This window comes from Pseudomonas sp. SbOxS1, from assembly GCF_013416725.1.
GTDB lineage: Bacteria > Pseudomonadota > Gammaproteobacteria > Pseudomonadales > Pseudomonadaceae > Aquipseudomonas.
Map to the genome: position 1 here is coordinate 1 of NZ_JAAVXC010000047.1, position 81717 is coordinate 81717.

Annotated in this window: 68 protein-coding genes; 29 read left to right on the plus strand and 39 right to left on the minus strand. The window is 60.1% G+C overall.

Annotation, left to right across the window (positions count from 1 at the left end):
- Positions 1-913 precede the first annotated feature (913 nt).
- Positions 914-2272 carry a glutathione-disulfide reductase gene (gorA, locus tag HFK74_RS29580; RefSeq protein ID WP_180206622.1) on the plus strand — a complete coding sequence of 453 codons (1359 nt, stop codon included), beginning with the start codon at positions 914-916 and terminating at the stop codon, positions 2270-2272.
- On the opposite strand, the gene HFK74_RS29585 is transcribed toward gorA, so the two are convergent.
- Positions 2269-3282, minus strand: a complete 1014-nt coding sequence (locus HFK74_RS29585) for a DNA-binding protein (RefSeq protein WP_180206623.1) — start codon at positions 3280-3282, stop codon at positions 2269-2271. The two genes, gorA and HFK74_RS29585, sit on opposite strands and share 4 nt — an antisense overlap.
- Before the next feature lie 205 nt (positions 3283-3487).
- On the opposite strand from HFK74_RS29585, the gene ahpC reads away from it, so the two are divergent.
- Together ahpC and ahpF are read left to right on the plus strand one after the other, a co-directional pair.
- On the plus strand, positions 3488-4051 hold the full coding sequence (gene ahpC / locus HFK74_RS29590; RefSeq protein ID WP_007975937.1) for an alkyl hydroperoxide reductase subunit C: 564 nt from the start codon (positions 3488-3490) through the stop codon (positions 4049-4051).
- 128 nt (positions 4052-4179) lie between these two features.
- A complete protein-coding gene (gene ahpF, locus HFK74_RS29595) occupies positions 4180-5742 on the plus strand; it encodes an alkyl hydroperoxide reductase subunit F (RefSeq protein ID WP_180206624.1) in 1563 nt (520 codons plus the stop codon).
- 186 nt (positions 5743-5928) lie between these two features.
- On the opposite strand, the gene gloA is transcribed toward ahpF, so the two are convergent.
- Positions 5929-6450 (minus strand): lactoylglutathione lyase, encoded by a 522-nt coding sequence (gloA, locus tag HFK74_RS29600; RefSeq protein WP_180206625.1) that lies wholly within the window; start codon positions 6448-6450, stop codon positions 5929-5931.
- A 138-nt stretch (positions 6451-6588) separates the two neighbouring features.
- On the opposite strand from gloA, the gene HFK74_RS29605 reads away from it, so the two are divergent.
- A complete protein-coding gene (locus HFK74_RS29605; protein WP_180206678.1) occupies positions 6589-7113 on the plus strand; it encodes a DUF4946 domain-containing protein in 525 nt (174 codons plus the stop codon).
- Between the two features lie 166 nt (positions 7114-7279).
- Here HFK74_RS29605 and HFK74_RS29610 read toward each other — a convergent pair whose 3' ends face one another.
- Positions 7280-7642: a histone-like nucleoid-structuring protein, MvaT/MvaU family gene (locus HFK74_RS29610; protein ID WP_008065377.1), complete on the minus strand. Its 363-nt coding sequence runs from the start codon at positions 7640-7642 to the stop codon at positions 7280-7282.
- Between the two features lie 238 nt (positions 7643-7880).
- On the minus strand, positions 7881-9413 hold the full coding sequence (locus HFK74_RS29615) for an EAL domain-containing protein (protein WP_180206626.1): 1533 nt from the start codon (positions 9411-9413) through the stop codon (positions 7881-7883).
- 441 nt (positions 9414-9854) lie between these two features.
- Here HFK74_RS29615 and hppD point away from each other — a divergent pair, with 441 nt between their 5' ends.
- Positions 9855-10931: a 4-hydroxyphenylpyruvate dioxygenase gene (hppD, locus tag HFK74_RS29620; RefSeq protein WP_180206627.1), complete on the plus strand. Its 1077-nt coding sequence runs from the start codon at positions 9855-9857 to the stop codon at positions 10929-10931.
- Positions 10932-11081: 150 nt separating this feature from the next.
- On the opposite strand, the gene rarD is transcribed toward hppD, so the two are convergent.
- Together rarD and HFK74_RS29630 are read right to left on the minus strand one after the other, a co-directional pair.
- The gene (gene rarD / locus HFK74_RS29625; RefSeq protein ID WP_180206628.1) at positions 11082-11969 is read right to left on the minus strand and encodes an EamA family transporter RarD; all 888 of its coding nucleotides are present in this window, start codon (positions 11967-11969) and stop codon (positions 11082-11084) included.
- A gap of 201 nt (positions 11970-12170) precedes the next feature.
- Entirely contained in the window at positions 12171-13181 is a 1011-nt protein-coding gene (locus HFK74_RS29630; RefSeq protein ID WP_180206629.1) for an aldo/keto reductase, read from the minus strand.
- A gap of 169 nt (positions 13182-13350) precedes the next feature.
- Between HFK74_RS29630 and HFK74_RS29635 the strand changes: the two genes are divergently transcribed.
- The 5 genes from HFK74_RS29635 to HFK74_RS29655 all read left to right on the plus strand — a co-directional run bounded on the left by HFK74_RS29635 (position 13351) and on the right by HFK74_RS29655 (position 20786).
- A complete protein-coding gene (locus HFK74_RS29635) occupies positions 13351-14472 on the plus strand; it encodes a sugar diacid recognition domain-containing protein (protein ID WP_180206630.1) in 1122 nt (373 codons plus the stop codon).
- A 113-nt stretch (positions 14473-14585) separates the two neighbouring features.
- A complete protein-coding gene (locus HFK74_RS29640; RefSeq protein ID WP_180206631.1) occupies positions 14586-15728 on the plus strand; it encodes a glycerate kinase in 1143 nt (380 codons plus the stop codon).
- Between the two features lie 356 nt (positions 15729-16084).
- On the plus strand, positions 16085-17641 hold the full coding sequence (locus HFK74_RS29645) for a hypothetical protein (protein WP_180206632.1): 1557 nt from the start codon (positions 16085-16087) through the stop codon (positions 17639-17641).
- The gene (locus HFK74_RS33505; RefSeq protein WP_180206633.1) at positions 17608-19935 is read left to right on the plus strand and encodes an RHS repeat domain-containing protein; all 2328 of its coding nucleotides are present in this window, start codon (positions 17608-17610) and stop codon (positions 19933-19935) included. Before HFK74_RS29645 ends, HFK74_RS33505 begins: the two co-directional genes overlap by 34 nt.
- The gene (locus HFK74_RS29655) at positions 19935-20786 is read left to right on the plus strand and encodes an RHS repeat-associated core domain-containing protein (RefSeq protein ID WP_180206634.1); all 852 of its coding nucleotides are present in this window, start codon (positions 19935-19937) and stop codon (positions 20784-20786) included. Before HFK74_RS33505 ends, HFK74_RS29655 begins: the two co-directional genes overlap by 1 nt.
- Positions 20787-20810: 24 nt before the next feature.
- Here the strand turns inward: HFK74_RS29655 and HFK74_RS29660 are convergent, their stop codons facing one another.
- Positions 20811-21554, minus strand: coding sequence for a response regulator transcription factor (locus HFK74_RS29660; protein ID WP_180206635.1), 744 nt, complete (start codon positions 21552-21554; stop codon positions 20811-20813).
- A gap of 51 nt (positions 21555-21605) precedes the next feature.
- Entirely contained in the window at positions 21606-21890 is a 285-nt protein-coding gene (locus HFK74_RS29665) for a LuxR family transcriptional regulator (protein WP_180206636.1), read from the minus strand.
- A 342-nt stretch (positions 21891-22232) separates the two neighbouring features.
- Between HFK74_RS29665 and HFK74_RS29670 the strand changes: the two genes are divergently transcribed.
- Positions 22233-23420 carry a pyridoxal phosphate-dependent aminotransferase gene (locus HFK74_RS29670; RefSeq protein WP_180206637.1) on the plus strand — a complete coding sequence of 396 codons (1188 nt, stop codon included), beginning with the start codon at positions 22233-22235 and terminating at the stop codon, positions 23418-23420.
- A gap of 140 nt (positions 23421-23560) precedes the next feature.
- On the opposite strand, the gene HFK74_RS29675 is transcribed toward HFK74_RS29670, so the two are convergent.
- The 5 genes from HFK74_RS29675 to HFK74_RS29695 form a co-directional block, all read right to left on the minus strand.
- Complete coding sequence (locus HFK74_RS29675; protein ID WP_180206638.1) at positions 23561-24538, minus strand: D-glycerate dehydrogenase; 978 nt, start codon at positions 24536-24538, stop codon at positions 23561-23563.
- Positions 24539-24552: 14 nt separating this feature from the next.
- Positions 24553-25848 (minus strand): MFS transporter, encoded by a 1296-nt coding sequence (locus HFK74_RS29680; RefSeq protein WP_008065395.1) that lies wholly within the window; start codon positions 25846-25848, stop codon positions 24553-24555.
- A gap of 78 nt (positions 25849-25926) precedes the next feature.
- A complete protein-coding gene (locus HFK74_RS29685; RefSeq protein ID WP_257230466.1) occupies positions 25927-26934 on the minus strand; it encodes a sugar kinase in 1008 nt (335 codons plus the stop codon).
- Complete coding sequence (locus HFK74_RS29690) at positions 26927-27709, minus strand: sugar phosphate isomerase/epimerase (protein ID WP_180206639.1); 783 nt, start codon at positions 27707-27709, stop codon at positions 26927-26929. Before HFK74_RS29690 ends, HFK74_RS29685 begins: the two co-directional genes overlap by 8 nt.
- A gap of 103 nt (positions 27710-27812) precedes the next feature.
- Positions 27813-28841 (minus strand): LacI family DNA-binding transcriptional regulator, encoded by a 1029-nt coding sequence (locus HFK74_RS29695; protein ID WP_180206640.1) that lies wholly within the window; start codon positions 28839-28841, stop codon positions 27813-27815.
- 240 nt (positions 28842-29081) lie between these two features.
- Between HFK74_RS29695 and HFK74_RS29700 the strand changes: the two genes are divergently transcribed.
- Positions 29082-31322, plus strand: coding sequence for a fibronectin type III domain-containing protein (locus HFK74_RS29700; RefSeq protein ID WP_180206641.1), 2241 nt, complete (start codon positions 29082-29084; stop codon positions 31320-31322).
- Positions 31323-31329: 7 nt separating this feature from the next.
- Here the strand turns inward: HFK74_RS29700 and HFK74_RS29705 are convergent, their stop codons facing one another.
- The 3 genes from HFK74_RS29705 to HFK74_RS29715 form a co-directional block, all read right to left on the minus strand.
- Entirely contained in the window at positions 31330-31971 is a 642-nt protein-coding gene (locus HFK74_RS29705) for a DUF1345 domain-containing protein (RefSeq protein WP_180206642.1), read from the minus strand.
- A 190-nt stretch (positions 31972-32161) separates the two neighbouring features.
- On the minus strand, positions 32162-35260 hold the full coding sequence (locus HFK74_RS29710; protein ID WP_180206643.1) for an efflux RND transporter permease subunit: 3099 nt from the start codon (positions 35258-35260) through the stop codon (positions 32162-32164).
- Between the two features lie 15 nt (positions 35261-35275).
- On the minus strand, positions 35276-36433 hold the full coding sequence (locus HFK74_RS29715; protein WP_180206644.1) for an efflux RND transporter periplasmic adaptor subunit: 1158 nt from the start codon (positions 36431-36433) through the stop codon (positions 35276-35278).
- Positions 36434-36714: 281 nt separating this feature from the next.
- Between HFK74_RS29715 and HFK74_RS29720 the strand changes: the two genes are divergently transcribed.
- The 3 genes from HFK74_RS29720 to HFK74_RS29730 all read left to right on the plus strand — a co-directional run bounded on the left by HFK74_RS29720 (position 36715) and on the right by HFK74_RS29730 (position 39084).
- Positions 36715-37416 (plus strand): response regulator transcription factor, encoded by a 702-nt coding sequence (locus tag HFK74_RS29720; RefSeq protein ID WP_180206645.1) that lies wholly within the window; start codon positions 36715-36717, stop codon positions 37414-37416.
- Between the two features lie 4 nt (positions 37417-37420).
- A complete protein-coding gene (locus HFK74_RS29725) occupies positions 37421-38719 on the plus strand; it encodes an ATP-binding protein (RefSeq protein ID WP_180206646.1) in 1299 nt (432 codons plus the stop codon).
- A 110-nt stretch (positions 38720-38829) separates the two neighbouring features.
- Positions 38830-39084, plus strand: a complete 255-nt coding sequence (locus HFK74_RS29730; protein WP_180206647.1) for a hypothetical protein — start codon at positions 38830-38832, stop codon at positions 39082-39084.
- 8 nt (positions 39085-39092) lie between these two features.
- Here HFK74_RS29730 and HFK74_RS29735 read toward each other — a convergent pair whose 3' ends face one another.
- The 7 genes from HFK74_RS29735 to HFK74_RS29765 form a co-directional block, all read right to left on the minus strand.
- Positions 39093-39854: an anti-sigma factor gene (locus HFK74_RS29735; RefSeq protein ID WP_180206648.1), complete on the minus strand. Its 762-nt coding sequence runs from the start codon at positions 39852-39854 to the stop codon at positions 39093-39095.
- Positions 39851-40348, minus strand: coding sequence for a sigma-70 family RNA polymerase sigma factor (locus tag HFK74_RS29740; protein WP_180206679.1), 498 nt, complete (start codon positions 40346-40348; stop codon positions 39851-39853). Before HFK74_RS29740 ends, HFK74_RS29735 begins: the two co-directional genes overlap by 4 nt.
- A 54-nt stretch (positions 40349-40402) precedes the next feature.
- Positions 40403-40936 (minus strand): tetratricopeptide repeat protein, encoded by a 534-nt coding sequence (locus tag HFK74_RS29745; protein WP_180206649.1) that lies wholly within the window; start codon positions 40934-40936, stop codon positions 40403-40405.
- A 140-nt stretch (positions 40937-41076) separates the two neighbouring features.
- On the minus strand, positions 41077-42030 hold the full coding sequence (locus HFK74_RS29750; RefSeq protein ID WP_180206650.1) for a D-2-hydroxyacid dehydrogenase family protein: 954 nt from the start codon (positions 42028-42030) through the stop codon (positions 41077-41079).
- A gap of 13 nt (positions 42031-42043) precedes the next feature.
- Positions 42044-43066 (minus strand): alpha/beta fold hydrolase, encoded by a 1023-nt coding sequence (locus tag HFK74_RS29755; RefSeq protein WP_180206651.1) that lies wholly within the window; start codon positions 43064-43066, stop codon positions 42044-42046.
- Positions 43067-43149: 83 nt separating this feature from the next.
- Positions 43150-43584, minus strand: a complete 435-nt coding sequence (locus HFK74_RS29760) for a YqaA family protein (protein ID WP_180206680.1) — start codon at positions 43582-43584, stop codon at positions 43150-43152.
- Positions 43584-44030, minus strand: coding sequence for a DUF411 domain-containing protein (locus HFK74_RS29765; RefSeq protein ID WP_008065431.1), 447 nt, complete (start codon positions 44028-44030; stop codon positions 43584-43586). The genes HFK74_RS29760 and HFK74_RS29765 overlap by 1 nt, the downstream gene beginning before the upstream one ends.
- Before the next feature lie 1246 nt (positions 44031-45276).
- Here HFK74_RS29765 and HFK74_RS29770 point away from each other — a divergent pair.
- Positions 45277-45465: a hypothetical protein gene (locus HFK74_RS29770; protein WP_008061425.1), complete on the plus strand. Its 189-nt coding sequence runs from the start codon at positions 45277-45279 to the stop codon at positions 45463-45465.
- Positions 45466-45489: 24 nt separating this feature from the next.
- Here the strand turns inward: HFK74_RS29770 and HFK74_RS29775 are convergent, their stop codons facing one another.
- Entirely contained in the window at positions 45490-45861 is a 372-nt protein-coding gene (locus tag HFK74_RS29775; RefSeq protein ID WP_180206652.1) for a fe2+ zn2+ uptake regulation protein, read from the minus strand.
- Between the two features lie 240 nt (positions 45862-46101).
- On the opposite strand from HFK74_RS29775, the gene HFK74_RS29780 reads away from it, so the two are divergent.
- The gene (locus tag HFK74_RS29780) at positions 46102-48438 is read left to right on the plus strand and encodes an acylase (protein WP_180206653.1); all 2337 of its coding nucleotides are present in this window, start codon (positions 46102-46104) and stop codon (positions 48436-48438) included.
- Between the two features lie 55 nt (positions 48439-48493).
- Here HFK74_RS29780 and HFK74_RS29785 read toward each other — a convergent pair whose 3' ends face one another.
- Together HFK74_RS29785 and HFK74_RS29790 are read right to left on the minus strand one after the other, a co-directional pair.
- Positions 48494-49495, minus strand: coding sequence for a FecR family protein (locus tag HFK74_RS29785; RefSeq protein ID WP_180206654.1), 1002 nt, complete (start codon positions 49493-49495; stop codon positions 48494-48496).
- Between the two features lie 97 nt (positions 49496-49592).
- A complete protein-coding gene (locus tag HFK74_RS29790) occupies positions 49593-54425 on the minus strand; it encodes a DUF6543 domain-containing protein (RefSeq protein WP_180206655.1) in 4833 nt (1610 codons plus the stop codon).
- 183 nt (positions 54426-54608) lie between these two features.
- Here HFK74_RS29790 and HFK74_RS29795 point away from each other — a divergent pair, with 183 nt between their 5' ends.
- Complete coding sequence (locus HFK74_RS29795) at positions 54609-55649, plus strand: Ldh family oxidoreductase (RefSeq protein WP_180206656.1); 1041 nt, start codon at positions 54609-54611, stop codon at positions 55647-55649.
- Between the two features lie 113 nt (positions 55650-55762).
- On the opposite strand, the gene HFK74_RS29800 is transcribed toward HFK74_RS29795, so the two are convergent.
- Positions 55763-56080: a YqjD family protein gene (locus HFK74_RS29800; RefSeq protein WP_180206657.1), complete on the minus strand. Its 318-nt coding sequence runs from the start codon at positions 56078-56080 to the stop codon at positions 55763-55765.
- A 164-nt stretch (positions 56081-56244) separates the two neighbouring features.
- Between HFK74_RS29800 and HFK74_RS29805 the strand changes: the two genes are divergently transcribed.
- On the plus strand, positions 56245-56496 hold the full coding sequence (locus HFK74_RS29805) for a hypothetical protein (protein WP_008061409.1): 252 nt from the start codon (positions 56245-56247) through the stop codon (positions 56494-56496).
- 111 nt (positions 56497-56607) lie between these two features.
- Here the strand turns inward: HFK74_RS29805 and HFK74_RS29810 are convergent, their stop codons facing one another.
- Positions 56608-57516: a LysR family transcriptional regulator gene (locus HFK74_RS29810; protein ID WP_180206658.1), complete on the minus strand. Its 909-nt coding sequence runs from the start codon at positions 57514-57516 to the stop codon at positions 56608-56610.
- Between the two features lie 84 nt (positions 57517-57600).
- Here HFK74_RS29810 and HFK74_RS29815 point away from each other — a divergent pair, with 84 nt between their 5' ends.
- Positions 57601-58524, plus strand: coding sequence for a carbon-nitrogen hydrolase family protein (locus HFK74_RS29815; protein WP_180206659.1), 924 nt, complete (start codon positions 57601-57603; stop codon positions 58522-58524).
- 151 nt (positions 58525-58675) lie between these two features.
- On the opposite strand, the gene HFK74_RS29820 is transcribed toward HFK74_RS29815, so the two are convergent.
- From HFK74_RS29820 to HFK74_RS29830, 3 genes are all read right to left on the minus strand, one after another.
- Positions 58676-59239, minus strand: coding sequence for a GNAT family N-acetyltransferase (locus HFK74_RS29820; protein ID WP_180206681.1), 564 nt, complete (start codon positions 59237-59239; stop codon positions 58676-58678).
- Positions 59240-59461: 222 nt separating this feature from the next.
- Complete coding sequence (locus tag HFK74_RS29825) at positions 59462-60928, minus strand: nucleobase:cation symporter-2 family protein (RefSeq protein WP_180206660.1); 1467 nt, start codon at positions 60926-60928, stop codon at positions 59462-59464.
- 88 nt (positions 60929-61016) lie between these two features.
- Positions 61017-61910 (minus strand): LysR family transcriptional regulator, encoded by an 894-nt coding sequence (locus HFK74_RS29830; protein WP_180206661.1) that lies wholly within the window; start codon positions 61908-61910, stop codon positions 61017-61019.
- A 101-nt stretch (positions 61911-62011) separates the two neighbouring features.
- Here HFK74_RS29830 and HFK74_RS29835 point away from each other — a divergent pair, with 101 nt between their 5' ends.
- Positions 62012-63103, plus strand: a complete 1092-nt coding sequence (locus HFK74_RS29835; RefSeq protein WP_180206662.1) for a polyamine ABC transporter substrate-binding protein — start codon at positions 62012-62014, stop codon at positions 63101-63103.
- Positions 63104-63116: 13 nt separating this feature from the next.
- On the plus strand, positions 63117-64076 hold the full coding sequence (gene speB / locus HFK74_RS29840) for an agmatinase (protein ID WP_180206663.1): 960 nt from the start codon (positions 63117-63119) through the stop codon (positions 64074-64076).
- A gap of 110 nt (positions 64077-64186) precedes the next feature.
- On the opposite strand, the gene HFK74_RS29845 is transcribed toward speB, so the two are convergent.
- Positions 64187-65239, minus strand: a complete 1053-nt coding sequence (locus tag HFK74_RS29845; RefSeq protein WP_180206664.1) for an aldo/keto reductase — start codon at positions 65237-65239, stop codon at positions 64187-64189.
- Between the two features lie 169 nt (positions 65240-65408).
- Here HFK74_RS29845 and zapE point away from each other — a divergent pair, with 169 nt between their 5' ends.
- The 3 genes from zapE to HFK74_RS29860 all read left to right on the plus strand — a co-directional run bounded on the left by zapE (position 65409) and on the right by HFK74_RS29860 (position 67702).
- A complete protein-coding gene (zapE, locus tag HFK74_RS29850) occupies positions 65409-66527 on the plus strand; it encodes a cell division protein ZapE (protein ID WP_180206665.1) in 1119 nt (372 codons plus the stop codon).
- Positions 66528-66545: 18 nt separating this feature from the next.
- Positions 66546-67127, plus strand: a complete 582-nt coding sequence (locus HFK74_RS29855; RefSeq protein WP_180206666.1) for a DinB family protein — start codon at positions 66546-66548, stop codon at positions 67125-67127.
- A gap of 83 nt (positions 67128-67210) precedes the next feature.
- A complete protein-coding gene (locus HFK74_RS29860) occupies positions 67211-67702 on the plus strand; it encodes a GNAT family N-acetyltransferase (RefSeq protein ID WP_008061384.1) in 492 nt (163 codons plus the stop codon).
- Positions 67703-67782: 80 nt separating this feature from the next.
- Here HFK74_RS29860 and HFK74_RS29865 read toward each other — a convergent pair whose 3' ends face one another.
- The 4 genes from HFK74_RS29865 to HFK74_RS29880 all read right to left on the minus strand — a co-directional run bounded on the left by HFK74_RS29865 (position 67783) and on the right by HFK74_RS29880 (position 72710).
- Complete coding sequence (locus HFK74_RS29865; protein WP_180206667.1) at positions 67783-67998, minus strand: hypothetical protein; 216 nt, start codon at positions 67996-67998, stop codon at positions 67783-67785.
- A gap of 107 nt (positions 67999-68105) precedes the next feature.
- On the minus strand, positions 68106-70352 hold the full coding sequence (locus HFK74_RS29870) for a TonB-dependent siderophore receptor (RefSeq protein WP_180206668.1): 2247 nt from the start codon (positions 70350-70352) through the stop codon (positions 68106-68108).
- A gap of 236 nt (positions 70353-70588) precedes the next feature.
- The gene (locus HFK74_RS29875; RefSeq protein WP_180206669.1) at positions 70589-72334 is read right to left on the minus strand and encodes a phosphoethanolamine transferase CptA; all 1746 of its coding nucleotides are present in this window, start codon (positions 72332-72334) and stop codon (positions 70589-70591) included.
- 199 nt (positions 72335-72533) lie between these two features.
- A complete protein-coding gene (locus HFK74_RS29880) occupies positions 72534-72710 on the minus strand; it encodes a DUF6026 family protein (protein ID WP_180206670.1) in 177 nt (58 codons plus the stop codon).
- Between the two features lie 273 nt (positions 72711-72983).
- Between HFK74_RS29880 and gnd the strand changes: the two genes are divergently transcribed.
- From gnd to HFK74_RS29895, 3 genes are read left to right on the plus strand one after another with little or no spacing between them, the layout of a single operon-like run.
- Positions 72984-73964 carry a phosphogluconate dehydrogenase (NAD(+)-dependent, decarboxylating) gene (gnd, locus tag HFK74_RS29885; protein WP_180206671.1) on the plus strand — a complete coding sequence of 327 codons (981 nt, stop codon included), beginning with the start codon at positions 72984-72986 and terminating at the stop codon, positions 73962-73964.
- A complete protein-coding gene (gene zwf / locus HFK74_RS29890; protein ID WP_180206672.1) occupies positions 73961-75484 on the plus strand; it encodes a glucose-6-phosphate dehydrogenase in 1524 nt (507 codons plus the stop codon). The genes gnd and zwf overlap by 4 nt, the downstream gene beginning before the upstream one ends.
- Positions 75481-76305: an HAD family hydrolase gene (locus HFK74_RS29895; protein WP_180206673.1), complete on the plus strand. Its 825-nt coding sequence runs from the start codon at positions 75481-75483 to the stop codon at positions 76303-76305. Before zwf ends, HFK74_RS29895 begins: the two co-directional genes overlap by 4 nt.
- A gap of 150 nt (positions 76306-76455) precedes the next feature.
- Here the strand turns inward: HFK74_RS29895 and nhaB are convergent, their stop codons facing one another.
- From nhaB to HFK74_RS29910, 3 genes are all read right to left on the minus strand, one after another.
- Positions 76456-77958, minus strand: coding sequence for a sodium/proton antiporter NhaB (gene nhaB, locus HFK74_RS29900; RefSeq protein WP_180206674.1), 1503 nt, complete (start codon positions 77956-77958; stop codon positions 76456-76458).
- 78 nt (positions 77959-78036) lie between these two features.
- The gene (locus HFK74_RS29905) at positions 78037-79326 is read right to left on the minus strand and encodes a hypothetical protein (protein ID WP_180206675.1); all 1290 of its coding nucleotides are present in this window, start codon (positions 79324-79326) and stop codon (positions 78037-78039) included.
- 285 nt (positions 79327-79611) lie between these two features.
- Positions 79612-79878, minus strand: coding sequence for a hypothetical protein (locus HFK74_RS29910; protein WP_180206676.1), 267 nt, complete (start codon positions 79876-79878; stop codon positions 79612-79614).
- A 343-nt stretch (positions 79879-80221) separates the two neighbouring features.
- On the opposite strand from HFK74_RS29910, the gene HFK74_RS29915 reads away from it, so the two are divergent.
- Positions 80222-81547, plus strand: a complete 1326-nt coding sequence (locus tag HFK74_RS29915) for a sigma-54 dependent transcriptional regulator (protein WP_180206677.1) — start codon at positions 80222-80224, stop codon at positions 81545-81547.
- Positions 81548-81717 lie beyond the last annotated feature (170 nt).

Sequence of the window (81717 nt, forward strand, 5' to 3'; positions counted from 1 at the left end):
CTCTCGATGGGGCAAGAAAATCAAAAACCAAAGCAAAGCGAGGCGGCCTTAAAGCCGACTTGATTCCAGGTCTGTCCGCGATGTGATCGTTCCCACGCTCTGCGTGGGAATGCCGCCAGGGACGCTCNNGTCACAGGATGCATTCCCACGCAGAGCGTGGGAACGATCAGGTTGGGGGTAACCGGAAAGGTCAGGTCGGCTATAAGGCCGCCTCGCTTTGGCTTTAGATTTGGGTGCCCCGTTAAACCACGCTGGCCGAACGCAGGCATTGCGCAGTGGGGAAACCGGCNNCAGGGATGGCCCATCGCGGCGACCCACGGAGCAATGCCGGAGTGAGGGCATGCCGAGCCACAGCGAGGCACCGAGTGGTGGGGCAAAGCCTTTTCCTTCCTTTTTGGCGTTTGAAAAAGGGAGTCGCTGTAAGAGCGAAACCATAAGTGGCCGTTACCGCAGCAACGGATATGTACTCAGACAACCATCTCCCAGAAGCTTTGACACGGTATGGACCAACGTTGGTAGAGGTCCCGATGGAGGTCGTCACAGGTTGACGGACAGGCTCAGGGCGTGAGGGGGCAAGAAAATCAAAAGCCAAAGCAACTGCAAAGCGAGGCGGCCTGGTAGCCGACCTGATCGGGAGCCGTACCTGTAGGAGCCAGCGGTGCGGCGATCCGACTTGCCGGCGAAGAATGATAACGCGGTACAACAGACACACCGCAGCGCCTGGTTCGCGGGCAAGCCACGCTCCTACAGAAGAAGGATTGCCGTTCTAATAGATACACCGCGGTGCATGGTTTCCAGAAGGACCCAGGCTTACGGAGATTGGGCCGCGCATCGCACAGCCCGGGCATTTCAGCACAACGCTTGCTCATCGGCCGCCCGCAGGTATGCTGGTCACCTGCCGAGGAGATTGAAAATGGCCTACGATTTTGACCTTTATGTGATTGGCGCCGGTTCTGGCGGTGTGCGGGCGGCCCGGTTTGCGGCCGGCTTTGGCGCGAAAGTGGCGGTGGCCGAGAGTCGTTACCTGGGCGGCACCTGTGTGAACGTTGGCTGTGTGCCGAAAAAACTGCTGGTCTATGGTGCGCATTTCGCCGAGGATTTCGAGCAGGCTTCGGGGTTCGGCTGGAGCCTGGACGAGGCGCAGTTCGACTGGGCGACGCTGATCGCCAACAAGGATCGCGAGATCAATCGCCTCAACGGCATTTACCGCAACCTGCTGGTCAACAGTGGTGTGACGCTGCACGAAGGCCACGCCAAGATCGTCGATCCGAATACCGTCGAGATCAATGGCGAGCGCCACACGGCTAAAAACATCCTGATCGCTACCGGCGGCTGGCCGCAGATTCCCGAGATTCCCGGGCACGAGCACGCGATCAGTTCCAACCAGGCGTTTTTCCTCAAGGAGCTGCCCAAGCGCGTGCTGGTAGTGGGCGGTGGTTACATCGCCGTCGAATTCGCCGGCATCTTCCACGGCTTGGGCGCCCAGACCACGTTGCTGTATCGCGGTGAGTTGTTCCTGCGTGGCTTCGACGGTTCGGTGCGCAAGCATTTGCAGGAAGAACTGACCAAGCGCGGCATGGACCTGCAATTCAATGCCGACATCGAACGTATCGACAAGCAAGCTGATGGCAGCCTGAAAGTGACCCTCAAGGATGGTCGCCAGCTGGAGGCCGATTGCGTGTTCTACGCCACCGGTCGACGTCCGATGCTGGACAATCTTGGGCTGGAAAACACTGGGGTGAAGCTCGACAAGAAAGGCTTCGTCGAGGTGGATGACCTGTACCAGACGGCCGAGCCGTCGATCCTGGCCTTGGGCGATGTGATCGGCCGGGTGCAGCTGACGCCGGTGGCGCTGGCTGAAGGCATGGCGGTAGCGCGACGCTTGTTCAAGCCTGAACAGTATCGCCCGGTGGATTACAAGATGATCCCGACCGCGGTGTTCAGCCTGCCCAATATCGGCACGGTCGGCCTGACTGAGGAAGAAGCACGCGAAGCCGGCCACGAGGTGCAACTCTTCGAAAGCCGCTTCCGGCCGATGAAGCTGACCCTGACCGAATGCCAGGAGCGCACGTTGATGAAGCTGGTGGTGGATGCCCAGACCGACAAGGTGCTGGGCTGCCACATGGTCGGCCCGGAGGCTGGTGAAATCGTCCAGGGCCTGGCCATCGCCTTGAAGGCCGGCGCCACCAAGCGCCACTTCGACGAAACCATCGGTGTGCATCCGACGGCCGCCGAAGAGTTCGTTACCCTGCGGACACCGGTCGGCGCTTAGTCGATTCTGGCGACGTCTGGCGCTGCTGTAATGGCAGCGGCCAGGCGCACGCTTTCTTCCAGTTCTGCCCGGGTTTTCTGCAGTTCGATGTCCAGTGACTTGTTGACCTGTGCTTGTTCCTCGACGCTCTGTTTGAGCGCCTGGCTTTCCAGCATGGCCACGCGCAGGCGTTCCTGGAGGAGGGTGCGGTCGCTGTCGACGCGATTGGCCTGGTCGAACAGTTGATCCTGGCGGGTGTTGCTTTGCTTGAGCTGTTCTTGCAACAGGCTCAGCTCGCGCTGTGTGCCGCGGTTCTCGGTCAGCAGGCGTTCGTTGTCGCGGTGCAGCTGGGTGATTTCGTCCTGGCGTACCAAGGCGCTTTGTTGTGCCTGGCGCACCTCCATCTGCAGTTGCTGCACCTGGCTTTCGTGGCGGTTTTGCTCTTGCTCGCGCTGCTCCTTGACCGCATTGCGGTGTTGCTCCAGGGCATCACGGCTGTGCAGGTGTTTCTCTTCGAGCGAGCGAATCTGCTCGTCCTTGTCTTGCAGGCGCAGGTCGAAATCGGCCAATGCCTGTGTCAGCCCGGCGTTGCGGGTTTGTTCACCCTGCAGCAGGGCAAGCGTGCTTTGCAGCGCCTCGGATTCCTGGGTCAGTGCCAGGCTCTGCAGTTCATAGTGTTGCTGCAATTGGGTATTGGCTTGCTCGGCTTGTTGCAGCTGCGTTTCCAGTGCCTTGCGTTGTTGCTCGTATTCCTCGCGGGCCTGGTCAATGGGTTCCTGTGCCTGTTCCTTGAGGCGCTGCGCCAGGCGCGTTACCAACGCCAACAGCTCTTCGTCGATCGGCTCGGGTGGCGCCTCGTCGGTGTCCGGGGTGCTATCATCGAGCTCCTTCATAATGCGATGGATCGTGGTTTTCGAGCCGGTATTGCCCATTTCAATCCGTACGGCATCGATGCTGGGGTTTTCGCCACGGGCAAGGATCGCCAATCGCGCCGCTTGCACCACCTGTTTGTTCACGCCGCCACGGGCCATGGAATCTCCTAGTATTTGCTGTGTGGTACGTACCACGAAAAAGCGCATTGTACCCGTTGTGGCCGTAATTCGGTTTTCTTCTATCAATACTATTGGTTAATAGCGAAAGCCAATCAGCGGCATGAGGTTTGCCAATGAGCCAACCGTCCGTCGAGTGGGTAAAGTTCTCTCCATCAACTTCTTAACCCCTGACGGAGAGTCAACGATGCCTATCATCAACAGCCAAGTTAAACCGTTCAAAGCTGACGCATTCAAAAATGGCGACTTCGTAAAAGTCTCGGACGCTGACCTCAAGGGCAAATGGTCCGTGGTGTTCTTCTATCCGGCCGACTTCACCTTCGTTTGCCCGACCGAGCTGGAAGACCTGGCTGACAACTACGACGCCTTCCAGAAGCTGGGCGTCGAGATCTACAGCGTTTCCACCGACACCCACTTTGCCCACGCTGCCTGGCACAACACTTCGCCAGCGATCGGCAAGATCCAGTACACCATGATCGGCGACCCGACCCACGCCATCTCCCGCAACTTCGACGTGCTGATCGAAGAAGCTGGCCTGGCTGACCGTGGCACCTTCGTGATCAACCCTGAAGGCCAGATCAAGATCGTTGAGCTGAACGACGGCGGTGTTGGTCGTGACGCTTCCGAGCTGCTGCGCAAGATCAAGGCTGCCCAGTACGTCGCTGCACACCCGGGCCAGGTTTGCCCAGCCAAGTGGAAAGAAGGCGAAGCCACTCTGGCGCCGTCCCTGGACCTGGTTGGCAAGATCTAAGTCTGTGACGCGCTTCATCAGGGCGGACTCCCGCACCTTCTAAGCAAGCTGCACCGCCCAATAAAAACGCCCGGGCGAGATTCGCTCGGGCGTTTTTTTTGTCTAAAAAATTCAAGGAAATCGCCCGTATGTTGGACACCAATCTTAAAACCCAGTTGAAGTCGTACCTGGAACGGGTCACCCAGCCGATCGAGATCGTTGCCTCCCTCGACGACGGTGCGAAATCCCGGGAAATGCTCGAACTGTTGAAAGACGTTGCCAGTCTTTCCACCCAGATTACCTTGCTCGACAACGGTGATGACGCACGCAAGCCATCGTTCTCGATCAACCGCCCCGGCGCCGATATCAGCCTGCGTTTCGCCGGTATCCCGATGGGCCACGAATTCACGTCCCTGGTGCTGGCCTTGCTGCAAGTCGGCGGCCACCCTTCCAAAGCCAGTGTTGAAGTGATCGAACAGATCCGCTCGCTCAAGGGCGAGTTCAACTTCGAGACGTACTTCTCGCTGTCCTGCCAGAACTGCCCGGACGTGGTCCAGGCGTTGAACCTGATGGCAGTGCTCAACCCCAATATCCGCCACGTCGCCATCGACGGCGCGCTGTTCCAGGCTGAAGTCGATGAGCGCCAGGTCATGGCGGTACCGAGCATCTACCTCAACGGCGTGAATTTCGGCCAGGGCCGCATGGGCCTGGAAGAAATCCTCGCGAAAATCGACACCAGCGGCATCGAACGCCAGGCCGAGAAGATCAGCGCCAAGGAGGCCTTTGACGTGCTGGTGGTGGGCGGTGGTCCAGCCGGTGCCTCGGCGGCGATCTATGCCGCGCGCAAAGGCATTCGCACGGGTGTCGCGGCTGAGCGTTTTGGCGGCCAGGTGCTGGACACCATGGCCATCGAAAACTTCATCTCCGTGCAGGAGACCGAAGGGCCGAAACTGGCGGTCGCCCTGGAAGAGCACGTCAAGCAATACGACGTGGACATCATGAACCTGCAGCGCGCCGACAAATTGCTGCCCGGCAAAGCGGGCGAGCTGCACGAAGTCCACTTCGCCAGCGGCGCGAAACTCAAGGCCAGGACGGTGATCCTGGCCACCGGTGCGCGGTGGCGTGAAATGAACGTGCCCGGTGAGCAGCAGTACCGCAACAAGGGCGTGGCGTACTGCCCGCACTGCGACGGCCCGTTGTTCAAGGGCAAGCGCGTGGCGGTGATTGGCGGCGGCAACTCCGGCGTCGAAGCGGCCATCGACCTGGCCGGTATCGTGTCCCATGTCACGCTGCTGGAGTTCGACGTACAGTTGCGTGCCGATGCGGTATTGCAGCGCAAGTTGCACAGCCTGCCGAACGTGACCGTGATCACCAGTGCGCAAACCACTGAGGTGACGGGCGACGGGCAGAAGGTCAACGGCCTGCGCTACAAGGATCGCCAGAGCGAAGAATTGCGTAGCGTGGAACTGGAAGGGATCTTCGTGCAGATCGGTCTGTTGCCCAATACCGATTGGCTTAAAGGCACCATCGAGCTGTCACCGCGTGGCGAGATCATCGTCGATGCCCGTGGCGAAACATCTGTGCCTGGCGTGTTCGCTGCCGGTGACGTGACCACCGTGCCGTACAAGCAGATCGTGATCGCAGTGGGCGAGGGCGCCAAGGCTTCCCTGAGCGCATTCGACCACTTGATCCGCACCTCGGCGCCGGCATAAATCGGACGCTGAAAACACGAAACCCCATGAGTGATCATGGGGTTTTTTGTGTCTGTCACATGATCGTTCCCACGCTCTGCGTGGTAACGCCTCCTGTGACGCTCTGCGTCACGCTTTTTGGGGCGCGAAGCGTCCCGGGCTGCATTCCCACGCAGAGCGTGGGAACGATCAGTGGCAGCCGGCTTTTTATAACGGGGCAGGCTGGATGATCTCGACCCAGTAGGCATCCGGGTCCTTGATAAACGCCAGGGTCTTCATGTGGCCGTCATTCAGGCGCTTCTGGAAGTCACAGCCCAGCGCTTCGAAGCGCTCACACGCAGCGACGATATCCGGCACGGAAATGCAGATGTGGCCGAACCCGCGTGGTTCGGTATTGCCGTTGTGATAAGCGAAGTCCGCATCGTTCTCGCTGCCGTGGTTATGGGTCAGTTCGAGTATGCCGGGGATCGATTTCATCCATTGCGTACGCTCAGCGGCATCGGCCGGAATCTGGCTCTTGTCGATCAGGGCGAGGAAGTACAAGCTGAACTTCGCTTCCGGAAAATCGCGTTTCTCTACCAGCGAGAAGCCGAGAATGCGCGTGTAGAAGTCCAGGGACTTGGTGATGTCCTTGACCCGCAGCATGGTGTGGTTGAAGACGAATTGCTGGGTGGCGGTGTCGGGCTGTGCGGTCACGCCGGGGAAGGTGTTCAGTTCTTGCAGGCTCATGGGCCCTCCGGAAAATAAATGGGGCTGGCGACAATGATACGCATGGGTGGCGACATCACCAAACCCAAAGCGACTGCTATTGCCTGGCCGCCGGCCGAAGATCAAACTTCAGGGCTAACTGGCTGGGTGTTCATGGCAATGGTTCGATTGTGCAAGGCGTTGATTATCTTGAGTGGCGTGCTTTCGGTGTTTGCCCGGGCCTACGCCGATGAGCCAGTGGTGGAGTGGCCGCCGGGCTGGGAGGTCGAAGCCATTGCCCAGGGCGAGGCCGGCTCCGGTGTGAGTCGCCAGCGTGCGATCAAGAATAATGCGCAAGGCGAACCCTTGATGGTGATGGAATTGACCATGAGCCGGGTGCAAAGCGGTCATCAGGTGAACCTGGAAGCGGTGTTGCTGGAGATGCGCAAGTCGGTGCAGAAAGACTTTTTCCAAGGTGGCTATCAAAGTGTCTGCAACCGGATTCACCCGACCACGTTGAGCCGCTTGCCGGCCCTTGAAACCACTTGCACCATCACGCAGAACGGGCGGCATGTGCTGTCTCAAACATTGGTCGCCGCCGTGGATGCCGATAAGGCCTACGTACTTTCCTACGCCGGGCAGGCCGACGCTTATAAGGCCAGTCAGAATGAAATAGAGGCAGCCCGTAACGGCTTGAAACTTTAGTTGAAGGCTTCAATGAGCGCCGATTTCATGCCTGTGCCGATAGTGTTAGATAGCCAAAAGGATTAAGCACAAAGTTGCCTGGAAAGTACCGGGCAGGCTTGTCTTTAGATGCCGTCAATGAAAAAAGCCCTGCAGGTGCAGGGCTTTGTTTTTTCAGTGCGAGGGTTTAGCCGCGCAGCCAGGAATCAACGGTGGCGGCACCGTATTGTTCCTTCCAGGCCTTCAGTCCACGGTGGTTGCCGCCCTTGGTTTCAATCAGCTCGCCGGTATGCGGGTTCTGATAAACCTTGACCACGCGGGCGCGGCGGGTTTTTGGGGCGGCCTGTTGCAGACCGGATTTTGCCGGGTTCGGGTCGAGGATGGCGATAATGTCGCGCAGGCTCTTGCCGTAGGTTTTCATCAGCCCCTGGAGCTTTTCTTCGAATTCGATTTCTTTCTTGAGCCCGGCATCGTTCTTCAGGGATTCCAGCTGCTTGAGCTGCTCTTGAAGGGCCTTTTCAGCTGCACGAAATTCAGCGAGTCTGGACAATATCTTTACTCCAATAGTGTGTGTGGCTGATACCAACCGCAAACAAAGCTATAAGCCAAGAGCCTTGAAGCGACTCGGTGATAAATGGCTCACCTGCCAATCTGGTGCAGGCATGAAAAATTGTAGTAGTTAATGGATCAAGAGTAAATCATGACTTTTTCTTCATGTAACAAGAGTTGTACCTTGATTCAAATGGAGGAGGGCGGCGTGTCGTTGAATCGCTGCTAAAGGCCACTAGTTAATCATCACTTAATGCATTAATGAAGTCTGCCGCAGGCATCGGTCGGCCAAACAGATAACCTTGCAGGTAGTTCACTTTGTGGGCCGTCAGGTAGTCACTTTGCTCCGGGGTTTCCACACCTTCTGCAACCATTGCCAGGTCGAGCTTGACCGCCAGCTCGATGATGCTGTCCAGAATGTGGCTGGACAGGGTATCGATGCCGATCATGGCGACGAAGCTCTGGTCGATTTTCAGGAAGTCCACATTGAACTGGCGCAGGTAGCCGAGGCTCGAGTGGCCGGTGCCGAAGTCGTCGATGGCGATCATCACGCCAAGCTCATGCAGTTGCTCGAACAGTTGAAGGGTGATGGCCGTGGGCTCGATCAGTTTGCGCTCGGTCAACTCCAGTACCAGGTGGATGGAGCCGGGGGCAAAGGCGTCGAGGAACTGGCGGCAATCCTCGACCAGTGCAAGGTCCTGGCAATGATTGGCGGTGATATTGATGCCGACATGAAACGGCTCGTCAAAGGACGCCGACCGCGGTGCCAGCAGCCTGGCGGTTTGTTGCATGATCGAGCGGGTCATCGGCACGATCAGTCCGCAGTGTTCGGCAAACGGAATGAACAGATCGGCGCGGACCAGGCCTTCCTTGGGATGGTTCCAGCGCATCAGCACCTCGACCCCCGTGCATTTCTTGCTCTGCGCCTGCACTACTGGCTGGAAGTACGGTACGAACTCTGCCGCGTCCAGTGCGCGCTGCATCTCCAGGGTTGGCGACGACGAACGCTTTTGCAAGACGTGCCCGATCAAAGCGGAAATCACCCCGAAGAACAGCAACAAGCTGAACAGTGGCGGGTATTCGCTGCGCATGTAGCGCCACACTTCGCCTTCGGGGAAACCGGCCGTTACGCTGAAGGGATAACGCGAGGATGCCAGCCTGTTTTCTGCGACGGGGAACCTGGGTGGTTCGCCCTCGTGAAAGCTGCCGTCGGCGGACAACCAGGCAGGCCCGACCTGCAGCAACAGCAAGGTCCGACGCCCGATCAGGCGCATGAGATTACTCAGGTGGTAACCGTCCAGTGTGCTCATGGCGCCCCGTTTGCCGTCGCCGAGTCGATAAACCAGCAACGCGGTGTCGGGCGTCACGAGGTTGCCCTTCATCAACAGCAACTGGCCGTTGGCATAATCTCCAGAGGCAATTTTTTCGTGATAGTCACCGAACAATGAGCTGCAATAGATGGTGTCGTCCCACAGCAGGGTGGTCGAGCGCACGAAGGGACGCCGTGTCACCTGCTCACGCAACGCCAGGTTGACGTCAATGCAGCTCTGGCCCGCCAACGGCAACAACTCGCGCGCCGCCTGGGCGGTGTTGTCGAGCATCAGTTCGAACTGGCGAGTCGCTTCTTCGGCGGTGTGTTGGGTGCTGAGCCTGAGTACACGTTCAGCCTGCATGTAAAGAATGGCAAAACCCAGCAGGACCGGCAGCAGTCCACACAGCAAGGTCACGGCGAGCCGCATGCTGCGCGGGCGGGTGTTGGTTTTCAGTGGCATTGGCGAAACCTGTATCGATGAAGTCGGGCTATCAACGGCTGGCAGGTAGTGATGCCTCCCATGAAGCGTTCAAGTACGAGGCAGGATAGTTGGCCCCTGGCACTTACGCCCCCAAGGGTATCCCAGGCGCGGCGATGAGCGGTCATCGGGGGTAAAACAAACCCTTGCGCGTCGGGGGAAAAAGGGGATTTGATACAAGAGGCGGACAAAACGATTTACGCTGTGTAGAATCAGGTTACGCATACAATAATAATCGTCTTCTGGCAGCAGAAGCCTCGCCCTCAGAGCCTTGGGTCGACAATGAAGATATTCGGGTTTCAATTGATCTACGGTGATTTCCTCGCCCGCAGCGTGCGGGGCATCTCCTGCGCGCCACCCGCCGGTCTCAGCATTGCTAGCAACTAACATTCGTTAATTGATAAAGATGATGAGGCGCCAACCATGGCAGATTTATACGAAAACCCAATGGGCCTGATGGGCTTTGAATTCATCGAGCTCGCATCGCCGACTCCCAATACCCTGGAGCCGATCTTCGAGATCATGGGCTTCACCAAGGTCGCGACCCATCGCTCCAAAGACGTGCACCTGTATCGCCAGGGCGCGATTAACCTGATCCTCAACAACGAACCCCACAGTGTCGCCTCGTACTTTGCCGCCGAGCATGGTCCGTCGGTGTGCGGCATGGCGTTCCGGGTCAAGGATTCGCAAAAGGCCTACAAGCGCGCCCTGGAACTCGGTGCCCAGCCGATCCACATCGAGACCGGCCCGATGGAGCTGAACCTGCCGGCGATCAAGGGCATTGGTGGTGCGCCGCTGTACCTGATCGACCGTTTCGGCGAAGGCAGCTCGATCTACGACATCGACTTCGTGTTCCTCGATGGCGTTGACCGTCACCCGGTCGGCGCTGGCCTGAAGATCATCGATCACCTGACCCACAACGTGTATCGCGGTCGCATGGCCTACTGGGCTAACTTCTACGAGAAGCTGTTCAACTTCCGCGAAATCCGCTACTTCGACATCAAGGGCGAATACACCGGCCTGACTTCCAAGGCCATGACCGCGCCGGACGGCATGATCCGCATCCCGCTGAACGAAGAATCGTCCAAGGGCGCCGGGCAGATCGAAGAGTTCCTGATGCAGTTCAACGGCGAGGGCATCCAGCACGTGGCGTTTCTCAGCGATGACCTGCTCAAGACCTGGGATCACCTGAAAAGCATCGGCATGCGCTTCATGACCGCGCCACCGGACACCTACTACGAAATGCTCGAAGGCCGTTTGCCCAACCACGGCGAGCCGGTGGGCGAGCTGCAGGCGCGTGGCATCCTGCTGGACGGTTCGTCCGAGGCGGGCGACAAGCGCCTGCTGCTGCAGATCTTCTCGGAAACCCTGATGGGGCCGGTGTTCTTCGAATTCATCCAGCGCAAAGGGGATGACGGATTCGGTGAAGGCAACTTCAAGGCGCTGTTCGAATCCATTGAGCGCGATCAGGTGCGTCGTGGTGTGTTGTCCACCGACTAAGCCGATTCAGATGTAAAGAAGCCCGATCTGCATCCATGCAGATCGGGCTTCTTCGTTTTTGCCCTTGTAGGAGCAAGGCTTGCCCGCGATGAACGATAACGCGGTTCAGCAGGTTTACCGCAGCGCGTCCATCGCGAGCAAGCTTTGCTCCTACATTGGTTTGCGGCGTTGTCGAACCAGATGCTTGAACCCTTCGAACACCAACACCACTACCGCCATCCAGATAGGAATATAGGTCAGCCATTCCCCGGGCTTGATGCTTTCCCCCAGCAACAACGCCACACCCAGCAACAGCACCGGCTCCACGTAGCTCAATAACCCGAACAGGCTGAACGGCAGCAAGCGACTGGCGATGATGTAGACCACCAGCGCCGAAGCGCTGATCAGGCCCAGCAGGGGGATCAGCCACGCCAATGCCGGGTGCTGGTCGAAGACGCCGAAGCCTTGTTCGCCGCTGCGCACGAACCAGTACGCGATCGGCAGCATCAGGGTCATGTCCACCCACAGCCCGCCGAGGTTGTCAGTCTTCAACCACTTGCGCACCACGAAATACAGCGGATAACCCACGACCACCACCAGTGTCGCCCAGGAGAAACCGCCTACCTGATACAGCTCATTGACCACACCCAGGCTTGCGAAGAACACCGCGACCTTTTGCAGGTACGACAGGCGTTCGCCGTAGGCGATGCGCCCGGTCAGCACCATGGCCAGCGGCAACAGGAAATAGCCCAGCGACACATCGAGGCTGTAGCCATTGAGCGGTGCCCACATGAACAGCCAGAGCTGAACGCCCAGCAACGCCGCCGAGACGAACAGGATGCCGATCAACTTTGGTTGGGCGCTGAACCGACGTAGCAGATCGACCACGCGCCGCCATTCCCCCGACACCACCATGAACAGGGTCATGCACGGCACGGTCAACAGCATGCGCCAGCCGAAAATCTCCACGCCGCTCAACGGCTTGAGCAGTGAGGTGTAGTAATACATGACGGCAAACAGCACAGAGGCCGAAACCGATAAAGCGATACCTTTTGACAAGCTGTCCTCGCGAGGTTGAACGTAAAACCGGGTGCGGAGGATACGTGGTTTTTGTGCTGAATATTGGCCGGATGATCAATATTTACAACATCCCTTGTAGGAGCGAGCCTGCTCGCGATAGCGGTCTTTCAGTCAACATCTCTGTTGAATGTAGTACCGCTATCGCGAGCAGGCTCACTCCTACAGTGGCTTGGTGTTACTTCAGCTGTACGGTGTGCGGCCAGGAACGAAATGGCTCACATCATTGAACCCCGGCGTCGACGCATGCCCCGGTGTCACCAGCGAATCGATGAAGGCTTCATCCTCAGCCGTAATCTGCACCGCCTGCGCCTTGGTGTAGGCATCCCACTGTTCTTCAGTACGCGGGCCGACAATGGCCGACGTCACAGCGCTGTTGTTCAGCACCCAGGCGATGGCGAACTCGACGATACCCACGCCGCGCTCCTGAGTGTATTGCGCAATTTTCTGCGCAATGCGCAAGGACTCGACGCGCCATTCGGTTTCCAGGATGCGTTTGTCGGCGCGTCCTGCACGGCTGTTGGCATCCGGCTTGGCGTCCGGCGCGTACTTGCCGCTGAGCACGCCGCGCGCCAACGGACTGTAGGGCACCACCCCGAGGCCGTAGTTTTGCGCGGCAGTGAGCTGTTCGGTTTCCGCCTGGCGGTTGACGATGTTGTACAGCGGCTGGCTGATCACCGGCCGGTCGACACCGAGCTTGTCGGCCACGCGAATCACCTCGGCGATGCGCCAGCCACGGTAATTCGACAGGCCCCAATAGCGGATCTTGCCCTGGCGAATCAGGTCGCCAATGGCCGACACCGTGACCTCCAGCGGCGTGTTGTGGTCTTCGCGGTGCAGGTAATAAATGTCCAGGTAGTCGGTACCCAGGCGCGTCAGGCTGGCCTCGATGCCGTTGAAGATGTGCTTGCGACTCAGGCCGCTGCGGTTCGGCACACCGTCCACCGGGCCGAAACCGACCTTGGTGGCCAACACCCATTCCTGGCGGCGACTGGCAATGGCCTCGCCGACGATCTCTTCGGACCGGCCGTTGGTGTAGACGTCGGCGGTGTCGATGAAATTGATGCCCTGGTCCCAGGCCTTGTCGATGATGCGCAGGGAATCTTCGGTATTGGTCTGCTCGCCAAACATCATGGTACCCAGGGTCAGGGTGGACACCTGCAGGCCCGAGTGGCCCAGCGTGCGATAGCTCATGGGGAAATCCTTTTGCCGGAGGGAAAGGCTCAATCAAATACCAGAATGGCACAGCGGGGCAAACGCTCTGTGACAGGCTGGCGTTCTTTATCATGATTTCTTGCGATGCACAGGGTAACGTTGATCGCCCAATGAGTTTCGACCACCCCACGTTTCAAGGAACCCCGCTATGTTCGAACTCGATCACGACCTGGCCCAGGACATCGTCGACCGGGCGATGGCCATCCTGCCGTACAACGTCAATGTCATGGACAGCCAGGGATTGATACTTGGCAGCGGCGAACCGGAACGCGTCAACACCCGGCATGAAGGCGCGCAACTGGTGTTGGCCAACGGCCGCGTGGTGGAGATCGACGCGCAGACCGCGATCCACCTCAAGGGTGTGCAGCCGGGTATCAACCTGCCGCTGATGCTCGACCAGCGCTTGATCGGCGTACTCGGCCTTACCGGCGAGCCCGAGCAATTGCGCACCTACGCCGCGCTGGTGCGCATGACCGCCGAGATGCTGGTGGGCCAACGCAACCAACAGGTCGAACAGCAATGGCGGCGCCAGCGTTGCGATGACCTGCTGGCGTTGCTGCTCAGCGACGGCGGCAGCTCGCCGCGACTGATCGACGAAGCGCAACAGCTCGGGCTCAAGCCGCACCTGACGCGGGTGCCTTGCCTGTTCGAGTTGGGCGTGGAGAAGGGGCCGGGGCACACCGTCGAAGCGCTCAGTGCCTGGCTGACAAGTCGTTACCCGGACAGCTGGTGCGTGAGCTCGGCCAAGACTTCGTTGTTGTGGTGCCGACCGGCGAACCAGGCCGTGGAGAACGAGCGACTGCTGGAAAAACTCGATGGCCTGGGCTGGAACATCCTGCGCATGGCCGTGGGCGGGCAGGCGGATGGGCTGCCGGGGTTGCGTCGAGGCTATCATCGGGTCGGCGACTTGCTGGCCTATGGGCGCGACGTGTTGCCCCAATCCCGCTTGCTATCGCTTAACCGCTATCGGCTGCCGGTGTTGCTGTGGCGCCATCGCAACGACGATGCACTGGACGAGCTGCTCAACCCATTGCGTAAAGTCATCGCCAGGGACAACAACGGCCAACTGCTGGCGACCCTGCGCAGTTGGTGTGAGCACGATGGCCAGAGCCAGGCCTGCGCCGATGCGCTGGGCATTCATCGCAACAGTTTGCGTTACCGGATGGAGCGGATTGCCGAGCTCAGTGGCGTTGATCCACTGAAGCTGGACGGGATGCTCGCCCTCTACCTTGGCGTGCAGTTGCTGCCCCAGGCAGACACCCCTGCGTGAGCCCCGGGTTTTGTGGAAATGAACAATAATCCCCAGTGCCGCTTGTGCAGCAGCCTGGCGTTATTGTTCATGGCGGCTGGCAGCATGGGTGGCATTGGAACTGGAGAACCCCCATGAAAATCGTCATTGCCCCCGATTCGTTCAAGGACAGCCTCAGCGCTCAAGGCGTCGCCGATGCCATTGCCCTGGGCTTGGCAGAGGTCTGGCCTGAAGCGCAATTAGTCAAATGCCCGATGGCCGACGGCGGGGAAGGAACGGTCGAGTCGGTGCTGGCGGCCTGCAATGGCCAATTGCGCCGGACCCCGGTGCGTGGGCCTCTCGGTGCAACGGTGAATGCAGCCTGGGGCTGGTTACCCCACAGTCACACCGCGATCATCGAAATGGCCGAAGCCAGCGGTTTGCAGTTGGTGCCGGTCGAACAGCGCGATGCGTGCGTCACTAGCACCTACGGCACCGGTGAGCTGATCCGCGCCGCACTCGATGCCGGGGCGCAGCGCATCATTCTGGCCATCGGCGGCAGTGCCACCAACGACGGCGGTGCGGGGGCGATGCAAGCCTTGGGTGTGGAGCTGTTAGACGCTCAGGGCCAGCGCCTGGCAGCAGGTGGTCTCGCACTCGCGCAACTGTTTCGCATCGACCTGAGCAACATCGATCCGCGTGTGACGCAGGTGCGTTTCGACATTGCGGCGGACGTCAACAATCCACTGTGTGGCGCTCACGGGGCCTCAGCGATTTTCGGCCCGCAAAAGGGTGCCTCAGCCGAGCAGGTCGAACTGCTCGATCACGCCCTCGGACACTTTGCCGATCACTGCGCCAGCGCCTTGGACAAGGATGTGCGCGACGAACCGGGCAGCGGCGCGGCGGGCGGCCTGGGGTTTGCCGCCAAGGCGTTCCTGGGGGCGCAGTTCAAGGCCGGGGTTGAAGTGGTCGCCGAGCTGGTTGGCCTGGCCGATGCGATCAAAAATGCCGACCTGTTGATCACCGGCGAAGGGCGTTTCGACGCACAAACCCTGCGCGGCAAAACTCCGTTCGGTGTGGCGCGTATTGCCCGGGAACAGGGTGTGCCCGTCATCGTCATCGCCGGCACGCTGGGCGAGGGGTACCAGCAATTGTATGCCCACGGCATCGACGCTGCGTTTGCCTTGGCAAGCGGGCCGATGACACTGGCACAGGCGTGTGCCGACGCACCGCGATTGTTGCGTGAACGGGCGACAGACATTGCTCGGCTGTTGCGGATGGCCTCCCCCAAACACTGAGCTCCTGTTGTGATGGGATTTCCTGTGGCGAGGGGATAAATTCTCTCATCACAGTCAATCCATTCACCGTAAGGGAAGGGCTACTCAGGCAGATCGATTTCATCCAGCACCCGGTTCGCCGTGATCTTCGCCCCCAATTCATTCCCGGCAATACATGCTGTACAGATCACCACCTGTCAACTTTGACAGTATCGCACTTTTTAAAAGCTGTGTTTACTTCGCTCAGGCTGTATCAGCCCTGCAGCGCGACAGCGGCCTTTGCGCAGTACCTGAGCCATGAGTCGAACTGCCAGAACATGATTTGACGGCCATGGAAACGTCCGTGGCTGAATTCAATCGGTCGTGGAGAGATAACGATGGCAAGTTCATTCAAAGAGCAACGCCTCACGGCGCAGCAGGTGCGCGATAACTACCGTCTAAAGTTCGGCAGAGTTGCAGATCCGTTGCTCAAGGCAGTTATCGTGGACGCAATACCCGGCGACGTGGATGGTTTGATGCCCATCGAGAAAATAGGTACGGCGTTAAAAGTGCTGATTCCATTATGGACTGACCGCACGGAATTTGATGGCTTCCCGGACAAGCTGGTGCTTGAGTATTATCATTCGGGTTTGCCCGATTTCATACCGCTGGGCCCTGAAGAAGACATCGATTATACCGTTCCTGATGGCGATTTTCCGCTCCCGCGTGAGATCCCCTTGGATATTTTCAGAAGTTTCGAGGGTACACTCCAGTTCAGGTATCGAGTAACCAGCTGGAACTCTGACCAGCGCCAAGCACCTGAGACGCCTATTACCATTGACAGAACGGGGCCTATCAGACCGGAATCCCCCAAAGCTATTGATATTGTCAAACCGCTTATTACTGACAAGGTTTTAGCCGACGATGGCGGTGTGAAATGTGTTGTTCCGGATTTCGTGGAGAATAAAAAAGATTTTGTCAAAGTGGCTGTCGGCTGGATGTCAACGTTACCCGAGGATGAATCCGAATTCCCTGACCTGGTGGCTTTTTTTGATCTGCTGCCTTCCACTCGGGAAATACTGGTGCCCGCAAGATTTATTATAAACATTGGGTCGAATACGCATTATGTGGTGTACTTCCTGTACGACAAGGCGTTTAATCGCAGTGAAATGTCGTTACCGAGAAGTGTCCAGGTGGCCCTGGGCGAACTACCCTCGGCGTTGTTACCCTGTACCGTGCCGCTGGCAGCTGATGGCCTGATTGATCGGGCTGACGCCGCGTTTCCGACCACCGTTCAGATTGAGCAATACACCGGCTGGGACAGGAATGACGGACTGGTAATCCAGTGGGGTACCAAGTTGTTGGCCCGAACCTCGGTGGGTGCCCATCTACCATTCCCGCTGCAAATTCACATGCCTTGGTTGCATATGCGGGAAGAGTACGATTTTACTTCGACCACCTATGTCCAGGCTGTGGATGTGGACTATAGCGTATACCGCGGCGATTACCCGACACCTTCGCCAGGCAAAATTTCTGTCAATACCAACTTCGCCATTGCCGGGCCGGATAATCCGGATCCTGAGCCAATCAACCCCGATTTGAAGCTGATTGTTTTCGAGAGTTCCGAAGGCAGTGACAAGGAACTTACACCGGATGACTTTGGCAAGCCGGCGACGGGGCATATAGCACTATTTGATACTCCGGCGCCGGTGATTGGTGATGCGCTGACACTTTACTACAACGGTAACGCGGTCAGCCCGCCTTATGTGATCAAGGCGGGAGACGGGGCGGGTACGGTTATTCCAATTACGATTCCGTGGGTCGTTATCGAGCCTTACCAGGTCATGGATGATTTGCCGATGTACTACACCCTGACGCGCCCGGGCATGGTGTTCGGGTCGCACTGCGTGACGAGACGCTCGTGCGTGTCGGCGATGGCAAGCAGCAGCAACTGAGCGCCTACCAGTACATCAATCAACCGGACAACCTTTTCGAGCACGGCAGAAAGTTGCAGGACAGCGTCACGCTCAACGATAAGACAACGACAACCGCATACGTTTACAGCAAGACCCGCAATGTCCGAAACGGTGAGACCGTCCTGCACACCATCACGACCCTGATCGGTTTTGACGGCGAGAAAAAGGTATTCACGCTGGAACATTTGCTGCGCAATGGCGATCCACTGCTCAACCGTGACGACAACGACGTGGAAATTGCCTACGAGTATGACCTGCTCAGTCGCGTCACCAGGGAAACCGTGGCACCAGCAACGCCTTACGAAGCAAGCCGCAGCTACACCTACACGCTGTCCAGCACAGTCGACAAACAGGCGCGGCAATCCGCCTGTGATGTGAAGGGGGTCACCACCACTACCTGGGTGGATGGTTTCAATCGGGTCATCCGGGAGACCCGGCAGGATGCCGACGCGCCGGGTTTTGATGCTGCCGCGGATCCCCGCGACATTTACGCAGCCACTTACGATAACCGTGAGCAATTGCTCAGTGAAACCCTTATCGACTGGGAAGGTCCAAAGGATGTGCACCTGGCCAGCCATTTCAAATACGACAACTGGGGCACGCAGTGCAGCGTGAACCGGCCCGATGGTGTCGAGGAACACGAGTTCACCGACCCCGTCCTGCGAACCACCACGCAATGGCTCGAAGTCGAGGGCAAGGCCATCACGGGCAAGACGGTGACGCTCAACAATCTCTTCGACAAGCCCGACAGCATCAAGCGCTACTTGAGCGGCGTCGATCCGACCGCTCCCGGCGCCCCGTGGTACAGCGAGCATACCTACGGCTACGACGGTATCGGCCGGACCGCGGAAGAACATGACGCCGTCGGTAACAGAACGGCTTACGAATACGATGTATTCGATCGCATGATTAAAACCGTGCTGCCGGACTACAACGAGGTCGCCCGGGAGTATGCGGCGCACAGTAGTGAAGACTTGCCAGTGACGATCAGTGTCAACGGAGTAGAACTGGGGACCCAGGCGTTCGACGGCCTCGACCGCATGACCGTGTCGGTGACCGGCGGTCGCAGAAGCGAATATCGCTTCGATCCGGGGCAGCAACAGCCTAAAAGCGTGCTGCGTCCCAGCGGCGTGGAAACGGCGTATCTCTATCGGCCTGAACTGGGCGAGGACCCGGAACGACGGATCGCCACCGAGAGTACCGCGGTCTACACGTACGACCCGCAAAACGCGCGCCTGCGCACCACCAGTGAAGTCGATGAAAACGGCGTCACACATCTGCTCGAACGCGAATACTTCAGCACCGGCGAAATCAAGAGCGAGCGCCGGGGACAAACGGGTGAAGAGTCACGTGTCATGTATTACCAGTACAGTCGGCAGGCGCGACTGCTCAGCTACATCGATGTACTCGGACAGACCCAGGGTTATGAGTACAACCCGCGTGCGCAGTTAGTGACAACACGTCTGGGAGCTACTGAATCGACCTTCACCTACGATGACCTGGCGCGAGTCGCAACGATCACGACCGTCGATGGCGCACAGGCACTGCAGACCCGTCTTGAGTACGACGACTTCGGCAGGGAAGTGTTGCGCACATTCGATCTGGGCCAAGGTATCGTTCAGACACTGAGCCAAGTTTATGACGAAGTCGACCGGTTGATTAATCGAGTATTGAAACAAGGCTCGGAAGTCTTGCGTGACGAGAGCTACGCCTATGACGAGCGCGGGCGTCTGGTGGACTACAACTGCAGCGGTAGCGAGTGCCCTGTCGACCCCTACGGAAAAACCATCAAGAGCCAGTTATTCGGCTTTGATGCCCAGGACAACATCACTTACCTGGAGACGACATTCGAGGGCGGACGCCATTCGATCTATTTCGAGTATGAGAACGCTGATGATCCATGCCAGTTGACTGGCCTCACCAATGAGTTGGTGCCTCCTCGCCCGGGTGATCCTGTCTATCCGTCCAGACTTGACTTCCCCTATGACGCAGAAGGCAATCTGTTAAAAGATGAAATGGGCCGTATCCTGGGTTATGACAGCCTCAGTCGCCTGGTCAGCGTCAGCGCCTTACCTGGCGAAACAGCCATCGGCTACGATCACGACTCCTTGGACACGCTGAGGGGAACCAGCGCTGGGGGCGCCGATGAGAGAAGGTTTTACCAGGGAGGGGAGCTGGCAACCCTCCTACAGGATTCTGACAGCACCAGTATCCTTCGAGTGAAAAATATTTTGCTCGCCGAGCAACAGGAAGGTGCCCGCCCAAAGTCCTGATGCTGGCCAGTGACGACAAGAACAGTGTGATGTTCGAGGTTGATTCGGGAGATCGCCAGGACATTGCCTACTCACCGTACGGACATTCTGTGGCTGGCTCGGGCGCTTTGGGGTACAACGGCGAGCTGCGTGAAGCGCGAACCGGCTGGTATTTGTTGGGGAATGGATACCGGGCATTCAATCCGTTGTTAATGCGGTTTCATAGTCCGGATAGTTGGAGTCCGTTTGGGGCGGGAGGGTTGAATACGTATATGTATTGTTTGGGAGATCCTGTCAGGCATAAGGATGAAACGGGGCATATGGTTAATCCTGCAAAGACACTAAGCTGGATTAAACAAGCGAAGTTAGATGCGGCAGCAGAAGTGGCCGGTACGGCATTCAGTAGTGCCGCTACGGGTACAAGAACAGTGGCGACAACAGTCGGTGAGGCAGTTGAAAGTACAAGTAGGTCAAAGGGGTTTTCTCGCCAAATCGACAATGTAAGCCGCGTTGCACCTCCTACACCCGAAAAGCCTCCAACTCTACCACCGAAACAAAAGTCATCTGCGGTTCCTAGTGTCAATTCTGGAAAAGCCCCAATCTATGAAAATTATAGCATTCCGAGTACCTCGAAAAATCTCCAGAAAAACAATGCTAATGTAGTAAAGGCTAAGAGTGCGAATGATGTTCAGTTGAAAAAAATGCAAGTAGAAAAGGATCAGGTTGATAGTGGAATTAAAGAGCTTAATGCTGTTAGGAGGCGCACTAAAGAGTGGGAGGATGAAATTACAGGCTTGAGACAAACCAGCAGTGACTTGAATGTTCTGATAAAGGATCTGAGGCAAAATGGAGCCGGCACTGCGCGAAGATGAATTTGTTGTGTTCAATCTCCGCCATTAGCTGATTAATCCACTCACCCGTGCAAACTCCACCAACCCACCGTCATGGCCAAGTCCCAACTTGTCCATGGCGGTGCGTTTTTGCCGGCTGATGGTTTTTTCGCTGCGGTTCAGTTGCGCGGCAATCTGTCGTCCGGACAGTCCCTGGGCAAATAACCGGACCACTTCGATTTCCCGGTTCGAAAGGTTCACCGAAGGTGCGCTGAAACCAGAGGCAGGCAAGGACTGGATATCGAGGATCTCGGCAAAAGTGGGGCAAAGGTATCGACGTCCTTTGGCGACGGCGATTACCGCCCGTTTCACCTCGTTCAAGGCGCTGCGCTTATCGAACAGACCATTCACCCCAATGTTGAGCAGTGCTTGCAATAAAGACGGGTTGCGCAACATGGTCACTACAATCAGGGGCCGCGGGGCAAAGTGCCGTTTGAGGTAACCCATCAATGCCAGTCCATCGGGAAGCCGTCCATAAGGCATCGCGTAGTCGCTGATCACCAGGTCACAGGGCGTGCGCTGCAGATGATGGATCAGCTCATCGGCATTTTCGGCCTTTGCGACCACTGAGCAGGTGGGATCGGCAAAGGAGGAGAGAGCCATTTCGATGCCGGTCAGCACGACCGGGTGATCGTCGGCAATGATGATTCGCAGCGCTTTTTTCGGGCGGTGCCCATGGGACACTGGCGTATCGTCACAGGCACTGGCGAGGTCTAGCAGTTGCGATCGAGGTGCGGGGTCCGGGTTCATGAAAAGTCTCAACAGGGGTCAATGACAGGCCGACCGCTGCGCAGACGTGGTTCAAGGTGCCTGGATCAGACCTCGTTCCAGCGCCATCACCATGGCGATCCAGCGCGACCTCACGCCGAATTTTCGGCGGATATTGCAAAAGTGGTAGTTCACACCCGCCTCGGTGCATTGGACGATCTGCGCGATTTCCCAGGACGATTTACCAATGGCGGTCCACTGTAAAAGCTCCTTTTCCCGAGCCGTCAGCTTGATCGCTTTAGGGGGTGGGCACTCTTGTGGCTGGAAACTGGCCTGGGCGGGCGTTGATCGAGCCGATACGTTACTGGCACGGTACATAGTTGAATCTCCCATTCATCATCATTGACGGCGTGGGCGCGGCGGAATCTTCCTACAGCTTGATGGCATGGTTCGCGCGGCCGTCCTTCAGGCACCTGGTTTGAGGGCTGGAGGCTCGGTTTCCTTATAGCGCGAATCACCCTGCTTGGAACCTGTCACAAATTACAGGTGGTGAACTTTAATCGGACTCCAGGGAATTGGCTGTCAGCAAAGGAACCCAGGGTTGTAGGAGATATCGCTGATTTTCCGTCGCCAATCCGTTCGTCGATTTCACGGCGGTAGTGGCGCGTAGCGCGATTTGAGATAGGGTTGACTCAGGAACTCGCGCGATTGGAGAAATACATGCGCTATTCAGGTTTGACCCAACGCATCGCCGGTGAAGGCGCCGCGGCCTGGCAGATTCATGACCGCGCGCTGCAAATGCGCAAACAGGGTGTCGACGTACTGCTGCTGTCCGTCGGCGACCCGGATTTCGATACACCCAGACCCATCGTCCAGGCCGCCATCGACAGCTTGCTGGCCGGCGACACCCACTACTCGGAGGTGCGCGGCAGCCGGGGTTTGCGCGACAGCATTGCCCACCGGCATCGGCGTCGCAGTGGCCAGGTGGTGGATGCCGACCATGTGATCGTGATGCCCGGCGCGCAATGCGCGGTGTACTCGGTCGCGCAGTGCCTGCTTGATCCGGGGGACGAGGTGATCGTCGCCGAGCCGATGTACGTGACCTATGAAGGCGTGTTCGGCGCGTGCGGGGCCACAGTGGTGCCGGTGGCGGTGCGCCCGGAGAACGGCTTTCGGGTCGATCCGGCGGATGTGGCGGCGCGCATCACCCCCAGGACCCGGGCGCTGCTGCTCAACAGCCCGAACAACCCCTCCGGCGCCAGTTTGTCGCTGATGATCTGGCAGGAGCTGGCCTTGCTGTGTGTACGCCACGACCTGTGGTTGATCAGCGACGAGGTCTACGGTGACCTGCTGTACGAGGGCGAACACATCAGCCCGGCCAGCCTGCCGGGCATGGCCGAGCGCACCGCGACCATCGACAGCCTGTCCAAATCCCACGCCATGAGCGGCTGGCGCGTGGGTTGGGTGATCGGACCGAAACGCTTGAACGACCATCTGGAGCATCTGTCGTTGAGCATGCTGTTCGGCATTCCGGAGTTCGTTCAGAGGGCGGCGCAGCTGGCACTGGATGCAGACTTGCCGGAGGTGGCAATGATGCGCGAAGAATATCGTCAGCGCCGCGACCTGGTGTGTGCGCGCCTGAACCAATGCCCGGGCATTCGCGCCATTCGGCCGGACGGCGGGATGTTCGTGCTGGCCGACGTGCGTCAGACCGGGTTGTCCGCCCAGCATTTCGCCGAGCGGCTGCTGGAGGGGTATGGCGTGTCGGTGCTGGCAGGTGATGCGTTCGGGCCGAGTGCGGCGGGGCATATCCGCATCGGGTTGGTGGTGGATCAGCGCAAACTGGCGGATGCCTGTCGGCGGATTGCGTTGTGTGCGATGGACCTGCTGGAAGCGCGGCGGGCCTGACAGGTTTGTGTCGTGCGGACCGGCCCCTTCGCGGGCAAGCCCGCTCCTACAATTGATCGCATTTCAACTCGGTCAAATGTGGGAGCGAGCCGGCTCCGGGCGGCGTTCCGACGATAGCTATCTGACAAACACCAAATCCCTCAAGCGTTCCACGCCCGCTCGTTCACCAGATTCTTAGGCCGTTCACCCGCCAACGCCGCCAACAGATTGTCCACCGCACACCGGGCCATCGCCTCTCGGGTCTCATGGGTCGCCGAGCCCATGTGCGGCGTTGCCACCACGTTGTCCATCTGCAACAACGGCGAGTCGAGGTTAAGCGGCTCACGCTCGAACACATCCAGCCCCGCCGCGCGAATCTGCCCCGCACGCAAGGCGTCGATCAACGCCGCTTCATCCACCACCTTGCCCCGGGAGATGTTGATGAAGATGGTTTCGGGGCGCATCAGCGCAAACTGTTCAACACCGATCAACCCTTCGGTTTCAGCGGTCAGCGGCAAGGTCAGGCACACGAAGTCCGCCTGCTGCAACAGCTCGCCAAGGCTGCGGTATTGCGCATTGAAACGCTTCTCGACCGCCGGTTTCGGCGAGTGGCTGTGGTAGATCACCGGCATGCCGAAACCGAAATGCCCACGCTGGGCGAGTGCCTCGCCGATGCGGCCCATGCCGATGATGCCCAAGGTTTTGCCGTGCACGTCGCTGCCGAAATGCGCGGGGCCCAGGTTACGCCTCCATTGTCCAGCGCGAACCATGTTCGCCAGTTCCACCACGCGTCGGGCGGTCGCGAGGATCAACGCAAAACCGGTATCGGCGGTGGTTTCGGTGAGGACGTCCGGCGTGTTGCTCAGCAGGATGCGGCGCTCGGTCAGGTAGTTGATGTCGTAGTTGTCGACGCCCACCGAGACACTGGCGATGGCTTCAAGATGGGGCGCCAGGTCGAGTAGTTCGGCATCCAGCTTCAAGCTGGCACCGAGCAAGCCGTGGGCGCGGGGCAGGGCATCGCGCAATCGGGCCAGGCCATCGGCGTCGAGGTTTTCGATCAGCGTCACTTCGGCCTGCTCGTGCAAGCGAGCCATCAGCAGCGGCGAGAGTTTCTTGTACAGAACAACCTGCTTTTTCATTGTCGTCATCCAGTTCAGGAATGTGCAGCGGTGCGGGTTAATGCGACCGTGGGCCGCTCCCGGTCACTGGCGCCGGGCTTGAGGAAAATCGTCAGCACCACCGAGAGCATCAGCGCGCCGCTCATCAACAGGTAAGACGCGCCGGGCGAGCCGGTGGAGCTGTTCAGGTAGCCGACCAGGTAGGAACCGCCGAACGAACCGAGGGCGCCCATGCTGTTGATCAGCGCCATGGCGCCGCCGGCGACGTTGGCCGGGAGGATCTCCGGGATGATCGCGAAGAACGGCCCGTAAGGTGCGTACATGCAGGCACCGGCAATCACCAGCAGGGTGTAGGACCACCAGAAATGCTCGGCGCCCAGGGCGTAGGAGCCATAGAACGCGAACGAGGCGATCAGCAGCGGCGGCCAGACGAAGCGTTTGCGCTTTTGCAGTTTGTCCGAGCCCCAGGACACCAGCAGCATGCCGATCACCGCCGCCAGGTAAGGCAACGCCGACAGCCAGCCGGCCTGCACCATGTCCATCTGTGCACCGGCCTTGAGGATCGAAGGCAGCCACAGCACGAAGCCGTAGACGCCGATGCTCCAGCAGAAAAACTGCAGGGCCAGGATGATGACTTTCGGCGATCGGAAGGCTTCGGCGTAGTTCTTCACCGCCTTGATGCCGACCTGTTCGGCGGCCAGGGCGCTTTCCAGGTCCTGCTTTTCCTGGTCGTTGAGCCACTTGGCCTGGGACGGACGATCATCGGCCAGGCGCCACCAGATGAAGGCCCAGAGCACCGCCGGCAGACCTTCGACGATGAACATCCAGCGCCAACTGTAATGCTGCACCAGATACCCCGAGACCACCGACATCCACAGCATGGTCACCGGGTTGCCGAGGATCAGGAAGGTGTTGGCCCGCGAGCGTTCGGCGCGGGTGAACCAGTGGCACAGGTAGATCAGCATCGCCGGCATCACCGCGGCCTCGACCACGCCGAGCATGAAGCGGATGACGATCAGCCAGTAGGCATTGGAGACAATCCCGGTCAGGGTCGCCAGGCTGCCCCAGAGAATCAGGCTGACGAAAATCAGCTTCTTCACGCTATGTTTCTGGGCGTAGATTGCGCCCGGTACCTGGAAGAAAAAGTAGCCGAGGAAGAACAGCGCGCCGAGCATGGATGACAGGCCCGGAGTGATCATCAGGTCGGCGGCCATGCCGGAGGCGGCGGCGAAGCCGTAGTTGGCGCGATCCAGATACGCCAGGCTGTAGGTGATGAACACGATGGGCATGATGTACCACCAGCGGCGGGTGGCGAGCGTTGCGGTTTTCATGGTGGTGCTCCTGAGCTTGTTGTTTTTGTCGCAGCAGGTTTTCAGATGATCGTTCCCACGCTCTGCGTTGGAATGCCTCTAGGGACGCTCCGCGTCCCCTGTGACGCAGAGCGTCACGGGCTGCATTCCCACGCGGGAGCGTGGGAACGAGCGGTACTCTGCGGACATCTCGGCCCGGGTCGGCAACCCCTCCATGTCCCCACGGCTCTGCACCGCCCGGCTGCCAATCCAGTTGGCGCGCTTTACGGCCTCGGCAAAGCCGTGGTTCTCCAGAAGGGCGCTGATCATGCCGACGGCAAAGCCGTCACCGGCACCCACCGTGTCGACGACTGTTTGCACCGGCACCCCGGCAACAAAACCCTGGTCCTGATGCGTGCGGTAATAAGCACCCTGCGGACCCAGTTTGATCGCCACCGCCTCGGCACCCTGGTCGAGGTAAAACCGGGCGATGTCGGCGGGGTCTTCGAAGCCGGTCAGTAACTGACCTTCGCTCAACCCCGGCAACACCCAATGGGCGAGAGCGGCAAGGCGGTTGATTTCGCTGATCATCTGTTGCTCGCTGGCCCACAGGCCCGGGCGCAGGTTCGGATCGAACGAGACGCTGCGCCCGGCCTCGCGCATGCGGGTCATCAATTCGAATGACATCTCCCGTGCGGTTGGCGACAGGGCTGGAGGAATGCCGGTGGCATGCAGGTGCCGGGCCTTGAGCAATTGGGGCACGATCGAGTGTGGCGACAGGTGGCTGGCCGCCGAACCGCGGCGGAAATACTCGACGGCAGGGTCGCTGCCATCCTCGGTGCGGGACTTGAGCTGGAAACCGGTGGGATGGGCAGGGTCAATGTCGACGTGGCGGCAATCCAGGCCTTCCTTTTCCAGTGTGTCGATGACAAACCGGCCCAGGGAGTCGGCCCCCACCCGACTCAACCAGGCCACCTTGAACCCGAGGCGCGACAAGCCAATGGCGACATTGCTGTCGGCCCCGGCTATGCGCTTGTGAAAAGCGCTGACACTGGACAGATCACCGGCCTGCTCGGCGACGAACATCGCCATGGTTTCGCCGAACGACAGAATATCGATCTCAGACATGGGCGTTCTCCCGCTGCGATTGGCCCAGGTGGGCGAGGGCGGCGACGTGTTCGCGGGTCAACTGCACCAGGTCAACGCCTTGCAGCGGATATTCCGCCGCGCGCATGACGCCTTGGGCCATGTGCCGCAGCAGCTCTTCCCACTGTTGCAAATCGCTGGCGGCAGGCGGGATGGCGACCAGTTTGCCGTCGGCGCGACGGCTCACCGCCTTGCAGTGCACATAACCCACATGGCGCCCGAGCAATCGCGCGGCGCTGGCAGGCGACTGGTCCTGCCAGTGCCAGTTGCCGATGTCGAAGGTCATCTTGATCGGCAGGTTGTGCTGTTCGACTTGCGCGAAGAAGCGCTGGAAGGGTTCGATGCGGCCGCCGTGCAGGGTCTGGTCGTTCTCCACCAGCAACTGTACGGCACTTTCGCTCAGTACCCGGGCGAGGGTTTGCAGGTCGCTGTTGTCGGTGAAATAGCCCAACGACACTTTCAGCCATTTGGCGCCGAAAGCCTGGGCCCGTTGCAGGGCGCCGATCAGTTCAGGGTTGGGTTTGGACTGACCGGCCAGCCACAGCTCCATGGGTGAGGAATACACGCTTTGCAGGCCTTCGGCGTGCGCCGCTTCGGCCAGTTGCGCAGGGTTTTCACCGGTCAGCAATTCTTCGCGCCATTCGATGCGCGTGGCGCCTGCGAGGGCCAGGATTTCGATGAAGCTGCCTTGACCGCGTTGGCGGACAAGGTCGGCGCCATAGCTGGACAGGCTGATGGAAACGGCGGGTCTATTCATTGTTTTTTTACCTCTGAAACCGGTTTCATTTTTGTTCAAAAAAATAGTCGGTGATCTTCAAGCCGTGTCTATGTAGGAGCGAGGCTTGCCCGCGAAAGGGCCTTCATGTTGGAACACCCAAGGTTGTCGACCCTCGTACAATCAACTGCGCCGAAAAATCCAGCGTCCGCACCGGGCCAACATCGCCGCGCAAACGCCTGAGCAAACACTCAAACGCGCTGGTGCCCATCTCGGTGGTTGGTTGGGCAAGAGCGGTAATGCCACTGCCCACCAACGGATACCAATCCAGGTCATCGAGGGCAATTAAACCCACGTCCTCGAACAGGTTGTACCCAAGCTCTCGCAATGAGTGGGTGCTGGCCAGCGCCGCAATCCCGTTCGCGCAAAACAGCGCTTTCGGGCCGGGGCCAGGTGTGTCGAGGAAGGTTTTCAGATTCGCCGTCAGCTCGCTGCCGGTTTCCGTGATTGCCCCGCGAAGTGAAGGCCGTTGCTCGATCCGCGCCTTGAAGCTGCTGACCCGTTCGATCCGCGAACTGGTGCCGTCAAACGGTTCGGTTACCAGCATCAGGTCGCGGTAACCACGTTCTTCAAGGTGGGCGAGGGCCATGTCGACAGCTGCCGGATTGTCCAGCCCGACCATGTCACTCTCGAGGTGCTCGACTTTGCGATCCACCAGCACCAGGGGCATTTCCCGATGCAGTTCGTGCAATTCGTCGCGATGATGGCCGAGGGTGTTCACAATCAGGCCTTCGATGTTGTACGAGCGCAGCAGGGCCAGGTGCTGGCGTTCCTGCTCGTCGTCGCGGTCGGTGTTGCACACCACCAGGCTGTAGCCGTGCTGACGGCAGGCGGTTTCCACCCCGTGCATCACGGCAATCGAATAAGGGTTGCGGATGTCGGCCACCAGCATGCCGATCAGGCGCGTGCGCCCGCGTTTCAAGCCGCGGGCCATCTGGTTCGGGCGGTAGCCCAGCTCGCTGATGGCCTGCTCAATGCGCAAGGCAATGGCATCGGACAGCAGGGCGCGGTCTTCGCCGATGAACCGCGACACGCTGGCCTTGGAGACACCGGCACGTTGGGCGACATCAAGCATGGACACGCGGCTGCGCTGAGCGGTGGAAAAACTGTTCACGGGGCACGACCTTGATTTTTGGATTTATTGGGAAGCAGCGGCTGTGAGATTTCGCTGAAACCGGTTTCAGGAGACACCAAAAGCCGGTCGGTCGTCAAGCGGGGAGGTGAGAGAAGATTGCCAACGGGGGCCAGCAATAGCACACAAAACGCGGAACACAACTATCTGATCTGTTAGTGGCGCTCTATGTAACTGCGAACTTTACTGTGTGGCATGAAACACCCGCCCGGAGATTGTCCCATGCCCTCAACTTCTACGGTGCTTGAATGCCCTGACGTTATTGATGGCGTGCTCGACTGCCGCCATCGACTGACTGCCGCGTTGGTCCAGGTGGTGTCTTGGGCAGAGCTTGCTGTCGGAAAGAATGCCACTTTGACGTGTAGCGGAATTTTGGTGGACGGCTCAGAGTCACGATTGCAACTGCACGAGGTGGAGTCACTCGATGAAGCCTCGCGCAAGGATGAGTTGCGGTTTGAGATCCCCCTGCATTATTTGAATAGTTTGAGCGACAAATCGACGTTACAGATAGCGTTGCTGACTGATGATGTGCAGACCATTAGTTCGGCAGTATTCAACGTGCTGACACTGGCGCAGCCGTCTGGAATGTTGGCTCCCACAGCTCTCCAGGCTTTATACTTTGATTCACATTCGCCAACTTCCTTTAGAGTGGTATTCACGTACTACTACCCCTACATAAGATTTGTGTTTGAGTGTTGGCGCGAATACCCGTCGCCAGTCCTGATTGGTGAGTACGAATCGGTTGCTAAAGCATATACCATTACAGGACTGCAACCTCAAACCCGGTATTATATCCTTGCCCGCGTGGTGACCAGTGGTGGAGAGCTGGACTATCGGCAGGCTTGGGTCGATACCCGACCCGGGGCGGAGCGTCCCGCTGCACCCACCGATCTCAGTGCTCGGTCTTCAAGTTACACAGTGGAATTGACCTGGAGGGCGTCCGCGCTTGCGACAGGTTATCGAGTGAAATATGGGTTACACCCCAACGGCCCGGTAATCAATACCCTACCTTTTACGACTACGACTGCAACAATAGGTGGACTAAGCTCTGGCACTGCCTATTACTTTGAACTTTGGGCATTTAATGCTGCTGGTGAATCACCATCAATTCCTACTACTGCGACAACGTTGACAGTGCCCGTGTCGCCTCTAAATTTGCGCGCAAGTCCGGCGATTAATACAATGGATCTCACATGGTCCGCTTCAGCGGGCGCCAATAGATATATCATTCACTATGGGGTCGAGCCGGGCGGTGCAATTCAGAACGTGACGGTGTATTCGACAAGTCATCAATTGACAGGCCTGTCAAAAAACACGCTGTACGCTATTTTCGTGAGTGCAGCGAATAGCAATGGTGCGTCATTACCGACACCCATTACCCAAAAGACCCTGGATGGACCGCCCATACCGTCAACCCCGTCCGTTGGGTATGCAGAAGTCAAGTTCGATACGATCCAGCTTGTGTGGAACATGCCTACTGAACCAGAATATACAGTCACTCACGGCCTGGCCGAAAAGTGGCCCGAAGCTATCGAAACCCAGTCGACTAAATATTTGAATTACACGGTCAAAAACCTCGCTCCTGATACCCTGTATTTCCTGGAAGTTCGCGCCGTCAACGCCAGTGGGTGTTCTGAACCCAGGTATATAGAACGCAGAACGGGGTCCGACACTACACAACCACGCAATTTACGCGTTCCGGGCAGAACTTTTTGCGAGGCCTGGCTGACCTGGGATGCGCCGGCCGACCCTTCTTATTTGATCTATTACGAAATTACCTGCACCGGGCGCGCTTCTGTAACGACCACCGAAACCAATTACATCGCTACAGGCCTGAAACCTGAAGTTGAGTATCAGTTCCAGGTGTTGGGCCGCAGGAATGGAGGGCCATTTCCTGCGTTACCTTTGTCGACAAAGGTGGTAACCCATGATCGAGAGCCCCCCACAAGGCCGAGAAATTTGAAGCTCACCGCCCCTACACAGGGTAATGCAACACTTGAGTGGCGTGCGTCTGAAGACAATGTGGGCGTGACAGGTTATCAAACGCGTCGTAATGGCGGGGCTTGGGTGCCTGTAAGTGGTACCAGTCATCCTGTCACTGGTTTGATAGAGGGCGTTGTCGTACGATTTGAAGTACGTGCCAGAGATGCTGCCGGAAACTGGTCTATTCCGACTGGCGTGTCTTCCAAGAGACCAGGTGCGCCAAGTGCTCCACAAAACTTCCGTTATTCACAATCGGGGTTAATATCAATACTGGAGTGGGATGCTCCGATAGATATGATAGATTTAACCAGTTATCAAATTGTATTGACCGGTCCACAGGGAGGTGAGCTTCCTTATAGCTCACATGACCCGATTCTGAAGCCGCTCCTGTTGTCACGGACTCGCTACGGCGTGCGGATTACAGCGCGAAATGCGGTTGGGGAATCACTGCCGTTAATCGCTGAGATGACGACTAAATAACGCGACGTTAGCCAAATAGCCCCGCGGCAATATTGATCGAAAACCCCAATATAGCCGTGTTGAACAAAAATCCAATCAACGACTGCGCCAGCACAATCTTGCGCATATCCCGAGTCGCCACCCCGACATCCGAGGTCTGCACCGCCACCCCGATGGTGAAAGAGAAGTACAGGAAGTCCCAATAGTTGGGCGTGGTCAGGCCCTCGGCGAAACGCAGCGCTGGGTCCTTGCCATCCCAGGTGTAAAACAGTCGCGCGTAGTGCACGCTGAAGATTACGCCGATCAGCAGCCAGGAGCCGATCACGGTTAAAGCCGTGAAGCCGTAGTGCAACAACTTGAGGGTGGTTTCCAGGTCTTTGCTGCCGGCCAGTTCGAAGGCGATGGTCGCCAGGCTGGCAATTGCCGCGATGCACACCACCAACAGTACCAGCCCGGCGTTTTCGTCTTCGATCTCGGCGATGCGTTTCACATCGGTTGCCTTGGAGCGCACGGTGAGCCAGAACATCAGCAGCAGATAGGTCCAGACCCCGGCGTTCCAGCCGATGAGGATTTTGCCGAGGATTAAGTCGGAGGGGGCCAGGATGCCTGCCGCGACACCGAGGGTGGTGGCGGCGGAGAGGCGAGGATGGGTGTGGGTGAGGTAGGGCATGGAGGCTCAATGAGTTAGTGCGTTGAAAGCACCTTAGTCTAACGCCGTCAGGTGTGACCACAATCCTGGATCCGATCACATCCACTGTGGGAGCGAGCCTGCTCGCGATGACGTCATCACATCCAACATCAATGTTGCCTGAGACGCCGTCATCGCGAGCAGGCTCGCTCCTACAGGGGGAAGGTGTCGGCTATAAGTGTTTGTGGCGCTTGCGCACCAGCTTCATCACCACCACAAAAAACACCGGCACGAATATCACCGCAAGGGTCGCAGTGATCATCCCGCCGATCACCCCGGTGCCGATGGCTTGCTGGCTTGCCGAGCTTGCGCCGGTGGCGATCGCCAGCGGCACCACGCCGAGGATGAACGCCAGGGACGTCATCACGATGGGTCGCAAGCGCAGGCGCGCCGCTTGCAGGGTGGCGTCGATCAGGTCGTGGCCTTCGTCGTACAGGCTCTTGGCGAACTCGATGATCAGGATCGCATTCTTCGCCGACAGGCCGATGATGGTGATCAGCCCGACCTTGAAGAACACGTCGTTGGGCATCCCGCGCAACGTCACGGCCAGTACCGCGCCGAGCACGCCAAGTGGCACCACCAGCAGCACCGAAGTCGGGATCGACCAGCTCTCGTAAAGCGCCGCCAGGCACAGGAACACGATCAGCAACGATAACCCCAACAGGATCGGCGCCTGGCTGCCGGACAGCCGTTCCTGTAGGGACAGGCCGGTCCATTCCTGGCCCAGGCCCATTGGTCCCAGCGCCACCAGCCGTTCGATTTCGGCCATGGCCTCGCCGGTGCTATGCCCAGGTTTCGGTTCCCCGGAAATGCTGATCGCCGGGTAGCCGTTGTAGCGGGTCAGCTGCGCCGGGCCCTGGGTCCATCTGGCCTGGACGAAGGCCGACAGCGGCACCATTTTTCCAGCGTTGTTGCGCACGTGCATTTTCAGCAGGTCGGCCACCTGGCTGCGCTGGTCGCCTTCGGCCTGGACCACGACCCGCTGCATCCGCCCCTGATTGGGGAAGTCGTTGACGTAGGTCGAGCCAACGGCGGTGGACAGCACGTTGCCAATCTCGGCGAACGACACGCCCAAGGCGCTGGCCTGCTTGCGGTCGACGATCAGTTGCACCTGCGGCGCTTCGGCCAGGGCGCTTTCGCGCACGTTCATCAGGATCGTGCTTTTCTCTGCTGCCTCAAGCAACTCGGTGCGTGCCTGCATCAGCGTGGCATGGCCGAGGCCGCCGCGATCCTGCAGGCGAAACTCGAAGCCGCTGGAGGTGCCCAGGCCGTCCACCGGCGGTGGCAGCACCGAGAACGCCATGGCATCCTTGATCTGGCTGAGGGCGATGTTGGCACGCTCGGCAATCGAGCTTGCCGAGTCGTCGCTGCCACGCTCGGACCAGTCTTTCAACGTGGTAAACGCCAACGCCGCGTTCTGCCCGCTGCCGGAGAAACTGAAGCCGAGAATCACCGTGCTGTCGCCAACCCCCGGCTCCCCGGCGTTATGCGCCTCGATCTGCTCGACCACCGCCACCGTGCGGTTCTTGCTGGCACCCGGCGGCAGTTGCACGTCAGTGATGGTGTAGCCCTGGTCTTCCACCGGCAGGAACGAGGAGGGCAGGCGAGCGAAGCAAATCCCCAGGCCGATCAGCAGCACGCCGTAGATCAACAGGTAGCGCCCCGTGCGCTTGAGCGCATAGGCGACCCAGGATTGATAACGCGCGGTCAGTCGTTCAAAGCTGCGATTGAACCAGCCGAAGAAACCGCGTTTTTCATGGTGCTCGCCCTTGGCGATCGGCTTGAGCAAGGTCGCACACAGGGCCGGGGTCAAGGTCAGGGCGAGGAAGGCCGAAAACAGGATCGAGGTGGCCATTGACAGGGAGAACTGCCGGTAGATCACCCCGACCGAGCCCTGCATGAACGCCATGGGAATGAACACCGCCACCAGCACCAGGGTGATACCGATGATTGCCCCGGTGATCTGCCGCATTGCCTTGCGCGTCGCCTCTTTGGGCGACAGGCCTTCGGTGACCATGATCCGCTCGACGTTTTCCACCACCACGATCGCGTCATCCACCAGGATGCCGATCGCCAGGACCATGCCGAACATCGTCAATACGTTGATCGAGAAACCCAGGGCCAACATGGTGGCAAAGGTGCCCATCAGCGCAACCGGCACCACCAGGGTCGGAATCAGCGTGTAGCGGATGTTCTGCAGGAACAGGAACATCACCGCGAACACCAGCAGCATGGCTTCGCCCAGGGTGTAGACCACCTTGGTGATCGACACCTTGACGAAGGGCGAGGTGTCGTACGGAATCTTGTATTCGACGCCGGCCGGGAAGTAGCGCGCCAGCTCATCCATCTTCGCCCGCACCAGGGTCGCGGTGTTCAGGGCGTTGGCGCTCGGCGCCAGTTGCACGCTGACGGCGGTCGAGGGTTTACCGTTCAGGCGCGTGCCGAACTGGTATTCCTGGCTGCCGATTTCCACCCGCGCGACATCGGCGATGCGCACGGTGGAGCCGTCGGGATTGGCCTTGAGCACGATGTCGGCGAACTCTTCCGGGGTCGACAGCTGGCCCTTGACCAGGATGGTCGCGGTGATTTCCTGGGTGCCGCGGGTCGGCAGGTCGCCGATGCTGCCGGCCGAGACCTGGGCGTTCTGCGCGACGATGGCGGCATTCACATCCGCCGGGGTCAGGTTGAAACCGATCAGCTTGCGCGGGTCGATCCAGATGCGCATGGCCCGTTCGGCGCCATACAGCTGGGCCTTGCCGACGCCGTCCAGGCGCTTGATCTCGTTCATCACGTTGCGTGCCAGGTAATCGCTGAGCGCGGTCTCGTCGAGCTTGCCGTCGCTGGACGTCAGGGTGATCAGCAGCAGGAAGCCGGAGGAGACTTTTTCCACCTGCAGGCCTTGCTGGTTAACCGCCTGGGGCAGGCGCGACTCCACCACTTTCAGGCGGTTCTGCACATCGACCTGGGCCAGTTCCGGGTTGGTGCCCGGCTGGAAAGTGGCCTTGATCGTCGCGCTGCCCAGGCTGCTCTGGGACTCGAAATACAACAGGTTGTCCGCGCCGTTGAGCTCTTCCTCGATCAGGCTGACCACGCTTTCGTCGATGGTCTGCGCCGAAGCGCCGGGGTACACGGCATAGATTTCCACCTGCGGCGGCGCCACGTTGGGGTACTGCGCCACCGGCAACTGCGGGATGGCCAGGGCGCCGGCCAGCAGGATGAACAGGGCGACCACCCAGGCGAAAATCGGGCGATCGATAAAGAACTGCGGCATAAACAAGCGTCCTGCTTACTGGCCAGAAACCTGGGCAAGGGGAAGAGGGGTGTCGTCGATCTGCACTTTTTCGCCGGGACGGGCGTGTTGCAGGCCTTCGATGACGATGCGGTCGCCGGGTTTCAAGCCGCCGGTGACGACCCAACGGTCGTTCTGCACCGGCCCCAGTTCGATCGGCTGCTGGCTGACGCGCTGCTCTTCGTCGAGCAGCAATACCTGGGCGATGCCGGCGCTGTCACGCTGGATGGCCCGCTGCGGCACGCTGATGCCTTGCTGGTTGACCGCTTGCTCCAGGCGCACGCGCACGAAGCTGCCAGGCAACAGGTCGAGGTCCGGGTTGGGGAACTCACTGCGCAGGATGACCTGGCCGGTGCCCGGGTCGACAGTGATGTCGGTGAACAGCAGCTTGCCGGGCAACGGGTAGAGGCTGCCGTCGTCCTCGATCAGGGTGGCTTTGGCCTGGCCTTGACCCACTTCCTTTAGCTGACCAGAGCGGAAGGCCCGGCGCAGGTCGTTGAGTTCGCGGGTCGATTGGGTCAGGTCGGCGTGGATCGGATCGAGTTGCTGGATCAGCGCCAGGGGCGTTGTTTCGTTCTGCCCGACCAGCGCGCCTTCGGTGACCAGTGCGCGGCCAATACGTCCGGAAATCGGCGCGGTGACGGTGGCGTAACCCAGGTTCAGCCGCGCGCGTTCAACCGCCGCCTTGCTGGCGGCCACCTCGGCGGCGGTTTGCCGGGCGTTGGCCCGTGCGTTGTCATAGTCCTGGCCGCTGATGGCCTTGTCATTGATCAACTGGGCGTAACGTTGCTCTTGCAGTCTGGCCTGGAACGCGTTGGCCTCGGCCTTGCGCAATATCGCTTCGGCGCTGTCGAGGTCAGCCTTGAACGGCGCCGGATCGATACGGAACAACACCTGGCCCTTTTTCACGTCACTGCCTTCGCGAAAGGCTTGTTGCAGCACCACGCCTGCGACCCGGGCGCGCACCTCGGCCATGCGCGGCGCGGCAATGCGCCCGGTCAGTTCGCTGCTGATCGACAGCGTGCGGGTTTCGACGGTTTCGATGCGAACGCTGGCCAATGGCGGCTGCTCTTCGGCGATCGACGATTTGTCGCACGCGCCCAGCGCCAACGCCAGTGCGATCAGGCTGAGCCTGGCAAGCGGATTCTTTGACATGAATGACCCCAATAATGACTCCCAGCATCCTACTGGGCGGGGGCGATGGTAGCGGTGAAGCTTTGTTGGTGCTGTGTGAAATTGTGTAAGGGTTTTGCTCAGGTGTGTGCCGGGGCGTATATCCTTGAACCCTTGAATTTTATTGCGCCTGTCAGGCCGCCTTCGCGGGCAAGCCTCGCTCCTACAGGGATCACGGATCTCGCGCACGACACACACCGTAGGAGCGAGGCTTACCCGCGAAGAGGCCCTCAAGCTCGCCACAGCATTTCTGGAAACACCCCATGCCCAACATCCTCCTGGTCGAAGACGACACCGCACTTGCCGAGCTGATCGCCAGCTACCTGGAACGCAACGGTTACTCCGTCAACGTGATCACTCGAGGCGACCAGGTGCGCGAACGCGCACGGCTCACGCCGCCGGACCTGGTGATCCTCGACTTGATGCTGCCCGGCCTCGATGGCCTGCAAGTCTGCCGTTTGCTGCGCGCCGATTCGGCGACCTTGCCGATCCTCATGCTCACCGCCCGCGACGACAGCCACGACCAGGTGCTGGGCCTGGAAATGGGCGCCGACGACTACGTCACCAAACCTTGCGAGCCCCGGGTGCTGCTGGCCCGGGTGCGCACATTGCTGCGGCGCAGCAGCCTTGCCGAGCCATTGGCAGCCAATGACCGCATCCTCATCGGCAACCTGTGCATTGACCTGTCCGAGCGCACGGTGACCTGGCGCGGGCAACCGGTGGAGATGTCCAGCGGCGAGTACAACCTGCTGGTGGTGCTGGCCCGGCATGCGGGCGAAGTGTTGAGCCGCGACCAGATCCTGCAACGCCTGCGCGGCATCGAGTTCAACGGGACCGACCGCTCGGTGGACGTGGCCATCTCCAAGCTGCGGCGCAAGTTCGACGACAATGCCGGCGAGGCCCGCAAGATCAAGACCGTGTGGGGCAAGGGTTACCTGTTCAGCCGATCCGAGTGGGAATGCTGAAGCGATGTTCAGAATCCTCTTTCGCCTGTACCTGGTGACCATCGTTTCGTTCAGCGCCGCGATCTACCTGGTGCCGGACCTGGTGATCAAGGTCTTCCACGAGCGCTTCCTCACCTACAACCTCGATTATTCCAGGGGGCTGCAAACCCTGATGGTCAAGCAGTTCAAGGCCGTTCCGGTCGAGCAATGGCCGGCCCTGGCGGCTGAAATGGACAAGGAGTTCCATCCGCTGCACATCCTGCTCAGCGGTAACGACGATGCCGAGTTTTCCCTTGAGGAACAGCAGCGTTTGCAACGCGGCGAAAACGTCGTGCGCATCGGCGACTGGGGCTGGCGCACCCTGGCGGTGGCACCGCTGGACGAGCGCACGGTAGTGCAAATGGTCGTGCCGCCCGACCCGATGGACGTCAGCCTGTTGTACTGGAGCATCAACGTGCTGATCGGCGCGACCATGCTGGCGTGCCTATTGCTGTGGCTGCGTCCGCACTGGCGTGACCTCGAACGGCTCAAAAGCGCGGCGGAACGCTTCGGCAAGGGGCACTTGGGCGAGCGTACGCAGATTGCCGCCAGCTCCAACATCGGCAGCCTGGCCAACGTCTTCGACACCATGGCCGGCGACATCGAAAACCTGCTGAATCAGCAGCGGGACCTGCTCAACGCGGTGTCCCACGAATTGCGCACCCCGTTGACCCGCCTGGATTTCGGCCTGGCCCTGGCCCTTTCCGATGATTTGCCCGCCACCAGCCGCGAGCGCTTGCAAGGGCTGGTCGATCACATTCGTGAGCTCGACGAGCTGGTGCTGGAATTGCTCTCCTACAGCCGCCTGCAAAACCCGGCGCGGCTGCCCGAGCCCATCGAGGTGTCGCTGGATGAGTTCATCGACAGTATCCTGGGCAGCGTCGATGAAGAACAATCGCCGGACATCGTCATCGACGTGTTGCTGCATGGCCAGCTCGAGCGCTTCAGCCTCGACCCGCGCCTCACCGCCCGCGCCCTGCAAAACCTGCTGCGCAACGCCATGCGCTACTGCGAAAAACGCATTCAGGTCGGCGTACAGGTGTGCGCCAAAGGCTGTGAGATCTGGGTGGACGACGACGGGATCGGTATCCCGGATGATGAGCGCGAGCGAATTTTCGAGCCGTTCTACCGACTCGATCGCAGCCGGGACCGGGCGACCGGCGGGTTTGGCCTGGGGCTGGCGATCAGCCGCCGGGCGCTGGAGGCCCAGGGTGGGACATTGACCGTGCAAGCGTCGCCGTTGGGCGGGGCGCGGTTTCGGTTGTGGTTGCCGGCGCCGGTTTGAAACCGCGTCACACCTGTCAAACCTGACAGTAGCCAGGCATGCCAATTCGGCGTTTGATGGTCCATCGCAGTCAGGTAGTCGCGCCAAACACCAAGGACTGGAGGCGAGTGATGCAAGCACCGACAATAAAAAGAACCGGCAGTGGCACGATCAACGCCATCAGGAAAGTCTGGATCGACGCAACGTCGACCCAGTTCGCCATGGTCCTGCCTGATGAGGGCTGCTCCCAGCTGGCCATTCGGATCGGGCTCAATCTCACGGCGGATGGCGGCGACTGTTTTCAAGTGGGTGACAAGGTGCAATACACCTTGCTGACGGGGCCGGTGGGGGCGTTTGCGCGAGCGCAGGATCTGGTGAAGTTCTGAACGGGGGCTCAGGCGCTGATCCGGCCGCGCAGCTGCGTGGCCATCTCCTCCAGATCCACCACGGGATGACGCCCGATCAGCATCCACGCATGTTCCATATCCGCCCAATACACAATGTTCATCCCGTGCCGTCGCTCCCTGGCGAAATGCCGGCTGCCGCTGTTGGAGCGTGTGACGCACAGCGCCATCGGGCCGTGAACCGGATCCAGGTAGGTGATCTGGGCGATGGCCACGCCGTCGTACTCAAGGATTTGCGCGCGTTTGAACTGGGCGCGGGGCAACGCCAGTTTTGCCGGCACAAGATTGAGGCCCAGGCGCGCATCGATGGTGCGCAACTGCGCCAATTGCGTAGTTTCGTCGCTGGGCAGGTGGTCGAGGGTTTCCGGTACGTAAAGCACCATGTAGTCGGCGACCAGGCCACGCCAGTTGTGGGTCTGCTGGCTGGTTTGCCAACCGAGGAACAAACGGTCCGCCAGTACACCACCCGCCAGCAATCCGGCGGCGGCCGCGAGGAACCAGCGCCGACTCAGCCCCGGGCGTGCCGGAGCGGGCAGGGTGTCGAGCATGGCTTGCAGGCGCTCGACCGGGGCTTGTCGGGTCACTTCGTCGTAAGCCGACTTGAATGGCATGCTGCTGCGGTCCAGCCATTGCAGGCGCAGGCCGAGCATCGGGTCTTCGGCGATGGCGGCGTCGATGCGGGTGCGTTGTTCGGCATCGAGCTGGTTGTCCAGGTAGGCAACCAGTTGCTCATCCGACAGTTTCGCGTTCATCGACGTTCTCCGGTGGAAGGGTTCGGCACCGCGTGCAGGGCCGGGTACTCGGCCAGTTTCAGCCGTGCAGCGGCCAGTCGGCTCATCACGGTGCCGATGGGGACTTGCAACACATCGGCCACTTCGCGGTAGGACAAACCTTCGACGTAGGCCAGGAACACCGTTTCGCGCTGGGCCTCGGGCAACGCCTCGACGCGCCGGATCACCTGCGCGGCGCGCACATGGGTCTGTGCCGCCTGTTCGCCATCGAACGACAGGGCTTGATCGACATCCACAATGCCCTGGCCCTGGTGCACTCGGCGAGTGCGCACTTCATTGATCCAGATCGAATGCAGAATGCTCATCAGCCAACGGTCCATGCGCGTGCCCGATTCGAACTGCCCGCCGCGTTCGAGCGCCCGCACGCAGGTCGCCTGCACCAGGTCTTCGGCCACATGCCGTTGTCGGGACAACAGCAGGCCATAGCGCCATAGGCGCGCCAGGTGCTGCCCCAGTTCTGCCCTTATTTCCTGATCGCTGGCGATAGCGACCTCCCTCCAATCGGGTTGTCAGGTATTCGATGAAGCGTTGATGGCTTCGGCCAGGTCCTGGTATTGCTCGCAGGTGGTGTTGCCGCAGATCGATTTTATCTGCTGCAGCTGTTCCTGGGCGAGGTCCAGCCGGCCCTTGGTCACATAGGCTTCGCCGAGGTATTCGCGAACCAGCGCATACTGCGGGTCGAGTTTGACCGCTTGCAGGTAATAACCGATGCCTTCATCGGTGCGCCCCAGTTTACGCGTGGCGTAGCCGCGATAGTTCAGGGCCTTGGCGGTGTTGGGTTGCTTGAGCGTATCGAGCAGGGCCAGGGCTTCTTCGTAACGCCCGTCCTTGGCCAGTTGATAGGCGTAATCGGTGCGGTCGGCGTCCGGCAAGAGCATGCTGGTTTGCTTGACGCACCGTTGTGCCTTGCTGTCGAACACCTGCCCTCGAGGGCACTGCGGTTTGGCGGGGGTATCTTCCTCGCCGTTGGCCCATGCCAGGGAACTGGACAGCGCAACGGCAAACACCAGCGGTGCAGTAACGATCGAGAGACGGCGATTCATGGGCAATGCTCCGAACGGGCCGAAAATGTTGAGAAGGGCTAATGACCCTTCATGCGAAACATAAACAGCGCAGCCTGAACATTTATTCATTTTTTCCAGTGGTATTTGCAAGAAAAACTCAAGTCGCCGCCGTTACGTTATCAGCTCAACAGGCGAATCGGTTCTCCTGCCGACCAAGCCTGGATGTCCTCGATCATTTGCGAAAAGAATAGCTGGTAATTTTGCTGGCTGACGTACCCGACATGAGGCGTTGCCAGTACATTGTCCAGGGTTCTGAACGGATGATGTTCGGGCAAGGGCTCGTGCTCGAATACGTCCAGCGCCGCGCCACCCAGGCGTTGTTTCTGCAGGGCCTTGATCAGCGCCGCTTCATCGACAATCGGCCCGCGGGCGGTGTTGACCAGTAGCGCCGTGGGTTTCATCCAGGCCAGCGCCTGGGCGTCCACCATGCCACGGCTGCGCTCGCTGAGCACCAGATGCACCGACAACACATCGGCCTGCTCGAACAGTTGCTGCTTGCTGACGTAGGTGACGTCGAACTCGGCGGCGCGTTCGGCGGTGAGGTTTTCGCTCCAGGCGATGACCCGCATGCCGAACGCCTGGCCGAAGCGGGCGACCCGTTGGCCAATGCTACCCAGCCCCAGGATCGCCAGGGTCTTGCCATGCAGGTCGCCACCCAGGCCTTGCTGCCACTTTCCGGCGCGCAGGGCGTTGGCTTCGACCACCAGGTTGCGGGTCGCGGCCATGATCAGTGCCCAGGTCAGCTCCGGCGCGGCATGCTTGTAGCTGTCGGTGCCACAGACTTGTATGCCCAGCGCGGCGGCGGCCTTGAGGTCGAGGGCGGCATTGCGCATGCCGCCGGTGACCAGCAGCTTGAGATTCGGCAAGCGGCGCAGCAGGTCGTCGTCGAACCGCGTGCGCTCGCGCATCACGCAGATCACTTCGAACCCGCCCAGGCGCGCGGCCAGGGTCGCGTTGTCGGCGGGGTAGTCGTGGATGAACCCAACCTCGCCGATGGCCTCCAGCGCCGACCAGTCGACCACGTCGCGGGCCACGTCCTGCCAATCATCAATCACTGCAATCTGTAGCGCCATCAGCCTTACCTCATCAAGGAACGGGGTGGGTGTTGTCCAGCCAGCCAAGCAAGGCCTTGTGAAACTGCGCCGGCTCTTCCATCTGCGGCGCGTGGCCCAAGCCGGGGAATTCGACCAGGGTCGATTGGGGAATCAGTTTCGCCACCTGCTTGCCGAGCACATCGTAATGACCGATTTTCGCCTTGACCTCAGGCGGCGCAATGTCCTTGTTGATGGCCGTGGTGTCGGCGGTGCCGATCAGCAGCAGGGTCGGCACCTTCAGGTCCTTGAACTCGTAGTACACCGGCTGGGTGAAGATCATGTCGTAGATCAGCGCCGAGTTCCAAGCCACCTGGGTTTTGCCAGGGCCCTTGGCCATGCCCGCGTACATGTCGACCCAGCGGTCGAATTCGGGTTTCCAGCGGCCATCATAGTAGGTGCTGCGCTGATAGTCGTGGATGCCCTGGGCGGTCACTTTCAGTTCGCGCTCATACCATTGATCGACCGTGCGATAGGGCACGCCGAGGGCTTTCCAGTCTTCCAGGCCTATGGGATTGACCAAGGCCAGCTGCTCGACCTGTTCGGGATACTGCAACGCGTAACGGGTGGCGAGCATGCCGCCGGTGGAGTGCCCGAGCAGGGTGGCTTTCTGGATGCCAAGGGCCTTGAGCAGTTGCTGGGTGTTGCTCGCCAGTTGCTGGAACGTGTACTGATAATGGTCCGGTTTGCTGGACGTGCAGAAACCGATCTGGTCCGGGGCAATGACCCGGTAGCCGGCGTCGCTCAGGGCTTTGATCGAGGTCTGCCAGGTGGCGCCGCAGAAATTCTTGCCGTGCATCAGCACCACGCTGCGGCCATTGGCCTTGCCATGGGCCGCCACGTCCATGTAGCCCATTTGCAGGGATTTGCCCTGGGACTGGAACGCAAAATGCTTGACGGTGTAGGGATATTCGAACCCTTGCAGTTCCGGGCCGTAGGCCGGGCCTTCGGCAGCGATGGCGGGCAGGGCGGCGGTCAGCAGCAGGCCGGACAGCCAGCTTGAGCGGGTAGGGGGCATGGATGAACTCCGTTGAAAATCCGCCGATACTGGATCGGCATGATTAGGGCGACATTAAACAGGCAATCGCCGCGGCACTTGGTTCAACCCATCCACCCCAGGGTGGCCAACGCGAGTGCTCCATAACGGGCACCCTTGGCCAGGGTCACGATCAGCAGGAAGCGCCCCAGGGGTTCGCGCATGACGCCGGCCACCAGGGTCAGTGGGTCACCGATCACCGGGAGCCAGCTGAGCAGCAACGACCAATGGCCGTAACGTTGATAGTGACGACGGGCGTGTTCCAGGTGTTTGGCGCTAACCGGAAACCAGCGCCGGTCCTGGAAGCGTTCGATGGCGCGCCCCAGCCACCAGTTCACCACTGAACCGAGGACATTGCCCAGGGTGGCGACGGCCAGCAGCAACCACAGCCAGTACCGGTCACTGAGGATCAGGCCAACCAGCACCGCTTCGGACTGCAGCGGCAGCAAAGTCGCTGCACCGAATGCAGCCAGGAACAAGCCGAAGCAGGCCGTGAAAATCAATGGGCGGGGTAGTCCGCCACTACCACATCGGTGCCGTCCTTTTTCAGGCCGATCACTTGATAGGCATCGCTCATGCCGTCCATTTCCATGCCCGGCGAGCCCATGGGCATGCCTGGGGCGGCAACGCCCAGCAGGTCATCGCGCTTGCTCAGGGCCAGCACCTGATCGGCCGGCACATGGCCTTCGACGAATTTGCCGTTGATCAAGCCGGTGTGGCACGACGCCAGGCGCGGCGGTACGCCGTGTTGTTGCTTGAACTCGCTCATGTTGCTTTCGACGTGGTCTTCTACCTTGAAACCGTTGGCTTCGAGGTGGCTGATCCATTTCTTGCAGCAACCGCAGTTGGCATCCCGGTGGACCTCGATCGGGATCAGGTCGGCGGCCTGGGCCAGGGAGGAAATGAACAGGGCGCCCAAGGCGGCCAGACGTAAAGGGGTTCGCATGAGGGAAGGGGTCTCGGATTGCGGGCGAAAGGTTATATTTTGAAGGTTTTTTGTGGGTAGGCGTTCAAGGTGTGTTTCGAATTGCTACAGAGCTGCCCGGCCCTATCATCGTAGATCAAAGCTGTCAGGTGGATGAGGGGGAGATGACGAGTTTGTCAGGTTGGCAGCCGAGCTGTTGTTTGGTGACGGTGTACATATCCGTTGCTGCGGTAACGGCCACTTAGGGTTTCGCCTTTACTGTAGGAGCCCGGCTTGCCGGCGAAGGCGTCATCGCTGCTGATGATTGTCTTTCAGGCGTACATATCCATTCCTGCGGTAACGGCCACCTAGGGTTTCGCCCTTACGGCGAGTCACTTGGAAGAGCCCCAAGTAACCAAGGGCTCTTGCCCCTGGCGTTCGGCCCCTCGCTAAGGCTCGGGGTACCCTCGCTCCGGTCCTGCTCCGTGGGTCGCCGCGATGGGCCATCCTTGGCCCAGCGCGGCTAAACCGGCATCCATGCCGGTTTACCCACTGCGCAGAACCTCCACTCGGCCTCTCGATGGGGCAAGAAAATCAAAAGCCAGATCAAGATCAAACGCAAAAGCGAGGCGGCCTTAAAGCCGACCTGATCGGGAGCCGTACGCATTTCCCCCTGTAGGAGCCAGCGGTGCGGCGATCCGACTTGCCGGCGAAGAACGATAATGCGGTGTAACAGACACACTGCAGCGCCTGGTTCGCCGGCAAGCCTGGCTCCTACAGGGGATTGAGGTATCTGTAAAAGTCAGGTCGGCTTTAAGGCCGCCTCGCTTTTGATTTTGATCTGGGTGCCCCGTTAACCACGATGGCCGAACGCAGGCATTGCGCAGTGGGTAAACCGGCAGGACGCCGGTTTAGCCGCGCTGGGCCAGGGATGGCCCAGCGCGGCGACCCACGGAGCAATGCCGGAGTGAGGGCATGCCGAGCCTAAGCGAGGCACCAAGTGGTGGGGCAAAGCCTTTTGCTTACTTTTTGCTGGGCCGGCACTCCGGCGTTTGAAAAAGTGAGTCGCCGTAAGGGCGAAACCCTAAGAGGCCGTTACCGCAGCAACGGATATGTACACCGAAAAAAGAGTCAGCTGTCAGGCCCCAGTCCCCCCGATAAAGCTAAAAATCTTCATCGGCTGTAACATAACCCCCCGTTTGCCACCGCCCATCCCCGCCATACGGCAGGAGCCCGGCAGGCAGGCGGATAAACAGCGGATACATTTTTTCAGGTTCAGGAATTGCCAATGACTCAGTCGCAACGTTTGAAATACTCGATTCTGATCTCCCTCGTGGTACTGGGGACCATGTTTGGCCTTTCGTATTTGCAGAACACCGGCGTCATCAGCGAAAAACTGTTTCAGTACATCGCCATTGGCGTGGCGGTGGTCGTGGTGGTCATCAACGGCGTGATGCGCCGCAAGGTCAAGCCCTGAGCGGCAACCCCGGGCCTGGCTCGATCAGTCGTTGTGCAGCAGGGCGGCGGCCCGTGGGTGGAGGCTGTAGCTCTTGTCCGCGTTGAGGACAATCACGCCTTCGCTGCACAAGCGTTTCAACACCTCTCGCACACTGAGGAACGACAGCGGAATATCCAGTTCCAGCAAGTGCGTGTGTACGCCGCGCACGCCCAGGCTGCGGTCGTTTTCGGCGGCCGAGAGCAAGGCGTCGATGACTTTCAGGCGAATCAGACTGGTGCGCAGGCCAAAGCTCTTGAGCAGGAGGCGAATCCGCTCGTTGCCGTGGCGCTCGGTACGCTGGTCGAAAACACCGACTCCAACGGAAGTGCCCTTTGACGCGTTGCTACCGTCCGTTGGCAGTTGCGAGTTGTACATGGCGAAAACTCCTTTTCAGAGCCTGATCGGGAAAAATTGGGCGCTCTTACCTGATAAGACGTATGAGCGACCCAAATCATGAAGGCTTGAATGTAGAAATTTCGTCGTCATGACGTGAAATGCGGTTCGGGACCGCCATCCAGCCTCCTAAATTTTCCTCGTTTGCTTCGTCCCTAGAAGAATGCGCAGTGCGTGTCTGTACGCAGAACTGTGACCATCGTTTTTCGATCAGGAGCGAGTGTGATTATTTCCAGCCAGTTAGCCAGGATGAGCCTGGCGGGTGTGTGTCTGGGGCTGAGTCTTGCGGCGAATGCGCGCAGTCAGCCTGAGCAGGCCAGTGCCGATATCCGCCGGACCAGTTTCGGTGTGCCGCATATTCGGGCCGAGAACGAGCGGGGGCTCGGTTTCGGCATCGGCTATGCCTACGCTCAGGATAACCTGTGTTTGCTGGCCAACGAGATCGCCACGGTGAACGGTCAGCGCTCACGGTTTTTCGGCCCGGACCAGTTTACCGTCGAGGAGCGTGAAAACCGCGTCAGCGATCTGTTTTTCACCTGGTTGAACACTCCGCAGGCCGTCGATGCTTTCTGGCAGGCGCAAACCCCTGAAGTACGGCAGCTGATGGAAGGTTATGTGGCCGGCTACAACCGCTTCCTCGGCGAACGTCGGGTCCAGGGACTGCCGCAGCAGTGCCAGGGCGATTGGGTGCGGGACATCACCGCGATGGATCTGGTCAAGCTGACCCGGCGCCTGCTGGTCGAGGGCGGCGTCGGGCAATTTGCCGAAGCCCTGGCGGGGGCGACGCCACCGGCTGCGGTCGCGGGCAGCGGTGGCAAACAGGCAGCATTCCGGGTGGCCGACGTGCGTATGCAGCGTTTTGCCCTTGACCGCGGCAGCAACGCCGTCGCAGTGGGCAGCGAGCGCTCGTTCAATGGCCGCGGCATGTTGTTGGCCAACCCGCATTTCCCGTGGGTCGGCGGGATGCGTTTCTATCAGATGCACCTGACCATCCCCGGCAAGCTGGACGTGATGGGCGCCGCGTTGCCCGGCCTGCCGATGATCAACATTGGCTTCAACCAACACCTGGCCTGGACCCACACCGTGGATTCGTCCAAGCATTTCACCCTGTATCGCCTGCAGCTCGATCCCAAGGACCCGACCCGTTACCTGCTCGACGGCAAATCCCTGCCGATGCACAAACAGACACTGACGGTTGACCTCAAGCAGCCCGACGGCTCGGTCAAGTCGGTTTCCCACGTAGTGTATAGCTCGCAGTTCGGCCCGATCGTGCAATGGCCTGGCAAGCTGGACTGGGACAACCAGTACGCCTACAGCTTGCGCGACGCCAACCTGGACAATGACCGGGTGTTGCAGCAGTGGTACGCGATGAACCGTGCCGGCAGCCTCAAGGAATTCCAGGCCTCGGTCCATGAAATCCAGGGTATCCCGTGGGTCAATACCCTGGCGGCGGACGATCAGGGCCAGACGCTGTACATGAACCTGTCGGTGGTGCCGAACGTCAGCCGCGAAAAACTCGCGCAGTGCAGTGATCCACGGATCGGCTTGCAGATGATCGTCCTCGACGGTTCCAACAGCGCCTGCGCCTGGGACATCGACCCGCAAGCCGCACAAAAAGGCATCTATGCGGCGGACAAGTTGCCACAACTGTTGCGCAAGGACTTCGTGCAGCATTCCAATGATTCGGCCTGGCTGGCCAACCCGGCGCAGCCGCTCACCGGGTTCTCGCCATTGATCAGCCAGGACAGCCAGCCCTTGGGCCTGCGCGCGCGCTTTGCCCTCGATCGCCTGGGTAAACTGGCCAAGTCCGGGCCGATCGCGGCGGCGGATCTGCAGCACATGGTGATGGACGATCAGGTGTATCAGGCGGCGCAAGTGATGCCGGACCTGTTGCAATTCTGCGCGGCGGACCTGGGGGCCGATGCACAGGCGCTGGCGCCGCTGTGTGCCAGCCTCAAGGCGTGGGATGGCAAGGCCAATCTCGACAGCGGAGTGGGTTTCGTGCATTTCCAGAATGTCATGGAGCCGCTGGAACAGCTGCCCGATATCTGGCGCGTGGCGTTCGATCCGCTGGATCCGCAGCACACGCCGCGCGGCCTGGCGATTGAGCGTGCGCCAGTAGCGCAGGCGCTGCGCCAGGCGATGCTGGCATCGGCAGAACAGGTCAAGGCGTCAGGGCTCAGGAAAGACACGCGCTGGGGCGATGTCCAGGTGGTCAGCAGCGGCGGGGAGCAAACGCCGATCCACGGCGGGCCGGGTACGCTGGGCGTCTACAATGCCATCCAGAGCGTGCCCAGGACGGACGGCAAACGCGAAGTGGTCAGCGGCACCAGCTATCTGCAAGTGGTGACCTTCGATGAAAAGGGCCCGCAGGCCAAGGGGTTGCTGGCGCTCTCGCTGTCGAGTGATCCGGCCTCGAAATACGCCCGGGACCAGACGCTGGCGTTTTCGCAGAAGCAGTTGAGTGTGTTGCCGTTCACCGAGCAGCAAATCAAGTCCGATCCGGACTATCAGGCGCAGACTATCCGTGAGCAGGACACAAAGCTGGCTGTTCAGTAGATTGGGGCGTATTTGATTGATGCATGAAGGCCGCACCCCGCAAGGGTGGCGGCCTTCAGCTTTTCGGCGCTTGCTGCGGAATCGAGTTGAGGACCGGGTTGCCGTCCTTGTTACGGGTCAGGTAGACCGGCAGCACCTTGGGCAGGGACGTCACCAGGGTATTGAGTTCCTTGATGTTGTAGATGCCGCCGATGCGGATGGCGCCGGTACTGTTGTCGGCGATCACCAAGGGGTTTTCCAGGTAGCGGTTGATCAACGGCAGGGCCTCGTTGAGCGCCAGGTCGTCGAGCACCAGCTTGCCGCTGCGCCAGGCCAGCGAATTGTCATTGTCGTAGGTCTGGCTGATTCGCGGAATGTAGTCGCCATGGCGATAGCTCGCCTGCATCGAAGGGCCGAGCCGCAAGCCGTCCCCCGGCAGGTCATCGTTGCTGCTGACCAGCACCGAGCCTTCGATCAGGTTTACTTTCACCTGGTCTTCATACATCCAGACGTTGAATGTTGTCCCGGTGACCCGGATCCGCCCTTCGGCCGCCTTGACTACGAACGGGTGGGACGTGTCGTGGCTGACGCTGAAGAAGGCCTCGCCTTTGCCCAGGGTGACCTGGCGTCGATCCTTGTAGTTGCTGTAGGTCAACTCACTGCCCAGGTTCAGTTCCACCTGGCTGCCGTCCTTCAAGGTGACCTGGCGCACATTGTCGGTCGCCTCGAAGTGTTGGTAGGAATTGGGCAGCCACCCCAGGTTCCAGCCGCTGTAAGCCGCCAAAGGCAACGCCAGAGCACACACGGCCGCCGCCATGCCAAATGTACGCCAGGATGTCCGGCTGTGGCGAACCATTGGCACAATGTTGGATTCGGGGCGCGGCAGGTCGCCTGCCACTTCCCAGATTTCCAGCATGGCCTGGTATTCCACCAGGTGCAGCGGATGAACATCCAGCCACTGCTCGAATGCCTGTCGCTCTGCAACGGTGCAGTCCGGTGCATGCAGGCGCATGCACCAATGCGCGGCGGCATCGGTGATGGCGTCAAACTGGGCTTGTGAGAGAGGGCTGTCGGTCATTGACTCATCCTGATTTCCCGCATTCTAACCTTGAGGGCAGTCTGCGAGAACAGCCGTCATGGCATTTACCCATCAAACGGCTGTTTATTTTCTGAAATCAAGGTGTGTTGACGTGTAACGTGCGCCCGAGATGACTGATTAACCAGGCCACGCTGTCGGCGTTTCCGAGTTGTACTGCCAGCCGGGTCAGTGGGTTATGTTTGAACGTATTGCGAGCACCGGCCAGGTTGTCTGCGCCGGTCAACGCCAGAATATGATCTTTGACCCGATCGGTATCTTCCAAGGTAGAACTTCCCGGCTCTTCCCACTTGTCGGTCACGGAATTCCTGGTCATGAACAGTTCTGTACAAGGTGTCTTGAGTGACAGTGCGGTGTCTTGAAGGTTGGTCAATGCATCCTTGAGCTGAGTGGCCCTGACGCTGGCCGTTTCGATCAGGTCAGGAAAGGGTCTACCAGGATCGAGATAGGAAATGTCCTCGGTTTTACAAACAATGTGTGAAAGCTCATGCAGGAGCGTTATCGCCTGGGCATGCGTGCGGATCGGGAAGTCCGTGTCGGTAAGATGTCGGCGGTAATAGTCGAAACGGGGAAGGAAGAATTTTTCTCCCAGGTAGATCTTTTTGTTTTTGTCCGTCGGAACCATAAAGGCGAATGTATCTTCTGCGCCTTGGATTACCCTGCCGACGACAAAGCGATCGGACTTGGGCTTTCTAAGCGTAGGGTCCAACAGCGCGGTAAACATGTCGCCCACGACCTTTTCCAGTTTGTCCACATGTGCGGGCTCCACCTCTGGCACATCGATGAAACGCTCGATGAGTTGATGCACGGGGGAGTCGGTGATGTTGGGGTCCCTGAGCAGCTTCAGGTTTTGAAAACTGTTCCAGGCATAGCTCGTTGCCTGGTCAAGCGCTTGGTCGATCTGCCGAGCCTTGTATGGGAAATAACATCGTATCTGCGACATTCCACGGGCGTCGACGTTCATGCCGCCCCGAACCGCTGCCAGAGTTTCCACCTGATTGAGAATGCTAAATTGCGGTGACGGTGTATTCCGGTCGAGTACCCATTGCTTCGCCACGTTTTGCCGCAGTAAAGGGCCGAGCGTCTCTGTGTCTGCGATGCGCCAGTGGCTGCCGCGTTTGGCCACCGGAAACACTTTACCTTCCACCGGCGCGTAAAGTTGTTTGGTCGTCTGGTGCGCGTAGAGCCCGGGCGTTGAGTCTGGCTTGAGCGAACCCAGGTCGACGTCGAGGCGTTCATGACGCTGCAAGTCTGTACGCTCGCGGGCGGTGACCTTGATGTCCTGCCATTTGCAGGTGGCTTCGGGTTTTTCTTGCGCCGCAACGGTCGGCGTCGACGGCGCGGGAGTGTCCAGGGATTGGCGCAACGTAGCAAGTTGAGCCATGCCGCTGATGAACTCCCTGACAGCCGGCCCCCATTTGCGCGCTTGCAGGTCTTCGGCGGATTTCTTGATGTCAAGGTAGCTGTGATACACCGTGACAGGGTAGGCGAGCTTGCCCATGAAAAACGAATACGCCGCGTGCAGGTCTTCACCCAGAACGTGCTTGATGGTTGCCCACGCACCCTGTTTTTTGTCATCGGACTGACAACCGAGCAATCGGCCCAGCAACGCGGCATTATCACGGAACAATTGCCCGAACAGGTGCCCCTTGATCGGGTTGGACGCCAGCGTGACTTCGGCAGCCAACGGCACGGCTCTTTCAACCCGGTTGCTGCGCGTCGCCATCCGGGTCTCCAGCAATATCCGCTCAGGATTCTCCAGGTTCATGAGCACCCAATCGAGCAGCGCACCGCGGGACTTCAGTTCTGCCAGCAGCTGGGTTTCGCTTGGGTATTCCTTTATCCCGTGTCGTGGACTGTGAGGGGCGACCAGCACCTGCGGCGCTGTGCTGTCGGCTGATGAACCGATCAGATAGACGCCTGGCACCTTGACGGCTTGTCCGCTCCTGACACCGAGCAACTCCAGGGGGCGGACGATCGCGTGGGCCCCCTCGACGGCTTTACGGGCGAGGGCGTCAGGCATGTCCATGACCTGGCGGATCAGGTCGAACCCGGTTTCGCTCAGGCGCTCCTGCAGTTTCTCCACGTGGGCGTGGTGCATCAGTTGCCAGGGCAGTTGCTTGTAGAAACGCTGCCTGCGATCCGCGTTTGCCTCGGTGTCCGCAAGGGCCGCGCTGAGTATTTTCTGCTGATGCTCACCCGGTTTCAGGTTGCGTACCAGGTCTTTGACATAGCGTTCGTCCATGCCTTCTGGAATGTCCGTGGTGTCTAGCGACGTCAGTTTGAGGGCGACGGTGTCCAGGTCCTTGAGGTGAGCCAGCGCAAAATCGGTCAGTGTCTGTTTGCGGGGCGCCGTCCAGGTACTCGCGCTGATCTCGACCTGGACCTTGTCCGGATCAACGTTGAAGTCGTCTGCCAGGAGCTGTTTTTCCAGTTCATGGTGGGCGGTGCGCTGCAACGAGCGGATGCCGGTGAGGTAATCCTGGCCGTCCTTGACGTTGTTCACGTATTGCTGCAGCAGTTCGCCATGCAGGATCAGCTCTTTGATCGGCGCCTTGGCCAGCCACGCCGGCAGTTTTTGCTGGGTGATCAGGGACTGGGCGATGTCGGTTGCACGACTCAGTCCGGTCATCGGCTGACGCAGGGCCACCAGATTGAGCAGGCTGGCCAGCGGCGCGGGGGAGAGCGGGGTGGCCAGTGCACGGGTGACAAGGGCCTGGTCCAGATCAACAAAGGAGCCTTGCAAATGGCTGAGGAAATGCCCAAGGACCTGTTGCAGTGGCGCCAGCGTGTAGGCCTTGCCTGGCGATCGTTCGCTACGGCCGAGGTTTTCCAGAAGCGTGGAGCGATGATTTTCGTCCTTAAGACGCCGTTCGAGCTCGTCCATTAACGGCGTCAGGGCCTTGAAGGCTTCAAATCCCAGTGCGGGTGTCCACAAAATGGCCTTTCCCGAGTGCACCGGATCCAGGCCGCCCCGTTCAGTCAGGACAAAACAACTGGCCAGTTTCAGCGGGGTTGCAGCGGCACCAGCCTTCAACGCCAGGGAAAAGACCTCCGGAAAAAAGCCGTTCAATGCCCTTCGCAGCACGCGTGCAGGCGTATCGAGCACGGTTTTGACGATCGCCTGTTCCGTCGCACCCAGGGTGCGCGAGATGGTGTGAAGCTCCAATTCACTGTGAAGTGCCGTTGACAGGGTGTGGGTAAAGCTCGATTTCAAACCCGCCAATGATGAACTGACGAGGTCTAGCGCATCGGCGAATGTTCGGGTTGTCGTGGGAATGGCCGGGTGTTTCTTGTGGAGTTCATCGAGCGCCTGTTCGACCGAGCTTAGCGTCGACATCTGCTGTTTGGCCGACTCGGCGCGCACGGTGGCTGGTCGCGTGCTCACGTGTCGGTCCGGTCGAGTGCTCCAGCGTCCTGCGCTTTCAGGCAGCAGCAAGCGGGGATCGATCAATCCCCGGACGTCCAGGGCATTGTCGAGCAAGGCGTGAGAGTCCAGCGTGCCATCGCTTTCACGGTAACAACCCAATGCATGGCTGAGGTTTTGCTTTTGTTTTTCGATGATGTCAGTCATCACGTGTGCAAACACCGGGCCGACGATGGGTTCACCGACGATCGCCCAATCGTTCGGTTGCAGTCCAAGAAACGTGCTGCGTTCGTCCAATGACATGAAATTGAGCAGCGTGTCTGCATGTCCTTCGCTTCTGAGCTGTTGCCGCAGGATTGTGTTCACCGCTGACAGGTTGCTGGTGACGTCGATGCCTCGGGACGGGCTGTAGAGGAAACCCAGGGTGTTCGCATCGCCGATCATCAAGGTCGAGGCAAGCTCTGCGGAATGTTTAAAAGGGGCGGTGAGCCGCACTTTTTCGATGCGAAGGGGATCAATTGTGAGCGAGGCGAGACTGACATTCATCAGTCGCAGGTATTGCTCTGACGTCAACGTGTTCTGCCGGCGCTGGTGTAACAGCTTCGTGTGAAAAGTGTCGCACAGGCCCTCGGTGAAAAAAGCCCGGCGCGACAAGCCATTGCTCATGGCCGTGTTCCAGAACGCCTCAAGCAGGCTGTGCAGGTGAAACGTGAAACTTTGCGCGATTGTTTTTACGGCGCTTTCCCAGGCCAGGTTGTCGGCATCGCTGCCGATGGCGCGCTCGGGATGGGTGAACACCCTCAAGTCGCCCGTCGGCCACTGATTCGTTAGATAAAAATGCAGGAGGGCCTCGCTCAGTGACATCGTTGCAATCGCATGGGGCGCTCCACGGTGATCAAAGGCACCGGTACTGACAAAACTGTTCAGCCGCGTCAGGCGTTGGTCCAGGTTGGGGAACGGCGTGTGCAACGCGCGCTTGAGGAGGTCGTCCAGCATTGATTGCAAGGTGGGCATCTTGACCAACTCAGCCGTCATCGCCTCGAGGTTTTGGTCCTGCTGTTGCTTGAGCGTGAGTTCCTGATTTGCGAATACCGCGCCTTCGATTTCGCGGGTGGAGACATCGAGTGCAGCGGCGGCGGCCAGGGGCAGGCGCTGTTCGATGGAGAGGAAGCGCAACAGCTCACGTTTTCCAGTGGCCTGGGCCAACCATTCCTTGAGTTTGTTTTTGAGTGCATCCATGCCTGCGAATTTGATCAAGCCTTGCCACGGTGTGTAGAGCGTGACCGCGCCATTGTCGGGCCGGCTCATGGCAAAGGCGCCGGCCAAAGGAACGCCGGCCTTGCCGGGCAAAGACAACAGCAACTGATAGGCCAGCATGGGATTTTCATGGTCTTTGCGGGCTTCCTGGGTCGCCATATAGACGTTGTTCAGCCAGTCCAGATCGTCCAGGGTAAAGCCCAGCTCGGTTTCCCGTTCGCCCAATTGCTTGGCAATGGATGCGGTCTCGGCGTCCTCAAAAAAATACGGCAGTGCAGGTGTTGTCATGGTCTTTCCTCGATGGGCTGCGACGGTGTTCAGCGCAGGTCGTTGGGTCGAGGGGCAACAGTAGGGGGCGGGCAAAGGCAGGGTGCGGTACATATTGCTTGCGCGAGAGACTTGACAGGACGCCGGTAAGAAAGCACTTAATCGACCTGTTGCCCGCCTCTAACAATAAAACTGGAGCTTCAGATGACCGCTTCGCCTGAAATGGCAGTCAGTTCGGCCAACTCAACCCTGGATTTTGATTCTCTGGTGCTGTTGCTCGAACGCATTTTCGTTCGCCACGGCACCTCCGCCGAGGTCGCCAGGACACTGGCCCTCAATTGCGCCGGTGCCGAGCGCGATGGCGCCCACAGCCATGGCGTGTTCCGCATTCCCGGTTACGTGTCGACGCTCAAGAGCGGCTGGGTCGATGGCCAGGCCAAGCCTGTGGTCGAGGATGTGGCCTCGGGTTTTGTCCGGGTCGACGCCGGCAACGGTTTCGCCCAACCGGCGCTCGCCGCTGCACGCGCCTTGCTGGTGGAAAAGGCGCGCAGTGCCGGCATTGCGGTGTTGGCGATTCGTAACTCCCATCACTTCGCAGCGTTGTGGCCGGACGTCGAGCCGTTCGCCTACGAAGGGCTGGTGGCGTTGAGTGTGGTCAACAGCATGACTTGCGTGGTGCCGCACGGCGCCGATCGCCCGCTGTTCGGCACCAACCCGATCGCCTTCGCCGCCCCGCGGGCAGGCGGTGAGCCGATTGTCTTCGACCTGGCCACCAGCGCGATTGCCCATGGCGACGTGCAGATCGCCGCCCGCAAGGGCGAACGATTGCCCGCGGGCATGGGCGTCGATAGCCTCGGTCAGCCAACCCAGGACCCGAAAGCGATCCTGGAGGGCGGTGCTTTATTGCCGTTTGGTGGGCATAAGGGCTCGGCGCTGTCGATGATGGTGGAGCTGTTGGCAGCGGCGTTGACTGGCGGCAACTTCTCGTTCGAGTTTGACTGGAAAAACCACCCGGGGGCCAAGACCCCGTGGACCGGCCAACTGTTGATCGTGATCGACCCGAGCAAGGCGGCCGGGCAGGGCTTTGCCGAGCGCAGCCAGGAGCTGGTGCGTCAGATGCACGGTGTGGGGCTCAAGCGGTTGCCGGGGGATCGGCGTCATCATCAGCGGGCGAAGTCCAGCGCGGGCGGCATTCAGCTGGATGCCGATACGTTGGCGAATTTGCGGGAATTGGCTGGAAATTGAAGTGCGAATGACATGAATTGTGGGAGCGAGCCTGCTCGCGAAGAGGGAGTACCAGTAAACATCAATGTTGCCTGACACTCCCTCTTCGCGAGCAGGCTCGCTCCCACAGGGTCTTAACGTCGGCCCAACAACAAGCCGACAACCAGACCAAACCCGGCGGAAATGGCCACGGTCTGCCATGGGTGCCCGCCAATGTAGGTTTCAGTGGCCTCGACCGCCGGCAAGGTGCGGGCGCGCACGCTGGTGACCGAGTCCCGTGCCTGCTGGAGTTTCAGGGCGATTTGTCCGCGAAGCGTGTCCGCTTCTTCACCAACCAGTGACGCACTGCTCTTGAGCAGTTTTTCCGACTCTTCGATCAGCGACTGAAGTTCGCTGAAAGCCTGGTCCTTGATCTGGTCTTCAGCGGCTTGTGCGGCGGTTTTGCGGGCCATTGGGTGACTCCTTGCAGGTAATGGGCAGTGAACAATGGAGTCCGGCACGACGGAAAAAGTTGCAGTGATTTTGCCTGCGGACGCCATCCTGTTGAAAAATCCAGCGCGGGACATTTCCTCCTACAGTGTAAGATGTCGCCTATTTACGCAGCAGGTAATTTCCCATGAGTTTCAATCTGGCCGACAAACCCCTTGCCGAGCGTGCAGCGCTGGAAGACGAGAAATCCCGTCTGTTCGAACTCTGGCAAAACAACCTGGGCAAGGCCAAGGGCGAAGCCGCACGTCTGTTCGGCGAGCGCGCCAAGCGCAAGGGTAAATGGGCCGAGTGGGTCCGCGCCGAGCTGGACGGCATGTCGCCACCGGAGTTCTCGAACATGGTGCGAAGTGAAGTCAATCGACTGATGGCAGCCAAATAACCGGGTCGCATCCGATATTGGCCATACCACCTTGTAGGAGCTGGCTTGCCAGCGAAAGCGCGCGAAAGACCCACGCAACGCTCAAGGACGCCTTCGCCGGCAAGCCGGCTCCTACAAAAAGCTCGCGATAATCGCCTCGCGCACTTTCAACACCAGCGGATCGAGTTGCGTGCTGGTGCGCCAGCCCAGTTCGATCGGGTAACGCGGCAGCGCCAAAGGGCAGGGCAGCAGCGCCAGGCCGCTGAGCGCTGCGATGCTTCGGGCGGCATGGGCCGGAATGGTCGCCACCGCCTGGCTGCCCTTGAGCAGATGCGGCAATGCCGCAAAATGCGTGGTCGACGCGCATACCCGCCGGCTCAGGCCCAATGCGGCTAATCCTTCGTCGGTGATTCCGATAAAGCCACCCGATGACACCAGGATGTGTTCACGGGCGACGAATTCTTCAAGGTCGATGGACTGCTGTCCTGCGGCCAGACTCGCCGGGTCAACCAGACACAGATAATCGCCTTCTCCCAGTACCTGGCGACTGAGCAAGCGTTCGGCGAAGCCCCCTGCGGTAATCGCCAGGTCGATGCTGCGCTCCATCAACGCCTGGGCGACGATCTGGCTGTGGGTCTGGCGGAAGATCAGGCGCAACTTCGGCGCGCAGCGGGCGATTTCTTCGATCAAGCGGCGACCGTAGGCGATTTCGAAGTCATCCGACATGCCCACCGCGACCGAACGGCCTTCGTAGTGATGGGCAGCCGGATCGACCATCGCCAGGCTTTGCCGGCATTTGTTCAGTGCGTCGCTGACCACCGGTTTCAACTGATTGGCCTTGAGCGTCGGCGCCAGGCCTCGGCCGGTGCGTACGAACAACTGATCGCCATACACCTCGCGCAGCCGGCGCAATGCCGCGCTCACCGCCGACTGCGTGACGCCCAGGCGCAATGCCGCGCGGCTGGCGCTGGACTCTTCATGCAAGGCTTCGAAGACTTTGAGCAGGTTGAGGTCGACGGTGGTGATATTAATTGCGTTCATATCATTCAGCAGTGAATTGGGCTTTATTCATGATCCGGTAGCGCCTGAGAATGAGCAACACCCGATTCGAATGGAGTTAGCGCAATGCCCAAGTCAATCGTTGCTGCACTGCAAATCGGCGCACTGCCTGGTGGCAAGGCCGAAACCCTGGAGCAGATCCTCTCGTACGAAAACGCCATCGTTGATGCCGGCGCGGCGCTGGTGGTCATGCCCGAAGCGTTGCTCGGCGGTTACCCGAAGGGCGAGGGGTTCGGCACGCAACTGGGTTATCGACTGCCAGAAGGTCGGGAAGCGTTCGCCCGTTATTTCGCCAACGCCATCGATGTGCCGGGCGCGGAAACCGAAGCGCTGGCCGGGCTGTCGGCGCGCACGGGCGCAAACCTGGTGATCGGTGTGATCGAGCGTGCCGGCAGCACCTTGTATTGCACGGCCTTGTACTTCGATCCGCAGGCCGGTCTGGTCGCCAAACACCGAAAACTGATGCCCACGGGCACCGAACGACTGATCTGGGGCAAGGGCGATGGCTCGACCTTGCCGGTGATCGACAGCCAAGTCGGGCGGATCGGCGCGGTGGTGTGCTGGGAAAACATGATGCCGCTGCTGCGCACGGCGATGTACGCCAAAGGCGTGGAGGTGTGGTGTGCGCCAACAGTGGACGAGCGGGAGATGTGGCAGGTGAGCATGCGCCACATCGCCCATGAAGGGCGCTGCTTTGTGGTCAGCGCCTGTCAGGTCCAGGACTCGCCGCAAGCCCTGGGCATGGAGATCGCCAACTGGCCGGCGGACCGGCCGTTGATTGCCGGCGGCAGCGTTATTGTCGGGCCGATGGGTGACGTACTGGCCGGACCGCTACGCGGCGAGCGCGGACTGCTCACCGCTGAAATCGACACCGACGACCTGATTCGCGCACGCTACGACTACGACGTCGTCGGCCACTACGCGCGCCCCGACGTATTCGAGTTGAGCGTGGATGAGCGGCCTAAACCGGGCGTCAGATTCACTTCGTAAACCATTGCAGACGCTGACTTTACAGCGACGATGTCGTTGAACCCTATGTTGGTCTTTCGCACGCTTTCGTTTGTAGGAGCCCGGCTTGCCGGCGAAGGCGTCCTTGAATATTGCGTTGGTCTTTCGGACGCTTTCGCTGGCAAGCCAGCTCCTACAAGTGACCGCGTTCATAGCGCTGTTGCTGCCACTCTGCGCGAGTGATTTCCCAGAGCTCTTTCGCGCAGCGACCGCTGACAAAGTTTCCTACCTCCGTGCGGATCAAACGCATGCCGGTCCGTTGCGAAAGCTTGCGCGAGCCGATGTTGGAGGCCGCCTTGGGGACACGCAGCACGGCGCGATCGAGGACCTGGAACCAGTACGCGGTGACAGCCTCACTGGCTTCAGTCATCAACCCCTGACCTTGCCACTTAAGGCCGAGCCAGAAGCCGCGGTTGTTGTCCTGTTCATTCATCAGGCTGACATTGCCGATCAGTTGCCCAGGTGCCGACTTCAAGCGAATCGACCAGTGCCATTCTTCGCCACGGGCAATCGCCGGCAAGGCAATGTCGCGCAGGTAAATCAACGCGCCGTCGGCGGGGTAGGGCCATGGTACCAAGGCGTTCAGGTAGCGCACCACGTCCCAGTGGGGGAACTGCTGCTGGATGGCGTCGGCGTCGGCCAGTTCCAGCGGGCGCAAGATCAGACGTTCGGTGTACAGCGTGGGTGCGGCGTCCATGTTGCGTGCAGCTCCTTGAAATCGCCATGAGCGGCTGCCGGTGGTAGGCCCCGACAGACTGAGCTTGCCACTATCCACGAAACGCTTGGTGCCGAACAACCCTCCAGCCAGTTTGCCGCGCAACACATAAGGCAGGTTGTTCCGCGATTGGGTCTGGCTCAGGCCCAGAGCCTGGCGTAGCACCGAGAGGGCCGAACCACCTGGGTTCGGCCTTGAGCCTGTCTAGCGGTTCAACGGTGCGACAATCGCAGGCGTGAGGGGCTCAGCCTTGGCCGGCACATCCGGGTTTTCCATGACCTGAAGGATCGAGGCTTCCGGATCGAAATCGTCCTCTTCCAGCTCGATGAATTCCTCGGGCAGGAAGATGTTCAGCACGATAGCGCACAACGCGCCGACGGTAATCGGCGATTCGAAGATGTTGTGCAGCGCTTTCGGCAACTCGCGCAAGACTTCCGGCACGGCCGCCACCCCCAGGCCCATGCCGATGGAAATCGCCACGATGAGCATGTTGCGTCGATGCAAGCCGGCTTCGGCGAGGATCTTGATCCCGGCCACGGCGACGGTGCCGAACATCACCAGCTCCGCACCGCCGAGCACCGGTTTGGGCATCAGCTGCAGCACGGCGCCGATCATCGGGAACAGCCCCAGCAGGACCAGCAGGCCGGCAATGAAAAAGGCCACATAGCGACTGGCCACGCCGGTCAGCTGGATCACTCCGTTGTTCTGCGCGAAAGTCACCATCGGCATGCTGTTGAATACGGCGGCCATGGCGGAGTTGAGGCCGTCGGCCAACAGTCCGGACTTGATCCTGCGGATGTACACCGGGCCTTTGACCGGTTGACGGGAAATCATCGAGTTGGCGGTCAGGTCACCGGCCGCTTCCAGCGGCGACACCAGGAAAATCACCGCCACCGGGACGAATGCCACCCAGTCGAAGGCAAAGCCATACTTGAACGGGACCGGCACGCTCATCAGCGGCACGGCCGGCAGGCTGGCGAAATCGACGTGGCCCAGCAGCCAGGCGACGGCGTAGCCGAGGGTCAGGCCGATGACAATCGCGCCCAGGCGCAGGAACGGCACGTCCACCCGGTTCAACACCACGATGGTGCCGAGCACCAGGGCGGCCAGGCCCAGGTGACTGGCGGCGCCAAGGTCGGGGGCGCCGAAGCCGCCGGCGATGTCGGTCATGGCGACCTTGATCAACGACAGGCCCATCAGGGTGATGATGGTGCCGGTCACCACCGGGGTGATCAGCATCCGCAGCTTGCCGATGAACTGGCTCAAGACCACTTCGATGAAGGCGGCAAAGAAGCATACGCCGAAGATCGTCGCGAGGATTTCATCGGTGCCGCCGCCCCGGGCCTTGACCATGAAACCGGCACTGAGGATGACGCTGATGAACGAGAAACTGGTGCCTTGCAGGCACAACAGACCCGAGCCCACCGGACCGAAGCGCCGTGCCTGGACGAAGGTGCCCAGGCCCGAGACGAACAGCGCCATGCTGATCAGGTAGGGGATCTCGCTTTGCAAACCCAGGGCGCTGCCCATGATCAGCGTCGGGGTGATGATCCCGACGAAGCTGGCGAGCACGTGTTGCAGGGCGGCGAACACCGTGGCGGTGAGGTGCGGGCGGTCGTCGAGGCCGTAGAGCAGGTCGCTGTGGCGCGGGGTTTTTTCAGGGGAAGTCATGGTGGTTTGTGCGCCGGGAGGCGGGGCCGGGTCAGAAAAAGGACGCGCAGGATGCCAGAACGATCCAGTCACGGCAAAAGCAAAATCTTCAGGCAAACGCCGCGAGCAAATCCTCTTCAAACGCCTTCTGCGCATCCCCAGGCACTTGGGCGCGATGGCGAGCGAGGTGAAACGCCACCTCGAAACTCAAGCCATCGCGCCGCACCGGCCGCAACAAACCCTGGTCTTCCCAACTGCGGGCAAAGTGACTGGGCAAATACCCCACATGCTTGCCGGACAGGATAAAGGCGAGGGTGCCTTCGACCTGTTCGGAGCGCGCCGAGCAGACCTTTCCTTGAAAGGGTTCGTCGCTGCGCAGGAAGCGGTAGGGGTGGTCGACCCGGTCGCAGGCCTGGAGTGCCTGGTCATCCGGTGCCTCATCGGTGAACAGCGGATGGCCGACGGCGCAGTACAGGTGCTGGGTTTCGGTAAACAGCTGGCGGTAGTCGAACGCGCCCTGGATCTGCGAGAAATAGCCGATGGCCAGGTCTAGCCGCTGTTGCAGCAGCAAGCGCTCCATGTCACCGGGCATGGCGCTCATCAACTCGATGCGCACCGATTCGTCACGCTCGCGAAAGCGCCGGATCGCGTCGGCCACCCGCTGCAGCACCGATGGGTCCAGCGCTTCGGACAAGCCCAGGCGCACCTCGCCTATCAGGCGCCCGGCCACGCCGTTGGATTGATGACGGAACGCTTCGATGGACTGGAACAGGCTGCGCGTCGCGCTGAGTAATTGCTCGCCTTTGGGCGTGATCCGAAAGCCACCCTTGCCGCGGCTGCACAAGCGATAGCCGAGACGGGTCTCCAGCCTGGCCATCTGCTGGCTGATGCTCGACTGGCTGAGGCCCAGTTCACCCTGGGCTGCGCTGAAGCCGCCGCACTCGACGACGCTGACAAACAGGCGCAGCAGTTGCAGGTCCAGGTCATGCAGTTGACCGAGCATCAAACATTACTCCGGGATAATGTCAGGTTAATAATCTTTATATTTTACCAATGTAACCGAGGACGGATCCTGCAACCACTTCCCCAGGTCAGGTGTGCGTCATGGCTCCCGTGCTCAAGTATTGTGTCCCAACGCTGTTCCTTGCCATGGCCGCTGCGGCCCAGGCCGAGGACAAAGTCGTCAACCTCTACAGCTGGGCCGATTACGTCGCCCCTGAAACCTTGCAGCGCTTCGAACAGGAAACCGGTATTCACGTGCGCTACGACACCTTCGATGCGCCGGAAGTGCTGGAAACCAAATTGCTCACCGGCGGCAGTGGCTACGACGTGGTGGTGCCGTCGTCCAGCGTCCTGGCTCGTGGCCTGGCGGCCGGTGCGTTGCAAGCCATTCCCCACGAAGGCTTGAAGGGCTACGCCAACCTTGATCCGGATTTGCTGGAGAAACTCGCTGCGGTCGATCCCGGCAATCAATATGGCGTGCCTTATACCTGGGGCACCCTGGGCTTGGGGATGAATGTCGAGGCGGTGCAACAACGCCTGCCGAACGTACCGCTCAACAGCCTGGACCTGCTGTTCAAGCCCGAGTACGCCAGCAAGCTCAAGGACTGCGGCGTTGCAATCATCGACTCGCCCCAGGAGGTGATCGGCCTGGCGTTGCACTACCTGGGCAAGGATCCCTACAGCACCGACAAGAAGGACCTCGACGCGGCGCAAGCACTGCTGCATCAACTGCAACCTTCGGTGCTGTACGTCGCCAGCGGCCGGCAGATCAATGACCTGGCCAATGGCAGCGTGTGCCTGGCCCTGGCTTACAACGGCGACGCCAGCATGGCCGCCGATCAGGCGCGCAAGGCCAACAAACCCTATGAAATCGCCTATCGGATTCCCAGGGAAGGCACCCTGGTGTGGCAAGACAACCTGGCGATCCCCAAGGATGCGCCGCACCCCGAAGCCGCGCGCCAGTTCATCGAATTCATGTTGCGCCCCGAATCCGTCGCCGCGCTGACCAACACGCTGTTCTTCGCCACCGCCAACCAGGCCGCGACGCCGCTGGTCGACGAGGCGGTGCGCACCGACCCGGACATCTATCCACCCGCCGACATTCGTCAGCGCCTGTACGCCGACCGCAGCATGAGCCTCAAGGACATGCGCCAGCGTACCCGCGTGTGGACCACTTTCCGTAGCCGCCAATAACAAGGAGCCTTCAATGGACGTCCCAGTGCAGAACGATCAGGCCATCACCCGTGACAGCCTTTATGGAACCGCCGCCGAAAGCACCTACGCCGGCATCACCAGTTTCATGCGTCGACGCTACAGCCGCGACTTGCGCGGTGTCGACGTAGCGGTCAGCGGCGTGCCGTTCGACACCGCGACCAGCAACCGCCCCGGCGCCCGCTTCGGGCCACGGGGGATTCGCGCGGCGTCCACCGGGATTGCCTGGGAGCGCCACTGGCCGTGGACCTTCGACCCTTTCGATCACCTGGCAGTGGTCGACTTCGGTGATTGCGACTTCGATTACGGTTCGCCGCAGTCGACCCCCGAATGTATCGAAGCGCACGCCGAGCACATCCTTGGTGCGGGCAGCGCGATGCTGACCTTCGGCGGCGATCACTTCATCACCTATCCGCTGCTCAAGGCCCATGCGCGCAAGCATGGTGCGCTGTCGCTGATTCACTTCGACGCCCACAGCGACACCTGGCCGGACGAGGAGGGCAAGCGCATCGACCACGGCACCATGTTCTGGCATGCGGCCAAGGAGGGCCTGGTCGATCCGTCGCGTTCGGTGCAGATCGGGTTGCGCACCACCAACGACGATCACCAGGGCTTCCAGGTGCTGGATGCGCGGCAGGTGCACCGGCGTGGCGTCGATGCGATCGTCGAAGCCATTCGGGCCAGGGTCGGTGACAACCCGGTGTACCTGACATTCGACATCGACTGCCTCGACCCGGCGTTCGCACCGGGCACCGGCACCCCGGTGTGCGGCGGCCTGAGCACGGTGCAGGCGCTGGAAATCCTCGGCGGCTTGCGCGGGATCAACCTGGTGGGCATGGACGTGGTGGAAGTGGCGCCGGCCTACGACAACGCCGACATCACCTCATTGGCGGCGGCGACGCTGGCGATGGAGATGCTGTGCCTGTATGCGGCGAAACACAAAGTCGACCGATAACACACGCCCCCTGTAGGAGCTGGCTTGCCAGCGAAGACGGCCTATCTGGCACCACGATGTAGAATGTGGCGCCGCCTTCGCTGGCAAGCCAGCTCCTACAGGTGATCGGGTTACGCCACGGGGATTTTCGGCAGCTCCAGCGTTACACCCCCGCTGAACCGCGCGAACGACCCGGTAATGGATTCATGGGGCACGCCTTTGGGCACATCGCTGACGCCATCGAGCCGCGCCAGCTGCTCGGCATCCAGTTCCACGTTCAACGCCCCCAGGGTCGCATCCAGTTGTTCACGGGTCCGCGAGCCCAGGATCGGAATCAGCGTGGTGGTGGAGTGCCTGGCTTGCGCGCGCAGCCAGGCGATGGCCACGTGGGTCGGGCTCGCACCCAGCTCCTCGGCGACGGCGAGCAGGGTGTCGAGCAGGGCAGTTTCGCGGGCGCTTTTCTCGGCGTGAACCAACATCCCCAGTTTGCTGGCGCGGTTGTCGCCATCGCCGCTGCGGTATTTGCCCGTGAGGAAGCCTCCACCCAGCGGTGACCACAGGGTAGCGGCCAGGCCCAGGGCTTCAGCCATGGGCAGTTGTTCGCGTTCGGCGCTGCGTTCGGCCAGGCTGTACTCGACCTGGATCGCTGCAATCGGGGCAAAACCGCGCACCTCGGCCAGCAGGTCGGCGCGGGCGATGCGCCAGGCCGGAAAGTTCGACAGCCCGGCGTAATGGATCTTGCCGGCGCGGACCAGGTCGTCGAAACCGCGCAGGATCTCTTCCATCGGCGTCACGCCGTCGCTCATGTGTGCCCAGAACAGGTCCAGGTGATCGGTTTTCAGTCGTTTCAAGCTCTCTTCCACGGCGCGAACCATGTTCTTGCGGTTGTTGCCGGTGTGGGAAATGCCGGCGTCCGGCGTCGTGCCCAGCGTGTATTTGCTGGCGATGACCAGATGATCGCGTTCGGCGGCGATGAATTCGCTGAGCATGGCTTCCGATTGGCCCGCCTGGTAGCCGTTGGCGGTGTCGATGAAGTTACCGCCCGCGGCAAGATAACCATCAAAGATCCGCTTGGCTTCATCGCGCTCGGCACCATGACCCCAGCCGGTGCCAAAGTTGCCGGCACCCAACGCCAGTTCGGAAACCCGCAAGCCGGTTTTACGGCCGAAAACTTTGTAATGCATGGGGGAAACTCCTGTGGGACCGTCTGAATGAATTTAAATGTTGTGCGCAATCTATTAAATATGATGCCAATCATATTTTCCGTCAAGGCGTTTTTCCCTTGCCCGACAAGTGCACAAACGGCGTGAAATTTCACAGAAGACGCAGTCGACGGGTGGCATACTGCCGCGCATGAATGTCGACTCTCCCCTCAGTGCCTGGCAGCACGCGATCGAACAGAAGGGTTTCGTCCAGGACGAAGCCCAGGAACATGCTGTCTGGGCCCTGCAAAAATGCCATGAAGCACTGCATGAAGGCCGCAAGCCGATCATGGGCGTGTACCTCTGGGGCCCGGTCGGGCGTGGCAAGACCTGGTTGATGGACCAGTTCTATCAACACCTGCGGGTGCCGGCCCGGCGTCAGCACTTTCATCATTTCATGGGTTGGGTGCACCAGCGTTCATTCCAGCTGACCGGTACCGCCGACCCGTTGCAGGCCTTGGCCCGTGAACTGAGCGAAGAAGTGCGGGTGCTGTGCTTTGACGAGTTGTTCGTCAATGACATCGGGGACGCGATCATCCTTGGCCGCTTGTTCCAGGTGATGTTCGAGCAGGGCGTGGTGGTGGTCTGCACCTCCAACCTGCCACCGGACCAGTTGTACGCCGACGGCTTCAACCGCGACCGCTTCATGCCGGCCATCGCCGCGATCAAACAGCACATGCAGGTGATCGCGGTGGACGGCGGCGAAGACCATCGTCTGCACCCGGGGCAGGGCTTGCAGCGTTACTGGGTGGCGGCGCCGGGACAGCCCAGTGCACTGGCTGACGTGTTCAAGGTGCTGACCCTGGGCCAGGCGGTTTCCAGCGCGCCGATCAAGGTCGGCTATCGTTCGCTCGATGTGGTACAGGCCAGCCAGAGCGTGCTCTGGTGCCGGTATGCCGACCTCTGCGAACAGCCCTTTGCCGCGATGGATTTCATGGCCCTGTGCGACACCTTCAGCGCTATTCTTCTAGGTGACGTGCCCAACCTCAGCGCGCAAAAGCGGGCAGGGCGCATTGCCCGGGGCACCGAGGACGGGGTCGAGCGGGTGGTGGCGGGCGACCGCGAACTGCCGCAGCTGTCGGTGCACGACGACGGTGTACGGCGTTTCATCGCGCTGGTGGACGAGTGTTACGACCGCAAGGTGCCGCTGTACCTCGAAGCCCAGGTACCCATGGACTCGCTTTACACTGAGGGCTACCTGGAATTTCCGTTTCGCCGAACCCTCAGTCGCCTGCAGGAAATGCAGCTGCAACGTTTTGCCGAGGCCTGACATCCAGGAGGCGTGAACATGAATCAACCCCTGTCACACCATTTGTTGACCATGGCCTATCAGAATGCCTGGGCCAACCACCGGCTGGCCAAGGCCTGGTGCCAGTTGAGCCAGGACGAATTGGCGGCGCCCCGGGTCAGCTTCTTTCCCAGCCTTGGCGCGACCCTCAACCATATCCTGACCTGCGATTGGTTCTACGTGGATGCGCTTGAGCGCGAGTTGCGCGGTGACGATCCCCATCCTGATTGCTTCGTGTTCTTCAAGGACGACGAGCCGTTTACCCAGGCCGTCGACCTCAGGCGCGAACAGGCGCAGGTCGACCGACGCCTGATTGCCTACTGCGAGCAAATGCGCGACGCGGACTTGGGCAAGATCGTGACCATCGCCCGGGACACACCGCAATACGACAGCCGCTTGCGCCTGCTGTCGCATCTTTTCGAGCATCAGATTCATCACCGGGGGCAGGTCCACGCCATGCTCAGCGGCACGTCGGTCAAGCCGCCGCAGCTGGACGAATTCTTCTGCGCGGGTGAGTCGCACCTGCGGTCTGAGGATTTTGCCGAGCTGGGATGGACTGAAGCGTTGATCTGGGGGCATTAGGATTGCAATACGCATGACGCTCAGGATAGGGTCGTAGTCCGATGCTTACGTATCGGGACTACTTCATGTGATCGAGGATGGAAATGGATTCCGCAGAAATTCTTGTGCTTCAAGCCAGCTATACCAATCCGGTGCACGCCGAGGCGATTGGCCTGGTATTGAACAGTTACGCCGAAGATCCAATGGGGGGTGGTCATTCCCTGCCTGCCACGGTGCTGGAACACCTGCCGGGTGAGTTGGCCAAGCGCCCCCATGCGTTCAGCGTGCTGGCCTTTGTCGGCGGTGAGCCGGCCGGGTTGATCAATTGCTTTGAAGGGTTTTCGACCTTTGCCTGCCGGCCATTGGTCAACGTGCACGACGTGGCGGTGGTGCCGAAGTTTCGCGGCCTGGGCCTGAGCCAGCGTATGCTGCACAAGGTCGAGGACATCGCCCGCCAGCGCGGTTGCTGCAAGATCACCCTGGAGGTGCTGGAAGGCAATGCGCCAGCGCAGGCGTCCTACAGCAAGTTCGGCTTTGCCCCGGGCGAGTTCGATCCGGCGCACGGGCGCATGATGTTCTGGATCAAGCCGCTTTAATCCGGGCAAAAAAAAGGGCGTCCATCAGGACGCCCAACAGAAGTCTCTGACCGAAGAGCAAACGGTCAGAGGTGTAGCAATCATTTCGGCCGATAGGACTCGGTCATTTGCGCGGTTTGATCGTCCGGCACCCGCAGCTCTTTCGCCTGCTCTGGCGTGATGTTGCCCAGCGCCACTTGCTGGTTGTAGTGCAAGGTTGCGTAGTAATAGCGCATGCGTTCGGCGCCGCCTTCGGCAAAGGCGCTGGCAGAACCCAGCGTCATCAGGACCGCAAGGATCAACGTGGATCTTTTCATGGTGTGCCTCCCACTTACAGATGTCGGATGCCTTTCGTCCATGAGTCAATGAATCAAAGTCGAACGCTCATTATCCGCCGATTCTGTTAAATGGGAATTAACATCGCCTAGAGTTTCCAGTCCAGGCTCAGGGTCACCGTGCGCGGGTCGCCCCAGTACACGCCGTTATAGAAACCGACGTTGTCGTAGTACTTCTTGTCGAACAGGTTGTTGACGTTCAACGAGGCCGACAGGTGCCGGTCGAATTGGTAGCGCGACATCAGGTTGACCACGGTGAAGGCCTCCTGCTGGATGTTCGTGCGTTCGGTGATGATGCTGTTATCGGCGCGGCGACCGACCGGGCGATTGGCGCCGCGATAGATGTCGCTCTGCCAATTCAGCGCAGCACCGACGGTCAGCGCCTGCCACTCGCCGGGCAAGTGATAGGCCGTGGAGAACCGCAACATGTTCAACGGCTGGACCGTGTTGATGCGCTGTTTTTCACCGTCGACCGAATGGGTGTAGGTGTAACCGGCGGTCATGTTCCAGCCCTCCATGACTTCGCCTGACAGCTCGGCTTCGAAGCCTTGCACCTTGTTGCCTTTACCGCTGGATTTATAGAACTCCTCGCCGGTCACCGGGTCCGGCGGCATCGAGTCGTCCAGTTCCGCGACGTTGTCCTGCTTGCTCCAGAACAATGCGGTGGCCAGGTTCAATCGCTCTTCCAGCAGGCTGCCCTTGAGGCCCAGTTCATAGTTGCTGCCGACCACAGGTTCAAGGTATTTGCGACTGCTGTCTCGCACCGTCTGCGGTTTGAAGATATCGGTGTAGCTGACGTAAACGGTGTACTCCGGGGTCAAGTCGTAAAGCAGGCCGGCGTAGGGCGTCCACATGTCGTTTTGTTGCTGGCTGCTGTGATCGATGCCGTTCAGTTGCAGGTTGTCGTCGTAGCTGTTGGTGGTGGTCGAGGTTTTCCAGCTGCCGTAGCGGCTGCCGAGAACGGCGTGCAGTTCGTTGGTGAGGTTCAGGCGCGTGGCCAGGTAACCGGCTTTCTGCCGGGTATAGTCTTTCGAGCCTGTCAGGCTGGTAACGGTGTCGGGAAACTTGTCGATGTTGCCCATGTATTTCCAGTCAGGGACATTTTCATAATCTGCAGCTCGAGGGCCATCCACCGTGTAAGGCGAATCCTCACGGCGCTCGGCCTCGCCATAACCCACCATCATTTCGTGATCGCGCCCAAATAGCGTGTAGGGGCCGGACACGTTGAAGTCATAGGCCTGCATTTTTTGCGTGCCGATCATGTGGCTGACGTTGGCGACCATGCCGCTGCGGTCCGCCTCGGGGAAGCCGCCGCCGGCGTAGTAGATCTTGCCGTCGGTGTCGCTTTCGCGGTGGGTGTAGGCGGCCTTGAGCTGCCACCCGCCGCCGAGCTGGTGGTCGAGGTTGGCGAACGCGGTCTTGTCCTTGAGGGGCCAGGAACTCCAGGACGTGGCCATGTTGGTCGAGCGCCCAAGGTTGGCCTTGCTGCCGTCGGCGTTCCAGTACGGCACCGTGCCCCAGGACGTGCCTTGCACGTGCTTGTTCTGATAGTCGTAACCCACCGCCAGCAGGGTATCGTCGGTCAGGTCGGCCTCGAGCACGCCGTAGCCGACTTCCCGTTGCTGCTGGTATTTGTCCCGGTACGAATCGCTGTCGCGGTAGGCCACCACCCCACGACCGCGCAGGCGCCCGTCGAACGCCAGAGGGCCGCCGGCGTCCAGGTAGCTGTAGTAATCGTCGTAGCTGCCGCCGCTGACGCCGGTCTTGGCTTCCCACTGCGACGTGGGGCGTTTGCGCACCATGTTGATGGTGGCCGAAGGATCACCAGCGCCTGTGGTCAAGCCCGTTGCACCGCGTACCACTTCGATGCGGTCGTAGATGATGGTGTCGGAATCGGACTTCATGTAGCTGAAGGTATTCAACATGCCATCGACCTGGAAATTGTTGATCGAATAGCCGCGCGAGGAATAGCTGACCCGGTCCGAGTCGTTGTGCTGGACCACTATGCCGGTGGTCTGGCTCATGGCTTCGGACAGGCTGCCGAGTTTGAAATCGTCCATTTGCTGGCGCGTGACCACGGAAACCGATTGCGGCGTGTCCTTGATCGACAGGTTCAGGCGGGTGGCGGTGCTCATGGCGCCGGTGGTGTACGACTCGGTGTCTTCGGTGGTGCTGCCCAGGTCCTGGGCGGTGACGTTGGTGGCACCGAGCATGAGGGTTGGCGCCATAGGGGCGCTCTCGGTTTCGGTTTCGATTTCAGCCAGAAGATCCGGGCTCAGTGCGGCGCCACACAGGCCAAGGGTAAAAGTCATGGAACGGGTGATAGGCGCGAACATCGCGGCCGACTCCTTGTCGTCGAGGGAAAAATCCGTTTATGCAAAGACGAAGGAGGGGGGAGGGATTTAGGGCTAAACGAGAATAATTATTATTTTGACGGCGTTTTGGGGACGCAGAATACCCCTGTAGGAGCGAGCTTGCTCGCGAAAGCGGTGTGACATTCGACAGTGATGTCGACTGACATGGCCTTTTCGCGAGCAAGCTCGCTCCTACAGGGGGGCATCGTTGAACAAGGTTACTTTTGTACGACTTCCGGCACGACTGGCGCAGCTTTTGGCTTGATCAGGCTGAAATCGATCAATGGCCGCTGTTGCCGCTCGTAAGGGTTGCCGATCAGCAAGGGTCGCGCCTTGAAGCTGTCGCTGACCACGCTCTTGCTGCGATCGAGTTCATCGAAACTCAGGCCCGCCAGGTCTGCCCAGGTATGGATCAGGTGCGAGCTACTGTAGGGACGCTCCAGGTCAGCGCCAAAGTTCCAGTCGTGGCTTTCTTTCCATTTTGGCGAGGCCCAGGCCATGAACGGGATGGTGTACATCGGCGCCGTCGGCTTGTTCTCGTTGCGCCCCAGGGTGCCATGGCCAGGGGAGTCGAACACGTCTTCACCGTGGTCGGAGAGGTAGAACAGGAAGCCGTTCGGGTCGGACTTGGCGAAGTCCTTGATCAGGCTCGATACCACGAAGTCGTTGTACAGCACGGCGTTGTCATAGCTGTTGTACGTTGGCAGCTGATCGTCCCGTACACCGGCCGGAACGCCGTTGCGGTCCTTGAACTTGTCGAAGGTCGCAGGGTAGCGGTACTGGTAGCTCATGTGCGTGCCGAGCAGGTGCACCACGATCAGCTTGCGCGGTGCCGCGTCGGTCAGGGCCTTGTTGAACGGCTCGATCACGTCGCCATCGTACTGGGCGGCATTCTGGTTGCGGTTGTTGTTGAGGTACACCTGCTCGTCAGCCTGCTCGGAGAAGGTCGTGAGCATGGTGTTGCGCTTGGTCATGGTCTGCTGGTTGGTGATCCAGAACGTCTTGTAGCCGGCCTGTTTCATCATGGCGACCAGGGACGGCGTGGACAGGTACAGCTCGGGGTTTTCCTCGTCGGCGAAGGTCAGCACCTGTTGCAACGCCTCGATGGTGTAGGGGCGCGGCGTGATGACGTTATCGAAGACCGCCAGCTGGTCCTTGAGCTTGTCCAGTTCCGGGGTGGTTTGCCGAGGGTAGCCGTACAGGCTCATGCGCTGACGGTTGGTGGATTCGCCAATCACCAGCACCAGGGTCGCGGGCTGGTTGGCCGTCGAATCCTTGAAGTTGTGCAGGGGCGCAGCCTTGCTCGCGCTGTGCAGCATCTGCTGCATGTTGGCCAGGGTATCGAGGTAGCGATGATAGGCCACGGCCATCTGCCACGGCACCGCCGGCTCGATGCGGGTTTCGAATTTCTCGAAGCCGTCGGCGAAGTTGCCGGTACGCAAGGTGTGCTTGACCAGCGGATAACCGACCACGCCAACCACGATGGCGGTGGCCACCACCAGGGCCTTGGCGCGAGGCAGGTACACCGGGCGCAGGCGTGTCCACAGGAAATAGCCGACCGCGGTGTGCGCGAGGAAGGCCGGGACCATCCACCAGGCAAAATACTGGGTCATGTACTCGCCAGCTTCGGACACGTTCGACTCGAACATGATGAAGATGACACTTTGGGAGAATTCCTGCTGATAGATGAAGAAGTAACCGAGGCTGGCCATCGAGCACGCCCACAGCACCACGCCGATGACCGCGGCCATCACTCGGGTTTTACTCGGGAACAGCAGCATCGGCGCCAGCCAGATGGCACTCATCACGAACGCCTGGCGAAAACCGGTGAAACCGGAGGTGCCGGTCAGCTGGATCAACAGTTGGGTGATGCCGGAAAAATACCAGAAGAACAGGAACATCCAGAGAAGTCCTGCCCAATCGAAACCTTCCGCAGACGAATCGCTGCGTTTAAACCAAGTCATTCAACGCTCCAAGCAGTAGTCACTACCACCGCCTGGACACGCAGACGCCGAAGAACGGAGGCCGCACGTGGTCCAGGCGGCGCACATTGCGCCGGAGTATCAACAGACGAATGTGAAAATTTCGTGAGTTGCCGGGGATTCAGGGGGGGAATGGCGTGTCGGAAGCAGAGCAGGGCTGCTTCCGGTCAAGGCGAGGAGGTCAGGCGTGAGGTGCCCGCTGGGTGACCGGCAAGGGCTGTTGGCCCTGGATCAGCAAGCGCAGTTGCGCCAGCTCCTGTTTCAACTGGTCGCGCTCGTCTTTCAACTGACGCAATTCATCGCGACGGATAGTGACGAAAAGGGTTTGTGCTGGCAGTGCGGTGTGTACTGTGCCCATTGCTCACCTCGCAAATGGCGTGTCTCAACTGTAGGTTGGCCGCCGAAATCGGTGGCTGATCTACTATCGGCGCCAATTTTGATTTCTTTTGCCCCCGAAGGGAACTTTTTTATTTTTCATGGTCGTTGTGTCTTCGGCACGATTCCCGACGTTATCCATCAGGATCGGGCACAATGCCCGGAAACTTCACGCCAACGCTCTGGACTAACCTCATGAGTCGCGGTGGGCTATAACCTTTGACACACATTTATTTGTAGTAGGGAGCATCAGCACATGCAACTCGGGATTATTGGACTGGGCCGCATGGGCGGCAATATTGCGCGGCGCCTGATGCTCAACGGACATTCCACCGTTGTGTACGACCGCAATACCGCCTTCGTCGATACCTTGAGCGAAGAGGGCGCCACCGGCGTCGCCGATCTGCCGGCCCTGGTTGCCGGCCTGGCCAAACCACGAGCGGTGTGGGTCATGCTGCCGGCAGGCGCACCGACCGAAGACACCATCGACACCCTGAGCACCTTGCTCGAAGCCGGCGATACCATCATCGATGGCGGCAACACCTTCTATAAGGACGACATCCGCCGGGCCAAGAGCCTTTCGGAAAAAGGCCTGCACTACATCGACGTCGGCACCTCCGGCGGCGTCTGGGGCCTGGAGCGCGGCTATTGCATGATGATCGGCGGTGATGCCGAGACCGTGAAGCGTCTTGATCCGCTGTTCGACAGCCTGGCACCGGGCATGGGCGATATCCCGCGCACCAAGGACCGCAAATCCGATGACGACCGTGCCGAGCGCGGTTACATCCATGCAGGTCCCGCCGGCGCCGGGCATTTCGTCAAGATGATCCACAACGGCATCGAATACGGCATGATGCAGGCCTTCGCCGAAGGGTTCGACATTCTCAAGACCAAATCCAGCACCCTCTTGCCGGAAGATCAGCGTTTTGACCTGAATGTTGCCGACATCGCCGAAGTCTGGCGTCGTGGCAGCGTGGTGTCGTCCTGGCTGCTCGACTTGACTGCCGACGCCCTGGCCAGCGATCCGAAACTCGACGGTTACTCCGGTTCCGTAGCGGACAGCGGGGAAGGTCGCTGGACCGTCGAAGCGGCCATGGAGCAAGCCGTACCGGCAACCGTGCTGACGACCGCACTGTTCTCGCGCTACCGTTCCCGTGGGCAAGGCACCTTTGGTGACAAGATCCTCTCGGCCCAGCGCTTCGGCTTCGGCGGCCACGTGGAGACTGCGAAAAAATGACCCATGGGATCCGCAGGAAATCCAAGACTGAACCCGCGCCACCCACCACGCTGTTCCTGTTCGGCGCCCACGGTGATCTGGTCAAGCGCCTGCTGATGCCGGCGCTGTACAACCTCAAGCGCGACGGTTTACTCGGGGATGGCCTGCGGATCGTCGGCGTTGACCACAACGCCATCAGCGATGAAGGCTTCGCGAAAAAACTCGAAGACTTCATCCGCAGCGAGGTGGCCGGCAAAGTCGGCAAGGGTGATCAATCCCTTGATCCGGACTTGTGGGCCAGGCTCGCCAAAGGCATCAGCTACGTCCAGGGCGATTTCCTGGACGACAGCACATATCAAGCGCTGGCGGCAAAAATCGCCGACAGCGGCACTGGCAATGCGGTGTTCTACCTGGCCACCGCGCCACGCTTTTTCAGTGAAGTGGTGCGCCGTCTTGGCGCGTCCGGTTTGCTCGAGGAAAGCCCGGAAGCATTCAGGAGGGTGGTGATCGAAAAACCCTTCGGTTCCGATCTGCCAACGGCCGAGGCCTTGAACGCCTGCTTGCTCAAGGTCATGTCGGAAAAGCAGATCTACCGCATTGATCACTACCTGGGCAAGGAGACCGTGCAGAACATCCTCATCAGCCGGTTTTCCAACAGCCTGTTCGAAGCGTTCTGGAACAATCACTACATCGACCACGTACAAATCACCGCCGCCGAAACTGTCGGCGTCGAGACCCGTGGCAGTTTCTACGAAAACACCGGCGCCCTGCGGGACATGGTGCCCAACCACCTGTTCCAGTTGTTGGCGATGGTGGCCATGGAACCACCGGCTGCGTTTGGCGCCGACGCGGTCCGTGGCGAAAAGGCCAAGGTAGTCGGCGCGATACGCCCCTGGTCGGTTGATGAAGCCCGGGCCAATTCGGTGCGGGGCCAGTACACCGCGGGGGACGTCGATGGCAAATCCCTGCCGGGCTATCGCCAGGAAGACAGGGTCGCGCCTGACAGCAACACCGAAACCTATGTGGCCCTGAAAGTCATGATCGACAACTGGCGCTGGGTCGGCGTGCCGTTCTACCTGCGTACCGGCAAGCGCATGAGCGTGCGCGACACCGAGATCGTCATCTGCTTCAAGCCTGCGCCTTACGCGCAGTTTCGCGATACCGAAGTCGATGAGCTGGCGCCGACGTACCTGCGCATCCAGATTCAACCCAATGAAGGCATGTGGTTCGACCTGCTGGCCAAGCGGCCCGGCCAGGCCCTGAAGATGGACAACATCGAACTGGGCTTTGCCTACAAGGATTTCTTTGAAATGCAGCCGTCCACCGGCTACGAAACCTTGATCTACGATTGCCTGACCGGCGACCAGACCCTGTTCCAGCGTGCCGACAACATCGAGAACGGCTGGCGTGCGGTGCAGCCTTTCCTGGACGCCTGGCAGCAGGATGCCAGTGTGCAGACCTATGCCGCGGGTGAAAACGGACCGAAAGCCGCCGAAGAACTGCTGGCTCGCGATGGTCGCGTCTGGCACGGCCTCGGATGAGTGGCGAGTCGCAACAACCCATCCGCTTGCTGCTCAGTGACATGGACGGCACGTTATTGTTGCCCGATCACAGCCTGAGCCAGCGCACCATCGACGCGGTCCGTTCGTTGAGTGAAGCCGGGGTGTTGTTCAGCCTGGCCACGGGGCGTCCACCCAAGGCCATGTTGCAGACGATCGAGGCCTTGGGCGTCGACCTGCCCACGGCAGCCTTCAATGGCGGCACCCTTGTTCATCCCGACGGCAGTTTGCTCGTCGCGCATTACTTGCCGGCCGCTGCCGCACTGACCACGCTGGCGCTGTTCGCCGATCAACCGGACGTCGAGGTTTGGGTGTTCAGTGGCGGCGACTGGTTGGTGAAAGACCTGCAAGGCCCGATGGTGCCCAGGGAACAGCACGGCCTGGGATACCCGCCGGTGACGGTCGAAAGCTTCGAGCCTTTTCTGCCTCGCATCGACAAGATCGTCGCCGCCAGCAGCAACACGCAGTTGCTGGTTGAACTGGAGGCCCGGTTGCTGGCGAAAGTCGAAGGTCAGGCCCAGGTCTCGCGTTCGCAACCGGTGTATCTGGACGTGACCGCGATGCAGGCCAACAAGGGGCAGGCGTTGGAGACGCTGGCCGAGTTTCTCGGTGTGCCGCTGGAGCAGACAGCGGCCATGGGCGATGGCGGCAACGACCCGGCGATGTTTCACGTGGCCGGGTTGTCGATCGCCATGGGGCAGGCGCATGACGAAGTCAAAAGCCAGGCTGATGTGGTGACCGGAGCCAACACCGAAGACGGCGCGGCCCAGGCCATCGAGCGCTACATCCTGAGCGCTCGTTAAACCGCGTTATCGTTCTTCGCTGTAGGAGCCAGGCTTGCCGGCGAACCGCGCGCCGCGGTGCATCTGTTGCACCGCGTTATCGTTCTTCGCGGGCAAGCCTCGCTCCTACGGGCGATCCGACTTGCCCGCGAAGGCGTCAGGCCTGCCATCTCAAAGCCAGAAACTCACGGCGTACCAACCCAGCACACCCATCACCACCGTATACGGCAACGCCATCCACACCATCCGTCCATAGGAAAGACGAATCAGCGGTGCAATCGCCGAGGTCAGCAGGAACAGGAACGCCGCCTGGCCATTGGGCGTCGCCACACTGGGCAAGTTGGTGCCGGTGTTGATCGCGATCGCCAGTGTCTCGAAATGCTCGCGGCTCATGTGCCCGGAAAGGAACGCCTGTTTCACTTCGGTGATGTAGATGGTCGCCACGAACACATTGTCGCTGATGGCAGAGAGGAGGCCGTTGGCGATGTACAGCATGCCCGGTTGTTGGTCGGCGGGCAGGGCGAGCACCCAATGGATCAATGGCGTGAACAGCTGTTGATCGTGGATCACCGCCACCACGGCGAAAAATACCACCAGCAACGCCGTGAAGGGCATGGCGTCCTTGAACGCGGTGCCCAGGCGGTGCTCGTCGGTAATGCCGGTGAACGCGGTGATCAGCACGATCACCATCAGCCCGATCAGGCCCACTTCCGCCACGTGAAAGGCCAGCCCGGCAATCAGGATCAGAGCAGCCACACCTTGCACGAGCAACGCTGCACGCTGGCGTGAGGTGCGCTCGGCATTGTCCTGGGCGGCATAGTTGGCCAGCACGGTGCGCACGTTGTCCGGCAGCAGCGTGCCGTAGCCAAACCAGCGCAGCTTTTCCAGCAGGACACAGGTGACCAGGCCCGCGACCAGCACCGGCAAGGACACCGGCGCGATCTTCAGGAAAAATTCGGCGAAGTGCCAGCCCATTTCATGGCCAATCAGCAGGTTCTGGGGTTCGCCTACCAGCGTACACACACCACCCAGCGCCGTGCCCACGGCGCCGTGCATCAGCAGGCTGCGCAAAAACGCGCGGAACTGCTCGAGGTCGGCGTGATGCAGGGTGGGCAGGTGCTGGTCATCGCTGTATTCGCTGTCCTGGCGCGGATCGCTGCCCGACGCGACGCGGTGGTACACCGAGTAAAACCCGACGGCGGCACTGATGATCACCGCGGTCACGGTCAGGGCATCGAGAAACGCTGACAGGAACGCCGACAAAAAGCAGAACATCAGCGCCAGCAAGGCCTTGCTGCGCACCCCGAGCAGCAGGCGCGAGAACAGGAACAACAGCAGGTCTTTCATGAAGTAGATACCCGCCACCATGAACATCAGCAGCAGGATTACCGGGAAGTTGTGCAGCAACTCGTCATAGAGCGCCTGGGGCGTGGTCATTTTCAGCAACAGCGCTTCGACCAAGAGCAAGCCGCCGGGCATCAGCGGATAACATTTGAGGGCCATGGCCAGGGTGAAAATGAACTCCAGCACCAGCAACCAGCCCGCCACCACCGGGCCTGCGGTCCATAACGTCACGGCGTTGAGCAGCAGGAAACCGACAATGCAGGCCTTGTACCAGCGCGGTGAGTTGCCGAGAAAATTGTGCGCGAACGCCTGGGCCATCGAGCCGGACATCGGCTACTCCTTGTATTAAGAAGCGCGCAACTTGCCGTAAGCCGGACAGAAGATCAAGCGTAGGAAAAGTCCATCGAACTAACCCAGGTAGCGTGCGACGATCGCCCGATAGCTGCCGTCCAGGGAATAGCCGCCGACGAGGATGTTACCGTCGTCCTGCACCGCGATCGAAGTGGCCGTGTCGAGGCTGCGGCCCAGGCGGGTGCGCACCCATCCGTTGCCATCGCCAAAATCGCCATCGAGTTGGCCGCCTGGCAGGTATCGACCTAATACGAAGTCGGCCTCGACGCCGCCAATGGTGGCGCCAACCGTGAACACGCTGCCGTCCGGTTGCACCTGGGCGGCGGTCCATTGGCAGCCGCTGTGGCCGACTTCCAGCAATTGCGCCTGGCCGCCATTGCAATGATGGTCCGGGCGCCCATTGGAGTGCACTTTGAGTGCCAGGCAGCGCATGGGGTCGCGGCTGCTGCCAAAACATTGCACGTCGCCGTTGGACTGCTGGACGATCTGGCTGACCTGGGCACCCTGTCCGCTGGCCGTGAAACTCATGAAGCCATCGACGGCAAAGCTGCTGTCGAGGCTGCCATCGGCGTGATAACGCGCCACCAGGCCTTCCTCTGGGAAGTTGATCGATCCCCCCACCAGGATGCGACCGTCACGTTGTACCCTGACGCTGCTGAGCCAGGTATTCATCAGCAGGTGCCTGACCATCACAAAGCCGCGGCCGTTGAAGCTGCTATCCAGCGAGCCATCGACGTTCAGCCGTATCAGCATGGCGGCATGATCGGCCAGTTCGAAGTGATGATTGGCCACCAGCAGTATCCGACCATCCTCCTGCACGTCGACGCTGCAGGCCTCGGCGCCCGGAACTCCCGGAGGCAGCCACACATCGCGCATGCCCCGGGACAAGTTGCCTGGTAGGCGCACCACACAACGGCCATTGTCGCCAAATCGCTGGACCGGTTGACCCAGCGAGTCAAACAGCGCCACGGCGGGAAACGTGCGGTGTTCGCTTTCGTATTGCAGGCCGGCGATCAGGATGTGCCCATTGGGCAGTACCTGCACCTTGTCCGCCATGGCCTCGAAGCCCGGTTCGAATTGCCCGATGACACTGCCTTGATTGCCAAAAGCCAGGTCTGCCGAACCGTCGTTGAGCAAACGCGCCAGGCCAAAGCGGCTGCCGCCAGGCATGGTGACCTTTGCCGCCACCAGTAGCCGGCCCTGCGAATCAATCGCGATGTCGTTGGCCAGGCTGGAAGTGCTGCCGAAGAAATACACCTGGGCGGTGCCTTTGGCTGCGAAGGTGGTGTCGAGCTTTCCTGCATGTTGGACGGTTGCGGGGAAAGCCAAAACGGACTGGATTGACATGCACGCATCTCCTTGCGAGTCGTCCTGATCCAGAAGTTGGGTGGTGGCGACTATTAAGAGAATATTCAATCCCTGAATGATCGAATGCACAACTGTCATAACTAACAGGTGGAGGGTCGTTGTGTGCCACAACAGTGTCTTTTCGAACCAAAGGCAAGCCAGCAAAGAATTAAGGGCGTGCCGAAGTTCAAGTAAGAAAGAGTCTTAAGTGCAGTTGGCGTAAAAAACCAGTGAACTAACGCCAGGCAAGGGCGGCGGATTACCCCGGAATAATCCGCCCTGCGATTATTGTGGCATCGACCACGATTGCAACGTGTAGCCTTCTTCGCTCAATTCGGCGCGGGCCTGTTGCAGCACGCATTCAAGCTGCACTGGATCGGAATAGGCGCTGCACGGGATCTGCTTGCGTCCAATATTATTGTTGGTGCGGTCGATCACGGTGAGGGTCAGTTCGCCATTACCGTCCTGTGGGGCCCAGGCCACGCATTTGAAAGGTTTGAATGCGCGGTCGGCAATCAGCAGAGCTTCGTTGACACGGAGCGGGGCGTTCATAGGTCGTCTCTCTATAGGCCCAATCAAGTCAATTGCCGTCGGTTGGGCTTACCGTTCGGCTGGTTACTTGTACTGATGCCCGCAACCGGGGTTCAGGTCACACACAAGCAAAAGAAATTTCAACTTTCTTTAATGTCCCTGCCAATCAGGCTCGCGTTGAAAGCGTAGTGAAAGAAAACTTTCGTCAGGTCGTTGGAGAAACCCGTTTCTTATAACGTTTTGCATACAAGGCCTATAGTCAAACGGTACAAGCGCCCGTCAAATTCTTGCTAACGTTACAGCCAGGTCCGCCAAATGACTGTTTTTAATAAAAAATCCTAAAATTTGGCGTCAAGGAAATCACATGAGCGAAGCGCCTGCGTTACGTCGTCTATTAGTGGTGGATCCCTGCGACGACTGCCATCGTCTGTTACCGGGATTACGCTCCGTGGGTTGGGACGTTGACAGCTGCTCGCTGGACAACGCCGCCGATCGTAGCTGTGACGTGGGCTTGTTACGATTACAGCCCTTTCACCTCGAGCACCCGGATACGGTCAAGGAGGTGATCAGCCGCAGCGGTACCGAGTGGATCGCGGTACTCAATCAGGATGTCCTGCGGCTACAGAATGTCGGGGACTTTGTCTGCGAGTGGTTTTTCGATTTTCATACCTTGCCGTTCGATGTCTCCAGGGTCCAGGTCACACTGGGTCGGGCCTTTGGCATGGCGCGCCTGCGCGGGCAGGGCACGGTTCATATCGAGCAGCCCGAGCACGAACTGCTGGGCGACAGCAAGCCCGTACGCGAATTGCGCAGATTACTGAGCAAGCTGGCGCCCACCGAGTCGCCGGTGTTGATTCGCGGTGAAAGCGGCACCGGTAAGGAATTGGTGGCCCGCACGCTGCATCGACAATCCCTGCGCCACAACAAACCCTTTGTCGCGATCAATTGCGGGGCCATTCCCGAGCACCTGATCCAGTCCGAACTGTTCGGCCACGAGAAAGGCGCCTTTACGGGCGCCCATCAACGCAAGGTCGGGCGGATCGAAGCTGCCCACGGCGGCACGCTGTTTCTCGACGAGATCGGTGATCTGCCCCTGGAACTGCAGGCGAGCCTGTTGCGCTTCCTCCAGGAAAAACACATTGAGCGGGTGGGCGGCAGTCAGCCGATTCCGGTGGATGTGCGGGTGTTGGCGGCAACCCACGTCGATCTTGAGGCGGCGATCGAGAAGAAAAGCTTTCGTGAAGATCTGTATTACCGCCTGAACGTGTTGCAGGTCGCGACCGCGCCCCTGCGTGAACGCAATGGCGATCTGGCGATGCTGGCCAACCATTTCTCCCATTTCTATAGCCATGAAACCGGCCGACGCCCGCGCAGCTTCAGTGAAGACGCGCTGATAGCCATGGGCAAGCATGACTGGCCGGGCAATGTGCGCGAACTGGCCAACCGGGTTCGTCGTGGCCTGGTACTGGCCGAAGGCCGGCAGATCGAAGCGCGTGACCTGGGGCTGATCAGCCATCACACCATTGCCGCGCCGATGGGCACGCTGGAAGACTACAAACACCGGGCAGAGCGCCAGGCCTTGTGCGATGTGCTCAACCGCCACAGCGACAATCTGAGCATCGCCGCCAAGGTGCTGGGGATCTCCAGGCCGACCTTCTACCGGTTGTTGCACAAGCATCAGATCCGCTAACCAGGCGCTGCGGTGTATCTGTTGCACCGTGTCATCGTTGTTCGCCGGCAAGCCTGGCTCCTACAGGCGAACCAGACGCTGCGGTGTATCTGTTGCACCGTGTCATCGTTGTTCGCCGGCAAGCCTGGCTCCTACAGGCGAACCAGACGCTGCGGTGTATCTGTTGCACC

What these genes read in the sequence shown, in the direction of transcription:
- gorA (WP_180206622.1), top strand. Translation starts at nt 914, where the DNA reads ATGGCCTACGATTTTGACCTTTATGTGATTGGCGCCGGTTCTGGCGGT.
- HFK74_RS29585 (WP_180206623.1), bottom strand. Translation starts at nt 3,282, where the DNA reads ATGGCCCGTGGCGGCGTGAACAAACAGGTGGTGCAAGCGGCGCGATTG.
- ahpC (WP_007975937.1), top strand. Translation starts at nt 3,488, where the DNA reads ATGCCTATCATCAACAGCCAAGTTAAACCGTTCAAAGCTGACGCATTC.
- ahpF (WP_180206624.1), top strand. Translation starts at nt 4,180, where the DNA reads ATGTTGGACACCAATCTTAAAACCCAGTTGAAGTCGTACCTGGAACGG.
- gloA (WP_180206625.1), bottom strand. Translation starts at nt 6,450, where the DNA reads ATGAGCCTGCAAGAACTGAACACCTTCCCCGGCGTGACCGCACAGCCC.
- HFK74_RS29605 (WP_180206678.1), top strand. Translation starts at nt 6,589, where the DNA reads ATGGTTCGATTGTGCAAGGCGTTGATTATCTTGAGTGGCGTGCTTTCG.
- HFK74_RS29615 (WP_180206626.1), bottom strand. Translation starts at nt 9,413, where the DNA reads ATGCCACTGAAAACCAACACCCGCCCGCGCAGCATGCGGCTCGCCGTG.
- hppD (WP_180206627.1), top strand. Translation starts at nt 9,855, where the DNA reads ATGGCAGATTTATACGAAAACCCAATGGGCCTGATGGGCTTTGAATTC.
- HFK74_RS29630 (WP_180206629.1), bottom strand. Translation starts at nt 13,181, where the DNA reads ATGAGCTATCGCACGCTGGGCCACTCGGGCCTGCAGGTGTCCACCCTG.
- HFK74_RS29635 (WP_180206630.1), top strand. Translation starts at nt 13,351, where the DNA reads ATGTTCGAACTCGATCACGACCTGGCCCAGGACATCGTCGACCGGGCG.
- HFK74_RS29640 (WP_180206631.1), top strand. Translation starts at nt 14,586, where the DNA reads ATGAAAATCGTCATTGCCCCCGATTCGTTCAAGGACAGCCTCAGCGCT.
- HFK74_RS29645 (WP_180206632.1), top strand. Translation starts at nt 16,085, where the DNA reads ATGGCAAGTTCATTCAAAGAGCAACGCCTCACGGCGCAGCAGGTGCGC.
- HFK74_RS29655 (WP_180206634.1), top strand. Translation starts at nt 19,935, where the DNA reads ATGCTGGCCAGTGACGACAAGAACAGTGTGATGTTCGAGGTTGATTCG.
- HFK74_RS29660 (WP_180206635.1), bottom strand. Translation starts at nt 21,554, where the DNA reads ATGAACCCGGACCCCGCACCTCGATCGCAACTGCTAGACCTCGCCAGT.
- HFK74_RS29665 (WP_180206636.1), bottom strand. Translation starts at nt 21,890, where the DNA reads ATGTACCGTGCCAGTAACGTATCGGCTCGATCAACGCCCGCCCAGGCC.
- HFK74_RS29670 (WP_180206637.1), top strand. Translation starts at nt 22,233, where the DNA reads ATGCGCTATTCAGGTTTGACCCAACGCATCGCCGGTGAAGGCGCCGCG.
- HFK74_RS29675 (WP_180206638.1), bottom strand. Translation starts at nt 24,538, where the DNA reads ATGAAAAAGCAGGTTGTTCTGTACAAGAAACTCTCGCCGCTGCTGATG.
- HFK74_RS29680 (WP_008065395.1), bottom strand. Translation starts at nt 25,848, where the DNA reads ATGAAAACCGCAACGCTCGCCACCCGCCGCTGGTGGTACATCATGCCC.
- HFK74_RS29685 (WP_257230466.1), bottom strand. Translation starts at nt 26,934, where the DNA reads ATGTCTGAGATCGATATTCTGTCGTTCGGCGAAACCATGGCGATGTTC.
- HFK74_RS29690 (WP_180206639.1), bottom strand. Translation starts at nt 27,709, where the DNA reads ATGAATAGACCCGCCGTTTCCATCAGCCTGTCCAGCTATGGCGCCGAC.
- HFK74_RS29700 (WP_180206641.1), top strand. Translation starts at nt 29,082, where the DNA reads ATGCCCTCAACTTCTACGGTGCTTGAATGCCCTGACGTTATTGATGGC.
- HFK74_RS29705 (WP_180206642.1), bottom strand. Translation starts at nt 31,971, where the DNA reads ATGCCCTACCTCACCCACACCCATCCTCGCCTCTCCGCCGCCACCACC.
- HFK74_RS29710 (WP_180206643.1), bottom strand. Translation starts at nt 35,260, where the DNA reads ATGCCGCAGTTCTTTATCGATCGCCCGATTTTCGCCTGGGTGGTCGCC.
- HFK74_RS29715 (WP_180206644.1), bottom strand. Translation starts at nt 36,433, where the DNA reads ATGTCAAAGAATCCGCTTGCCAGGCTCAGCCTGATCGCACTGGCGTTG.
- HFK74_RS29720 (WP_180206645.1), top strand. Translation starts at nt 36,715, where the DNA reads ATGCCCAACATCCTCCTGGTCGAAGACGACACCGCACTTGCCGAGCTG.
- HFK74_RS29725 (WP_180206646.1), top strand. Translation starts at nt 37,421, where the DNA reads ATGTTCAGAATCCTCTTTCGCCTGTACCTGGTGACCATCGTTTCGTTC.
- HFK74_RS29730 (WP_180206647.1), top strand. Translation starts at nt 38,830, where the DNA reads ATGCAAGCACCGACAATAAAAAGAACCGGCAGTGGCACGATCAACGCC.
- HFK74_RS29735 (WP_180206648.1), bottom strand. Translation starts at nt 39,854, where the DNA reads ATGAACGCGAAACTGTCGGATGAGCAACTGGTTGCCTACCTGGACAAC.
- HFK74_RS29745 (WP_180206649.1), bottom strand. Translation starts at nt 40,936, where the DNA reads ATGAATCGCCGTCTCTCGATCGTTACTGCACCGCTGGTGTTTGCCGTT.
- HFK74_RS29750 (WP_180206650.1), bottom strand. Translation starts at nt 42,030, where the DNA reads ATGGCGCTACAGATTGCAGTGATTGATGATTGGCAGGACGTGGCCCGC.
- HFK74_RS29755 (WP_180206651.1), bottom strand. Translation starts at nt 43,066, where the DNA reads ATGCCCCCTACCCGCTCAAGCTGGCTGTCCGGCCTGCTGCTGACCGCC.
- HFK74_RS29765 (WP_008065431.1), bottom strand. Translation starts at nt 44,030, where the DNA reads ATGCGAACCCCTTTACGTCTGGCCGCCTTGGGCGCCCTGTTCATTTCC.
- HFK74_RS29770 (WP_008061425.1), top strand. Translation starts at nt 45,277, where the DNA reads ATGACTCAGTCGCAACGTTTGAAATACTCGATTCTGATCTCCCTCGTG.
- HFK74_RS29775 (WP_180206652.1), bottom strand. Translation starts at nt 45,861, where the DNA reads ATGTACAACTCGCAACTGCCAACGGACGGTAGCAACGCGTCAAAGGGC.
- HFK74_RS29785 (WP_180206654.1), bottom strand. Translation starts at nt 49,495, where the DNA reads ATGACCGACAGCCCTCTCTCACAAGCCCAGTTTGACGCCATCACCGAT.
- HFK74_RS29790 (WP_180206655.1), bottom strand. Translation starts at nt 54,425, where the DNA reads ATGACAACACCTGCACTGCCGTATTTTTTTGAGGACGCCGAGACCGCA.
- HFK74_RS29795 (WP_180206656.1), top strand. Translation starts at nt 54,609, where the DNA reads ATGACCGCTTCGCCTGAAATGGCAGTCAGTTCGGCCAACTCAACCCTG.
- HFK74_RS29800 (WP_180206657.1), bottom strand. Translation starts at nt 56,080, where the DNA reads ATGGCCCGCAAAACCGCCGCACAAGCCGCTGAAGACCAGATCAAGGAC.
- HFK74_RS29805 (WP_008061409.1), top strand. Translation starts at nt 56,245, where the DNA reads ATGAGTTTCAATCTGGCCGACAAACCCCTTGCCGAGCGTGCAGCGCTG.
- HFK74_RS29810 (WP_180206658.1), bottom strand. Translation starts at nt 57,516, where the DNA reads ATGAACGCAATTAATATCACCACCGTCGACCTCAACCTGCTCAAAGTC.
- HFK74_RS29815 (WP_180206659.1), top strand. Translation starts at nt 57,601, where the DNA reads ATGCCCAAGTCAATCGTTGCTGCACTGCAAATCGGCGCACTGCCTGGT.
- HFK74_RS29820 (WP_180206681.1), bottom strand. Translation starts at nt 59,239, where the DNA reads ATGGACGCCGCACCCACGCTGTACACCGAACGTCTGATCTTGCGCCCG.
- HFK74_RS29825 (WP_180206660.1), bottom strand. Translation starts at nt 60,928, where the DNA reads ATGACTTCCCCTGAAAAAACCCCGCGCCACAGCGACCTGCTCTACGGC.
- HFK74_RS29830 (WP_180206661.1), bottom strand. Translation starts at nt 61,910, where the DNA reads ATGCTCGGTCAACTGCATGACCTGGACCTGCAACTGCTGCGCCTGTTT.
- HFK74_RS29835 (WP_180206662.1), top strand. Translation starts at nt 62,012, where the DNA reads ATGGCTCCCGTGCTCAAGTATTGTGTCCCAACGCTGTTCCTTGCCATG.
- speB (WP_180206663.1), top strand. Translation starts at nt 63,117, where the DNA reads ATGGACGTCCCAGTGCAGAACGATCAGGCCATCACCCGTGACAGCCTT.
- HFK74_RS29845 (WP_180206664.1), bottom strand. Translation starts at nt 65,239, where the DNA reads ATGCATTACAAAGTTTTCGGCCGTAAAACCGGCTTGCGGGTTTCCGAA.
- zapE (WP_180206665.1), top strand. Translation starts at nt 65,409, where the DNA reads ATGAATGTCGACTCTCCCCTCAGTGCCTGGCAGCACGCGATCGAACAG.
- HFK74_RS29855 (WP_180206666.1), top strand. Translation starts at nt 66,546, where the DNA reads ATGAATCAACCCCTGTCACACCATTTGTTGACCATGGCCTATCAGAAT.
- HFK74_RS29860 (WP_008061384.1), top strand. Translation starts at nt 67,211, where the DNA reads ATGGATTCCGCAGAAATTCTTGTGCTTCAAGCCAGCTATACCAATCCG.
- HFK74_RS29865 (WP_180206667.1), bottom strand. Translation starts at nt 67,998, where the DNA reads ATGAAAAGATCCACGTTGATCCTTGCGGTCCTGATGACGCTGGGTTCT.
- HFK74_RS29870 (WP_180206668.1), bottom strand. Translation starts at nt 70,352, where the DNA reads ATGTTCGCGCCTATCACCCGTTCCATGACTTTTACCCTTGGCCTGTGT.
- HFK74_RS29875 (WP_180206669.1), bottom strand. Translation starts at nt 72,334, where the DNA reads ATGACTTGGTTTAAACGCAGCGATTCGTCTGCGGAAGGTTTCGATTGG.
- HFK74_RS29880 (WP_180206670.1), bottom strand. Translation starts at nt 72,710, where the DNA reads ATGGGCACAGTACACACCGCACTGCCAGCACAAACCCTTTTCGTCACT.
- gnd (WP_180206671.1), top strand. Translation starts at nt 72,984, where the DNA reads ATGCAACTCGGGATTATTGGACTGGGCCGCATGGGCGGCAATATTGCG.
- zwf (WP_180206672.1), top strand. Translation starts at nt 73,961, where the DNA reads ATGACCCATGGGATCCGCAGGAAATCCAAGACTGAACCCGCGCCACCC.
- HFK74_RS29895 (WP_180206673.1), top strand. Translation starts at nt 75,481, where the DNA reads ATGAGTGGCGAGTCGCAACAACCCATCCGCTTGCTGCTCAGTGACATG.
- nhaB (WP_180206674.1), bottom strand. Translation starts at nt 77,958, where the DNA reads ATGTCCGGCTCGATGGCCCAGGCGTTCGCGCACAATTTTCTCGGCAAC.
- HFK74_RS29905 (WP_180206675.1), bottom strand. Translation starts at nt 79,326, where the DNA reads ATGTCAATCCAGTCCGTTTTGGCTTTCCCCGCAACCGTCCAACATGCA.
- HFK74_RS29910 (WP_180206676.1), bottom strand. Translation starts at nt 79,878, where the DNA reads ATGAACGCCCCGCTCCGTGTCAACGAAGCTCTGCTGATTGCCGACCGC.
- HFK74_RS29915 (WP_180206677.1), top strand. Translation starts at nt 80,222, where the DNA reads ATGAGCGAAGCGCCTGCGTTACGTCGTCTATTAGTGGTGGATCCCTGC.